Source organism: Micromonospora sediminimaris (assembly GCF_016863575.1).
Lineage (GTDB): Bacteria > Actinomycetota > Actinomycetes > Mycobacteriales > Micromonosporaceae > Micromonospora > Micromonospora sediminimaris.
In genome coordinates, this window is sequence record NZ_BOPD01000011.1 from 1 (window position 1) to 114,912 (window position 114,912).

The 114,912-nt window shown below is 71.1% G+C and carries 107 protein-coding genes, 1 pseudogene and 1 riboswitch (1 of these 109 only partly in view); of the genes and pseudogenes, 66 read left to right on the plus strand and 42 right to left on the minus strand.

The window, feature by feature from the left end:
• The 5 genes and pseudogenes from Vse01_RS09305 to Vse01_RS09325 all read left to right on the plus strand — a co-directional run.
• A pseudogene (locus Vse01_RS09305) lies at positions 1–270 on the plus strand (glycoside hydrolase family 11 protein); the annotation flags it as partial.
• Between the two features lie 262 nt (positions 271–532).
• The gene (locus tag Vse01_RS09310; RefSeq protein ID WP_093406069.1) at positions 533–1,426 is read left to right on the plus strand and encodes a DUF1996 domain-containing protein; all 894 of its coding nucleotides are present in this window, start codon (positions 533–535) and stop codon (positions 1,424–1,426) included.
• A 71-nt stretch (positions 1,427–1,497) separates the two neighbouring features.
• Entirely contained in the window at positions 1,498–2,076 is a 579-nt protein-coding gene (locus tag Vse01_RS09315) for a DUF305 domain-containing protein (RefSeq protein WP_093406067.1), read from the plus strand.
• A 157-nt stretch (positions 2,077–2,233) separates the two neighbouring features.
• Positions 2,234–3,367, plus strand: a complete 1,134-nt coding sequence (locus Vse01_RS09320) for a sensor histidine kinase (RefSeq protein ID WP_093406064.1) — start codon at positions 2,234–2,236, stop codon at positions 3,365–3,367.
• Positions 3,364–4,026 carry a response regulator gene (locus Vse01_RS09325; protein WP_093406062.1) on the plus strand — a complete coding sequence of 221 codons (663 nt, stop codon included), beginning with the start codon at positions 3,364–3,366 and terminating at the stop codon, positions 4,024–4,026. Before Vse01_RS09320 ends, Vse01_RS09325 begins: the two co-directional genes overlap by 4 nt.
• Before the next feature lie 30 nt (positions 4,027–4,056).
• Here Vse01_RS09325 and Vse01_RS09330 read toward each other — a convergent pair whose 3' ends face one another.
• Both Vse01_RS09330 and Vse01_RS09335 read right to left on the minus strand, forming a co-directional pair.
• Positions 4,057–6,783 (minus strand): M48 family metalloprotease, encoded by a 2,727-nt coding sequence (locus Vse01_RS09330; RefSeq protein ID WP_093406059.1) that lies wholly within the window; start codon positions 6,781–6,783, stop codon positions 4,057–4,059.
• Positions 6,767–7,288: a hypothetical protein gene (locus Vse01_RS09335; RefSeq protein ID WP_093406056.1), complete on the minus strand. Its 522-nt coding sequence runs from the start codon at positions 7,286–7,288 to the stop codon at positions 6,767–6,769. The genes Vse01_RS09330 and Vse01_RS09335 overlap by 17 nt, the downstream gene beginning before the upstream one ends.
• 155 nt (positions 7,289–7,443) lie before the next feature.
• On the opposite strand from Vse01_RS09335, the gene Vse01_RS09340 reads away from it, so the two are divergent.
• The 8 genes from Vse01_RS09340 (at position 7,444) to Vse01_RS09375 (ending at position 17,002) form a co-directional block, all read left to right on the plus strand.
• Positions 7,444–7,893, plus strand: a complete 450-nt coding sequence (locus Vse01_RS09340) for a helix-turn-helix transcriptional regulator (protein ID WP_093406055.1) — start codon at positions 7,444–7,446, stop codon at positions 7,891–7,893.
• 5 nt (positions 7,894–7,898) lie between these two features.
• Positions 7,899–8,309 (plus strand): VOC family protein, encoded by a 411-nt coding sequence (locus tag Vse01_RS09345; RefSeq protein ID WP_170863475.1) that lies wholly within the window; start codon positions 7,899–7,901, stop codon positions 8,307–8,309.
• On the plus strand, positions 8,306–10,681 hold the full coding sequence (locus tag Vse01_RS09350; RefSeq protein ID WP_093406050.1) for an ATP-binding cassette domain-containing protein: 2,376 nt from the start codon (positions 8,306–8,308) through the stop codon (positions 10,679–10,681). The genes Vse01_RS09345 and Vse01_RS09350 overlap by 4 nt, the downstream gene beginning before the upstream one ends.
• Positions 10,682–10,962: 281 nt before the next feature.
• Positions 10,963–12,462, plus strand: a complete 1,500-nt coding sequence (locus Vse01_RS09355; protein WP_093406047.1) for a SulP family inorganic anion transporter — start codon at positions 10,963–10,965, stop codon at positions 12,460–12,462.
• Positions 12,462–12,908 (plus strand): MerR family transcriptional regulator, encoded by a 447-nt coding sequence (locus Vse01_RS09360; RefSeq protein WP_093406044.1) that lies wholly within the window; start codon positions 12,462–12,464, stop codon positions 12,906–12,908. Before Vse01_RS09355 ends, Vse01_RS09360 begins: the two co-directional genes overlap by 1 nt.
• Positions 12,909–13,149: 241 nt before the next feature.
• The gene (locus tag Vse01_RS09365; RefSeq protein ID WP_170863474.1) at positions 13,150–14,805 is read left to right on the plus strand and encodes a hypothetical protein; all 1,656 of its coding nucleotides are present in this window, start codon (positions 13,150–13,152) and stop codon (positions 14,803–14,805) included.
• Positions 14,805–15,890 carry a hypothetical protein gene (locus Vse01_RS09370; protein WP_093406039.1) on the plus strand — a complete coding sequence of 362 codons (1,086 nt, stop codon included), beginning with the start codon at positions 14,805–14,807 and terminating at the stop codon, positions 15,888–15,890. Before Vse01_RS09365 ends, Vse01_RS09370 begins: the two co-directional genes overlap by 1 nt.
• Positions 15,887–17,002 carry a hypothetical protein gene (locus Vse01_RS09375; protein WP_093406037.1) on the plus strand — a complete coding sequence of 372 codons (1,116 nt, stop codon included), beginning with the start codon at positions 15,887–15,889 and terminating at the stop codon, positions 17,000–17,002. Before Vse01_RS09370 ends, Vse01_RS09375 begins: the two co-directional genes overlap by 4 nt.
• Here Vse01_RS09375 and Vse01_RS09380 read toward each other — a convergent pair.
• Positions 16,978–17,754, minus strand: coding sequence for an SDR family oxidoreductase (locus tag Vse01_RS09380; protein WP_093406034.1), 777 nt, complete (start codon positions 17,752–17,754; stop codon positions 16,978–16,980). The two genes, Vse01_RS09375 and Vse01_RS09380, sit on opposite strands and share 25 nt — an antisense overlap.
• Before the next feature lie 72 nt (positions 17,755–17,826).
• Positions 17,827–18,516 carry a DUF2306 domain-containing protein gene (locus Vse01_RS09385; protein WP_093406031.1) on the minus strand — a complete coding sequence of 230 codons (690 nt, stop codon included), beginning with the start codon at positions 18,514–18,516 and terminating at the stop codon, positions 17,827–17,829.
• A gap of 236 nt (positions 18,517–18,752) precedes the next feature.
• Between Vse01_RS09385 and Vse01_RS09390 the strand changes: the two genes are divergently transcribed.
• The 4 genes from Vse01_RS09390 (at position 18,753) to Vse01_RS09405 (ending at position 22,347) form a co-directional block, all read left to right on the plus strand.
• Positions 18,753–19,427: a response regulator transcription factor gene (locus tag Vse01_RS09390; protein WP_093406167.1), complete on the plus strand. Its 675-nt coding sequence runs from the start codon at positions 18,753–18,755 to the stop codon at positions 19,425–19,427.
• A 186-nt stretch (positions 19,428–19,613) separates the two neighbouring features.
• Positions 19,614–20,246: an HNH endonuclease family protein gene (locus Vse01_RS09395; RefSeq protein ID WP_093406029.1), complete on the plus strand. Its 633-nt coding sequence runs from the start codon at positions 19,614–19,616 to the stop codon at positions 20,244–20,246.
• A gap of 148 nt (positions 20,247–20,394) precedes the next feature.
• Positions 20,395–21,402, plus strand: coding sequence for a 1-aminocyclopropane-1-carboxylate deaminase (locus tag Vse01_RS09400; protein ID WP_093406026.1), 1,008 nt, complete (start codon positions 20,395–20,397; stop codon positions 21,400–21,402).
• 84 nt (positions 21,403–21,486) lie between these two features.
• Positions 21,487–22,347, plus strand: a complete 861-nt coding sequence (locus tag Vse01_RS09405; RefSeq protein ID WP_093406165.1) for a class I SAM-dependent methyltransferase — start codon at positions 21,487–21,489, stop codon at positions 22,345–22,347.
• A 61-nt stretch (positions 22,348–22,408) separates the two neighbouring features.
• On the opposite strand, the gene Vse01_RS09410 is transcribed toward Vse01_RS09405, so the two are convergent.
• Together Vse01_RS09410 and Vse01_RS09415 are read right to left on the minus strand one after the other, a co-directional pair.
• Positions 22,409–23,647, minus strand: coding sequence for an RNA polymerase sigma factor (locus Vse01_RS09410; protein WP_093406024.1), 1,239 nt, complete (start codon positions 23,645–23,647; stop codon positions 22,409–22,411).
• Positions 23,647–24,036: a YciI family protein gene (locus tag Vse01_RS09415; protein ID WP_232511300.1), complete on the minus strand. Its 390-nt coding sequence runs from the start codon at positions 24,034–24,036 to the stop codon at positions 23,647–23,649. Before Vse01_RS09415 ends, Vse01_RS09410 begins: the two co-directional genes overlap by 1 nt.
• Before the next feature lie 230 nt (positions 24,037–24,266).
• On the opposite strand from Vse01_RS09415, the gene Vse01_RS09420 reads away from it, so the two are divergent.
• Both Vse01_RS09420 and Vse01_RS09425 read left to right on the plus strand, forming a co-directional pair.
• On the plus strand, positions 24,267–25,037 hold the full coding sequence (locus Vse01_RS09420) for a neutral zinc metallopeptidase (RefSeq protein ID WP_093406018.1): 771 nt from the start codon (positions 24,267–24,269) through the stop codon (positions 25,035–25,037).
• 101 nt (positions 25,038–25,138) lie between these two features.
• Complete coding sequence (locus Vse01_RS09425; RefSeq protein WP_093406162.1) at positions 25,139–25,786, plus strand: HAD family hydrolase; 648 nt, start codon at positions 25,139–25,141, stop codon at positions 25,784–25,786.
• 83 nt (positions 25,787–25,869) lie between these two features.
• On the opposite strand, the gene Vse01_RS09430 is transcribed toward Vse01_RS09425, so the two are convergent.
• The 5 genes from Vse01_RS09430 to Vse01_RS09450 all read right to left on the minus strand — a co-directional run bounded on the left by Vse01_RS09430 (position 25,870) and on the right by Vse01_RS09450 (position 32,386).
• Positions 25,870–28,419, minus strand: coding sequence for an ABC transporter permease (locus Vse01_RS09430; RefSeq protein ID WP_093406016.1), 2,550 nt, complete (start codon positions 28,417–28,419; stop codon positions 25,870–25,872).
• The gene (locus tag Vse01_RS09435) at positions 28,419–29,186 is read right to left on the minus strand and encodes an ABC transporter ATP-binding protein (protein WP_093406160.1); all 768 of its coding nucleotides are present in this window, start codon (positions 29,184–29,186) and stop codon (positions 28,419–28,421) included. Before Vse01_RS09435 ends, Vse01_RS09430 begins: the two co-directional genes overlap by 1 nt.
• Positions 29,187–29,468: 282 nt before the next feature.
• Entirely contained in the window at positions 29,469–30,155 is a 687-nt protein-coding gene (locus tag Vse01_RS09440; protein WP_093406157.1) for a response regulator, read from the minus strand.
• Between the two features lie 40 nt (positions 30,156–30,195).
• Positions 30,196–31,392 carry a sensor histidine kinase gene (locus Vse01_RS09445; RefSeq protein WP_093406013.1) on the minus strand — a complete coding sequence of 399 codons (1,197 nt, stop codon included), beginning with the start codon at positions 31,390–31,392 and terminating at the stop codon, positions 30,196–30,198.
• Between the two features lie 79 nt (positions 31,393–31,471).
• Entirely contained in the window at positions 31,472–32,386 is a 915-nt protein-coding gene (locus Vse01_RS09450) for a RecB family exonuclease (RefSeq protein ID WP_093406011.1), read from the minus strand.
• 83 nt (positions 32,387–32,469) lie between these two features.
• On the opposite strand from Vse01_RS09450, the gene Vse01_RS09455 reads away from it, so the two are divergent.
• The 3 genes from Vse01_RS09455 to Vse01_RS09465 all read left to right on the plus strand — a co-directional run bounded on the left by Vse01_RS09455 (position 32,470) and on the right by Vse01_RS09465 (position 35,339).
• A complete protein-coding gene (locus tag Vse01_RS09455; RefSeq protein ID WP_139233156.1) occupies positions 32,470–33,633 on the plus strand; it encodes a site-2 protease family protein in 1,164 nt (387 codons plus the stop codon).
• Positions 33,634–33,665: 32 nt separating this feature from the next.
• Complete coding sequence (locus Vse01_RS09460) at positions 33,666–34,652, plus strand: tRNA (adenine-N1)-methyltransferase (protein ID WP_232511299.1); 987 nt, start codon at positions 33,666–33,668, stop codon at positions 34,650–34,652.
• 114 nt (positions 34,653–34,766) lie between these two features.
• Positions 34,767–35,339, plus strand: coding sequence for a hypothetical protein (locus Vse01_RS09465; RefSeq protein ID WP_093406003.1), 573 nt, complete (start codon positions 34,767–34,769; stop codon positions 35,337–35,339).
• Between the two features lie 29 nt (positions 35,340–35,368).
• Here the strand turns inward: Vse01_RS09465 and Vse01_RS09470 are convergent, their stop codons facing one another.
• Positions 35,369–35,662: a ferredoxin gene (locus Vse01_RS09470; protein ID WP_093406155.1), complete on the minus strand. Its 294-nt coding sequence runs from the start codon at positions 35,660–35,662 to the stop codon at positions 35,369–35,371.
• Between the two features lie 178 nt (positions 35,663–35,840).
• Between Vse01_RS09470 and arc the strand changes: the two genes are divergently transcribed.
• The 6 genes from arc (at position 35,841) to prcA (ending at position 42,023) form a co-directional block, all read left to right on the plus strand.
• Entirely contained in the window at positions 35,841–37,622 is a 1,782-nt protein-coding gene (gene arc, locus Vse01_RS09475; RefSeq protein WP_093406000.1) for a proteasome ATPase, read from the plus strand.
• 189 nt (positions 37,623–37,811) lie between these two features.
• Positions 37,812–39,329 (plus strand): depupylase/deamidase Dop, encoded by a 1,518-nt coding sequence (dop, locus tag Vse01_RS09480; RefSeq protein WP_093405997.1) that lies wholly within the window; start codon positions 37,812–37,814, stop codon positions 39,327–39,329.
• 118 nt (positions 39,330–39,447) lie between these two features.
• The gene (locus Vse01_RS09485; protein WP_013734319.1) at positions 39,448–39,663 is read left to right on the plus strand and encodes a ubiquitin-like protein Pup; all 216 of its coding nucleotides are present in this window, start codon (positions 39,448–39,450) and stop codon (positions 39,661–39,663) included.
• Between the two features lie 186 nt (positions 39,664–39,849).
• Positions 39,850–40,371, plus strand: coding sequence for an endonuclease VII domain-containing protein (locus Vse01_RS09490; RefSeq protein ID WP_232511298.1), 522 nt, complete (start codon positions 39,850–39,852; stop codon positions 40,369–40,371).
• On the plus strand, positions 40,290–41,129 hold the full coding sequence (gene prcB, locus Vse01_RS09495) for a proteasome subunit beta (RefSeq protein WP_170863473.1): 840 nt from the start codon (positions 40,290–40,292) through the stop codon (positions 41,127–41,129). Before Vse01_RS09490 ends, prcB begins: the two co-directional genes overlap by 82 nt.
• A 60-nt stretch (positions 41,130–41,189) precedes the next feature.
• Positions 41,190–42,023 carry a proteasome subunit alpha gene (gene prcA, locus Vse01_RS09500; RefSeq protein ID WP_093405988.1) on the plus strand — a complete coding sequence of 278 codons (834 nt, stop codon included), beginning with the start codon at positions 41,190–41,192 and terminating at the stop codon, positions 42,021–42,023.
• 124 nt (positions 42,024–42,147) lie between these two features.
• Here prcA and Vse01_RS09505 read toward each other — a convergent pair whose 3' ends face one another.
• From Vse01_RS09505 to rfbB, 6 genes are read right to left on the minus strand one after another with little or no spacing between them, the layout of a single operon-like run.
• Positions 42,148–43,176, minus strand: a complete 1,029-nt coding sequence (locus Vse01_RS09505; protein ID WP_093405985.1) for a glycosyltransferase family 2 protein — start codon at positions 43,174–43,176, stop codon at positions 42,148–42,150.
• Positions 43,173–44,477 (minus strand): polysaccharide biosynthesis protein, encoded by a 1,305-nt coding sequence (locus Vse01_RS09510; protein WP_093405982.1) that lies wholly within the window; start codon positions 44,475–44,477, stop codon positions 43,173–43,175. The genes Vse01_RS09505 and Vse01_RS09510 overlap by 4 nt, the downstream gene beginning before the upstream one ends.
• Positions 44,474–45,175: a glycosyltransferase family 2 protein gene (locus tag Vse01_RS09515; protein ID WP_093405978.1), complete on the minus strand. Its 702-nt coding sequence runs from the start codon at positions 45,173–45,175 to the stop codon at positions 44,474–44,476. Before Vse01_RS09515 ends, Vse01_RS09510 begins: the two co-directional genes overlap by 4 nt.
• Positions 45,168–45,566 carry a DUF2304 domain-containing protein gene (locus tag Vse01_RS09520; protein ID WP_093405975.1) on the minus strand — a complete coding sequence of 133 codons (399 nt, stop codon included), beginning with the start codon at positions 45,564–45,566 and terminating at the stop codon, positions 45,168–45,170. The genes Vse01_RS09515 and Vse01_RS09520 overlap by 8 nt, the downstream gene beginning before the upstream one ends.
• Positions 45,563–46,447, minus strand: a complete 885-nt coding sequence (gene rfbD, locus Vse01_RS09525) for a dTDP-4-dehydrorhamnose reductase (RefSeq protein ID WP_198413180.1) — start codon at positions 46,445–46,447, stop codon at positions 45,563–45,565. The genes Vse01_RS09520 and rfbD overlap by 4 nt, the downstream gene beginning before the upstream one ends.
• On the minus strand, positions 46,444–47,442 hold the full coding sequence (gene rfbB / locus Vse01_RS09530; protein WP_093405973.1) for a dTDP-glucose 4,6-dehydratase: 999 nt from the start codon (positions 47,440–47,442) through the stop codon (positions 46,444–46,446). The genes rfbD and rfbB overlap by 4 nt, the downstream gene beginning before the upstream one ends.
• A gap of 85 nt (positions 47,443–47,527) precedes the next feature.
• Between rfbB and rfbA the strand changes: the two genes are divergently transcribed.
• From rfbA to Vse01_RS09550, 4 genes are read left to right on the plus strand one after another with little or no spacing between them, the layout of a single operon-like run.
• A complete protein-coding gene (gene rfbA, locus Vse01_RS09535; protein ID WP_093405970.1) occupies positions 47,528–48,442 on the plus strand; it encodes a glucose-1-phosphate thymidylyltransferase RfbA in 915 nt (304 codons plus the stop codon).
• Positions 48,439–49,056, plus strand: coding sequence for a dTDP-4-dehydrorhamnose 3,5-epimerase family protein (locus Vse01_RS09540; protein ID WP_093405968.1), 618 nt, complete (start codon positions 48,439–48,441; stop codon positions 49,054–49,056). The genes rfbA and Vse01_RS09540 overlap by 4 nt, the downstream gene beginning before the upstream one ends.
• A gap of 56 nt (positions 49,057–49,112) precedes the next feature.
• Entirely contained in the window at positions 49,113–50,471 is a 1,359-nt protein-coding gene (pafA, locus tag Vse01_RS09545) for a Pup--protein ligase (RefSeq protein ID WP_093405965.1), read from the plus strand.
• A 53-nt stretch (positions 50,472–50,524) separates the two neighbouring features.
• Positions 50,525–50,710: a hypothetical protein gene (locus tag Vse01_RS09550; protein WP_093405963.1), complete on the plus strand. Its 186-nt coding sequence runs from the start codon at positions 50,525–50,527 to the stop codon at positions 50,708–50,710.
• Between the two features lie 39 nt (positions 50,711–50,749).
• Here Vse01_RS09550 and Vse01_RS09555 read toward each other — a convergent pair whose 3' ends face one another.
• Entirely contained in the window at positions 50,750–51,862 is a 1,113-nt protein-coding gene (locus Vse01_RS09555; RefSeq protein WP_093405960.1) for a DUF3866 family protein, read from the minus strand.
• A 193-nt stretch (positions 51,863–52,055) separates the two neighbouring features.
• Here Vse01_RS09555 and Vse01_RS09560 point away from each other — a divergent pair, with 193 nt between their 5' ends.
• The 8 genes from Vse01_RS09560 (at position 52,056) to Vse01_RS09595 (ending at position 58,926) form a co-directional block, all read left to right on the plus strand.
• Positions 52,056–53,045 carry a helix-turn-helix transcriptional regulator gene (locus Vse01_RS09560; RefSeq protein ID WP_093405958.1) on the plus strand — a complete coding sequence of 330 codons (990 nt, stop codon included), beginning with the start codon at positions 52,056–52,058 and terminating at the stop codon, positions 53,043–53,045.
• On the plus strand, positions 53,042–54,064 hold the full coding sequence (locus Vse01_RS09565) for a helix-turn-helix transcriptional regulator (RefSeq protein WP_093405955.1): 1,023 nt from the start codon (positions 53,042–53,044) through the stop codon (positions 54,062–54,064). The genes Vse01_RS09560 and Vse01_RS09565 overlap by 4 nt, the downstream gene beginning before the upstream one ends.
• A 10-nt stretch (positions 54,065–54,074) precedes the next feature.
• Entirely contained in the window at positions 54,075–54,323 is a 249-nt protein-coding gene (locus Vse01_RS09570; protein WP_093405953.1) for a hypothetical protein, read from the plus strand.
• A 245-nt stretch (positions 54,324–54,568) separates the two neighbouring features.
• Complete coding sequence (tatA, locus tag Vse01_RS09575) at positions 54,569–54,862, plus strand: Sec-independent protein translocase subunit TatA (RefSeq protein ID WP_093405950.1); 294 nt, start codon at positions 54,569–54,571, stop codon at positions 54,860–54,862.
• Between the two features lie 18 nt (positions 54,863–54,880).
• Positions 54,881–55,831, plus strand: coding sequence for a twin-arginine translocase subunit TatC (gene tatC / locus Vse01_RS09580; protein WP_093405948.1), 951 nt, complete (start codon positions 54,881–54,883; stop codon positions 55,829–55,831).
• A 755-nt stretch (positions 55,832–56,586) separates the two neighbouring features.
• A complete protein-coding gene (locus Vse01_RS09585) occupies positions 56,587–57,426 on the plus strand; it encodes a hypothetical protein (protein WP_139233155.1) in 840 nt (279 codons plus the stop codon).
• A gap of 161 nt (positions 57,427–57,587) precedes the next feature.
• Positions 57,588–58,223, plus strand: a complete 636-nt coding sequence (locus tag Vse01_RS09590; protein WP_232511292.1) for a response regulator transcription factor — start codon at positions 57,588–57,590, stop codon at positions 58,221–58,223.
• A 124-nt stretch (positions 58,224–58,347) separates the two neighbouring features.
• Entirely contained in the window at positions 58,348–58,926 is a 579-nt protein-coding gene (locus tag Vse01_RS09595) for a response regulator transcription factor (protein ID WP_093406150.1), read from the plus strand.
• Between the two features lie 18 nt (positions 58,927–58,944).
• On the opposite strand, the gene Vse01_RS09600 is transcribed toward Vse01_RS09595, so the two are convergent.
• From Vse01_RS09600 to lanKC, 4 genes are all read right to left on the minus strand, one after another.
• On the minus strand, positions 58,945–60,801 hold the full coding sequence (locus tag Vse01_RS09600) for an ABC transporter ATP-binding protein (RefSeq protein ID WP_093405940.1): 1,857 nt from the start codon (positions 60,799–60,801) through the stop codon (positions 58,945–58,947).
• Positions 60,798–62,525, minus strand: coding sequence for an ABC transporter transmembrane domain-containing protein (locus Vse01_RS09605; protein ID WP_093405938.1), 1,728 nt, complete (start codon positions 62,523–62,525; stop codon positions 60,798–60,800). The genes Vse01_RS09600 and Vse01_RS09605 overlap by 4 nt, the downstream gene beginning before the upstream one ends.
• A gap of 73 nt (positions 62,526–62,598) precedes the next feature.
• Positions 62,599–62,718 carry a SapB/AmfS family lanthipeptide gene (locus Vse01_RS09610; protein ID WP_093405935.1) on the minus strand — a complete coding sequence of 40 codons (120 nt, stop codon included), beginning with the start codon at positions 62,716–62,718 and terminating at the stop codon, positions 62,599–62,601.
• A 6-nt stretch (positions 62,719–62,724) separates the two neighbouring features.
• The gene (gene lanKC, locus Vse01_RS09615) at positions 62,725–65,319 is read right to left on the minus strand and encodes a class III lanthionine synthetase LanKC (protein WP_232511291.1); all 2,595 of its coding nucleotides are present in this window, start codon (positions 65,317–65,319) and stop codon (positions 62,725–62,727) included.
• 232 nt (positions 65,320–65,551) lie between these two features.
• On the opposite strand from lanKC, the gene Vse01_RS09620 reads away from it, so the two are divergent.
• Positions 65,552–66,487, plus strand: coding sequence for a diacylglycerol kinase family protein (locus tag Vse01_RS09620; protein WP_093405930.1), 936 nt, complete (start codon positions 65,552–65,554; stop codon positions 66,485–66,487).
• Between the two features lie 27 nt (positions 66,488–66,514).
• Here Vse01_RS09620 and Vse01_RS09625 read toward each other — a convergent pair whose 3' ends face one another.
• On the minus strand, positions 66,515–67,270 hold the full coding sequence (locus Vse01_RS09625; protein ID WP_232511290.1) for an HAD family hydrolase: 756 nt from the start codon (positions 67,268–67,270) through the stop codon (positions 66,515–66,517).
• An 86-nt stretch (positions 67,271–67,356) separates the two neighbouring features.
• Here Vse01_RS09625 and Vse01_RS09630 point away from each other — a divergent pair, with 86 nt between their 5' ends.
• From Vse01_RS09630 to Vse01_RS09640, 3 genes are all read left to right on the plus strand, one after another.
• Positions 67,357–70,137, plus strand: a complete 2,781-nt coding sequence (locus Vse01_RS09630) for a DEAD/DEAH box helicase (RefSeq protein ID WP_093405928.1) — start codon at positions 67,357–67,359, stop codon at positions 70,135–70,137.
• 167 nt (positions 70,138–70,304) lie between these two features.
• The gene (locus Vse01_RS09635) at positions 70,305–71,195 is read left to right on the plus strand and encodes an MHYT domain-containing protein (RefSeq protein WP_093405925.1); all 891 of its coding nucleotides are present in this window, start codon (positions 70,305–70,307) and stop codon (positions 71,193–71,195) included.
• A gap of 41 nt (positions 71,196–71,236) precedes the next feature.
• Entirely contained in the window at positions 71,237–71,650 is a 414-nt protein-coding gene (locus Vse01_RS09640) for a hypothetical protein (RefSeq protein WP_093405922.1), read from the plus strand.
• A 123-nt stretch (positions 71,651–71,773) separates the two neighbouring features.
• Here Vse01_RS09640 and smpB read toward each other — a convergent pair whose 3' ends face one another.
• From smpB to Vse01_RS09665, 5 genes are all read right to left on the minus strand, one after another.
• Positions 71,774–72,265, minus strand: a complete 492-nt coding sequence (gene smpB / locus Vse01_RS09645; RefSeq protein ID WP_093405920.1) for an SsrA-binding protein SmpB — start codon at positions 72,263–72,265, stop codon at positions 71,774–71,776.
• Between the two features lie 30 nt (positions 72,266–72,295).
• Complete coding sequence (locus Vse01_RS09650) at positions 72,296–74,647, minus strand: hypothetical protein (protein WP_093405916.1); 2,352 nt, start codon at positions 74,645–74,647, stop codon at positions 72,296–72,298.
• Between the two features lie 212 nt (positions 74,648–74,859).
• Complete coding sequence (locus Vse01_RS09655; protein ID WP_093405913.1) at positions 74,860–75,372, minus strand: NUDIX domain-containing protein; 513 nt, start codon at positions 75,370–75,372, stop codon at positions 74,860–74,862.
• Between the two features lie 103 nt (positions 75,373–75,475).
• On the minus strand, positions 75,476–77,533 hold the full coding sequence (locus tag Vse01_RS09660; RefSeq protein ID WP_093405910.1) for an amylo-alpha-1,6-glucosidase: 2,058 nt from the start codon (positions 77,531–77,533) through the stop codon (positions 75,476–75,478).
• A complete protein-coding gene (locus Vse01_RS09665; protein ID WP_093405907.1) occupies positions 77,530–77,961 on the minus strand; it encodes an SCP2 sterol-binding domain-containing protein in 432 nt (143 codons plus the stop codon). The genes Vse01_RS09660 and Vse01_RS09665 overlap by 4 nt, the downstream gene beginning before the upstream one ends.
• A gap of 455 nt (positions 77,962–78,416) precedes the next feature.
• Here Vse01_RS09665 and Vse01_RS09670 point away from each other — a divergent pair, with 455 nt between their 5' ends.
• Positions 78,417–78,737 carry a TraR/DksA family transcriptional regulator gene (locus Vse01_RS09670; RefSeq protein ID WP_093405905.1) on the plus strand — a complete coding sequence of 107 codons (321 nt, stop codon included), beginning with the start codon at positions 78,417–78,419 and terminating at the stop codon, positions 78,735–78,737.
• Positions 78,738–78,762: 25 nt separating this feature from the next.
• Here Vse01_RS09670 and Vse01_RS09675 read toward each other — a convergent pair whose 3' ends face one another.
• Both Vse01_RS09675 and Vse01_RS09680 read right to left on the minus strand, forming a co-directional pair.
• The gene (locus Vse01_RS09675; protein WP_093405902.1) at positions 78,763–79,254 is read right to left on the minus strand and encodes an ATP-binding protein; all 492 of its coding nucleotides are present in this window, start codon (positions 79,252–79,254) and stop codon (positions 78,763–78,765) included.
• 62 nt (positions 79,255–79,316) lie between these two features.
• Positions 79,317–80,189 carry an SDR family oxidoreductase gene (locus tag Vse01_RS09680; RefSeq protein WP_093406146.1) on the minus strand — a complete coding sequence of 291 codons (873 nt, stop codon included), beginning with the start codon at positions 80,187–80,189 and terminating at the stop codon, positions 79,317–79,319.
• A 206-nt stretch (positions 80,190–80,395) separates the two neighbouring features.
• Here Vse01_RS09680 and glpK point away from each other — a divergent pair, with 206 nt between their 5' ends.
• Together glpK and Vse01_RS09690 are read left to right on the plus strand one after the other, a co-directional pair.
• Complete coding sequence (glpK, locus tag Vse01_RS09685) at positions 80,396–81,913, plus strand: glycerol kinase GlpK (RefSeq protein ID WP_093405899.1); 1,518 nt, start codon at positions 80,396–80,398, stop codon at positions 81,911–81,913.
• Between the two features lie 135 nt (positions 81,914–82,048).
• Positions 82,049–83,374 (plus strand): metallophosphoesterase, encoded by a 1,326-nt coding sequence (locus Vse01_RS09690; protein ID WP_093405896.1) that lies wholly within the window; start codon positions 82,049–82,051, stop codon positions 83,372–83,374.
• A gap of 61 nt (positions 83,375–83,435) precedes the next feature.
• Here the strand turns inward: Vse01_RS09690 and Vse01_RS09695 are convergent, their stop codons facing one another.
• Complete coding sequence (locus tag Vse01_RS09695) at positions 83,436–84,266, minus strand: TetR family transcriptional regulator (protein WP_170863472.1); 831 nt, start codon at positions 84,264–84,266, stop codon at positions 83,436–83,438.
• Positions 84,267–84,371: 105 nt separating this feature from the next.
• On the opposite strand from Vse01_RS09695, the gene Vse01_RS09700 reads away from it, so the two are divergent.
• A complete protein-coding gene (locus Vse01_RS09700; protein WP_093405890.1) occupies positions 84,372–85,292 on the plus strand; it encodes an ABC transporter ATP-binding protein in 921 nt (306 codons plus the stop codon).
• Positions 85,289–86,914 (plus strand): ABC transporter permease, encoded by a 1,626-nt coding sequence (locus Vse01_RS09705; RefSeq protein WP_093405888.1) that lies wholly within the window; start codon positions 85,289–85,291, stop codon positions 86,912–86,914. The genes Vse01_RS09700 and Vse01_RS09705 overlap by 4 nt, the downstream gene beginning before the upstream one ends.
• Before the next feature lie 59 nt (positions 86,915–86,973).
• On the opposite strand, the gene Vse01_RS09710 is transcribed toward Vse01_RS09705, so the two are convergent.
• The 4 genes from Vse01_RS09710 to Vse01_RS09725 all read right to left on the minus strand — a co-directional run bounded on the left by Vse01_RS09710 (position 86,974) and on the right by Vse01_RS09725 (position 89,918).
• Complete coding sequence (locus tag Vse01_RS09710) at positions 86,974–87,234, minus strand: hypothetical protein (protein ID WP_093405885.1); 261 nt, start codon at positions 87,232–87,234, stop codon at positions 86,974–86,976.
• The gene (locus tag Vse01_RS09715) at positions 87,231–88,433 is read right to left on the minus strand and encodes a helix-turn-helix domain-containing protein (protein WP_093405882.1); all 1,203 of its coding nucleotides are present in this window, start codon (positions 88,431–88,433) and stop codon (positions 87,231–87,233) included. The genes Vse01_RS09710 and Vse01_RS09715 overlap by 4 nt, the downstream gene beginning before the upstream one ends.
• Positions 88,426–88,587, minus strand: a complete 162-nt coding sequence (locus tag Vse01_RS09720) for a hypothetical protein (RefSeq protein ID WP_170863471.1) — start codon at positions 88,585–88,587, stop codon at positions 88,426–88,428. Before Vse01_RS09720 ends, Vse01_RS09715 begins: the two co-directional genes overlap by 8 nt.
• A gap of 116 nt (positions 88,588–88,703) precedes the next feature.
• The gene (locus Vse01_RS09725) at positions 88,704–89,918 is read right to left on the minus strand and encodes a helix-turn-helix transcriptional regulator (protein ID WP_093406143.1); all 1,215 of its coding nucleotides are present in this window, start codon (positions 89,916–89,918) and stop codon (positions 88,704–88,706) included.
• 202 nt (positions 89,919–90,120) lie between these two features.
• Here Vse01_RS09725 and Vse01_RS09730 point away from each other — a divergent pair, with 202 nt between their 5' ends.
• Together Vse01_RS09730 and Vse01_RS09735 are read left to right on the plus strand one after the other, a co-directional pair.
• Positions 90,121–90,492 carry an effector-associated constant component EACC1 gene (locus Vse01_RS09730; protein ID WP_093405879.1) on the plus strand — a complete coding sequence of 124 codons (372 nt, stop codon included), beginning with the start codon at positions 90,121–90,123 and terminating at the stop codon, positions 90,490–90,492.
• Positions 90,489–91,646 carry a caspase family protein gene (locus Vse01_RS09735; protein ID WP_093405876.1) on the plus strand — a complete coding sequence of 386 codons (1,158 nt, stop codon included), beginning with the start codon at positions 90,489–90,491 and terminating at the stop codon, positions 91,644–91,646. The genes Vse01_RS09730 and Vse01_RS09735 overlap by 4 nt, the downstream gene beginning before the upstream one ends.
• Here the strand turns inward: Vse01_RS09735 and Vse01_RS09740 are convergent.
• From Vse01_RS09740 to Vse01_RS09760, 5 genes are all read right to left on the minus strand, one after another.
• Positions 91,634–94,339, minus strand: a complete 2,706-nt coding sequence (locus Vse01_RS09740; RefSeq protein WP_093405874.1) for a site-specific DNA-methyltransferase — start codon at positions 94,337–94,339, stop codon at positions 91,634–91,636. The genes Vse01_RS09735 and Vse01_RS09740 overlap by 13 nt on opposite strands.
• Positions 94,339–97,401, minus strand: a complete 3,063-nt coding sequence (locus Vse01_RS09745) for a BPTD_3080 family restriction endonuclease (RefSeq protein WP_093405872.1) — start codon at positions 97,399–97,401, stop codon at positions 94,339–94,341. Before Vse01_RS09745 ends, Vse01_RS09740 begins: the two co-directional genes overlap by 1 nt.
• 170 nt (positions 97,402–97,571) lie before the next feature.
• Positions 97,572–98,303 (minus strand): amino acid ABC transporter ATP-binding protein, encoded by a 732-nt coding sequence (locus tag Vse01_RS09750; protein WP_093405870.1) that lies wholly within the window; start codon positions 98,301–98,303, stop codon positions 97,572–97,574.
• The gene (locus Vse01_RS09755) at positions 98,300–99,079 is read right to left on the minus strand and encodes an amino acid ABC transporter permease (RefSeq protein WP_093405868.1); all 780 of its coding nucleotides are present in this window, start codon (positions 99,077–99,079) and stop codon (positions 98,300–98,302) included. Before Vse01_RS09755 ends, Vse01_RS09750 begins: the two co-directional genes overlap by 4 nt.
• 36 nt (positions 99,080–99,115) lie before the next feature.
• A complete protein-coding gene (locus Vse01_RS09760) occupies positions 99,116–99,964 on the minus strand; it encodes an ABC transporter substrate-binding protein (RefSeq protein ID WP_093405866.1) in 849 nt (282 codons plus the stop codon).
• A 273-nt stretch (positions 99,965–100,237) separates the two neighbouring features.
• A riboswitch (SAM riboswitch) is annotated at positions 100,238–100,350 on the minus strand.
• 336 nt (positions 100,351–100,686) lie between these two features.
• On the opposite strand from Vse01_RS09760, the gene Vse01_RS09765 reads away from it, so the two are divergent.
• The 8 genes from Vse01_RS09765 (at position 100,687) to Vse01_RS09800 (ending at position 107,263) form a co-directional block, all read left to right on the plus strand.
• The gene (locus Vse01_RS09765) at positions 100,687–100,989 is read left to right on the plus strand and encodes an urease subunit gamma (RefSeq protein WP_093405864.1); all 303 of its coding nucleotides are present in this window, start codon (positions 100,687–100,689) and stop codon (positions 100,987–100,989) included.
• Positions 100,986–101,309, plus strand: coding sequence for an urease subunit beta (locus Vse01_RS09770; RefSeq protein ID WP_093405862.1), 324 nt, complete (start codon positions 100,986–100,988; stop codon positions 101,307–101,309). The genes Vse01_RS09765 and Vse01_RS09770 overlap by 4 nt, the downstream gene beginning before the upstream one ends.
• Entirely contained in the window at positions 101,306–103,009 is a 1,704-nt protein-coding gene (locus Vse01_RS09775) for an urease subunit alpha (RefSeq protein ID WP_093405860.1), read from the plus strand. The genes Vse01_RS09770 and Vse01_RS09775 overlap by 4 nt, the downstream gene beginning before the upstream one ends.
• Positions 103,009–103,692, plus strand: a complete 684-nt coding sequence (locus tag Vse01_RS09780) for an urease accessory protein UreF (protein WP_093405858.1) — start codon at positions 103,009–103,011, stop codon at positions 103,690–103,692. The genes Vse01_RS09775 and Vse01_RS09780 overlap by 1 nt, the downstream gene beginning before the upstream one ends.
• Positions 103,682–104,419, plus strand: a complete 738-nt coding sequence (ureG, locus tag Vse01_RS09785) for an urease accessory protein UreG (protein ID WP_170863470.1) — start codon at positions 103,682–103,684, stop codon at positions 104,417–104,419. The genes Vse01_RS09780 and ureG overlap by 11 nt, the downstream gene beginning before the upstream one ends.
• Positions 104,419–105,201: an urease accessory protein UreD gene (locus Vse01_RS09790; protein WP_093405853.1), complete on the plus strand. Its 783-nt coding sequence runs from the start codon at positions 104,419–104,421 to the stop codon at positions 105,199–105,201. The genes ureG and Vse01_RS09790 overlap by 1 nt, the downstream gene beginning before the upstream one ends.
• Entirely contained in the window at positions 105,179–106,144 is a 966-nt protein-coding gene (locus tag Vse01_RS09795) for a DUF6968 family protein (protein WP_232511289.1), read from the plus strand. Before Vse01_RS09790 ends, Vse01_RS09795 begins: the two co-directional genes overlap by 23 nt.
• A 96-nt stretch (positions 106,145–106,240) precedes the next feature.
• The gene (locus tag Vse01_RS09800; RefSeq protein ID WP_093405850.1) at positions 106,241–107,263 is read left to right on the plus strand and encodes a serine hydrolase; all 1,023 of its coding nucleotides are present in this window, start codon (positions 106,241–106,243) and stop codon (positions 107,261–107,263) included.
• A 65-nt stretch (positions 107,264–107,328) separates the two neighbouring features.
• On the opposite strand, the gene Vse01_RS09805 is transcribed toward Vse01_RS09800, so the two are convergent.
• Positions 107,329–107,775, minus strand: coding sequence for a MarR family winged helix-turn-helix transcriptional regulator (locus Vse01_RS09805; RefSeq protein ID WP_093405847.1), 447 nt, complete (start codon positions 107,773–107,775; stop codon positions 107,329–107,331).
• Positions 107,776–107,872: 97 nt separating this feature from the next.
• Between Vse01_RS09805 and Vse01_RS09810 the strand changes: the two genes are divergently transcribed.
• The 7 genes from Vse01_RS09810 to Vse01_RS09840 all read left to right on the plus strand — a co-directional run.
• Positions 107,873–109,000: a substrate-binding domain-containing protein gene (locus tag Vse01_RS09810; RefSeq protein WP_232511288.1), complete on the plus strand. Its 1,128-nt coding sequence runs from the start codon at positions 107,873–107,875 to the stop codon at positions 108,998–109,000.
• A gap of 453 nt (positions 109,001–109,453) precedes the next feature.
• Positions 109,454–110,698 carry an urea ABC transporter substrate-binding protein gene (gene urtA, locus Vse01_RS09815; RefSeq protein ID WP_093405844.1) on the plus strand — a complete coding sequence of 415 codons (1,245 nt, stop codon included), beginning with the start codon at positions 109,454–109,456 and terminating at the stop codon, positions 110,696–110,698.
• 64 nt (positions 110,699–110,762) lie between these two features.
• Positions 110,763–111,650, plus strand: a complete 888-nt coding sequence (urtB, locus tag Vse01_RS09820) for an urea ABC transporter permease subunit UrtB (protein ID WP_093406136.1) — start codon at positions 110,763–110,765, stop codon at positions 111,648–111,650.
• Positions 111,647–112,816 (plus strand): urea ABC transporter permease subunit UrtC, encoded by a 1,170-nt coding sequence (gene urtC / locus Vse01_RS09825; protein ID WP_093405840.1) that lies wholly within the window; start codon positions 111,647–111,649, stop codon positions 112,814–112,816. The genes urtB and urtC overlap by 4 nt, the downstream gene beginning before the upstream one ends.
• A complete protein-coding gene (gene urtD, locus Vse01_RS09830) occupies positions 112,813–113,586 on the plus strand; it encodes an urea ABC transporter ATP-binding protein UrtD (protein WP_093405837.1) in 774 nt (257 codons plus the stop codon). The genes urtC and urtD overlap by 4 nt, the downstream gene beginning before the upstream one ends.
• A complete protein-coding gene (gene urtE, locus Vse01_RS09835) occupies positions 113,586–114,278 on the plus strand; it encodes an urea ABC transporter ATP-binding subunit UrtE (RefSeq protein WP_093405834.1) in 693 nt (230 codons plus the stop codon). Before urtD ends, urtE begins: the two co-directional genes overlap by 1 nt.
• 204 nt (positions 114,279–114,482) lie before the next feature.
• Positions 114,483–114,912 carry the beginning of a cellulase family glycosylhydrolase gene (locus Vse01_RS09840; RefSeq protein WP_093405832.1) on the plus strand. The gene runs 1,547 nt beyond the window's last position, so the window shows 430 of its 1,977 coding nt (coding positions 1–430); its start codon is at positions 114,483–114,485; the stop codon falls past the right edge of the window.

The window sequence follows — 114,912 nt, forward strand, 5'->3', positions numbered from 1 at the left end:
GGTAACGGCGGCTGCACGGTCAGCGTGAACCGCGCCGAGGACTGGAACGACCGGTTCAACACGACCTTCTCGGTCAGTGGCAGCAACAACTGGACCGTCACCATCCGTACCAACGGCGGCCAGAGCCTGCAGAACAGCTGGAACGCCTCGATCAGCGGCAACAGCGGCACGATCACCGCACGTCCGAACGGTAACGGCAACAACTTCGGCATCACGCTCTGGAAGAACGGTAACAACACCACGCCATCCGCGACCTGCTCAAGCGGCTGACCTGGACCGGGTGGGGTGTCGATCGAGGTCGACGCCCCACCGCCGGCATCGGCACTCGACGGGCCGACCCCTGGGTCGGCCCGTCGTCGTTGCGCCCAGCTGCGGTTCGTATTGACAACCATCGACGCTAGGGTGAGGCTGATGTGAGAGCGCTCTCTCTCAATCGCAATCCGCGACCACCACCAGTCCGGCCAGGGAAGCTCCGAAGTCTACGGCGGCGGCGTCGGAAGGCCCCTGACCCCTCCCCGACAGGAGCCATGAGATGGAAAGCGCCGCACCCCATCCCGCCAGCCGTAGCCTGCTGCGCCTCGGCACCGCGATCGGCGCCCTGCTGGTGCTGCTCGGCAGCTACGTCGTGGCCAGCACCGCGCCGGCCGACGCCGCCCCGGGTGTCAACGCCATCCGGGTGGCCGAATTCCCGGCCGACTGCACGTACAGCCACCGGCTTCCGGACGACCCCATCGTCTTCCCCGGGCTGCCCGGTGCCTCGCACATGCACAGCTTCTTCGGCAGCACGGTGACCAACGCCCACACCACGCTGCCCGACCTGGTCGGCTCCGCCACCACCTGCAACCCGCGAGTCGATGTCTCGTCGTACTGGGTGCCGACCCTCTACCGCGACGACGTGCCGGTGGAACCGTCCATCGCCACCTTCTACTATCTCGGCGAAGGGGTGCGTCCCGACGTCGTCGCGCAGACGCAGCCGTTCCCGCTGGGCCTGCGCCTCGTCGCCGGAAACGCCCGGGCCGCCGGACCGGGCGACAGCATCGCCCGCTGGTCGTGCCTGCACGCCGGGCACGTGCCGCCGTCGAAGGACTTCGTCAACTGCCCGGCCGGCACCATGCTGGAGTCGTACCTCGACTTTCCGCAGTGCTGGAACGGCCGGGACCTCGACTCACCGGATCACAAGAGCCACCTGACCTACCCGGTGAACCAGGCCTGCCCGGCCAGCCACCCGGTGCACGTGCCGAAGCTGCGGCAGGTCCTGCGGTACCCGGTCAACGGTGACCCGTCGCGGCTGCGGTTGGCCTCCGGGCCGGGCTACACGATGCACGGCGACTTCTTCAACGCCTGGCCGGTCGAGGAGTTGGCGCGCCGCGTCCGCGACTGTATCCGTCCGGTCATCAAGTGCGGGCACGACGGCAGGCCGCTCTGAGTCCACAGGTGACACCCGGCGGCGGGCCCGGTCGTACCGGCCCGCCGCCGGGCGGACGCGAAGGAGGCCGCGTGCGACCTCGGCTCGCCGCGCTGCTCGCCGCGCTGCTGCTCGCCACCGGGTGCGCCACCGGAACACCACCGGCCACGGGAACACCACCCGCCGGACAGTTCAGCGCCACCGACATCGCCTGGCTTCAACTATCGGTGGCCATGGCCGAACGGCTGCTGCCGATCCTCGACCTGGTGCCGGACCGGACCACCGACCCGGCCTGGCGGCGGCTCGCCACCCGGATCGAGACCAGCGAACGTATCCACCTGACCCGGGCCCGGCGGCTGTTGGCCGACTTCGGCGCACCGGTGGCCAATCCGCACGAGGGTCACGACATGCCCGGCATGCTCACCGACGAGGAACTTACCGCGCTGCGCTCGGCCACCGGGCGGACGTTTCACCGCCTGGCTGCCGGGCACCTGCGGGCGCATCTGACGCAGTCGGTGCGGATCGCCAGCGCCGAACAGCAGGGCGGGTCCGACCCGGCAGCCACCGGGCTGGCCGCGACCGTGGTCCGGGCCGGCACCGCCGACCTCGCTCGGCTGGACCACCTGGACCGGGCACCGACGCTTCCCCCGGTGCCTGCTGCACGACAGTGACGGCGACTCCCGCCGTCGACCACTTGCGGCTGCCGCAGCCGGCGTGACCGGCTGCCACCAACGCCGTAGCCGCCGCCCCACTACCGCGTACGTGGTAGCCGGCCAGTCGTCCGTGAGCAGGAGTCGCCGGGCCGCGCCGGCCGGTTAGGGTGCGCCCATGAGCGAGCGGTGCGGGCGGATCCTCAGGCGCGCCGCGGTCGGGGACTGGGCGATCGCGGTGGGCGTGACAGCCTTGCTACTGATCGCCGGACTGTCCGCAACGCGCCCCGCCACCGGGGCGGACCTGTTCGGTTACGCGTGGCTGGTGACCGGCGGCCTGGTGTTGGCGGCGCGTCGACGAGCTTCGGTCGCGGTGCTGATCGTCACCGGCGTGTGTGCGGTGGGCCACCAGGCCACCGGCATCGAGCTGCCCGCCGTCGCGTTCCTGTTCGCGGTCTACGCGGCCGTACGCGCGGGACACCGCGTGGTCACGGTCGTGGCGGCCGTCGCGATGCTGGTCTCCCTTCCGCTCGCGGCTCTGGTCCTACCACCGGGACTACCCGTCGGCGAGGCACTCGCGCGGGCCCGCGACGCCCTCGAAGTGGCCTGGCTGATCGCCGCCGGGGCTGCGGGTGAGGCGCTTCGGCAGGCCGAGCGGCGTGCGGAGGAGGCCGAGCGCACCCGGGAGGAGACGGCACTGCGCCGCGCCGACGAGGAGCGGCTGCACATCGCGCGGGAACTGCATGATTCCCTCACCCACCAGATCTCGATCATCAAGGTGCAGGCCGAGGTCGCCGTGCACCTGGCCAGCCGGCGCGGCGAGCCGGTGCCGGAGGCGCTCTCGGCCATCCGCGAGGCCAGCCGCGAGGCGACCCGGGAACTGCGCGCGACCCTGGAGACGCTGCGCGCCGACGGCACCGCCGGATCGCCCGGGCTCGACCAGCTCCCGGAACTGGTGCGACGGGCCCGGATGGCCGGCCTGGACGCGACGTTGACGATCGACGGAGAACGGACCGACGTGCCGGTCGCGGTGGGCCGCACCGCCTACCGCATCGTGCAGGAATCCCTCACCAACATCGCCCGTCACGCCTCCGCCGCCACGGCCTCGGTACGGATCGACTACCGGCCGGGCACCCTCGCGATCCGGGTGGACGACAACGGCGACGGCGCGCCGGGCCGGGCGGCGGCACCGGGCGTCGGACTGCTCGGCATGCGGGAACGCGTCGTCGCTCTGGGTGGGCTGTTGCGGGCCGAGACACGCGACGAGGGCGGGTTCACCGTCCACGCCGAACTTCCGGTGGGCGCGGCATGATTCGCGTCCTGCTGGTCGACGACCAACCGCTGCTGCGCAGCGGATTCCGTGCGCTGCTCGACATCGAGGACGACATCGAGGTGGTGGCCGAGGCCGCCGACGGCCAGCAGGCACTGACCCTGGCGCGGAAGCACCTGCCCGACATCGCGCTCGTCGACATCCAGATGCCGGTCATGGACGGCATCGAGACCACCCGGCACATCGCAGCGGATCCGACGCTGGCCGGCGTGCACGTGGTCATCCTGACCAATTACGGTCTGGACGAACATGTCTTCCACGCGCTTCGCGCCGGTGCCGCCGGCTTCCTGGTCAAGGACATCGAGCCGGCGGATCTCGTGTACGCCGTCCGGGTGGCCGCCCGTGGCGACGCCCTGCTCGCGCCGTCGATCACCCGCAAGCTGATCGACCGGTACGTCACCGAGCCGCAGCGGAGACCGACCGGTGCGCGACTGAAGGAGTTGACCAATCGCGAGCGGGAGACGGTCGTCCTCCTGGCGCAGGGCCTGTCCAACGACCAGATCGCCGAACGCCTGGTGATCAGCCCGCTGACCGCCAAGACCCACATCAACCGGGCGATGACCAAGCTTCATGCCCGTGACCGAGCCCAGCTCGTGGTCATCGCCTACGAGTCCGGCCTGGTGTCGCCCCGGGACCGCTGACCTCGACGACAGCCCGGACACACCAGCCGGTCACGGTTCAAGCAGTTGATGCTCCACGGCCGTCAGGACCAGCCGGAGCAGGTGCTCGTCCAGCGGCTCCTGCCAGGCTGACATGAACACCGTGACGACGGCGTACCCGACCGCCATCATCACGTACGCGTTGTCCGCGGTGACGGTGGTGCCATCGGCGAAACCAGCTGTCATCGTGCTGTCGTACCGCCAGCTCAGCTCGCCGATTATCGGTGCGCTGGCGGCCCGGACCTCGACGTCGAGCAAGTCGTCGAGGATGAACGACGGGCAGGCTCGCCGGGCGTCCCGGGCAGCGGTCAGCACGGCTTCGCCCACCGGGGCGTCGTACGCGTAGACGGTGACGGTCAGGTCGCTGTAGGGGAAGTCACCGTCCGCCGGTTCACTTGTGTAGGTCCGTTTGCCGGTCGCGCGCAGGCTGGGCTCGCCTACCGTCAGGAACCGTTCCCGGACCAGGGGCTCACACTCTGGGACGGACACGGTCACCGGCCCGGACGCGATGCCCTGCCCCGCCGGCGCGGACTCGACGACGCGCCAGCTGAACGGGATCACCTGCACGCTGGCCTGGGCGGCCCGGTCGGCCTGTTCGGCGGTGAGCACCCGTTGTGCCACCTCGTACCGTCTGTCGAAATCCGCCAGCCGGCGCTGGCCGGCGTTGATGGCGACGCCACCGGGTACGCCGACATTGACGACCACGATCGCGACGGCGGCGACCAGGACCGCCGTCGCGGTCGGCGCGGCTGTCGCACTCACCCAGGCCGGTGTGGCGCGGCCCCGCGTCGCGCTTTCGGCGATCATCGGCCGGCGTCGAGCGGCGCTGAGCGGTATCAGCAGCGCCGCCAGCAGCAGCACGGCGTGACCGAGCCAGAGCGGGGCGACCGCGACGTCCATGGCGAACATGTCCGGTTCGGTCGGCCGATCCGTCAGCCGGCCGTACCCGTAGTGCGCCGCCGTGGCGGTGCCGGTGGTCGCGGTCGCGGCGAGCACTCCCCGCGCCCAGCCGTACGGCCAGGCGGTGCTCAGCGTCACGACGACCAGGACCACCGCGCCGGCGGCGGCACAGAGCCACCACCGCTGCTGCTGCGCCCGCAACTGGTCGGTCAGGCCGGCACCCTCCGCGGTCACCAGGATCGCCGCGGTGCCGCCGAGTGCTGCCGCGACGAGCGCCACCAGCCACGACCGCCGTCCTCCGGGCAGGCGTCGCGGCGACAGCAGCGCGTAGACCGGCAGCAGCCCGAGGGCGAGCGCCGGCCACGGCTGGTTGGCCAGCCCATAGGTGAGCAGATACCGCAGGTCGTCGAGGTCGTGCAGGACCGCGGCCACCAGACCGACGGTCCAGAGCGCGGCGACGGCGGTCAGTCCGGCCGCGCACCCGGCCAGGCCGGCGTGGACCGGCCGCCCCCGGCGGGCCGCCAGCTCGGCCAGGTGGGCTGCGAGCGCGACCACCCCGGCGGCGACCAGCGTGAGCAGCAGCACGGAGAGTGCCGTCCGCCCCGGATCACCGGGCTGCGTCGGCGGGTAGCGCAGTGGCCTGGCCTGGAACACGACAGGCATGAACGCGGCCCCGGCGGCGACTCCGGCGCAGGTGCCGAGCACCGGACGCCACCATCCCTGCTGCGGCAGCCGGGCCCGCCGCAGCAGGGATGGAAACAGCAACCCGAGCACGGCGACACCGGCCGCCACCGGGACAACCCCGTTGCCCCACCCGTACCACTGTGGATCGCCGAAGTAGACCAGCACGAGGGTGGCGTACATGGCGGCGACCGCGACGAAGCCGACCGCCAGTGCCTGCGCGAACCCGCCCTCGTAGCCGGACGCCGGTTGCCGCAGGGTGCGTATCCGGTCCGTGGGTTCGGGATGGCGGGCCAGCAACCGGCGGGCCCGGCCGATCTTTCGCTGCCGCGCTGCCGGCACCGTCCGGGCGAACGACGCCGTCAGGGCGGCCTCGGCGCCCACGCTCGCGGCGTAGCGGTCGGCCTCGTACTCGCGCAGCCGTAGCAGCGCGGCCGCGAGCAGCGTCACGACCACCGCCAGCAGCGCGACCCCGAGCTGTGCCGCGACCCGCCGTGGTGTCACCCCGAACAGGTTCAGAAAGGGAACGCCGGCCAGCGCCACGGCGGGCGGAGCCAACCATGCCGGACCTCGGATCGTCGAGACCAGACTGACGTCGCGGGCCAGCACATGCGCGATCTCGTGGGAGACGACCGCGTCGAACCGGTCACCGGCGTCGAGGGCCAGCCGCGCCGGGACCACCACGGTGGGTCGCCGGCCGGGCAGGGCGGTGGTGAAGGCGTGGCGCACCGCCGGCCCGGCCACCCACAACCGAGGGGTACGCCCACCCGACAGCCCCTGCCGCTGGCACAGCTCGGCGAAGCGTTGCTGGGCCGGCGGGACGTCGAGCCGACCGAGGCGACCCAACCGGCGCAGATCCCACCACGGTACGACCACCGCGAGAGCCAGCGTTCCGGCGAGTAGGACCAGTGCGGCTGACCCGACCACAAATCCGTGGACGCGCAGCTGCTCTGCCGCGCAGTCGCCGAACGCGTCGAGGGAGCCCTGGTGCAGCGCCTCGCAGCGCGTCGTCGTCAGGTCGTAGGGGATCAGCAGGGACAGGGTGCCGCGGAAGAACAGATTGCCGGCCGCCACTCCCAGACTGGTGAGGGCGACCGCGATCAGCCCGTACAGCCACCACAGCGGCCGGGGTCGTTGCTGGTCAGGGGTGAGTGTCATCCGGCGGCGCCGTGTCGAGGTGAACCGCGCCGACCAGGGCGTCGGCGAGCAGGTCGGCGGCGGCCTGGTCGAGCCCGAGCGTCATCGCGTGGCCCCGGGCCACCGAACGCAACCTGGCCACCTGGGCGGCGGTAAGGACGACCTGACCGTCGACCGCCGGCAGCGCGGCGCGGTCCAGCTCGCTCGCAGACGGTCTGCGCCGGCCTCGTACCCGCCACCGCCGCCACCGCGACCGGACGGTGCTGGCACCGAGACGCAGCACGTCCAGGATCGATGCGGCCACCACCTCGATGACGATCGCGCTGACCAAGGCGTCCTCGATGCCGAAACCGACCCCGCCGCCCGGTGCCCGGCGTTGCGCCAACCCGGCCCGCCAGACGGTCGCCACCTGATCGAAGATGCCCGACTCCTCCGGAGCGATCCGCCCGCTCACCTCCCGGGCCAACCGGATCACGGCCTCGGAGCCGTTGACAGTCGCCGGTGGATGGGTGGGTTCGATCGTCAACGCCGGCTCCCCGAGACACCTCATGCACGGACGGCAGGTCCGCCACAGACTACCGTGCGCTATGGGCCCGGTAGGGCCCCGTAACCCGCCCGAACGGCGCGCCTGGGGGCCGCCGAACTCGCCGCCTGTCGGACCGACGTGGCACGATCGCTCAGGTGACCAGCAGATCCACCACCGAACAGCGTCTCGACGACCTGGCCCGGCTGCGTCGGGTGCGCGACCGCATCGACCGTGAGTACGCCAAGCCGCTGGACGTCGAGGCCCTCGCCCGTGGGGTCAACATGTCGGCCGGGCACCTGAGCCGCCAGTTCCGGCTGGCCTACGGCGAGTCCCCGTACGGCTATCTGATGACCCGGCGCATCGAGCGGGCCATGGCGCTGCTGCGCCGTGGCGACCTGAGCGTCACCGATGTCTGTTTCGCGGTCGGCTGTTCGTCGCTGGGCACCTTCAGCACCCGCTTCACCGAACTGGTCGGCGTGCCGCCCAGCGTCTACCGGCGCGACGCGGCCCGTGCGACGAAGGGGATGCCCTCCTGCGTGGTGAAACAGGTGACCAGACCGGTCAGGAATCGAGAAGCAGCGGCCCGCGCGTCGCAGCTAGCGTGACCGGCATGGACATCACCATTCACGCCAGCTTCCTGCCGCACAACGACCCGGACGCCGCCCTGGCCTTCTACCGGGATCTGCTCGGTTTCGAGGTCCGCAACGACGTCGGTTACCAGGGCATGCGCTGGATCACCGTCGGCCCACCCGGTCAGCCCGGCACCTCGATCGTGCTGCATCCACCGGCCGCCGACCCCGGCGTGACCGACGAGGAGCGCCGTACCATCACCGAGATGATGGCCAAGGGCACCTACTCCTCGATCTTGTTGGCCACGCCCGACCTCGACAGCGTTTTCGAGCGGTTGCAGGCCAGCGACACCGAGATCGTGCAGGAGCCGACCGACCAGCCGTACGGGGTTCGTGACTGCGCCGTCCGGGACGCCGCCGGCAACATGATCCGTATCCAGGAAGTGCGATGAGCAGGGACAACCGGTCGGCACCACCCGCCGCCGACAGCCACGATCTGATCCGGGTGCAGGGCGCCCGGGAGAACAATCTCAAGGACGTCACCGTCGAGCTGCCGAAGCGCCGGCTGACGGTGTTCACCGGCGTCTCCGGTTCAGGCAAGAGTTCGCTGGTGTTCAGCACCATCGCGGCGGAGTCGCAGCGGCTGATCAACGAGACCTACAGCGCGTTCATCCAGGGCTTCATGCCGACCCTGGCCCGGCCGGAGGTCGACGTCCTCGACGGGCTGACCACCGCGATCATCGTCGACCAGGAGCGGATGGCCGCCAACCCGCGGTCGACCGTCGGCACCGCCACCGACGCCAACGCCATGCTGCGGATCCTGTTCAGCCGGCTCGGCAAGCCGCACATCGGGTCGCCTCAGGCGTACTCCTTCAACGTCGCCTCTATCAGCGGTGCCGGCGCGGTGACCATCGAACGTGGCGGCACCACCACGAAGGAGCGGCGGAGCTTCAGCATCACCGGTGGCATGTGCCCGCGCTGCGAAGGCACCGGGCGGGTGACGGACATCGACCTGACCGCGTTGTACGACGACAGCAAGTCGCTCAACGAAAGCGCGATCACCGTGCCCGGTTACAGCATGGACGGGTGGTACGGCCGGATCTACCGGGGTAGCGGCTTCTTCGACCCGGACAAACCAATCCGCAAGTACACCAAGAAGGAGCTGCACGACCTGCTCCACAAGGAGCCGACCAAGATCAAGGTCGACGGGATCAACCTGACGTACTCGGGTCTGATCCCGCAGATCCAGAAGTCGTTCCTGTCCAAGGACGTCGAGGCGATGCAGCCGCACGTCCGCGCCTTCGTGGAACGGGCGGTCACCTTCACGACCTGCCCCGACTGTGGCGGCACCCGGCTGAGCGAGGCGGCCCGCTCCTCGAAGATCAAGGGCGTCAACATCGCCGACGCCTGCGCCATGCAGATCAGCGATCTCGCCGAGTGGGTGCGCGGGCTCCGCGAACCCTCCGTGGCGCCGCTGCTGGCGTCGTTGCAGCACACCCTCGACTCCTTCGTCGAGATCGGGCTCGGTTACCTCAGCCTGGACCGGCCGTCCGGGACGCTCTCCGGCGGCGAGGCCCAACGCACCAAGATGATCCGCCACCTCGGGTCGTCGCTGACCGACGTCACCTACGTCTTCGACGAGCCCACCATCGGGCTGCACCCGCATGACATCCAGCAGATGAACCGCCTGCTGCTGCGGCTGCGCGACAAGGGCAACACCGTGCTCGTCGTGGAGCACAAGCCGGAGACGATCGCCATCGCCGACCACGTCGTCGACCTCGGCCCCGGGGCCGGCACGGCGGGCGGCACCGTCTGTTTCGAGGGCACCGTCGAGGGGCTGCGGGCCAGCGGTACGCTCACCGGCCGCCACCTGGACGACCGGGCCACCCTCAAGAAGTCGGTGCGTACGCCCACCGGGCACCTGCCGATCCGTAAGGCCTCGACGCACAACCTGCGCGACGTCGACGTCGACATCCCGCTCGGGGTGCTGGTCGTGGTCACCGGCGTCGCCGGTTCGGGCAAGAGTTCGCTGGTGCACGGGTCGATCCCGCCCGGTGCCGGGGTGGTGTCGATCGACCAGGGCGCGATCCGTGGCTCGCGGCGCAGCAACCCGGCGACGTACACCGGGCTGCTCGACCCGATCCGTAAGGCGTTCGCGAAGGCCAACGGCGTGAAGCCGGCGCTGTTCAGCGCCAACTCCGAAGGCGCCTGCCCCAACTGCAACGGCGCCGGCGTCATCTACACCGACCTGGCGATGATGGCCGGCGTCGCCACGGTGTGCGAGGAGTGCGAGGGCAAGCGGTTCCAGGCATCCGTCCTGGAATACCGCTTCGGCGGTCGGGACATCGCCGAGGTGCTCGCGATGCCGGTGAGCGAGGCGGAGGAGTTCTTCGGGTCCGGCGAGGCGCGTACGCCGGCCGCGCACCGCATCCTCAACCGGCTCGCCGAGGTCGGCCTCGGTTACCTCAGCCTCGGTCAGCCGCTCACCACTCTCTCCGGCGGTGAGCGGCAGCGGCTCAAGTTGGCCACCCACATGGCCGAGCAGGGCGGGGTCTACGTGCTCGACGAGCCGACCACCGGGTTGCACCTCGCCGACGTCGAGCACCTGCTCGGTCTGCTCGACCGGCTCGTCGACTCCGGCAAGTCGGTAATCGTCATCGAACACCACCAGGCGGTCATGGCCCACGCCGACTGGATCATCGACCTGGGGCCGGGCGCAGGTCACGACGGTGGCCGGATCGTCTTCGAGGGCACCCCCGCCGATCTTGTCGCTGCCCGGTCCACCCTCACCGGCGAACACCTCGCCGCCTACGTGGGCGGCTGAGCCCGCTCATCCACCAGCGGTACCACGCTCACCCCACGGTGATGATCATCACCGTGGGGTGAAACCTACCCTCTCCGGAGGGTAGGTTCGGTGCTGGTCGTCGAGGTGCGGCTACGGCCCCTCGCGGTCTCCTTCTTGAGCGGTTTCTTCCGGGCGACGATGCCCGGAAACGGTCCGGAAACGTCCGACCGGCACTGGTATGTGCAGATCAGTCGCTCCCTGCCCGGGGGAGCGGCATCGTGTGTGCGCCGGACGCGTGCACCCTGAGTGGAAACGGCTGTATGTCTTCGATGCTGTCCGCGGTCGCCCGGCCGCGTCTGTCCCGCCCGTCCTGGTTGTCGCCGAAGGTGTTGCGGACCGAGGTCCTCGCCGGGCTGGTGGTGGCCCTGGCCCTGATCCCGGAGGCGATCAGCTTCTCGATCCTGGCCGGGGTGGATCCACGGGTCGGACTGTTCGCCTCGTTCACCATGGCCGTGGTCATCTCGATCTGCGGTGGCCGCCCGGCGATGATCAGCGCGGCTACCGGCGCGATCGCCCTGGTCGTCGCGCCGCTGGCCAAGGAGCACGGCCTGGACTACCTGATCGCGGCGGTGATCCTGGGCGGGGCGATCCAGGTGCTGCTGGCCGCTCTCGGGGTGGCGAAGCTGATGCGGTTCATCCCGCGCAGCGTGATGGTCGGGTTCGTCAACGCCCTGGCCATCCTGATCTTCGCCGCGCAGGTGCCGTACCTGCTCGGGGTGCCGTGGCTGGTCTACCCCCTCGTCGCCCTCGCTCTGGTGATCATGGTCGGCCTGCCCCGACTCACCAGGGCCGTGCCGGCCCCGCTGGTCGCGATCGTCGTGCTGACCGTGATCACGGTGGTCGCCGCGGTGACCGTGCCGACCGTCGGGGACCAGGGCGAACTGCCGAACAGCCTGCCCACCCTCGGCCTGCCGCAGATCCCGTGGACGATGGAGACCCTGGCCCTGATCGCCCCCTACGCCGTCGGTATCGCGCTGGTCGGGCTGATGGAATCGTTGATGACCGCCAAGCTGGTCGACGACATCACCGACACGCACTCCAACAAGACCCGCGAGTCCTGGGGCCAGGGCGTGGCCAACATCGTCACTGGCTTCTTCGGTGGCATGGGCGGCTGCGCCATGATCGGCCAGACGATGATCAACGTGAAGGCGTCCGGCGCCCGGACCCGCCTGTCGACGTTCCTGTCCGGCGTCTTCCTGCTCATCCTGGTCGTGGCGCTCGGCGACGTGGTCGCCACCATCCCGATGGCCGCCCTCGTCGCCGTGATGGTCATCGTCGCGGTCTCCACCTTCGACTGGCACTCCGTCGCCCCCGCCACGCTCAAGCGCATGCCGCTGGGCGAGACCCTGGTCATGGTCACCACCGTCGCCACCACCCTGGTCACCCACAACCTGGCCATCGGCGTCGTCGCCGGTGTGCTCACCGCCATGGTGATCTTCGCCCGCCGGGTCGCCCACCTGGTCGAGGTCACCAGCGTGCTCGACCCCGACGGCGGCACCCGGATCTACTCGGTGCACGGCGAACTCTTCTTCGCCTCCAGTAACGACCTGGTCTACCAGTTCGACTACGCCGGCGACCCGGAGAAGGTGGTCATCGACATGAGTCGGGCGCACGTCTGGGACGCCTCCTCCGTGGCCGCCCTGGACGCCATCACCACCAAGTACGCCGACCGCGGCAAGACCGTCGAGATCGTCGAACTGAACAAGCCCAGCGCGGCGATCCACGGCAGCCTCGCCGGCACCCTCAGCGCGGGCCACTGATGACCCTCACCGGACGCGACGCCGGGCCGCGACACGCCAGCGGCCCGGCACCCGACCGACTCATGCAGATCGGCGAGGCCGCCGAACGGGTCGGCCTGAGCATCCGCACCATCCGTCACTACGAACAGGTCGGGCTCATCGTCCCGTCGGCGCGTACCGACGGCGGCTTCCGCCTCTACACCGAACCCGATCTGGACCGCCTCGGGGTGGTCAAACGGATGAAACCCCTCGGGTTCACCCTCGACGAGATGCGCGACCTGCTCGGCATCCTCGACGCGCTGCCCGCTGCCGACGATGACGAACGTCGCGCCCTGCTCGACCGGCTCGCCATGTTCCACACCCTCGCCACCACGCGGGTCGACGCACTCCGCGAACAGCTGGCCACCGCCGAAGGCTTCGCCGACACCCTGCGGCAGCGGATCGACAAGCACACTCGCCCGGACTAGGTGTACTGCCCAGGACGTTTCGGCCACTCGCCCACGGCGGACCCGCGCGTCAGCCTGCTGAGGTTCACTGCTGATGCCGTCCCGGCCACCTGTTGTCCATGCGATGTCAACCTGAACTCTTCTCGGCGCCGGTACCTTGCGGTCTCCGTGAGTCGTGCCGGGCCTGCCGGCGGGTGCCGCGGTGCGCCAACGAATTCAGACACAGGTTCAGACGGGTATGCGGGGGAAGGCGGTTCTTCGGGTGTGGCTCGGGGCTGACAAGAAGGAGTTCGAGGCCTTCCTCGATTCCGCTGACGTTTACTGGCGCAAGAACCTCGGCTCCACGACGTCCCAGAACTACCTCGTCGTCGAGGTGTTCCACCAGGACATCAGGGTGGCGATGCGTAACCTGTCGGTCGCCAACGCGATCCGCCGCATCGTCCCGGCTCAACTGGTCGTGGTGACCGGGGTGGAGCAGATGTGGCACGACGCGCTGTGGACCGAGTTCGACGTGAAGCTGGTCGAGCGGATCGCGGCCGCCTACGGCGCCAGCCAGGTCATCGACCTGTACCGCCTCGTGGAGGGGCCGGCCAACTCCGCCACGCCGAGTGCCGTGCCGGTGGAGCTGTTCGGACGGCCGCTGCCCCCCGGTGCGCCGATCAGTGAGGAAACCCTCGCCGAGTTCGTCAGCGCCACCTACTGCCGGGTGACCAAGCGCCCCCGGCCGCCGGAGAACCCCGCCGCCGACCCGCGCTACCGGCGACGGCAGGCGCTGGCCCGGGCCATCTCCTCGGCCTACGACGCCCTGCTCGGCAGCGGCTCGGTGGTCGCGCTGGTCACCAGCCACGTCGACTACGACCACTGGGGGCTCGCGGTGGACTCCGCCCGACGGGCCGGGGTACCCGTGGTGCACACCCAGCAGACCGGCTGTCTCAAGGCGTACGCGCTGTTCCCCGAGAACGACACTGGCGAGCACACCTTCCGTGGTGAACTCACTCACCAGATCGGCGCCTTCTTCGAACAGCGGGTGTGGACACGACGCAACGAGGTGCGGCGTAACGCCGAACTCGTCGCCTGGCGGTCAAAGGTCAACCTGGGCCGGCCCAGCTGGTGGCGGGGCGGCGCCAGCGCGTCCGTCGACATCACCAACAGCAGTGAGCGGGCCCGGCTGCGGACGCACTTCGCGGCCCGCCTGGGGTTCGACCCGGCTCGTCCGGTGGTGGCGGTGTTCAACCACGCGGTGTCCGACGCGCCGGGCACGAACCACCAGTCCTTCCCGACGCTGGCCGACTGGTTCGCCGAGACCGCCCAGTTCGCCAGTACCGCCACCGAGGTGCAGTGGCTGTTCCAGGACCATCCGAGCCAGTTCCGCTACGACAGCACCGACTTCTTCGACTCGGTCGCCCGACGGTACGCCCGACACCGGCACATGGTGTTCCAGCCCAGTAAGGACCTGAGCAAGAACGGTCTGTGGAGCCTCGTCGACCTGGGCGTGACCGTGCGCGGCAGCGTCAGCAACGAGCTGCCCGCGTACGGCATCCCGGTGATCCAGGCCGGCTGGTCCGAGTGGAGCGAGTGTGGTCTGTCCACGGTGGTGAACGACCCGGAGACCTACTGGAAGGCACTCGACGCCGCGATCAGCGCCATGCTCAACGGCGAGGAGATCATCTCCGCCGAGCAGGTCGAGCGCGCCCGCCTGTGGTTGTGGTTCTACCGCAGCGCCACCGACCTGTTCACCCCTCAGGTGCCGCACTGGGAGGTGTGGCCCGCCGACTACCTGCTGCGCGCGGTGCGGACCTCGTTCCGACACATCGAGAGCGACGCGGACCCGGTCTTCGAGGCCGTCGAGCGCATGTGGACCCGGCGTGAGCCGGTGCTGACCCGGACCGACCTCCAGATGCCGGGAGGTGTCCGGTAGTGGCGATCGGCGCCTGGTTCGCCACCGAGTTCGACGAGCCGATCCCGGCCCGGGAGCTTCCCGCGACGTTCATTTCGGGTGGGGATCCCGAGGTGTTGCTCGCCGACCAGGTCGCCCGGGGCGTGGCGATCGTGGGCCGGGTCCAGGGCGGGTCCGGCGCGGTCGTGCTCAAGGTACGCACCGACGGCCGCCCGGTTCGCGTCCGGGTCGACCTGCACATCGACGGTGCCTCACAGACCGCCTGGTCGCGGGCGGCGGCACCGGCTCGGGGGATGCGCGAGCTGCCGCGACTGGTCATGGTCCGGGCCCAGGGCGCGGACCGGGCCGCCGCTGTCATCAGCCGCCAACGGGGGCGGTTGCGGATGGTGGAGGCCCACGCCTGGGTGGAGTTCGACCTGTGGGCCGACGAGGTGGGGGACGACGGCCTCCTGATCATCGAGGTGGTGGACGGCACGCTGCCGTCGTGGGCGTCGACCGCGCTCAGCCCGCTGGCGGCGATCGGCGTACGGATCAACCAGGTCGAGATCGTCGCGATCGACGCGGCCGAGCAGCGCGGTGATGCCACTCGACTCGCCGGTGCCGCCGCCCAGCTCGCCGGGCTGGTCAGCGCCGGAGGTCTGGTCGGGGCGCGAGGTCGCGGACAGGGACACCCCCGGTCGCGGTTCATCGTGGTCAACGCCGCCGACCCCACCGTACGGTGCCGGCTGCGGATCGCGGCCGCCACCGCCCCACCGGCAGCGGTGCGACAGCCGAGCCAGAAGTGGCTGCGCCGCCAGCAGGGCCAGACCGTGCTGAAGGCGTTCCGGGTGGCGCAGCGTGGGGCGGGATACGCGCTGTTCGAGGCGTCGCCGTTCACCCGGCCGCCGCACCCGGACCGGCTGGTGGTCCGGGGCGTCCATCTGGTCGACGGCACCGAGTGCCGGGTGAGCGCCACCCCGCAGGGCGAGGAGACCCTCGACGTGGTGGTCGAGCGTACGGCGCCCGGTCCGGTGCTGGTCGGGCTCGCCGAGCACGACAACCCGGCGGTACGGCGGCGGGTCGCCGAGACCGTCTGCCAGCTCGTCGAGTTGGAGTGTCATCGGTGACCGAGCACAACCACCATGACCTGACCCTCACTGCTGATCCAGCGGCAAACCGGCGGGCGCTCGAACAGATCCTGGCCTCCGGTACCGGGGGCACCCTGCGGCTGCCGGCGGGCGCCTTCACCCTGGACCGGGGAGTGGTGCTCGGCTCGGGCTGGACGCTGACCGGGGCCGCGCCGGGCAACGGGCCGGTGACCACGTGGCTGACGTCGTCCTCGTCGGCCGGCGAACCCATCGTCCACGTGCTGGGCTCCCGGGTGACCGTCCAGGACATCGGCTTCCGCCCGCCGCCGTGCGCGCCGGGGGAGCACGGCGGCGACCGGGGCACCGCCATCACCATCGGGAACTACCTCTACCCGGCCGGGGCGGAGTGGATCGAGGACATCCAGATCCGGCGCGTCGAGGTCGAGCGCCGCGACGAGCGCGCCGCCAACTGCGTCGCCGTCATGGGCGCGGTGCGCGACGTCACCATCAGCGACGTCTCCATCGTCGGTGGCTGCACCGGCATCGCCGTGCACTGGGGCGCGGTCGGCGACGGGGTCGACTCGATCGTCGGGCCCTCGTACCATCCGCACCACCTCGAACTCCGTGACCTGCGCGTGTCCGACGCTTTCGAGGGGTTCTACCTCAGCTCGGTGCACGACGTGACGGTGGACCGGGTCCACCTGTCCGATGTCGAGATCGGCTTCCGGCTCCTGCCCGGCGACAACACCGACCGGTTCCACTCCGCCGGTGACAACCCGGTCGGCGCGCGTATCCGCGTCTCGGGTGCCCACGTGGCCTGGAACGGTCCGCTGTACGCGGTCCGGATCGCGGGCTGGGGACGCAGCGAGATCGACCACTCGTTCCGGGTACTCGAATACCGGGACGTGGTGGTCCGGGACTGCACGTTCGTGCCGCTGCCGCTCGCCACGGCCGGGCCCGGCGAGGCGCGGCGTCCTCGGTCGCCCATCGTCGTCGAGCAGGCATCCGGTGTGATCCTGGACGGGATCCGCGTCGACCTGCGGGCGGACCCGGCCGGCCCGCTGCCCGATGACGGGGCGACCGTCGGTCGCCGCCAGCCGGCCGGGTTCCGGTGGCCGGAGGTCGATCAGCGCAACTTCTCGGCCAGGTAATCCTCCCAGGTGCGGGTGCCGACGGTGACGCCGTCGACGGTGAGGTTGTGGCCGTGGCGGTACGCCCTGCCGACCGCCCCGGGCACCGGGACCGGCAGGAAGGGCCGGTTCCCGCCGCGGGCGGCGAGGTAGCTGCGGATCAGTTCGGCCAGCGGGTAGACCTGCGGTCCCGCCAGTTCGGGCACGAGACCGGACGAAACGCCCTGGACCAGGTCGACCAGCCGGTCGGCGACGTCGCGGGAGTCGACCGGCTGGAACCGGATCACCCTCGGGTCGGGCACGATCGGCAGGGCTGCCAGCTTCCGCACGACGGTGTAGACCAGGTCGTGGAACTGCGCGGCCCGCAGCGTCGTCCACGGCACGTCGGATTCGCTTACCGCCCGCTCCGCGCCGTGCTTGGCCTCGAAGTAGCCGATCGGCACCCGGCCGGCACCGATGACCGAGATGTAGACGACGTGCCGTACCCCGGCTCGGGCGGCGGCCCGCATCAGGCTGGCGGTGGCCCGGTCGTCGCCCTTCGGGCCGCCGGCCAGGTGCAGCAGCGTGTGGACACCGTCGACAGCAGGCTCGATGCCCTCGTCCCTGAGCAGGTCGCCCGTGACGTACTCGACGCCGTCGACACCTCGGTGGGTCTTGCGGCTGAGTACCCGTACGGTGTGTCCCGCCGCGCTCAGGCGCGGCAGGACGTGCCCGCCGAGTGTGCCGGTGCCGCCGGTGACCAGGACGGGAGCGTTCGTCGCGGCGTCGTTCATGGCTTCTCCGTTCGGATGGGTACAGGTCTTCGACCCCGCCCAGCCGCCGAACGTGACACCCGCTCGGAGGTCTCACACCGGAATCGCCGTGCCCTCGCGGGCGCGGCGCCCGCGCGCCGCCGGGCGCGCTCCGGTGGTACCGCCGCGCCGCCGGATGATCCATTCCGCCAGCACCACGTTGATCAGCCAGGCGGCGGTCATCGTTCCGGTCCGGCCGAAGGTCGTGAGTGGACCGACAGCGGCGAGCCAGGCCATCTGGGTGAAGAACTGGGTACCTGCGCCCATTCCGATGGCGTAGCCGCGGATCATCCAGGCGCGGTGCCGGGCGAAGTCGCGGCGTCGGACCGCTACGAAGCCGAGGACGATCGCGCCCGCCATGGCGACGCTGACCACCACGCGGACGGCGACCAGCGTGTCACTGTCGAGTGGCCCCCGGGCCGGGACCAGGGTCAGCCACAGGCCACTCACCGCGGTGAGCAGCCCGAAGGGAATCAGCACCCGACCGGCGATCCGGTGCCAACCACGGTGCGGCCGACGCGACCGGGGCGTGAACTGGAAGGCGCCGAGGACGCTGAACACGGTCACCGCGACGATGTGGGCCACCAGCGGCAGCGGGGGTGAGGCGATCCGGTCGCCGTCGGGCAGCACCTGGGCGCCGCCGGCCAGTTCGGCCAGGCGGAGGCCGCCGGCCACCACCGGCACCACGCCGAGCACCAGCAGACCGGCGGGAATGAGCCAGGTCGACCTGGCGGAGGCTGTCACAGCTGTGGCATCCCTTCTCGCGGCGACCAGCCCTCCGCCCACTGCCCGTTGCCCGCCCGACACTGGCCGGACGCGGTTTGCGGGTCAGTCGGGAAGGAACCGGCCGCTCCTGTTTCATCGATCCTGGCAACGCGGCGGACCGTACTCATCGCCGTGCGGGCCGGCGTCGTCTCGGCCGATGGACGGGGAAGCTGGTCGTACTTTGGGCCGGGCCGCCGGCCGTGTTCAATCGTGGGGTGGCCATCCGCGTGATCGTCGCCGACGACCAGGAGATCGTCCGTACCGGCCTGACGATGATCCTCAACGCCCAGCCGGACATCGAGGTGGTGGGCGAGGTGGGCGACGGTCACCGAGCCGTCGGACTCGCCCGGCGACTACGCCCGGACGTGTGTCTGTTCGACATCCGGATGCCCGGCGTGGACGGCATCGAGGCCACCCGTCGCCTCGCTGGCCCGGCCGTGCCCGACCCCTTGGCGGTGGTCGTGATCACCACCTTCGACCTCGACGAGTACGTCTACGCCGCGCTCCGCGCCGGAGCGCGTGGTTTCCTGCTCAAGGACGCCGGCGCGGCGCTGCTCACCCAGGCCGTACGGGCTGCCGCCGCCGGAGACGCGCTCATCGCGCCGAACATCACCACCCGGCTGCTCCGAGCCTTCGCCGACGCGGGTCCGGCCGCGCCGCCGCAGCAGCCGGTCGACGCGCTGACGCTGCGGGAGGAGGAGGTGTTGGTGGCTGTCGCGCGGGGTCGCACCAACACCGAGATCGCCGAGGAGTTGCACATCAGCCTCAGCACCGTGAAGACCCACATCGCCAGCCTGATGGTCAAGCTCGGTGTCCGTAACCGGGTGGAGATCGCGATGTGGGCGTACCGGACCGACCGCGTCCGCAACGGTCCGGAGCGCCCGGCGTAGCGCCGCGCCCGGTCCGACGCACGAAGCACCGCAGGGACGCGGCGGGTCTTCATGTGGCGTTCACGGTGCTTGTAGCGCGATGACATTTATTGATCGCGATTTCTGCGAGAATCCTGATGTCGCCTGCCGCGCCCCCAAGCCGGGTTCCCCCACCCGCCGTCGCAGGAGACAGTCAGGAGTCGTCCCGTGGCTCACCTACGCAAGGTGGCGATCGTCTCGGTGGTCGCTGTCGCCCTGTCGGTGGTACTCGTGCCGCCGGCCGCCCATGCCACACCCCCCAACATCCCCTCGTACAGCACGGCGGTGAGCCGGCTGAACTCGCTCACCGTCGCGGCCGAGTCCCACCAGTCCAGCTACAACCGCGACCTCTTCCCGCACTGGATCACCATCACCGGCGCCTGCAACACCCGGGAGCAGGTGCTCAAGCGGGACGGCAGCAACGTCGTGGTGAACTCCAGCTGTTATCCGACCTCCGGGTCCTGGTACAGCCCGTACGACGGGGTGACCCGCACGAACCCCGCCGAGATCTCCATCGACCACGTGGTGCCGCTGGCCGAGGCGTGGCGTTCGGGCGCCTGGGCCTGGAGCACCTCGCATCGCCAGACCTACGCCAACGACCTGGGCGGGCCGGAACTGTGGGCGGTCACCGGCACCGTCAACTCGTCCAAGGGCGACAAGGACCCGGCCGCCTGGAAGCCGCCGCGCGCGGCCTTCCACTGCACCTACGCCCGGGCCTGGATCCAGGTGAAGTGGTACTACGGCCTCACCGTGAACAGCGCGGAGAAGTCGGCGCTGAGCACGATGCTCAACACCTGCTGAGATCCCGCCCGCCAGGGCGGCACCGGTGACCGGGGGCGTGACGTCGACGGACGTCACGCCCCCGTTGCCGTCGTCGTACCGCGTCGGGCAGCCCACCGTACGCGACGAGGGCTTGACACGCGAAGGCATGCAACGTGCAATATGCTGCATGTCTCTCGACACGTTCGACCGCTACCCGTTGCTCTTCGGTCCCAGCCCGGTCCATCCGCTGGACCGGCTGAGTCGCCATCTGGGCGGCGCCCGGATCTGGGCCAAGCGGGAAGACTGCAACAGCGGCCTGGCCTTCGGCGGAAACAAGACCCGCAAGCTGGAGTACCTGCTGCCCGACGCCCTGGCCCTTGGCGCGGACACCCTGGTCAGCATCGGTGGCGTGCAGTCCAATCACACCCGTCAGGTGGCCGCCGTCGCGGCCCGGGCCGGCCTGAAGGCCGTCCTGGTGCAGGAGAGCTGGGTGGACTGGCCGGACCCGGTCAACGACAAGGTCGGCAACATTCTGCTGTCGCGCGTGATGGGGGCCGAGGTGCGCCTCGCGCCGGACGGCTTCGGCATCGGCATCAAGGAGAGCTGGCAGCGGGCGCTGGAGGAGGTCCGGGCCGGCGGTGGCGTGCCGTACGCGATCCCCGCCGGGGCGTCCGACCACCCGCTGGGCGGGCTCGGCTTCGCCAACTGGGCCTACGAGGTCCAGCAACAGGAACGGGAGCTGGGGATCTTCTTCGACACCATCGTCGTGTGCAGCGTCACCGGCAGCACCCAGGCGGGGATGATCGCCGGTTTCGCCGGCCAGGACCGGCCCCGGCGGGTGCTCGGCATCGACGCCTCGGCGAAGCTCGACGAGACCCGGGCCCAGGTGGAGAAGATCGCCCGTGACACCGCTGGACTCATTGGCCTCGGGCGGGATCTGCGCGACGACGAGATCACCGTGCTGGCGGGCTGGGCAGGGGAGCGGTACGGCCTTCCGGTCCAGTCCACCCTGGACGCGATCCGGCTCACCGGTGAGCTGGAAGGCATGATCATCGACCCGGTGTACGAGGGCAAGTCGATGGCGGCGCTGATCGACCTCGTCCGTGCCCGGGACATCCCCGCCGACGCCAACGTTCTCTACGCCCACCTGGGTGGCCAACCCGCGCTGAATGCCTATCACACGCTCTTCGCCTGACCGGACCGCAAGCGCCGGCAGGGGCGCCACCCGGCACCCCTGCCGGTTAGGGTTTTCATGTCCGACAAGATGGAGGGGGCGTCGATGACGGGCAGTGCCCGGCCCGGTGGGGCCGCAGAGGTGTTCGAACAGGCCGCGCCGAACTACGACCGCACCGGAGTCTCCTTCTTCGGTCCGTTCGGTGCCGAGCTCGTCCGGCGCGCCGCCATCCGGCCGGGTGAGCGTGTTCTCGACGTCGGTTGCGGTCGCGGCGCGGTGCTTTTCCCGGCGGCGCACGCCACCGGGCCGACCGGGCACGTCACCGGGATCGACCTGGCTCCGGCCATGGTCGCCCTCACCGCCGAGGACGTCACCCGCGCTGGTCTGACCCACGTCGACGTCCGGGTCGACGACGCGCAGCAGCCCGACTTCCCGCCACGCAGCTTCGACGCCGTCCTGGCCGGGCTGGTCGTCTTCCTGCTCCCGCAGCCGCAACAGGCACTGCGGGCGTACGCTCGGCTGTTGCGGTCGTCCGGCCGCCTGGTGATCAGCACCTTCGGTGCCCAGGATCCGGCCTTCGTCGCCGCCACCGACGCCCTGGCGGCGCATCTGCCGACCGACCAGGCCCGGCCGGCGCGGCCGGCCGGCCCGTTCGCCGACGAGCAGGCGATCACCGCCACCATGGACGGTGCCGGCCTCACCGTCACCTCGATCGTCGCGCACCGGATCGAGAGCCGGTTCGACGACGTCGACCACTGGGTGCGGTGGATGTGGTCACACGGCGGACGGGCGTTGCTGCAACACCTACCGGCGGACCGCCTGCCCGCCGCGACCGCCGACGCCGCGCAGGCGCTGGACGCCGCCCGCGATGCTGGCGGCGGCTTGTCGCTGACCACCGAGATCCGGATCACCGTGGCGGTACCCGCCGACCGGACGGGTGACCTGCCCCCGCCGTCGCACGTCTGATGCCTCAGCCGCCGCGGCGATGGCGGTCCGGCTGCCGAAGCCGTCGGTGCCGCCCGGTGGGTCAGCCGTCGGTGAGGCGGTCGGCGCGAGCGTTGAGGTAACGCTGCTGCGCCAGGTTGGCGGCCCGCGCGGCGGCTGTCCGGTACTCGGCGCGGGCCGCCGCCGGGTCGCCGCGCCGCTCCAGCAAATGCGCGCGTACGGCGGGCAGCCTCGGATCCCGGGCCAGCCGACCGTCTGCGGCCACCCGGTCGACAAGCGTCAGTCCCGCGTCGGGACCGTCCGTCATGGCCACCGCGACGGCGTGGTTCAGCGCGACCAGGGGGTTGCTGTCCATCTCCGTCAGCACCTCGTACAGCGCCGCGATCTGCGGCCAGTCGGTCTCGTCCGGGCTCGGCGCCTCGTCGTGCAGGGCAGCGATGGCGGCCTGGACCTGGTACGGCCCGGGGCGTCCCCGGCGCAGCGCCTCGACCACAAGCGCTGTGCCCTCGGTGATCTGATCGGCCCGCCAGCGGGAACGGTCCTGCTCGGCCATCGGCACCAGTTCGCCGTGCGGCCCGGTGCGTGCCGGCGCGCGGGCGTCGGTGAGCAGCAGCAACGCCAGCAGCCCGGTCACCTCCGCGGCGTCGGGCAGCATCCGACGCAGCAGCCGGGTCAGCCGGATCGCCTCGGCACACAGGTCAGCGCGGAGCAGTCCGGGCCCGGAGGTGCTCGCGTACCCCTCGTTGAAGATCAGGTAGAGCACCCGGAGCACGGCCGTGAGGCGCGTCGGAACCTCGGCCGGGTCGGGCATCGCGAAGGGCAGGCCACTGTCGCGGATCCGCTGCTTGCCCCGGCTGATCCGCCGGGTCATGGTCTGCTCCGGCACCAGGAACGCCCGGGCCACCTCCGCCGTGCTCAGCCCGCCGACCGCCCGGAGGGTCAACGCGATCTGCGCGGGCGGGGGGAGCGACGGATGGCAGCACAGGAACAGCAGGATCAGGGTGTCGTCGGAATCCGCGATCCGTTCACCCGGCGGTGGTAGCCGCCATTCGGCCAGCACCCGCCGGCCGACGAGGTCCTCCCGTTGGCGTCGCGCCTGCTCGGCCCGGAGCAGGTCGGTGAGTCGCCGCGACGCCACCGTGATCAGCCAGGCCCGAGGGTTGGCCGGTACGCCGTCGCGGGGCCAGGCGGTGGCCGCGGCGATCAGCGCCTCCTGGGTGGCGTCCTCGGCGGTGTCGAAGTGCCCGTAGCGGCGCACGAGCGCGCCGAGGACCTGCGGCGCCAGCCGGCGTAGCAGGTCCTCGACGGTCGGCTCACCCATCAGACGAGATCGTCGACGCCCTCGGCGATCGGGCGGACATCGACGTACTCGCCCGGGTTGTCGGGGTTCACCAGCATGGCGGCGATCTCGGCGGCCCGGTCGAAGCTGGCGCACTCGACCACCGTGTACCCGGCGAGGACCTCCTGCGTCTCCGGGTACGGACCGTCGGTGACCATCGCAGCGCCGTCGCGCATCTGGACCCGGCGGGCGTGCACCGGCGCGGTCAGCCCCTGAGCGTCCACCAGCTCACCGGAGTCGGCAAGATCCTGGTGCACCCTGCCCATGTGCTCGTGCATCGCGGCCACCTCTTCGGCCGACATCGCCGGTCGGTCGGAGCCGTGCCCGGCCATCGCGTCGTAGTCCCGCTGCGAGCCGTACAGCATGATCATGTATTTCACGGGGTCTCCCTCTCGCGTCCGCCACCATCGCCGGTGCCGGTTCACCGGGGACGTCGGAGCCGGGCGTCCGTTCCGGACACCGACCACCGCACCCTAGGTGTGTTTCATCCGACCGGCCCGAGAGACTCGGATGAAACACGCCGGCAGGCGGGCAACTGAACCGGACGGGGCGGTAAGGCGTACCTGACGGCAACGGGCGTGACGGTCGTACCGTCGGGGTACTGGACCGGCGACGTCGAGGCGGGAGGAGCACGGTGGCGGCAGGTGGGCGAGGGCGACGCCGGGGCAGGCTCGCCGGCCTGGCGGTAGCGCTGGTGGCGGCGGCCGCCTGCATGGTGGAGCCGGTCGGTGGACCGGCGGACCCGGGCGGGCAGCGGCAGCCGGCCGAGCCGACGGCCGAGGTGACCCGTGCCGACGGCACCGACACGGTGGAGGAGTTCCGGCAGGACGTGGCCGACGCGCAGCGGCTCGCCGAGGTGTACTGGGCCGACCAGTTCGAGGCGTCGGAGCAGTCCTTCCGGCCGATCCGGCAGGTCATTCCGTACCAGCGCGACGGTGAGGTTTCCTGCGGCGGGCAGGAGGTGCCCCGCAACAACGCGGTCTACTGCACCATCGACGACTACATCGCGTACGACATCAACTGGTCCTTCGGCGCCTTCCGGCAGATCGGTGACGCGTTCGTGTTCTATCTGCTCGGCCACGAGTACGCGCACGGCATCCAGACCCGGCTGGGCATCCGGTACAACTTCACCATCCAGCAGGAGTTGCAGGCCGACTGCATGGCCGGGGCGTTCCTCGGCGACTCGGTACGGGCCGGCCGGCTCACCCTGGAGGAAGGCGACCTCGACGAGTTCAACGAGGGACTGCTGGCCGTCGGCGACGACCCCGGCCAACCATGGTTCGCCGAGGGCTCCCACGGCACCCCCGAGCAGCGGACCGAGGCGTTCTTCCGCGGCTACGAACGATCCCTGGCCGCCTGCGACCTCGGTTGAGAAAGGTCACTGCGCCGGGCGCGGAAGCACCGTCGGCTGACAGGATTCACCGGTTACCCGAGCCCGAGGAGGATCCGGTGAGCAGCAACCGTCCAGCCGCCGTGCTCTTCGACATGGACGGCACCCTGGTCGACAGCGAGCGGTTGTGGGACGTCGCGTTGGCCGAACTCGCCCGGCACTACGGCGGCGACCTCTCCGCCGACGCCCGCCGGGCGATCGTCGGCACGGGCATGGCCGACTCGATGCGCATCCTGCACGACGACCTGGGGCAGCCGCACCGGGATCCGCAGACCAGCGCGGAGTGGATCAACGCGCGGATCCTGGAGCTGTTCCGCACCGGGCTGCAGTGGCGGCCGGGGGCGCTGGCGCTGCTCGGCGCGGTCCGGCAGGCGCGGATCCCGACGGCCCTGGTCACCTCCAGCGGGCGGGCACTTGTCGAGATCGCCCTGGACACCCTCGGCCGGGACAGCTTCGACGTGGTGGTCTGCGGTGACGAGGTCGACTCGACCAAGCCGCACCCGGAGCCCTACCTGACGGCCGCCCGGCTGCTCGGAGTGCCCATCGACAGGTGCGTGGCGATCGAGGACTCGGCGACCGGGGTGGCCAGCGCGGTCGCCGCCGGGGCCGCGGTGCTGGCCGTACCCGCCGAGGTGCCGCTGGCGCCGGCCGACGGCGTACACCAGTTGGAGAGCCTGCTGCTGGCGGATCTGGACCTGCTGGCGGGGCTGCTGCGCCGAACCCCCGCCTGACACCGTCCGGCTGATCTGCTGGACGCGCAGCGCAAGGCCCCTGCCACCGGATCGGTGACAGGGGCCGTTGCTTCGGCGGTGCCTCAGTCGTGGGCGATGGCGCCCAGCACGTTGATCCGGGCGGCCCGGATCGCCGGCAGCGCCGCCGCGATCACCCCGATGATCGCGGCCAGGCCGAGGAAGACACCCATCTGGCCCCACGGCAGCACCAGCTTGGTGATTCCCTCGTCGCGCAGGGCCTCCACCACCGCGGCACCCAGGCCGGCACCGACCACGACGCCGAGCAGCGCGCCGAACACCGAGATCACCACCGCCTCCACGGTGATCATCCCCATGGTCTGCGACCGGCGCAGGCCGATGGCACGCAACAGACCCAGCTCCCGGGTCCGCTCCAGCACCGACAGGGCGAGGGTGTTGATGATGCCGAGCACCGCGATCACGATGGCCAGCGCCAGCAGGATCTGGATCATCTGGAGCAGCCCGTCGAGCTGCCCGGCCTGCTGCTCGATGAACGCGTCCCGGTCGGCCACCGACACCTCCGGACTGTCCGTCAGCAGCGCCTCCACCTGGGGCAGCACGTCGGCCGCCCGTACTCCGGGCTCCAGCTGGATGTAGCCCTGGATGGGCTGCGGGATGGCGAAGTCACGCGCCGCCTCGGCGGGCAACGTCACGCCGCCGAACAGCGGGGTGCTCTCGTAGATGCCGGTGACCGTGTAGGTGCGTTCCTCGCCACGGGCCAACTGCACCGGCACCGTCGAGCCGACCGACAGGCCACGCGACTCCGCCGCGTCAGAACTGATCAACATCTGGCCCGGCCCCAGCCGCCCGATGTCCCCGGCGGTGGCGGTCGCGCCGAACATCTCCACCAGCGCGCTCGGTTCGCTGCTGGCACCGACCCAGGTACGCTCGCCGCCGACCAGCGCCATGTCGCCGTACTCGCCGTCGACGAGGCGGACACCAGGGATCGCCTTCGCCTCGTCCAGGACCGCCGGGTCGAACGTCGGCGGGCGCGGACCCGACTGCGCCCCGGCGATCACCAGCTCGGCGCTGATGCTGTCCTGCGCCAGCCCGCTGATGCTGCTCTTGGCCGAGTCCAGGATCACCGTGATGCCGGTGACCAGGGCGATCCCCACCATCAACGCGGCGGCGGTGATCGCGGTGCGGCGCGGGTTGCGACCGGAGTTGAGCCGACCCAGCTTGCCCGGCACCCAGCCGGAGAAAACCGTGCCCAGCGCCGCCACCACCGGACGACTGATCAGCGGCGTCAGCAGGGCCACCCCGATGAACGAGAACAGCACGCCACCGAGAATTGTGGCCAGCGTGCTGCCACCGGCGTACCCGCCCAGGCCGAGGAAGAGCAGGGTGGCGCCGATCGCGGTGACCAGTGCGCCGCCGACGGTCACCTTTGTCAACGGCCGGTCCGGCGTGGCCACGTCCTGCATCGCCGCGATCGGTGGGATCCGCGCGGCCCGCAGCGCCGGCAGCAGCGCCGCCAGCACCGTGATCACCAGACCGACGCCGAACGCGCCGATCACCGCCGACGCCGGCACCGCGACCCCGGCCAGGGCCAGCCCACCGGCGAGGTTGCCGAACAGGTACGCCAGCAGCGCGCCGATGCCGATGCCAGCGGCCAGGCCGAACACCGAGGCGATCAACCCGACGGCGACCGCCTCCAGCACCACCGAGCCGATGATCTGCTTGCCGCTGGCGCCGACGGCCCGCAGCAACGCCAGTTCCCGGGTGCGCTGCGCCACGATGATCGAGAACGTGTTGAGGATCAGGAACGTCCCGACCAGCAGGGCCACCGCGGCGAAGCCGAGCAGGATGCGGTTGAAGAAGGACAGCCCCTCTTTCAGGCCGGCGGCGGCCTCGGCGGAGAGCTGCTCGCCGGTCTTGACCACATAGCCGTCGCCGACAGCCGTGGCCACCGCGTCGCGCAGCTGGTCGTCGGAGACGCCGTCGGCGGCGGTGACCACGATGTTGCTGAACACGTCCGACTCGCCGAGCATCAGCTGCTGCGCCACGGGGGTGGTGAACATGACCTCGTTGGCGCCGCCGAGGGAGTCGCGGTCACCGCTGTAGCCGAAGATGCCGACGATCGTGAAATCCTGGCGCGGCTGGAGGGTGAGCACCCCCACCCGGTCGCCGAGCGCCACCCGGCCGGCGTCCGCCAACCCCTTGTTGATCACGATCTCGTCGTCGGCCTGCGGTGCCCGGCCCTCCCGCAACCGCACCAGGTCGCTCTCACCGGTCCAGTTGCCGCCCAACTGCGGCGGCCCGAAGGAGGTGACGGCCTTGCCGTTGCTGCCGATCAACCGGGCCCCGTCGACGGCGACCACCCCGGTGGCCTCGGCCACCCCGTCCACCGCACGCACCGTCTCCAACGTGGCGGCCGGGAACGGGCTGGCGAGCTGCTCACCCTCCATCTCGCCGAGTTCCAGCTTCGGCTTGGCGGCCACGTTGACGTCGACCTCGGCGTACGCGTCGGCGAACAGCGAGTCGAAGGAGCGGCCCAGGGTGTCGGTGAGGACGAAGGCGCCGGAGACGAACATCACGCCGAGCACCACGGCCAGGCCGGACAGGATCAGCCGGACCTTGCGGGCCAGCAGACTCTTCAAGGTTGCCCGGAACATCAGCCGGCCACCTCGGCGGGCGTGTCCAGCTTCTTCATCGTGTCCAGCACCGTGTCCGCGGTCGGCTCGATCAACTCCGAGACGATCTGGCCGTCGGCGAGGAACACCACCCGGTCGGCGTACGCGGCGGCCGTCGGATCGTGGGTGACCATGACGATGGTCTGCCCGTGCTGGCGTACCGAGTTGCGCAGGAAGTTCAACACCTCCGCGCCGGAACGCGAGTCGAGGTTGCCGGTCGGCTCGTCCGCGAAGATCACCTCGGGGCGGGCGACCAGGGCCCGGGCGCACGCCACCCGCTGCTGCTGGCCGCCGGACAACTGCGCCGGCCGGTGACCCAGCCGGTCCCGCAGACCCACCGTGTCGATCACGACGTCGAACCAGGCCGGGTCCGGCTTGCGCCCGGCGATCGAGAGCGGGAGCAGGATGTTCTCCTTGGCGGTCAACGTCGGCAGCAGGTTGAACTGCTGGAAGATGAAGCCGACCTTGTCGCGGCGTAGCTTCGTCAGACCCGCGTCACCGAGCCCGGTGACGGTGGTGTCGCCGATCGCCACCGTGCCCCGGGTGACCGAGTCCAACCCGGCCAGGCAGTGCATCAACGTCGACTTGCCGGAACCCGACGGGCCCATGATCGCTGTGAACCGTCCGCGCTCGAACTCCGCGCTGACCCCCCGCAGGGCGATGACCTGCGCCTCGCCGCTGCCGTACACCTTCCACACGTCGCTCGCCCGGGCTGCGGCCGATGCCGGCTGGCCTGTGGTAGCGGTCACGTCACGTACCTCTCCGTCGCGGTCTGCTCGCACCGCCCCCGCTGGTCCGGTGCGAGTCCATCATCTGTGCTGCCCACCGCCGATCCGTCCGACTCCGGGCGGAGCCGAAGCGGATTTCCGGCTGCGGGTACCCCCCAACCGAAGTCAGGGTTGTCCCCGACTCCGGCAGCTGTCGCTCATCTGCCGTCGGTGGTCATGGTCATCCTGGACGTTGCCGTCGCGTGAGGGTCAACCGATTTCCGCCGCAGGTCGTCACGGTAGGTGACGGATGCAACGACGGCGTTAACCCCCAGGTCGGACCAGGCCCGACTCGTACGCCAGCACCACCGCCTGCACCCGGTCGCGTAGCCCGAGCTTGGTCAGCACATGTCCGACGTGCGTCTTGATGGTGGTCTCGCTCACCGACAGCGCCCGGGCGATCTCGGCGTTCGACAGGCCGCGGGCGACCTGCACGAGCACCTCCCGCTCCCGTTCGGTGAGCGCGCCCAACGCCTTCGGCGGCGTCGCGGACGGATCCGGCAGCACGTCGGCGAAGCGGTCCAGCAGCCGACGCAGGATCCGCGGCGCCACCACCGCGTCGCCGGCGGCCACCGTGTGGATCGCGGTGACCAGATCCTCCGCCGGCACGTCCTTGGCCAGGAACCCGCTCGCCCCGGCCCGCAGCGCACCCACCACGTACTCGTCGAGGTCGAAGGTGGTCAGAATGAGCACCCGCACCGGCAGCCGGGCATCCACGATCGCCCGGGTGGCGCTCACCCCGTCCATCCTCGGCATCCGAATGTCCATCAGCACCACGTCCGGCAGCAACCGACGGGACAGCTCCACCGCCTCCACCCCGTCGCCGGCCTCCGCGACGATGTCCAGGTCGGTCTCCGCGCCGAGGACCATCCGGAAGCCGGTACGCAGCAGCGGCTGGTCGTCGGCGAGCAGGATCCGCACCGGCCGGGCCTGCCCCGTCGAATCGGCCATCTGATCCTCCCTGTCGACTGCACCGCTCACCAGGCCCACCTCACCGCCGGCTCGTCTCGGGCAGCGGCTCGACCGGAATCCGGGCGTACACCCGGTAGCCGCCGCCGCTGCGCGCGCCGGTGCGCAGGACCCCACCGTAGAGGCCGACCCGTTCCCGCATCCCGACCAGGCCGTGTCCGATCCGATCGGTGTCCGGTGACGGCCCGCGACCGGTGTCGGTGACCTCGACCTCCACCGCATCGCCACCGAAACCCACCCGCACCTGCGCGGTCGCCGACCCGGCATGCTTGAGGGCGTTCGTCAGCGCCTCCTGCACGATCCGGTACACGGTCAGCGCCACCCCCTCCTCCAACTGCCCCGGCGTTCCTGCCACGGTCAACGTCACCGGCAGCCCGGCCTCCCGGACCTGATCGGCGAGCGTCGCGATACCGGCCAGACCCGGCTGCGGCGCCAGCTCCGCCGCCGGCTCGGCCTCGGTACGCAGCACGTCCAGCAGCCGGCGCAGCTCCCGCAGCGTCGCCCGGCTGGTCTCCTCGATCGTGGCCATCGCCTCGTCGGCGCTGTCCGGGTCACGGCGCAGCACCCGCCGCACCCCGGTCGCCAACACCCCCATCACGCTGACGTGGTGGGCCACCACGTCGTGCAACTCCCGGGCGATCCGGCGCCGCTCGTCCGCGACCGCCTGTTCGGCAAGCGCCCGCTGGTTGGCCTCGGCGACCCGGGCCCGTTCCCGCAGTGCCTCGGTCGAGGAGCGCCGCGCGTGCACCGTGCGCCCCACCGAGAACGACACGATCCCCACCAGGATGCTGTTGGCGATCAGGAACGCCGAACTGACCTGCGGAACACCCTCCGGCGGCACCAGGGCGTTCACCACGGCCACCGGAAGCCACAACCCCACCGCCGCCACCAGCGCCGGCCGCACCGGACGGTAGGCCGCCATCGTGTAGGTGAGCACCACGAAGGTGAGACTCTGCGTGTTCGGCGCCACCTCGATGACGAAGGACGGCAGCAGCGTCGCCAACGCGGCGAGCAGCGCCGGCCACGGCGCTACCCGGCGCAGCACGACCGGTGCCGCGCACACCACGCTCCACCCCAGCGTCGCCGGCAGTGGTCGCGGCCAGAGCTCCCGGGGAGCCAGCAGGGTGAACACGACCTCCGCCAGGACCAGGCCGACGGCCAGCAGCGCGTCACCGGCCGCCGGATTGCGACGCAGCCACTGCCTCAGCGCGTTACCCACGCCCCGACGCTAGCCGCCCGCGCCGCTGAAAGATCGTCTTGTGTGGTGACTCGTCCCTCATCCCCGGGAAGGAGAACGGCTACTCGTCGGCGCCGGGCGGCGCGGGGGTGGACCGGGCGTCGCGCAGCGGATCGGGCGTCGCCGTCGGCTCCGGGAAGGGCGGCGGCGTCCCCCCGTAGCTGGGGCAACGGGCCTGGTGGCTGCACCAGTCGCACAGCCGGCTCGGCCGGGGCCGGAAATCGCGGGCGGCGGTGGCCTGCTCGATCGCCCGCCACAACGCCACCACCGTCCGCTCGAAGCGCACCAGCTCCTCGGCCTCGGGGGCGTAGTCGCACACCTCGGCATCCTTGAGGTAGAGCAGGCGCAGCACCCGGGGCACCACGCCCCGGGTGCGCCACAGGACCAGGGCGTAGAACTTCAACTGGAACAGGGCCCGCGCCTCGAACGCCTCCCGTGGGGCGCCGCCGGTCTTGTAGTCCACCACCCGCAGCGCACCGTCAGGAGCCACGTCGAGCCGGTCGAGATAGCCGCGAATCAGCAGCTCGTCGTCGACCACGGCGGAGATCAGGCTTTCCCGCTCCGCCGGCTCCAGCCGACGCGGGTCCTCCACCGCGAAGTAGCCGCCCAGCAGGGCCGACGCCGAACTGAGGAACTCCGCCACGGCGGCCGGGTCGTCATCGGGGAACAGCCCGGCCAACTCCGGCTGCTCGGTGACCAGGCGGTCCCACTGGCCGGGGACGAGATCACCGGCGGCCTCCGGCGTGCGGGCGGCCGGCGCCAGGTCGAACAACCGCTCCAACACCGCGTGCACCAGCGTGCCGCGAGCCTGCTCCACGCTGGGCCGCTCGGGCAGCCGGTCGATGCTGCGGAACCGGTAGAGCAGCGGGCACGTCTTGAAATCCGCCGCCCGCGACGGTGACAGCGAGGCCCGCACCGTCGCCGGCAGCTCGGTCGGGGTCGGGGCCTGCTGAGTGATCACCGGATCCGCCGTCATGCCCCGGAAGGTTAGGCCACCGGTATGACAGGCCGACCGCCGCCGCTCCGGTACGTGATCTCCCGCCGCGTAGCATCAGCCCGATGGAACAGCGCAGGCGACCACGGGCCGGCCAGCGCCCCGGCATGCGGGTGGGCCGGATTCTCGGGGTGCCGCTCTACCTGAACGGCTCGATCCTGCTGCTCGCCCTCCTGATCACGGTCCTGTACGGCGAACTGGCCGGCCAACGACTGCAACTGTCCCCGCTCGGCGGCTACCTCGTCGGCGCCGGTTTCGTCCTCGCGCTGCTCGGCTCGGTGCTGGCCCACGAACTCGGCCACGCCCTCACCGCCCGTCGCTTCGGCATCGGGGTGCGCGGAATCACCCTGGAACTGCTCGGCGGCTACACCGAGATGGACCGCGACGCACCCTCGCCACGGGTGGACCTGCTGGTGTCGCTGGCCGGGCCGGCCGTCTCCGCCGTACTCGGCGCGGCCGCCGTCGCCGCGACGCTGGCCCTGCCCGACCGTACCGTGGCCGACCAGCTCGCCTTTCAACTCGCGGCGAGCAACGTCATCGTCGCGCTGTTCAACATCCTGCCCGGGTTGCCGCTGGACGGCGGTCGGGCGCTGCGGGCGGTGGTCTGGGCGTTGACCCGGGACCGGCACCGGGCCACCGAGGTCGCCGGTTGGGCCGGACGGATCCTCGCCGTCGGCACCGCGTTGCTGGTGGCCGCGCTCTACGCGATCGACGTGCTGAGCCTGCTGGCCCTGCCGCTGACGGCACTTGTCGCCCTCACGCTCTGGCACGGCGCCGGACAGTCGATCCGGATGTCCCGCATCGGCCGGCGGCTTCCGCTTGTCGATCTGGCCACCCTCGCCCGTCCGGTGCACACCGTGCCCACCGGCACCCCGCTGGCCGAGGCGCAGCGCCGTGCCGCACAGACGCACCCGACCACCGAGCCGCAGCACCCGGCCGCGTTGCTGGTCACCGACTCCACCGGCCGGCCGGTGGCCCTGGTCGACCCGGCCGCCGCCGCGGCGGTGCCGGAGGCCCGCCGCCCCTGGCTGGCCGTGGACGCGGTCGCCCGCACCCTCGCCGACCTGCCGGCCATGCCGGTGGACACGGACGGCGAACGGGTGCTGGAGACCGTGCAGACCCACCCGGGCGCACAGTACGTCGTGACGGCAGGCGAAGATGTCGTCGGCGTTCTGCACATCGCGGATCTGGCTCAACTGCTCGAACCTCACCGGAAGATGAACACGTGACCGTCACCCACTCCGCCAACCCGGCCAGCGACCTGCCCGAGCAGAAGGTGGAGCCGCCCGCCGTGCGGCGTGGGCCGTTCCAACCCGGCGACCGGGTGCAGCTGACCGACCCCAAGGGGCGGATGCACACGGTGACCCTGGAGCCGGGCAAGGAGTTCCACACCCACCGCGGCATCCTGGCGCACGATGCGCTGATCGGCCTGCCCGACGGCAGCGTGGTCACCACCTCCGGCGGCGGCACCGCATTCCTGGCGTTGCGCCCGCTGCTGTCGGACTACGTGCTTTCCATGCCCCGGGGCGCCCAGGTGATCTATCCCAAGGACGCCGCGCAGATCGTCGCCATGGGTGACATCTTCCCCGGGGCCAAGGTCCTCGAGGCCGGCGCCGGCTCCGGAGCGCTGAGCTGCTCGTTGCTGCGCGCGGTCGGCACCGCCGGAGAACTGCACTCCTACGAGCTCCGCGAGGACTTCGCCCAGATCGCCCGACGGAACGTCGAGTCGTTCTTCCACGGCTCGCACCCCGCCTGGCACCTGCACGTCGGTGATGTCGCCGAGTGCCGCGAGACCGGTTTCGACCGGATCATCCTGGACATGCTCACCCCCTGGGAGAACCTCGACATGGTCGAGCGCGCGCTGCTGCCCGGCGGCGTGTTCATCGGCTACGTGGCCACCACCCCGCAGCTGTCCGAGCTGGTGGAGGCCCTGCGCGAGCGCGGCGGCTGGACCGAGCCGCGGGCCTGGGAGTCACTGGTCCGGGACTGGCACGCCGAAGGGCTGGCGGTCCGCCCCGACCACCGGATGATCGCCCACACCGCCTTCCTCGTCTCCGCGCGTAAGCTCGCCCCGGGAGTCACCGCCCCGCCCCGGCGTCGCAAACCCAGCAAGGGCACCGAGGCGTACGCGCAACGCCGCCAGGCGCTACGCGAGGTGGAGGCGGCCCGGCAGGCGGCCGTACCGCCACACGAGGCGTCCGCCGAGCAGACACGACCCGACGTGGCGCAGGAGACGGACAGGCCGTGACGGCGGAGGTGATCCGATGAGTGAGCGTCAGCGAGCGAATCATCAACTCAGCGCCTCAGTGCCTCATGCTGGTCCGCAGCGCAATGTCGGCCCGCAGCGCAGCGGAGGGCCGGCATGAGCCGGCCCGGCTTCGGCGGTGGCGACCTGCCCGCGGTCTTCCCCGACTGGTCTCCGTACACCGACCTGGAATCCGCGGCGCGCGCCTACCTGCGTGACCCCGACGTCGCCCTGGAAGCGCTCGGCGGCGTCCTGCGCGGGGCGTCGGTGCTCGGCTTCACCCTGGAACGCTTCGTCAACGAGGTGAACGGCGTGTGGCAGGAGGTCGTCGTCTGCGACGGCAGCCGCCTGGTGCTCTGGCACGGCGAGGACGTGCCACCGGGGGAGGGGCCGCCCGGCTCGATGACCTCCTCGCTGCGGGTGGTGCCGGTCTCCTCGGTCACCGAGGTCGGCTGCCGACGCCGGCTGTTCCGCCACGACAACGGGGAGATCCGGGTCGACAGCATCGACGTCTACCTGCTGCTGACCTCGCTCGACGAGTCGCCGCCGGGCGAGGAGAGCGCAGGCGGCCCGCGGCACGACGCACTGCGCTTCGGCAAGACGCTCGACGACGGCGGCGCCGGACAGATCGCCCGGTTGGAGGAGTTTGCCCGGCTGGTCGCCTCGGTGGTCGGTCGCCCGTTGCTGTAGCCCGACCGGGTGATTCCGGGATCAGCGGGTCAGTCTTCGGCCTCCGGTCCGGCGACCTCGACGCCGTCGCTGCCGCGTACGACGTGAATGCACTCGCCCGGGCACTCCTTCGCCGAGTCGATCACCTCAAGGCGCAGGTGCTCCGGCACGTCCACCCGGCCGCCCGGTGCCTGCACCAGCTCACCGTCGGGACCCTTGACGTAAGCCAACCCGTCGACGTCGAACTCGAAGACCTCCGGCGCGTACTGCACGCACAGCCCGTCGCCCGTGCACAGATCCTGGTCGACCCAGACCTGCAGCTGGTCGGTCGCGACCTCGGCCACCGGTGCACCCCCCATGTTCTCCCGTCCCACCCCTCGACGGTACCCGAATGCCCGTATGCGCCCGTCGACCCACCCTTGGCGATCAAGCTTCGGTGACGGGCGCGTTGCGGAGGACCGAATCGGGCTCATAGCGGCTAGTGTTAGGTCAGAACGTTCAAGCCCCCCGGGGAGGTGGGACGTGGCACGCAGCGACGACGCGGACTCGCGCGCCGCACGGTGGGAGAAGGAGGCCCACGATCTCTCCACGCAGGTCGCGTTCCTTCAAGAGGAACTCGCTCTGGTGCGGCGCAAGTTGACCGAGAGCCCCCGACACGTCCGGCAGCTCGAAGAGCGGCTGGCCGCCACCCAGGCGCAGTTGGCGCGGCTGACCGAGAACAACGAACGGCTCGTGAGCACCCTCAAGGAAGCTCGCGCGCAGATCGTGACGCTCAAGGAGGAGATCGACCGGCTCGCTCAACCCCCAAGTGGCTACGGCGTCTTCCTGGCCAAGCACGACGACGGCACGGTTGACGTCTTCACCGGCGGACGGAAACTGCGCGTGGCCGTCTCGCCCTCGCTCGACGTCGACGAGCTTCGGCGCGGCCAGGAGGTCCTGCTCAACGACGCGCTCAACATCGTCGACGCGTTCGGCTACGAGCGGGTCGGCGAGGTAGTCATGCTCAAGGAGATCCTCGCTGGTCCCGAAGGCGCGCCGGGCGATCGGGCGCTGGTGGTCTCGCATTCCGACGAGGAACGCATCGTGCACCTGGCCGAGACCCTGATCGGCAGTCCGATCCGGGCCGGCGACTCGCTCATGATCGAACCTCGCTCGGCGTACGCGTACGAGCGGATTCCCAAGAGCGAGGTCGAGGAACTCGTGCTGGAGGAGGTGCCGGACGTCGACTACACCGACATCGGCGGCCTGCACTCCCAGATCGAGCAGATCCGCGACGCGGTGGAGTTGCCGTTCCTGCACGCGGACCTGTTCCGGGAGCACCAGCTGCGCCCGCCGAAGGGCATCCTGCTGTACGGCCCGCCCGGCTGCGGAAAGACCCTGATCGCCAAGGCGGTCGCCAACTCGCTCGCCAAGAAGATCGCCGAGCGGCGGGGCGAGGAGAAGCACACCAGCTTCTTCCTCAACATCAAGGGCCCCGAGCTGCTCAACAAGTACGTCGGCGAGACCGAGCGGCACATCCGTCTGATCTTCCAGCGGGCTCGGGAGAAGGCCGGCGAAGGCACGCCGGTCATCGTCTTCTTCGACGAGATGGACTCGGTCTTCCGCACCCGTGGCTCCGGTGTCTCCTCCGACGTGGAGAACACCATCGTGCCGCAGCTGCTCAGCGAGATCGACGGCGTCGAAGGGCTGGAGAACGTCATAGTCATCGGCGCCTCCAACCGGGAAGACATGATCGACCCGGCGATCCTGCGTCCTGGACGACTCGACGTGAAGATCAAGATCGAGCGTCCGGACGCCGAGGCGGCCAAGGACATCTTCTCCAAGTACATCCTCCCCGGCCTGCCGCTGCACGCTGACGACCTGGCCGAACACGGCAGCGACCCCCAGGCCACCGTCGCCGCCATGATCGACGCGGTGGTGCTGCGGATGTACTCGGAGACGGAGGAGAACCGCTTCCTGGAGGTCACCTACGCCAACGGTGACAAGGAAGTCCTGTACTTCAAGGACTTCAACTCCGGCGCGATGATCCAGAACATCGTCGACCGGGGCAAGAAGATGGCCATCAAGGAGTTCCTCACCTCCGGACGCAAGGGACTGCGCCTGCAGCACCTGCTCGACGCCTGCGTCGACGAGTTCCGCGAGAACGAGGACCTGCCCAACACCACGAACCCGGACGACTGGGCCCGTATCTCCGGCAAGAAGGGCGAGCGGATCGTCTACATCCGCACGCTCGTCTCCGGCGGCAAGGGCACCGAGGCCGGACGCTCCATCGAGACCGCCAGCAACACCGGTCAGTATCTCTGACCGGCCGGCGCCACCGGGGCCCGCGACGCACCGCGTCGCGGGCCCCGTCGTACTCCCGGACCGTGTCGCACAAGGCCCGCCATCCCGGTCCCGGGGCGGACCCGCCCCACCGCCACGCCCCCGGTTGGCGAAGTGGCGACTACGCTCGACATGACGGGGACCGGTCGGGCAAACGAAGCGGGTAGGTCGATGAGCGTTAGACGAATCATGGGCACCGAGGTCGAGTACGGCATCTCCGTGCCCGGCCAGGCCGGCGCCAACCCGATGGTCACCTCCTCCCAGGTGGTCAACGCCTACGGCGCCCGACCGGAACTGAACCGCGGTGGCCGGGCCCGGTGGGACTACGAAGAGGAGTCACCGCTGCGGGACGCCCGGGGTTTCACCTACTCCGGCGCGGCCTACGACCCGGCCGAGGCGCTCGCCGACGAGGACCTCGGCCTGGCCAACGTGATCCTGACAAACGGGGCACGGCTCTACGTCGACCACGCCCACCCGGAGTACTCCACCCCCGAGGTGACCAACCCCCGCGACGTCGTCCGCTGGGACAAGGCGGGGGAGCGGGTGATGGCGGAGGCGGCGCGGCGGGCCGCCACGATCCCCGGCACGGCACCGATCCACCTCTACAAGAACAACACCGACAACAAGGGCGCCAGCTACGGCGCGCACGAGAACTACCTCATGCGCCGGCAGACGCCGTTCGCCGACATCGTGGCGTACCTGACGCCGTTCTTCGTGACCCGGCAGGTCGTCTGCGGCGCCGGCCGCGTCGGCATCGGCCAGGACGGTGGTCAGAGCGGCTTCCAGATCTCGCAGCGGGCCGACTTCTTCGAGGTCGAGGTCGGCCTCGAGACCACGCTCAAGCGGCCGATCATCAACACTCGCGACGAGCCGCACGCCGACGCGGACAAGTACCGCCGGCTGCACGTCATCATCGGAGACGCGAACCTCTCGGAGATCTCCACCTACCTCAAGGTGGGCACCACCGCGTTGATCCTCACGATGATCGAGGAGAAGGCGCTCGGCCCCGACCTCGGCATCGCCGACCCGGTCGGCGAACTGCGCGCGGTCAGTCACGACCCGTCGCTGTCGCACCTGATGCGGCTGCGCGACGGACGCCGGCTGACCGCCATGGACGTGCAGTGGGCCTACCTGGAGCGGGTGCGCGCGTTCGTCGACGACCGCTACGGCAACGACGTCGACGAGCAGACCGCCGACGTGTTGGACCGGTGGGAGGACGTGCTCGACCGGCTCGGGCGCGATGTGATGCTCTGCGCCGACGAACTCGACTGGGTGGCGAAGCTGCGGCTGCTGGAGGGCTACCGGGAGCGGGAGAAGCTCGGCTGGGGCTCGCACAAGCTCCAACTGGTCGACCTGCAGTATTCCGACGTACGCCCGGAGAAGGGCCTCTACCACCGGCTGGTCTCCCGCGGGTCGATGAAGACGCTGCTCAGCGACGAGGAGAGCCGTACGGCGATGACGGAGCCGCCCGAGGACACCCGGGCCTACTTCCGGGGGCGCTGCCTGGCCCAGTACGCCTCCGAAGTGGTCGCCGCCAGCTGGGATTCAGTGATCTTCGATGTCGGTCGCGAGTCGTTGGTGCGGGTGCCGATGATGGAGCCGGAGCGCGGCACCAGGCGGCATGTCGGTGAGTTGTTCGACCGCTGTGCCAGCGCCAAGGATCTGCTGGAGACCCTGACCGGCGGCTGACCCACCGGCTCGCGTCCGTCAGCTGTTCGTTCCCCGCGCGCCGGTACCGGCGCGCGGGGAACGTTTCGTCGCTCCCGCGAGGTAAGTTCATCGCAGGGAGATCGTGGAGGAGGCAACGATGGCCACTCGTGACAGCGGCGGTCAGTCGCAGTCGGGCAAGTCCCGTCAGGGCGAAGAGGTCGAGGACGTCACCGTCGAGGCGAATCCGGAGGTCGCCGAGCGGCACGCCGAGATCACCGAGGACGTCGACGACCTGCTCGACGAGATCGACTCCGTCCTCGAAGAAAACGCCGAAGAGTTCGTGAGAGGTTACGTACAGAAAGGAGGTCAGTGAACATATAGGTAGAAGTCGGACATGGTGGATTTTTCGGATGACCGGCAAGGTCAACGCCGATGCCGTGACTGCGGAGAGTGGAAGTCGCTGGCGGAGTTTTGTACGAGTAGCAAGCGTCCCAGCGGTCGTGGCAGCTACTGCAAGCCTTGCTTCAATGTCAGGTCGAAGGCGAGCTATGCCAAGCGAGTGAAGCTCCAGTTTGGCCGAGAGGTGAAGCCAGCTCGGGAGGTGGCCGACGGACATCGCTTCTGCGCGGACTGTGGCAGCGTCAAGCCACTGTTTGATTTCCCGCGTAACCGTGCTGACAGTTCGGGCTACGCCACCTACTGCAAGCCTTGCCACAACACCCGCACCAACGAGACCAAGCAGCGGCTCTACGGCGGCAATCGCGAGTATCACCTGCGGCGGCGGTACGGCATCGGGCAACAGGAGTTCGACGAGCTGCTGGCCGAGCAGGGCGGTGTCTGCGCGGTCTGCGGTGACCCCGATCCGGAACATGTGGACCACGATCATCGCACCGGGTGGGTGCGCGGGATACTCTGCTTCAACTGCAACGGTGGTCTTGGCCAGTTCCGTGACAGTCCGACGAGGCTGGCCAGGGCCATCACGTACCTGAGAGGAACCACGTGGCAGCGGGTTTTGATCCATCCGGGCGTCTTCCAGATGTGTTCACCAACGCGGGGACGTCCTCCTTCACGGCATTCCTGAGCAAGGTGGCCCCCGAGATGCTGCCGGGCCGTCGGGCGCTGCCCCCGGGCATGGCCGCCGATCTGGCCCCGCACGCCACCACGATCGTGGCCATCGCCGCGTCCGGTGGCGTCGTGATGGCCGGTGACCGGCGGGCCACCATGGGCAACCTGATCGCCCAGCGGGACATCGAGAAGGTGCACCCCGCCGACGCGTACTCGTTGGTGGGCATCGCCGGCACCGCCGGGATCGGTATCGAGCTGATGCGGCTGTTCCAGGTTGAGCTGGAGCACTACGAGAAGATCGAGGGCGCGATGCTCTCCCTCGACGGCAAGGCGAACCGGCTCGCCTCGATGATTCGCGGCAATCTGGGCGCGGCGATGCAGGGGCTGGCGGTGATTCCGCTCTTCGCCGGTATCGACCTGGCGGCCAGCGATCCGGCGCGGGCCGGGCGGATCTTCAGTTTCGACGTCACCGGCGGCCCGTACGAGGAGACTGGCTACGACGCGATCGGCTCGGGTTCGCTGTTCGCCAAGTCGGCGTTGAAGAAGCGGTACCGGACCGGGCTGTCCGTGGACGACGCGGTGCGGTTGGCGGTCGAGGCGCTCTACGACGCCGCAGACGACGACACCGCGACCGGCGGTCCCGACCTGACGCGGCGGATCTACCCGGTGGTGATGACCGCGACGGCGGAGGGCACGCACCGGCTGACCGACGCGGAGACCTCGGCGATCGCGGAGAGCGTCGTCGCCGGCCGGATGGAGAATCCGGGCGGCTGAGCCGCCCGTGCCCGCAGCTGATCCCGTTTCCCGAGTACCGCCCGAAGGAGAGCCGCCGCCGTGGCCATGCAGTTCTACGCCTCGCCCGAACAGATCATGCGCGACCGTTCCGAGTTGGCCCGCAAGGGCATCGCTCGGGGACGCAGCTCGGTGGTCGTCAGTTACACCGGCGGGGTGCTCTTCGTTGCCGAGAATCTCTCCAGCACGCTGCACAAGGTCAGCGAGATCTACGACCGGATCGGTTTCGCCGCCGTGGGGCGGTACAACGAGTTCGAGAACCTGCGCCGGGCGGGTGTGCGGATGGCCGACCTGAACGGTCTGAGCTACGACCGCCGGGACGTGACCGGTCTGGCACTGGCCAACTCGTACGCGCAGATTCTCGGTGCCATCTTCACCGAGCAGTCGAAGCCGTTCGAGGTGGAGATCTGCGTGGCGGAGGTGGGTGCCACGCCGGAGGAGGACTCGCTGTACCGGTGCACCTATGACGGGTCGGTGACCGACGAGCCGGGCCGGATGGCGATGGGCGGTCAGGCCGAGGCGATCTCCGGGGTGCTGAAGTCGAACCATCGGCCGGACATGTCGCTCGCCGACGCGGTCAAGGTGGCGGTGCAGGCGCTGGGCAGCGTCGGCGGCGAGGGCGGTGCCGCCCGTACGATCGCCGGCGACCAGTTGGAGGTCGCGATCCTGGACCGTAGCCGGGTGGGTCGTACCTTCCGGCGGATCACCGGTGCCGCGTTGACCGCTCTGCTGGACGGCGATGCGGCCGGCGGGTCGGCAGCGGAGGGTGGCCGGGCGCAGACCCCGACCACGCCGACCGAGGAGGGGCACAAGCCGACCACCTCGGCTGGCTCCGCTGATCTGGAGGACAAGCCGGGCGACAACTCCGGCACCTGATCTTCACCCCGAACGATGGTGGCGCCCGAGCGGTTTCGACCGTGTCGGGCGCTGTCTCGTTCGGGGTCGACGGTCGACGGTCGACGGTCGACGTTCGGCGTACGGTGGACGGTTTCGGGGCGGGTCAGCGGCGGGCGAGCAGTGGCCGGGCGGCTGCCCACCACGCGGCGGCGACCGCGTTGAAGACACCCATCCCGGGTGGGACCGGCACGTTCGACGGGGCGACGCGGGCGGTCATCAGGTCGGCGAGGGCGCCGTCGCCGACGGTGCGCTCGGCCTGGAGGCGGCGTCGACGGGCGCGGATCCAGTTCCGGTGACGCCACAGCCACGCCCAGCCGCGGGTCTTCTGGCGTCCCCAGCCGCCCACCAGCGCGGTGGCGAGCATGGCGAGTTCGGTGAGCAGCAGCATCGGTGCCAGCAGTGCCAGGGTCCGGCCCTGGTACGCGGTGAGCAGGGTGAGCAGGCGGTTGCGTTCGACCAGGTAGAGCTTGAGGTCGTTGCGGGAGAACTCGTAGTGGTGCAGGACGACGGCGTCGGGCACGTACTCCAGCCGTAGGCCGCGCTGCCACAGCCGCAGGCTGAGTTCGGTGTCCTCGTGGTAGGCGAAGTACGCGTCGGGGAAGCCGTCGAGTTCTTCCCAGCGGTGGCGGCTGATGACGAAGCAGCAGCCGCTCAGCGAGGGTACGGCGGTGCGCTCCGCGTGGGCGCTGGCCGGTTCGCCGTTGCCGCCGGCCCAGGACAGGCCGGTGAAGTGCAGCGGGTTGCCCGAGGTGTTGATCAGGTCGGGGTCGTGGGCGAGCCGGATGGAGGCCATGGCGGCGCCGATCCCCGGCTCGGCGGCCACCGCGACGACCTGGGCGAGGGCGTCGGGGGCCACGATGGCGTCGGAGTTGACGAAGGCCAGCCACTCGCCGGTGGCCTCGGCGGCACCGACGTTGCAGCCGCCGGAGTAGCCGGTGTTCACCTCCGGCCGGATGACTCGTACGCCGGGCAGGCCCTTGACCACGTCGATGCCGTGGCCGGTGCAGCCGTTGTCGACCACGACCAACTCGACGTCGACGCCGGTGCTGGCCAGTACGGCCCGTGCGGCGTCAACCAGCCAGGGCTCGGCGCCGTAGGCGAGCATCACGGCGGTGACGCGGGGCGGTCTCATGGGGTTCCTCCGCTGGTGGTGGCGGGCATCGGCGCGGCGACCGGTGGGGCAGGTGGGGTGGCCCGGCGACGGCGCAGCAGGGTGATCATGACGGCGGCGGCCACCACGGAACCGACGGTGTAGCCGAGTTCGACGCGCAGCGCGACGGGAAGTGGGGGCAGGGTCGCGAGGACCAGCGCGGCGACGCCGATGGTCCAGGCCAGGGCCTGGGCGCGGTGCCGGTCGCGGGCCAGCAGGGCCTGACCGAGCACCATCGCCCACAGGTACGCCAGGGTGGCCACCGAGAGCCAGGCGAAGTCGCCGTGGCCGAGGACGTCGGAGGTGTCGAAGAGAGCTCGCACGAGCGCCGGGCCGAACAGGGCGGCGAGGGTGCCGCCGAGGGCCCCGAGGGCGGTGACGACGGCCAGGGATCGGCGGAGCAGGGCACGGAAGGCCGGTTCGTCGCCGGTGGCGGCGGCGGTGGACAGGCCGGGGAGCAGCGCGGCCTGCATCGAGCCGAAGACGAACAGTGGTATGCGGACCAGCACCAGCGCGGAGAGCAGCGCGCCGGCGGTGGCGACCTCGGCCGGGTCGAGCAGCCGTACGTTGATCACTCCGACGTTGACGACCACCTGGGCGAGCAGGCTGGAGACGGTGAGCAGCGCGAGTCCGCGTAGCAGCGGCGGCCAGGGGACCGTCGGTCCACCGCCGGCCGTCCGGGCGACCGGCGCGACGGTCAGCGCGACGGCGGCCAGCGGTGCCGCGACCAGGACCAGCGCGTAGGCGACGGGGGAGTCCACGCCGGCGACCGCGAGGGCGGCGACCAGGCCGATGCGCAGTCCGCCGTCGAGGCCGAGTTGGGTGCCGTACCAGCCGAAGCGGCGCAGGCCGGAGAGCACACCTCGGCTGGTGTGTGCGACGGCGAGTGCGGCGAGTGCGCCACCGAGGGCGGGCACCATCGCCGGGTCGCCGTCGAAGAGCCGATCGGTGAGGAAGTCTGCGCCACCGACGGTGAGCACCAGGAGCAGGCCGAGCACGGCGGCGGCGACGGCGGCACCGCGGGCCAGCACCGGCCCGGGTGGCAGGTCGCGGGTGCGCCGGGCCGCGACGAGGCGGGCGACTTCCTGCTCGACGGGGAAGAACACGCCGATGCCGAGGGTGAACACGACGGACCAGAGCACCGACAGTGAGGAGTAGTCGGCGGCGTCGAGGTTGTGTCCGGCCACGGCGAGGTGGACGTACGAGGCCAGTCCGACCACGGCGAGGCCGATGCCGACGCCGACCGTGCCGGGTGGGACGAAGCGGAGCAGGCGGCGGATCACCGGCGGATGAGGGCGAGCGTGAGGACGGCCAGGGCCCGGCCGAGGTAGATCATCGCCCGGGTGGGGGAGTGGCTGGGGGTGCCGGCCATCCGACGGCGCATGGCGACCGGGACCTGCTGGATCCGGTAGCCGCGCCGGGCGGCGTGCACAAGCGTCTCGACGGTGTCGCCTAGGTACTCGACGGGGTACCAGTGGGCGAACATCTCGATCATCCGTCGGTTTGCGGCCCGGAAGCCGCTTGTGGTGTCGGTCAGTGTGGTGCCGGCCAGGCCGGACAGCACCAGCGACAGCACGGCCATCGCCCAGCGGCGGGGGCCGCGCACGGTGTATTCGCCCTCGCCGGCGAACCGGGCCCCGATGACCAGGTCGTGGTCGCCGAGCAGGTCGACAAGCTTCGGCACGTACCGGGGGTCGTGTTGCCCGTCGGCGTCGACCTGCACGGCGGCGTCGTAGTCGTGGTCGTGGGCGTAGCGGTAGCCGAGCCGCATGGCGCCACCGACGCCGAGGTTGTAGGGCAGCCGGGCGACGCGGGCACCGGCGGTGATGGCGACGGCGGCGGTGTGGTCGGTGGAGCCGTCGTCGACGACGAGCACGTCCGCTGCGGGTAGTTCGCCGCGGATCTCGCCGACGACGTCGCCGATGGAGGCGGCCTCGTTGAACGCCGGAATGATGATGAGGAGTCGTTCGCCGTCAACCATCGCGGGAGACCACTTCCGTCCGGTCCAGGCGTCGGGTCCACTCCGCCCGTTCCGTCCGTTCGGCTTCGACTTCGGCGCGGAGCAGGGCGAACTCCTCGGCGAGGGTGCGGGTCTCCTCCTCCAGCGCGCTGACCTCCCAGCTGAGATGGATGCAGACCAGCAGGAGGAAGACGATGCCGAGGAAGAGCACCAGGCTGACGCCGGAGGCGACGCCGAGCAGGTCGGCGACGCCGTCGAGCAGCCGGGGGAACAGCGACAGCGGGATCACCACGAACAGCAGGCCGAGCCAGAGCATGCCGTACTTCTCGCGTAGTTGGCGGCGGCGCAGCAGCTCGACGATCGTGGCCAGCAGAAGCAGGCCGGTCAGGCCGGTGACCAGGGTGAGCTTCATACGACCCTCCGCGGGAAGCGTGGGGCGGTGGGGATGAACGCGTCGAACAGAGCGGCGTGCCAGTCCGGCAGCGGCGGCAGCCCGGCCTCGGCCCACCGGCCGTGCGCCAGCACACTGTACGTCGGCCTGGGGGCGGGTCGCACGAACCGGGAGCTGGTGGTGGGGCGGATCCGGTCCGGGTCGAGGCCGTGCCGGGCGAACACGGCGCGGGCCAGGTCGAACCAGGTGGTCTCGCCGGCGCAGGTGCCGTGGTAGATCCCGGGTGCGGCGTGTCCGCTGTGGGCGGCCTCGGCGAGCCTGACCAGGTGGCGGGCGAGGGCGTGGGACCAGGTTGGCTGGCCGTGCTGGTCGTCGACGACGTCGAGGGTGTCGCGTCGGTCGGCCAGGTCGAGCATGGTGGTGACGAAGTTGCGGCCGTGGGTGCCGTAGAGCCAGGCGGTACGCACCACGTATCCGGTGTCGGGCAGCAGCCGGGTGACGGCCTGTTCCCCGATGAGCTTGCCGCGACCGTACGCGTTGAGCGGGGCGGTCGGCGCGTCCTCGGGGTAGGGGGTGGTGGCGGTGCCGTCGAAGACGTAGTCGGTGGACAGTTGCAGCAGGCGGGCGCCGTGCGCGGCGCACGCGGTGGCGAGGTGGACGACGGCGTCGCCGTTGACGGCGGTGGCCGCCGACTCGTGCGCCTCGGCGCCGTCGACGTCGGTCCAGGCGGCGGTGTTGACCACCACGTCGTGCCCGTCGACGGCGGCGTGCACGGCGACGCTGTCGGTGATGTCCAGTTCGGTGCGGGTGACCGCGGTGAGACGGTGTTCCGGTCGCGCGGCGAGGACGTCGACCAGGTCGCGTCCGAGCATCCCGCCGGCCCCGGTCACCAGGAATCTCACGCGTTCGCTGCTTTCAGTGGCTCCCACCAGTCGCGGTTGTCCCGGTACCAGCGGACGGTCTCGGCGAGACCGGTGTCGAGGGTGATGCTGGGGGCGTACCCGAGCTCTTTGCTGATCTTGGTGATGTCGAGGGCGTAGCGGCGGTCGTGTCCCTTGCGGTCGGCGACGGGTGTCACGCGGTCCCAGCCGGCGCCGCAGGCGTCGAGGAGCCGGGCGGTCAGTTCCTTGTTTGTCAGTTCGGTGCCGCCACCGATGTGGTAGATCTCGCCGGCGCGACCTTTGTCCTGCACGAGGGCGATGCCGCGGCAGTGGTCGTGCACGTGCAGCCAGTCGCGTACGTTGCCGCCGTCGCCGTAGAGCGGGACGCGGTGTCCGTCGAGGAGGTTGGTGACGAACAGCGGGATGACTTTCTCCGGGTACTGGTAGGGCCCGTAGTTGTTGGAGCAGCGGGTCACCACCACGTCGAGGCCGTGGGTGCGGTGGTAGGACAGGGCGAGCAGGTCGGAGCCGGCCTTCGACGCCGAGTAGGGGGAGTTGGGGGCCAGCGGCCAGTCCTCGGTCCAGGCGCCGTCGGCGATGGAGCCGTAGACCTCGTCGGTGGAGACGTGCACGAACCGGGCGACGCCGTGGCGCAGCGCGGCGTCGAGCAGGTTCTGGGTACCGAGGACGTTTGTGGTGACGAAGGGCGCGGCGCCGGCGATCGAACGGTCGACATGGGACTCGGCGGCGAAGTGCACGACGACGTCCTGCCCGGCGACAGCCCGGTCGACGACGTCGTGGTCACGGATGTCGCCCTGCACGAAGCGCAACCGGGGGTCGTCGGCCACCGGCGCGAGGTTGGCCACGTTGCCGGAGTAGGTGAGCGCGTCGAGCACGGTGACCTGGGGCGGTTTCCACGCCGGCACGCCCGCCGCGCCGCCACCGGGGACGCCGAGCAGCGTCCGGACGTATTCCGAACCGATGAAGCCGGCGCCGCCGGTGACCAGGATCCTCACGGGTCCGAAAGTCTACGCGAAACGGCCACATCGACAGTGCAGGCGAGGCGGGGCTGCGCGTCCGATTGCCGGTAGGCTGCCGCGGGTGCGTGGAATCCTGCTCGCCGGTGGCACCGGGTCCCGGCTGTGGCCGATCACCCGGGCGGTGTCGAAACAGCTGATGCCGGTCTTCGACAAGCCGATGATCTACTACCCGCTCTCCACCCTGGTGATGGCCGGGATACACGAGATCCTGGTGATCACCACGCCGGAGGAGCAGGGCCAGTTCCAGCGGCTGCTCGGCGACGGCGCTCAGTTCGGGCTCCGGTTGGAGTACGTCGCCCAGCCTCGCCCGGAGGGCATCGCGCAGGCGTTCCTGCTCGGCGCGGACTTCATCGGCGACGAGTCGGTGGCGCTGATCCTCGGCGACAACATCTTCCACGGGGTGGGCCTGGGCCGGCAGCTGGCGGCGGCGGGCGAGCCGGTGGGCGGCCGGATCTTCGCCTACCCGGTGGCCAATCCGCAGGCGTACGGCGTGGTGCACTTCGACGCCGAGGGTCGGGTGCTGTCGATCGAGGAGAAACCGCAGCGCCCGATGTCCCGGTACGCGGTGCCCGGCCTGTACTTCTACGACAACCGGGTGGTGGAGATCGCCCGGGGGCTCACCCCCAGCGCCCGGGGCGAGTTGGAGATCACGGCGGTGAACGAGGCGTACCGGCGGTGGGGTGAGCTGTCGGTCACCGTGCTGGACCGGGGGACCGCCTGGCTGGACACCGGCACGTTCGCCTCGCTGGTGCAGGCCGCGGAGTTCGTCCGGGTGATCGAGGAACGACAGGGCATGAAGATCGGCTGTGTCGAGGAGGCCGTCTGGCGGGCCGGGCTGATCGACGACGCGCAGTTGCGTGCCCTGGCCGAGCCGTTGACCCGCAGCGGCTATGGCGACTACCTGCTCGATCTGCTCGCCGGTGGGGGGCGGCAGGAACCGACCGGTGAGTTCCGTGGGGCGGGTGCGGTCCGATGAAGCTGCGGCCGTTGAGCGTCGAGGGTGCCTGGGAGATCACCCCGCGGCAGCACGGCGACCCGCGCGGGCTGTTCCTGGAGTGGTACCGCTTCGACCGGTTGGTCGAGGCGGTTGGGCATCCGCTGCGGCTGGCCCAGGGCAACCTGTCCATCTCGGCCCGTGACGTGGTGCGCGGTATCCACTTCGCCGACGTGCCACCGGGGCAGGCGAAGTACGTCACCTGTGTGCGGGGGGCCGTGCTGGACGTGATCGTCGACCTGCGGCTCGGCTCGCCCACCTTCGGCCGGTGGGAGGGGGTGCGCCTGGACGACGTCGACCGGCGCGCGGTCTACCTGGCCGAGGGGCTCGGCCACGGGTTCTGCGCGTTGACCGACGACGCCACCCTGACCTACCTCTGCTCGACCACGTACAACCCGTCGGCCGAGCACACCGTGCACCCGCTGGACCGGGAGTTGGGCATCGACTGGCCGACCACCGGGGCGCAGCTGTCCGCCCGCGACGCCGCCGCGCCCACCCTGGCGCAGGCTCGGGCGGCCGGGCTGCTGCCGGAGTACGACACGTGCCGTCGGTATGTCGAGACTCTCTCCGCCATGGCCGGTTCCACCGACGGCTGAGGCCGGCACGTCCCCGACAGTGACGAACAGGGCCTCCGTACGGCTAATGTCTCATCATGGAACGGCGAATCTTCGGTCTGGAGACCGAGTACGGCGTCACCTGTACCTACCGCGGACAGCGGCGGCTGTCCCCTGACGAGGTGGCCCGGTACCTCTTCCGCCGGGTCGTGTCCTGGGGCCGGTCGAGCAACGTTTTCCTGCGCAACGGCGCTCGGCTCTACCTGGATGTCGGCTCACACCCCGAGTACGCCACCCCGGAGTGCGACTCGGTGGTCGACCTGGTCGCCCACGACCGGGCCGGCGAGCGGATCCTGGAGGGGCTGCTCATCGACGCGGAGAAGCGGCTGCACGACGAGGGCATCGCCGGGGAGATCTATCTGTTCAAGAACAACACCGACTCGGCCGGCAACTCGTACGGCTGCCACGAGAACTACCTGGTGTCCCGGCACGGTGAGTTCGGCCGGCTCGCCGACGTGCTGATCCCGTTCCTGGTCACCCGGCAGCTGATCTGCGGTGCCGGCAAGGTGTTGCAGACGCCGCGCGGCGCGGTCTACTGCCTGTCGCAGCGGGCCGAGCACATCTGGGAGGGCGTCTCCTCGGCGACCACCCGCAGCCGCCCGATCATCAACACCCGCGACGAGCCGCACGCCGACGCGGAACGGTACCGCCGGCTGCACGTCATCGTCGGCGACTCCAACATGAACGAGGTCACCACGCTGCTCAAGGTCGGCACCGCCGACATCGTGCTGCGGATGATCGAGGGTGGCGTGGTGATGCGCGACCTCACCCTGGAGAATCCGATCCGGGCGATCCGGGAGGTGTCGCACGACATCACCGGCCGGCGGAAGGTGCGGCTGGCCTCGGGCAAGGAGATCAGCGCCCTGGAGATCCAGCAGGAGTACCTCGCCAAGGCCACCGAGTTCGTCGAGCGCCGGGGCGGCGACCAGACCGCCAAGCGGGTGGTGGAGCTGTGGGGTCGGGTGCTGCGGGCGGTGGAGACCGGTGACCTGGAACCGGTCTCCCGGGAGATCGACTGGGTGACGAAGCTGCGGCTGATCGAGCGTTACCAGCGCAAGCACGACCTGCCGCTGTCGCACCCCCGGGTGGCGCAGATGGATCTGGCGTACCACGACCTGCGTCGGGGGCGGGGCCTCTACGCGCTGCTGGAGCGGCGCGGCGACGTGGACCGGGTGGCCACCGATCCGGAGATCTTCGAGGCCAAGGAGACGCCGCCGCAGACCACCCGGGCCCGGCTGCGCGGTGAGTTCATCCGGCACGCCCAGGAGAAGCGGCGGGACTTCACCGTCGACTGGGTGCACCTGAAGCTCAACGACCAGGCGCAGCGGACCGTGCTCTGCAAGGACCCGTTCCGGGCGTACGACGAGCGGGTGGAGCGGCTGATCGCCAGCATGTGACCGGTCGACCGGGGCCGTGCCGACCGGCCGGCCCCGGGTAGGCTGGTGGGGTCATGATTCCTCCGGAACCTCCTTCCCCGGGCGCTCAGCGGCAGGGCTGGCTCGAACGCCGCCGCGACAAGATCCGCGCCGAGATCGAGCGTAACCGCCGCGGCGAGTACACCGTGCCCACCTGGGTGCTGGCCGTCGCCCTGGCGCTGATCGTGGGCGCCTGGGCCGCCTTGATCATCTTCGCCTGAGGCGCAGGCAGGGGCCCCGGCAGCAGCGCTTGCCCCTGGTCAGCGCCCGGCCGATGCCGGGGGTGGCTCCGCCGCCAGCCGGGCGGCGTGTCGACCGGCCGCGGCGGCGGCCAGGAAGTAGGCGTGGTCGGCGTCCAGCCCGCGCCCCATCGTCGACAGCGGTACCGGGCTGCGTCGCAGCGCCGCGTCCAGCCCGGTGGTGTCCACCCGCACCAGGGTGTGCCGTTCGGCGAGCGGTTCCAGCGCGGCGTCGACCTCGGCGGCCAGCAGCGGCTCCAGGTCCGCCGGTACCACCAGCTCCGCACGGGCCAGCGCCACCCGGCCGTACGCGGTGAGGCTGTGGTGCGACACGCCACGGTGCCGGGGTCGCGGGTCGGCGGCGGAGATTCGCAGCGAGCCGACCGGGCGGCCGCCGAGGGCGGCGACGGCGTTTACCGCCTCACCGACGGCCACCCCGGAGAAGCCCCAGCGGGTGCCGGTGCCGAGATTGCCCGGGCCCTGCGCCACCACCACCACGTCGGCGTCGAGCACGTGTCGGGCGGCGAGCAGCCCGCTGTGCAGCGTCGAGGCCTCCAGGTCGCCGCCGAACGCCTGCCCGACGCTTATCGTGCCGACCAACTCGTCGCTCAGCCCGGCGAGGGTGCGGGAGAACCAGGCGGGCAACGCCCCGCCGTCGGTGAGCAGGTACGCCACCCGCGCCTGCGGCGCGTCCACCCGAACGCCGGCCAGGATTGCCGGCAGCGCGGAGTGCAGATCGGCGGTGACCACCGGCAGACCGGCCAGGTCGTCGGCCGCGGCCAGCACCTCCCGGTGCGGTGACGCCTCCTCGTCGACACCGAGCAGGATCGGCTGCAACGGGGTGTAGCGGGCCTTGACCAGATGACCCGCGTCGCGGGAGTCGAGGGCCTGCGGCGGGTCCGGCGGCAGCCGCTCCGGCAGCGCGACGACCAGGGCGTACCCGCCGGTGCCCAGGCCCATCAGCAGCGCCCCGGCGTTGAGCAGCACCCGATCGCCCGGCTCGGGCTCACCGACCAGTGCCGGATATGCCAGCGCCCGCATCGAGCCGCCGCCGTCCACCTCGACGTCCAGCTCCACCGCCCCGGCCCACCGCCGACGCACCCCGACCACCGCACCTGCCCGCCACCGCACCACCCCCGCACGCTAACCCCCACCCCACCCCGCACCCACCCCACCCCGCGATCTTGCACTTTCTGCCCCCGCGTAGCACCTCAAAAGACGCATATCGCCGACCACAAGTGCAAGATCGACGAGAGGGGGAACGGGGAGTGAAGGTGGGGGGCGTGGGGTGCCTGCGTGGGAGGTCAGGGCTGCTAGCGTCTACGGGGTGTCGCGCAGCCGCACCGAACGCCTGGTCAACCTGGTGATCTGCCTGCTGTCCACGCGGCGGTTCCTGACCGCCGCGCAGATCGCCGCGACCGTACCCGGCTATGAGCACGATCCGGACGACGCCCGTGAGCACGAGGCTTTCCAGCGCAAGTTCGAGCGGGACAAGGCCGAGTTGCGGGAGCTGGGCGTACCGCTGGAGACCGGGACGGCGAGCGCCTTCGACGCCGAGCCCGGGTACCGGATCGCCCGCCGGGAGTACGCGCTGCCCGACATTCCCCTCCAGCCGGACGAGGCCGCCGCGGTCGGCATCGCCGCGCGGCTGTGGCAGCACGCCGGCCTGGCCGCCGCTGCCTCGTCGGGGCTGGCGAAGCTGCGCGCCGCCGGTGTGGACGTGGACCCGCAGGCCACCCTCGGGCTGGAGCCGATGGTGACGGTCGATCCGGCGTTCGCGCCACTGACCGCGGCCGCCCGCGACCGGCGGGAGGTCCGCTTCGACTACCGGGTTCCGGACCGCGACGCACCCGCGCGGCGCCGGCTGCAACCGTGGGGTGTGGTGTGCTGGCGGGGCCGGTGGTACGTGGTCGGCCACGACCTGGATCGCGACGCCACCCGCTGTTTCCGGTTGTCGCGGGTGGTGGGTGTGGTACGGGCCACCGGCGAGCCCGGCGCCTACCAGCCCCCGACCGGAGTCGACCTGATCAGTCACGTGGCCCGCTGGTCCGGCCCGGTCGAGCGATCTGGCCGGGCGACCGTGCTGGTCACCCCCGGGCGCGCCGCCGGGTTGCGCCGCTGGGCGGTCGAGGTCACCGCCGGGTCGGACGCGGACCGGCTGGTCCTGCCGTACGGCGACGCCTGCTCGCTCGCCGGCCACCTCGTCGGCTACGGGCCGGACGTGCGGGTGGTCGACCCGCCCGAGGTCCGGGAGGCGGTCATCCAGCGGCTGAAGGAGATCGCCGCCCGACACGACACCCTGGCGGTGGTGCCATGAGCAGCCCGACCCGTCCGGCGGCGCGTGCTGGTTCCCGGGCCTCGGCGGACCGGCTGGCCCGGCTGCTGAACCTGGTGCCGTACCTGCTCGCCCGGCCCGGGATCGAGATCGCCGAGGCGGCCGGTGACCTGGGCGTCACCGAGCGGCAGTTGCGGGAGGACCTGGAGCTGCTCTGGGTCTGTGGGCTGCCCGGGTACGGCCCGGGTGACCTGATCGACATGGCCTTCGACGGTGACCGGGTGACAATCACCTACGACGCGGGCATCGACCGGCCGCTGCGGCTCACTCCGGACGAGGCGCTGGCGCTGGTGGTGGCGTTGCGCATGCTGGCCGAGACGCCCGGGGTGGCCAACCGGGAGGCGGTCGAGCGGGCCCTCGCGAAGATCGAGGACGCGGCCGGCGACCTGGTCGCCGCACCGGTGGAGGTGCGGCTGCCCGGGGACACCGGGCGGGTGGAGCAGTTGCGCGCCGCGGTGGAGGGTGGTCGCGCGCTGCGCATCACGTACTACACGGCGACCCGCGACGAGACCACCGAGCGGATCATCGACCCGCTGCGGGTGCTGATGGTCGGCGGCCGGACGTACGTGGAGGCGTGGTGCCGTCGCGCCGAGGCGGTGCGGCTGTTCCGGGCCGACCGGATCGACGCCGTCACCGAGCTGGCCGAGCCGGCCGTGGTGCCGCCGCAGGCCCGACCGCAGGATCTACGCGACGGGGCGTTCCGGCCCTCGCCCGACCTGCCGCTGATCACGTTGCGGATCGGCCGGGGTGAGCGGTGGATCACCGAGTACTACCCCTGCGAGCGGGTCGAGTCCGACGGCGAACGGTGGGTGGTGTCGCTGCGGGTCAGCGATCTCGGCTGGGCCCGTCGGTTCGTGCTGGGTCTCGGCCCGGACGTCGAGGTGGTCGCGCCGGCCGAGCTGGCCGGGCAGATCCACGAGTCGGCGGTGGCGGCCTTGGAGGCGTACGCCCGGCCGGTGCCGGCCGGCGCGGACCCGGCGGCGGCCGGCGACAGGCAGTAGGCTGGCCGGCGTGCTGAAGTGGATCGTGCTCGCGCTGGTGCTGGTGCCGTTGGTTCTGCTCGCCCTGGCGGTACGACCCGTGTTGGCGCGACTGCCCCGGCTGCGTCGGGCGGCGCTGGCGTTGCAGCGGCGTGCCGACGAGGCGACGGCGCTGCGTGAGGCGGCGGAGAGCCTTCAGCAGCGGGCGGAGGGGTTGCAGAGCCGGCTGGAGACGACCCAGCAGCGGCTCACCGTGATAAAAGCCCGCCGCGGCGACTGAAGCCGCCGGTCCACCGGCGGAGAACGCTCGGTGCGCGTTTCTGCCCGTACGGTGCGTCCTCCTGCACGCGGCGAGCCGACTTCGCGCAGAATGATCCAGCCGCCTGGTTGACGGGACACTCGCGGTTGGCCGAGACTTCACCCGCCGGGACGAACCACCACCGCCCCGGCGGGTGGCAACGGCCCTCGTCGCACGTACGATGGGCTGCGGAACACCCCCGTTGGCACAAGCGACTGGAGCTTCACATGGGTGCCCTCAAGCCGTGGCACATCGCCGTACTCGTGGTCGTGCTGATCCTGCTCTTCGGCGCGAAGCGGCTTCCCGACGCCGCCCGGTCCCTCGGTCGCTCGCTGCGGATCATCAAGGCCGAGACGAAGAGCCTTGCTGACGACGACCGCGACCTCGCCGGCAAGGCCGACGCGCAGGCCGGCTACCAGCCGTACCCGCCGCAGCAGGCGGCGCCACCGCAGCAGCAGCCCTACCAGGGCACCGTGCAGCAGCCGGTCGTCGACCCGGTGCAGCGCGTCCGCGAGAACTGATCCGCGGGTCCGGTAACCGTGGCCTTCGGACTCCGCAAGCGCGGACCGAGCAACTTCGAGCGGGCCGCCGACGGCTCGATGACCCTCGTCGAGCACATCCGCGAGCTACGCGATCGGCTGTTTCGCGCCTCGCTGGCGATCGTCGTCGGGCTGATCGGGGGCTACCTGCTCGCCCAGCCGGCGTTCGACCTGCTCAAACAGCCGTACTGCCGGCTGCCGGGAATGATGGTCGACGGCGAGTGCCAGCAGTTCCTGATGCTCGCCCCCGCCGACGGTTTCATCCTCAAGCTCAAGCTGGCGCTCTGGATCGGTCTGATCCTCGGTGCCCCGGTCTGGCTGTACCAGTTGTGGGCGTTCATCGCGCCGGGGCTGCACCGGCATGAGCGCAAGTGGGCGTACGTCTTCGTGACGATCGCGGCGCCGCTGTTCGCCGCCGGCGCGGTGCTCGCCTTCCTGGTCGTCGACAAGGGCCTGGCGTTCCTGCTCGAAGCCGGTGTCACCGGCACCGACTCGCAGCTGGAAGTCACCCGCTACATCAGCTTCGTCACCACCATGATCTTGCTCTTCGGGGTGGCGTTCGAGTTCCCTCTCACCCTGCTGATGCTCAACTTCACCGGCGTGGTGAGCGCCCGGCGGCTGCTCAGCTGGTGGCGGATCGTGGTCTTCATCTGCTTCGCGTTCGCGGCGGTGGCCACGCCCGACCCGGGGCCGTTCGGCATGACGTTGCTGGCGCTGTGCCTGTCGCTGCTCTACTTCATCGCGGTCGGGGTCGCGTTCCTCAACGACCGGCGGAAGGGACGCGGCAAGGAGCTCTACGCGGACACCGACGACGACGAGGCGTCGCCGCTGGAGTTCGACCGGGAGCCGGTGGAGGCGGGACAGCCGGTCGGCGGGGTCAGTCCGGTCGACGCCCCCGAGCCGGTGGCCCGGCCCCTGTCGATCGAGCGACGCTACGACGACGTGACCTGACCCGTGCCGCTTCGCGGCACCAGAGCGACAAGCCTTCCACGTCTGGAAGGCTTGTCGCTCTTTGTGTGGGGAGCGAACCGCGCGGCTACCTGACGGCCGTGCCGCCGTCAGCCGGACAGTCGGCAATCCGTCACCCCGTTGTTCACGGTCAGCGACTGGGTACGGGACTGAATACGATGAGTCGACGTTCTCGGCGAGAGAGAGGCTCCGTGCGCCGTCCGACGTTCCGCCGTCCACCCGCCGCCCGGCGGGGGCCCGACGCCTCGGCAGCGCGTTTGGGGGCCACCATCGCCCGTTTCGCCTTCACGGGAGCCGCCGCCGTCGGCGTCGGGTTCATCCTCGGTGCCCTGTCGAGCGACCCGGCCAGCGCGGACACCGCAGCTGTGCCGTCGGTCGGCGTCGACGAGCGCAAACTCGAACGGATCCGGTCCACCTCGCCCATCGATGATCTGATCAACGGCCTCGTCGAACGCCCGGAGGCCCGGCATCGCGGTGCGGGTCGGAGCGCGACGCCGGGTTCCCCGGACGCCGGTCGGCAGGATGACCGGCGGGGTGCGCGAAGGGGCACGGCGCGGAGCGGCCGACCGGCTGGGGACCGCCCGGCGGCGCCACCAGCGCGTGGCAGCCGAGGGCCTGCGCCCGATGGTCCGTCCGCCAGCCCGTCACCGGGCAACCGTTCACCGGCTGACCGATCGCTGACTGACCGCTCACCGGGTGACCGGCCGCTCACCGGCCGTGCACCGGGTGACCGTCCGATGGGCGACCAATCGTTGGGCGAGCGTTCGGCAGCGGACCCCGGGTCGGTCGGGCGCGCGCTCGCGGCACCGCCGGCCCGGTCGACCGTACCGGTCGTTGGCGACCGGACTCCGGTCCTGGCCGAGGGGACCGGCCTGCCGCTACTGCCGGAGGTGACCCGGGCCGCGACCGGCGTGGCAGCCTCGCCCACGGCGGCCCTGGCGTCCCTGCCCACGACGGGCGCGGACCCTCTGCTTGCTGCGGCCCTGCCCGCCACGGAAGCCGTCATCGGGCGAACCCAGGCTGTCGTACGGCCGGTGCTGGTCACGGTCGTCGCGGCGGTCTCGTCCGGCGTGGCAACGGTGACGACGCCGGTCACGCAGCTGACGGAACTGGTCACCCCCACGCTTCCGGTGCTGCCGGGACGGTCCGCCACCGGCCCGTACACAGTGGACAGATCGACGTCGTGGGCACCGACCAGCGACCCTGTCGCGGGTGTGACCCCGCCGGCCCGGCCGCTGGCGCCCGATCCGCCGCCCGCCGCAACACCACGGGGCGCACCACCGGGGGAGGTGACGTCGGCCGCGACCGTGGCCGGGGTGGCGGCCAAATGGCATCGGCCCTCGACCGGCACGTCAGGTGCTGGATCCGGGTCTACGCCGGCACCGACCGGTTTTCCGCAGCGCCCTCACCCGCCCGGTGGAGACGGTGTCGCCGGTGCCGATGGCGGTCCCGGGCCGCTGCGGGCGGTGATCCTCGACGGGTGCCAGGTGCCGGCGACGGCCAGCGCCCGGGCCGATGTCTGTTCGCCCCGCCGGCACGCGGGCCGTTTCCCCGGGGTGGCCGCCCGACCCGGCTGAGTCCGCCCTGACCCGCCCGCGCCGCCGGGAATCACCGGCTGGTCGCCCGGCGTGGTCGTACGGGTGCCCGGGGCCGTCCAGTCGACGTCCCACGGGCCGGGCCCAGTCCGTTCGCGTCTGGCCGACCTGCGCAGTCCCGTCCAGGGGACCGGGAGACGGCCGTGGCGCGTACCTCAGATCGGAGCTACGTGGTGATCCGCGTTGTGGTTGGCGAAAGTATGGGTCTGCTGCGCAGTGCGTTGTGCGCGGCACTGGCCGGTGAGGAGGACATCGAGGTCGTCGCCGAGGTGACGGGTATCGGTGAGTTGCCCGCGATGGTGCGCCGGCACCTGCCGGACGTGGTGCTTGTCGACCTGGCGTCGGGCGTTCCCGAGCCGGTGGCGGTGATCACCGAGATCACCGAGGCGGCACCCGCGACGGCGGTTCTGGCCTTGAGTGACCGGTGGGGCCGGTGCCTGGTGGAGGAGGCGCTGACGGCCGGAGCGAAAGGACTGGTCGGTAAGGACGAGCCGCTGCACGAGCTGGTCCGGGCCGTACGGGCGCTCGCGGCGGGGGAGCGGGTCATCGACGTGGCCGCCGCCGCGACGGCGCTGCGGCCGGCCACGGGCCCGCTGACGCCTCGGGAGGCCGAGGTGCTGCGGATGGCCGCCGAGGGACTGCCGCTCAAGGAAATCGCTCATCGGCTGTTCCTGGCGCACGGTACGGTGCGTAACCACCTGTCGGCGATCATGCGCAAGACCGGTGCCCGCAACCGGATGGAGGCGGTCCTGCTCGCACGCCGTGACGGCTGGATGTGACAGTGGCCGGGGCCGCCGCCCGGCGGCCCCGGCCGGCCGCCGTCCGCCGACGGGCGAAACCGGTCAGGGCGTGTTTGAATGCTGACGTTCGGTGATCCAGCTGACGATGCTCGGGGAGCCTACGGTGATCCGTACCCTGCTCGCTATCGATGGTGCCCTGGTCCGTGGCGCCCTGTCTCTCGTGCTCGCCGCGGAGGACGACATCAGTGTGGTGGCGGAGGTGGATCGCGGCGACGTGGTCACGTGGACGATCCGCACGCGGCGTCCGGACGTGGCAGTGGTCGACCTCGACCTCGTCGAGGGGCTGCCGGCGACCGACTCCTGTCCGCTGTTGGTGCTCGCCGCGCCGCGCCGGGCCGGGAGTCTGCATCGGATGCTCACCCCGTCCCGGACCGTCGGCGTCCTCGGCAGCGACGTCCCGCCGCAGCGGGTGGTGGACGGGATCCGCCGGCTGTCCCGTGGCGAGCCGGTGGTCGACGCGGATCTGGTGCTGGCGGCGCTGCACCGGGACAGCCCACTGACCCAGCGTGAGGCGCAGATTCTCAGCCTGACCGCAGGCGGCGCGCCGGTCTCGGAGGTGGCCGGCTCGCTCGGTCTCGCCCCTGGCACCGTCCGCAATCATCTCGGCCGGATCATCCGGAAGACGGGCGGGCGCACCAGAGTGGAGGCAGTCCAGGTGGCCCGGGACGCGGGCTGGATCTGACCAGGCTGCCGCGCCGGATCAGCCGAGATGCGGCAATCCGCCGGCAGCCGCGGCGCGCTCCGCGACGGCGGCACGCTCGGTGGTGACGACACGATCCGCGCCGACCGGACGGTCGCCGTCGGCGGCGCGATCCGCCTCGGCGGCCGGCGATGCCGACGCGTCGCCGTCCCAGTGGCCTACGAGTTCCCGGTAGGCCGGTGAGCGGGCGAGCAACTCGTGGTGGCTGCCCGCCACCGGTCCGTCCTCGTCGAACACCAACACCCGGCGGGCGCGGACGGCGGAACTGATCCGGTGGGCGATGACGACGAGGGTGCCCGGTCGTCGGGCGAACGCCGACTCGACGGTGGCCTCCAACGTCGGGTCCAGGTGACAGGTGGCTTCGTCCAGGATGACCAGCGGGGCGGGGGCGAGGTAGGCGCGCACGGCGGCGATCAGTTGCCGCTCGCCGGCGGAGAGCGTGGCCGGGGCGACGGTGGCGGCGAGACCGCCCAGCCGCCGGGCGAGAGCGCCGGCACCGAGCCTGGCCAGCGCGGTCTCGACGACAGTGTCGTCCGCGTCCGGGCAAAGGTAGCGGAGGTTGTCGGCCAGGGAGCCGGTGAAGACGTACGCCTCCTGTGGCACGAGCACCCGCAGCGCGGCCCGGTCGGCGGGGGCGACGGCGGCCACCGGCCGACCGGCGAGGTGGACCATGCCGCGTTCCGGCTCGACCAGGCCGGCGACCAGCGCGGCCAGGGTGGACTTGCCGGTTCCGCTGGGCCCCACCACCGCGAGATGCGCTCCCTCGGGCAGGTCCATCGAGAAGTCGTCCAGGATCGGCCGGGCACGGGGACCGTACCGGAAGGTCAGGCCGGCCAGCCGAACCGCCGGAGGGTCAGCCTCAGGTTCCGGGATGGGCGTGGCCGCGGAACCGCTGTGCGAAGGGGTGCGGCAGGTGGCCAGGATCCGCTCCAGGGTCACGGCGTAGCGCAGCCCTCCGCCTCCCAGACCCTGCACCAGTGCGTGCAGCGCGGGTTGCAGGCTGGTGGTGACGTACACCAGTGCGCCGAGCACCGCGCCGGTGCTCAGCCCGCGGCGCACCAGCCATGGCGCGGCGAGCAGCAGGACCACCACCGGCAGCCAGCCGCCCAGGCCGAGGCTGAGGCTGCGTAGCGCGGACATCCGGGCCAGCGTCCGCTCGGCGTCGGCGTGGTCGCTGACCCTGCGGTCGACCTCGGCCACCGTGCGTTCCTCGGCGCCGCAGGCGAGCACGTCGCGGTGGCCGGTGAGCGCGGTCGCCGCCGACCGGCCGAGCGCCTCACCGGCCTGTACCTGGGTGCGCTGGTGCGCCATCATCGCCGGGAGCGCGGCGGCGAAGACGACCAGCCCGGTGAGCAGCGGGGCCGCCACCAGCACCGCGACGGTCGGATCCAGTGCCAGCAGGCCGAGCAGGGCCGCCCCGGCGGTGAACAGGAAGCCGCGTACCACCATGACCAGGCCACCGAAGGTGTCCCGGACGATCTCCACGTGATGGGTCAGGCGGGCCACCGGGGCGCTGTCCGGATGACCACCGGCCCGAGTGGCGTCGTGCAACGCGCCGTGGACCACCAGCCGGGCCAGCTCGTCGCGGAACGGCTCCACCACGGCACCCAGGCTCCGGTAGACCCGGCCGGTCGCCACCGCGCCGAGCAGGATGGCCACGGCGAGTCCGCCCAGCCAGGCCAGGCCGGTGGCGAACCGGCCGGCCAGGAAACCCTGGTCGACGGCGCGGGCGACGAGCAGCCCGGCGAGCAGCGCCGGCAGGGACTCGACCACCGACCACGCGGCGAGCCGGCCGACCTCCCGGCGACGCGCCCGCAGCGCCCGCCACGTCGTCCGACCGACGTCGGGGCGGCTCATCGGGGGACACCGTCGCCCGCGAACACCGCCCGGTAGTCCGGGTCCGCCCAGAGCCGCCGGTGCGGTGCCAGGGCGCGCAGCCGACCGGCTTCGAGCCAGGCGACCAGGTCGGCCGCGGCGGCCGTCGTCACCCGGTGGGTGACCACCAGGCGGGTACGTCCCGAATCCCGGCCGGTCAGCGCGCGGGTGATCCGATGTTCGGTGGCGGTGTCCAGGCTGGACGTCGCGTCGTCGAGGATGAGTAACCGCTCGGCGTGGAACGCGCGAGCCAGCCCGAGTCGTTGTGCCTCACCGCCGGAGAGCGGTGCGTCCACGGTGCGGGTGCGGAATCCGTCGGGCAACCGGGCGACGACCCCGTCTACCTGCGCGGCCCGGGCCGCCGCCAGCACGGCGGCGGTGGCCGGCGCACCGGTCGACGGCGGCCGGGCCGCCCGTTCGGGCAGACCGAGGCCGATCGCGTCGTGCACCGTCTCGCCGACCAGCACCGGGCGGTCGAAGGCGTGACCCACCGCCCGCCGCAGCGCGGCCCGGTCGAGGCGGGTCAGCGGCACCCCGTCCAGCAGCACCGCACCGGTATCCGGGTCGTACAACCGACCGGCCACGGCGGCGAGGGCGGACTTGCCGGCGCCGGAACGCCCGACGACGGCCACCGTGCAGCCGGCGGGCACGTCCAGGTCGACCGCGTCCAGGACCGGCCGGTCGTCGGCGTGCACACCGACCCCGCGCAGCCGCAGGTGGCCGCCGCCGGGCGGCAGCGGCTCGTCGCCGTCGGGGCGGACCGGACACGACAGCGGCTCGGCGATCCTGCGGGCCGCGGCCCGGCTGCGGACCAGCCGGTTGAGGGTGGCCAGCACCGCACCCAGCCCGGCCCCGAGCGCGGCGTACTGCACCGCGGCGACAAGTTGCCCGGGGGTCAGCCAACCGACGCTCAGCGCGTACCCGCCGACGGCGACCACCGCGACCTGGAGCAGCGGCGCCACGGCCGCGACCCGGGCGTTGGCCCGGGCCAGCAACCGCCAGCCGAGCCGCCCGTGGTCGCGCAGTTGGGGCAGCGCCGCCAGCACCCGGTCGCACTCGGCGTCGGTGGTGCCGGCCGCGGCGATGGTGCGGGACCCGCCGAGCGCCTCCTGGAGCCGGCCGGCGATCGTCCCGAGCACCCGCTGGTACGCGGTGATCACTGCCGAGGCGTCGGTGACGAAGGTGGCCATGAGGACGGTCAGCACGGCCAGTCCGGCGAGGAGGGTGAGCCCGAGGACGGGTTCCAGCAGGAACAGTGCCACCACGCTGCCCAGCGGCGGCAGGACCGCGATCCCGCCAAGTGCCACGGCGGTGCCGGCCTGCCCGGTGTCGGCGGCCTGCCCGGCCAGCCGGCCGACCAGGTCACCGACCGGAAAGCGGCGCACGGCCCGGACGTCAAGCGCGAACAGGTGCCGCAGCAGCCGGCGGCGGAGCCGGGCGGTGGCCCGGGCGGCTCCGTACCCGCCGGCCAGGTCGCCGAGGACGTCGGTGACCAGCAGGATGACGACCAGGGCGCAGGCGACCACGGGCCACCGGGGGGAGGCGTCACCACCGACTGCGGCGTCCACGGCCAGCCCCAGTACCGCGGGCAGTGCCAGTTCGGCGGCGGCACCGGCCAGCGCCACCACCACAAGCGTGACGGTCCAGCCGCCACCGTCGCGGACCACCCGGAACAGCAGGCGGTCCTCGCCGGCCAGCGTTCGCATCGGTCCTCCCGGTCGTACGGCGTGGCCCTGGACGGTCAGGTCACCGTCCAGGGCCTCGCGTGGTGCGGTCCGATCAGTTGCAGGTCGTCACGGACAGCGAGCTGTCGCCGCAGAGCAGCAGGCTCGCCCGGCTACCACCGCCGGTACGGTCGGCCGGAGCCGCCTCCAGTCCCTGAAGGTCGAGGAGCGCCATGTCGTGTCACCTCCTATCGGGCGTCGGGGTCAGGGTCGCCCCCGCCGTCGCGGGGGAGTCGGGTGCGCCGGTGAGGGGCGCGAGGAAGGGCAGGGTCGTCGGGGCGTCGGGTCGGGCGGTGGCCAGGGCCAGCAGTACGCCCGCGGTGCCGGTGGCGAGGTCCATGGACAGCCGCAGCAGCTGCTCGCCGGGGAAGGCGGTGCCGTCCCGGTACGGCAGGGCGTGCCAGCCCAGCCGCCGGATCTGCCGGTCCAGCTCGCCGCGTAGCTCCGGATCGCCGGGTTGGGCGGCGAGGTAGGCGATGATGCCGGCCCGCCCGGCGAAGAGGCCGGACTGCGCGTAGAACGGCGACCGGGCGGCGCGACGCACCCCGGCGCTCGCCTCGGCGAACTGCTCGTCGCTGCGGTGGCGCAGGTACTGGTCGAGGACGAGCCCGATGCCGACGCTGCCCTGCCCCAGGTAGGGCATGGTCCGCCAGCCCTCGTTGACCTCCAGCGCACCGTCGGGGCGTACCACGCAGCGACGCAGATCCTGTCGTAGCGCGGTGGCGGCGTGGTCGAGCAGGTCCGGGTCGCCGGTCAGCTCGTACAGGCGCACCAGCAGCAGTGCCGCTCCGGTCCGGCCGCGTAGCAGCCCGGCGTAGGGGTGCCGCCCGCCGCTGACGTCGCCGCCGGGGTCGTCGGCGAGTCGTTCCACCAACTCTCCGGTGACCTGCCAGGCCGCCTCCCGCAGCGCCGGTTCCCCGGTACGCCCGCCCAGCTCGGCCAGGTTGAGGGCGATCCCCGCCAGCCCGCCGGCCAGGCTGTGGTCCAGCCCGGTGGTCGATTCGCGTAGGCAGATGTCGAGCACGTCGAGTGCGTCCTGCCGGCGACCGAGCACTTCCAGGGCGTACGCGACGCCGTGCAGGCCGTCGTAGAAGCCACAGCGGGTGCCCGACGGGGGTGAGGTGGCCTGGCGGACCAGCCACTGCTCGTGTTCCGGCCACCGGCCGGCGCCGCCCTGGTGCAACGCGTACAGCACGCCGGCCGCCCCGTGGGCGAGGTTGAGCCCGCCGCTGCGGAACTGTTCGATGTCACCGGGGAACAGCCGGTCGGTACGTGCGGGCGTGGCGCTGGTGAGGATGGCGCGGGCCAGCCGGTCCCGGTCGACGGGTGGGACGTCGGCGGTGGGTGGGACGCGGTCCCCGGACTCGGCGTCCGCAGCGGTGATCTCGGCCACTGCCGCGTCGAGGAAGTCTCTCGGCACCGGGAAGGTGTCGGCGATGATGTCGGCCAGGTGCGCCGCCTTCGCCGGGACGAGGCGGACCAGTTGGGTCAGCGGCAGGAACAGGGCCAGCCGCAGGCAGGCCAGGGCGTAGTGGTCGACGGCCACGCCGGTCCGTCCCCGGGGCGCGGCGAAGCCCTGGTTGCGCAGGCCCGGCCGGCGGTGCCCGTCGATCGGGGCGGCCACCTCGAAGTCGACGAGCGCGACCCGGTCGTCCGGGCGCAGCATGATGTTGAACAGGTGCAGGTCGCCGTAGACCAGGCCGCGTGCGTGGATCGCCCGGACGACCTCGTCGACCTGGCGGTGGACGTCTAGCGCCCAACTCGCGTACGCGGCGCGGTCCTCGTCGGTGGCGTCGGCGTCGATAAGCGGGTAGCGGTCGACCAGGACCTTGTTCAGTGGGCGGCCCTCGATGAACTCCAGGGCGAGGAACCGGTGGTCGCTCAGGGCGAACTCGTCATGCACCCGGGGCACCTGCGGCAGGTCGGCGAGTTGGCGCAGGACGGCGGCCTCCCGAGCCAGCCGGGTGACGGCGTCGGTGCCGTCGGCGTCCAGGCCGGCGTGCGGCCGAGCCTCCTTGAACACGAGCTGGGTGTCGGTGCGCCCGTCGCGTCCGACGTACAGGCCGCCGCCGTTGGAGAAGTGGATGACCTTCTCGATCCGGTAGGGGACCTCGTCGGTGCTTGTCGCGTTGCGGGCGGCCAGGTGGGGCGCGAGGAAGTCGGGCAGCGTCACCCAGGACGGCACGTGGAAGACCGGGTCGCGGCGGTCCGGGACGAGGGTGCCGGTGTCGTCCTCGACTGCCGGGACCACCTGGCCGTCGGGGGAGTGGCAGTACCGGGCGGCGAAGCCGCCGTAGCGGACGTACACCGGGCCGGCCGCGTACCGCAGGTCGCTGAGGATGTAGGGGCCGGCCTCGCCGGAGAGCAGCTCGTCGAGTTCCTTGCAGACCAGTTCGAGCTCGGCGTCGTCGCGCGGGTAGACGGTCACGAACTTGCCGCTGGCGGCGCGGGCGGCGTACTTGGAGTTGCGCAGCAGCAGGGTGCGGGGGCCGCGCAGGAACTTGAAGGACAGCCCCCGGGGGACGCAGTAGTCCCAGACGGCGTCCAGCACCCGGTCGGCGTTGGCGACCGTGGCCGACACGTGCACCTTCCAGCCCTGCTGCGGCAGTCGCTCGCCGTCCGGCGCGTGGATGAGCCAGTCGTCGAGTGACTCCCGTCGCCATCCCGTCGGCAGCGGCCGGCTGGCCGCGGCGAAGGTGGGCTGCGCGACGGCGCTGCCGAGGGAGTCGTAGAACAGCGGGTCGGCAGCGCAGTAGCTGTCGTAGCGCTCGTCCACTGTGTCGCCTCCCATCCGCCTGCCGGCTGCGGTCCTGTTGATGGATACGAGTCTGTCCGTTCGGCCTATGGCGTCCCTAGTGTTTTCAGTCATGGAGATGAATGCGTGCCGCACGACCGGTCGTGACAAATGACAGTTGCGGCGCAGACGATGGGACTGTCCGGTTTCCGTTGCCGGCACGGGCCGGTGCCGGGTCGGCACCGGCACGCCCGCACCGGTCCGGGCAGGTACGGTGCTCGCCGTGACCTCAGACGATCACCCTTCGGTGCCTGGTGGGCCCGTCGCCGTGCTGGCCAACCCGACCGCCGGCCGTGGCCGACACCGGGGGCTGCTGCCGGACCTGCTGGACGGGCTGGCGGCGGCCGACCGGCCGGTGCGGCTGTTGCGGGCCGGCAGCGCGGCCGAGGCCGAGGCGGCCTGCCGGGCCGCCGTCGCCGAAGGAGCCGGTGCCCTGATCGCGGTGGGTGGCGACGGCACTGTGCACCGGGCGATGCAGGCCGTCGCCGGCACCTCGGTGCCGTTCGGGCCGGTGCCGGCGGGCACCGGCAACGACTTCGCGGTGGAGACCGGGTTTCCGGCCGACCCCCGGGCCGCGGTCGACGTCATCGCGGCGGCCCTGCGCGAGGGGCGCAGTCGGCCGGTCGACCTGGCCCGGATGACCGGCGCCGACGGCACGGTCCGCTGGTACGGCGCGGTGCTGGCGGCCGGGTTCGACGCGATCGTCAACGAGCGGGCCAACCGGATGCGCTGGCCGCGTGGTCCACGCCGCTACGACCTGGCCATCCTGGTGGAGTTGGCCCGGCTACGTCCCCGCCGGTACACCCTCACCCTCGACGGCGAGCGGATCGAGGTCGACGCGGTCCTGGTGGCGGTCGGCAACGGAGCCAGCTACGGCGGCGGGATGCGCATCTGCCCCGACGCGGACCCGACCGACGGCCTGCTCGACGTGGTGGTCGGCGGCCGGTTCGACCGACGCACCCTGATCCGGGTCAAGCCGCGCATCTACGCCGGCACCCACGTCACCCATCCCCTGGTGCACACCTACCGCGCCCGTACCGTCACCCTCGCCGCGGAGGGCAGCATCACCACCTACGCCGACGGCGAGCGCTCCCTCCCTCTCCCCCTCACCGTCACCGTCACCCCGCACGCCCTCCACCTCCTCCGCTGACCACCCGTACCGGGGAAGCAGGGATGGTCAGGGGGTGTGCAGGAGGTTGAGGACGGAGCCGAGGGCGTTGGGGCGGCCGGGGTCGGCGGCGGGAAGGATCAGCGCGGCGCAGCCAGCGGCGACGGCACCGGCGTCGGCGGGAGTGTCGCCGACCATGAGTGACTCCTCCGGGTCGACGCCGAGCAGGCCGCAGGCCCGCCAGAAGATCGCCGGGTCGGGCTTGCAGCGGCCCACCTCGTACGACAGCACGTGGGCGTCGACCAGGTCGGCCAGTCCCCAGGCGTCGAAGAGGGGCCGGATGTCGAAACCGATGTTGCTGACCACGGCCACCCGGACGTCGGCGGCCCGCAGCGCTGCGAGGGTCGGCGCGGTGTCCGGGTAGGGCACCCACCCCTGCGGCGTGCGCACCCGTTCGTACAGTGCCTCGGCGAAGCCGTCGATGCCGGCGTCGACCGTGTCGGCCAGCCCGGTGTAGGCGCCACGGTGGGCGTGCTCGTAGAGATCCCGGTCGGCCCACAGCTCGGCCAGGTGGGGCGGCACCCGGGCCGGCAGCGGCCCACCGGCGCGGCCGGCGGTGAGCAGCCGGTCGGCCAGGGCGGTCGCCCGGACGCGGTCCAGAACCACCCCGCACGCCGACGCGGCGGCCAGCACCCACTGGCTGGGCTCCTCCACCTGCGCCAGGGTGCCGTGGAAGTCGAACAGGACCGCTCGCACCTGCCGACGGGACGGACCCCGACCGTCGACGTCGGGCACGGGGCTGGTCGGTTCGGCATGATCCGGCACGTCGTGCACCCTACCGACCCACTCCGACCGCCCCGGCGGTCGGCCTTGCCGGGTACTCGTCGTGGGCACGCACTAATCTTGGTGACATGTCGAGCCCCGCCGAGCGGTACGCCGCGGCGCGCCGCCGGGCCGCCCAGGCCTCACAGTTCCCGGCGCTTGAAGAGTTCACCGCTGACCTGGGGTTCGACCTCGACGACTTCCAGCGGGAATCGTGTCAGGCCCTGGAGCGGGGCAGCGGCGTGCTGGTCTGCGCCCCGACCGGGGCCGGCAAGACGGTGGTCGGCGAGTTCGCCGTACACCTGGCGTTGCGGGGTGCGCCCGGGCGGCCGACGCCGGTCGACGGGGCCCGGCGCAAGTGCTTCTACACGACGCCGATCAAGGCGCTGTCGAACCAGAAGTACCACGACCTGGTCGACCGCTACGGTGCGGAGCAGGTCGGGCTGCTCACCGGTGACAACGCCATCAACGGTGACGCCCCGGTGGTAGTGATGACCACCGAGGTGCTGCGCAACATGCTGTACGCCGGCTCGGCCACCCTCGAGGGCCTGGCGTACGTGGTGATGGACGAGGTCCACTACCTGGCCGACCGGTTCCGTGGCGGGGTGTGGGAGGAGGTCATCATCCACCTGCCCGCCTCGGTGACCCTGGTGTCGCTGTCGGCGACGGTCTCCAACGCCGAGGAGTTCGCCGACTGGCTGATCACGGTTCGGGGCGAGACCACCGTGGTGGTCAGCGAGCACCGGCCGGTGCCGCTGTGGCAGCACATGCTGGTCGGCAAGCGGATGTTCGACCTGTTCCACGACGCCGCGGCGGCCCGCAAGCACGACGTGCACCCGGAGCTGCTGCGCTACACCCGGGACACGATGCGCCGGCTGGATCTCGGTGAGGGACGCTCCGGCGGCTTCGGCGCCGGCCGGCGCGGCCCCCGCTGGCGTGGGCCGCTGCGCCCGGACATCGTCGACCGGCTGGACCGCGAGGGGCTGCTGCCGGCGATCCTGTTCATCTTCAGCCGGGCCGGCTGCGACGCGGCGGTGCAGCAGTGCCTCGCCGCCGGGCTGCGGCTCACCTCACCCGAGGAGCGGGCGGAGATCCGCCGCGTGGTGGAGTCCCGGGTGACCGCGATCCCCGGCGAAGACCTGTCGGTGCTCGGCTACTGGGAGTGGCTCGACGGGCTGGAGCGCGGGCTGGCCGCGCACCACGCCGGGATGCTGCCGGCGTTCAAGGAGGTCGTGGAGGAGCTGTTCGTCCGTGGGCTGGTCAAGGCGGTCTTCGCCACCGAGACCCTCGCTCTGGGCATCAACATGCCGGCCCGCTGCGTGGTGCTGGAACGCCTGGTCAAGTACAACGGCGAGGCGCACGTCGACCTGACCCCGGGGGAGTACACCCAGCTCACCGGGCGGGCCGGTCGTCGCGGCATCGACGTGGAGGGGCACGCCGTGGTGGTGTGGTCCCCGGAGACCGACCCCCGGCATGTGGCGGGGCTGGCCTCCACCCGGACATATCCGCTGCGGTCCAGCTTCCGGCCGTCGTACAACATGGCGGTGAACCTGGTCGGCAGCGTCGGTGCGGAGTCGGCGCGGGCGCTGCTGGAGTCGTCGTTCGCGCAGTTCCAGGCGGACCGCTCGGTGGTCGGCCTGGCCCGGCAGGTGCAACGCAACACCGAGACCCTCGAGGCGTACGGCGTCGAGGCAGAGTGCCACCACGGCGACTTCGACGAGTACTTCGCCCTGCGGGTCGCCATCGCCGACCGGGAGCGGGCCATCGCCCGCCAGGGGCAGAGCCAGCGACGCGCGGCGGCGGTGGCGGCCCTGGAGCGGCTGCGGGTGGGTGACGTGATCCGGGTGCCGTCCGGGCGGCGGGCCGGCCTGGCCGTGGTGCTCGATCCGGCGGCCGGTGGCTTCAGCGAGCCGCGCCCGTTGGTGCTCACCCAGGATCGCTGGGCCGGCCGGATCAGCCCCGGTGACTTCACCACCCCGGCCGAGGTGCTGGCCCGGATCCGGGTGCCGAAGCATTTCAACCATCGCAATCCGGCGGCCCGGCGTGACCTGGCGGCGCAGGTGAGCGGCACCGGACTGGACCGACACTCCCGCCGGGGGGCCCGGGGCCGGCAGTCCGGGGAGGATCACCAGCTCAGCCAGCTGCGTACCGAGCTGCGCCGGCATCCCTGCCACGCCTGCCCGGAGCGGGAGGAGCACGCCCGCTGGGCCGAGCGTCGTCGCCGGCTGGAGCGCGACACCGAGGAGCTGCGGCAGCGGGTCGCCGGTCGGACGGGGTCGTTGGCGCGTACCTTCGACCGGATCGTCGCGCTGCTCACCGGGCGCGGCTACCTCGCCGCCGACGGCGCCGTCACCGACGCCGGCCGGATGCTCGGGCGGATCTGGACGGAGGCGGACCTGCTCGTGGCGGAATGCCTCCGGCGCGGCGTCTGGGACGGGCTGTCGCCCGCCGAGCTGGCCGCCGCGGTCTCGGTGGTGGTCTTCGAGGCCCGCCGCGACGTCGACGAACGAGCCTCGCTGCCCCGCGGCGCGGTGGCCGAGGCGGTCGACGCGACCTTGAAGCTGTGGAGCGAGATCGAGGCTGAGGAGGCGTCGCGCGGGCTGGCCGTAACCCGCGAGCCGGATCTCGGTTTCGCCTGGCCGGTCTACCGCTGGGCCCGGGGTGAGGCGCTGGCGAAGGTGCTGGCCAGCGGGCACGAGCTTGACGGCGAGATGCCCGCCGGGGACTTTGTCCGATGGGCCCGTCAGGTGGTGGATCTGCTCGGCCAGCTCGCCGACTCCGGTGGTGCCTCGACCGAGCTGCGGGCCACCGCACGGCAGGCGATCAGCGCCGTCAACCGGGGTGTGCTGGCGTACCATTCACCGGCCTGAATCTGTCCGGCGGGCGCCGGGCGACCGTCGGAATCGACGCATCGCTGTGTTACCGCAGCGGCACCCCGAGAATTGCCCGGGGGGCCTGTTGTGCCTGGTGAGAGCGTCCCGGATCATGTCATCGGCGCGTGCGCTACGCGCCGGTAACAGCTCTGGGGGGAGCCCACGTGGCGGACATCAATCACTTTGAGTACGGCTGGATCACACCGGCGCTGAGCTACGCGCTGTCGGTGCTCGGTTCCATCCTCGGCCTGGTCTGTGCCGGCCGCATCCGGACCGCCGCCAGCACCGGCCAGAAGCTCTGGTGGGGGACCCTGGCCGCCTGGGCGCTCGGTGGCACGGCGATCTGGACGATGCACTTCATGGCGATGCTGGGCTTCGCGGTGACCGGGTCGCGGATCCGCTACGACGTGCCGATCACCGTGGGCAGCGCGCTGCTCGCGGTGATCGCGGTCGGCATCGGGCTGGCGATCGTGGGCACCGGCCGGCTCTCGGCGGGACGGATCCTCGGCGGCGGCCTGTTCACCGGCGCCGGAGTGGCGGCGATGCACTACACGGGCATGGCGGCGATGCGGCTGGACGGTCGGCTGCTCTACGACAACCTCCGGGTGGGGTTGTCGGTGTTGATCGCCGTGGTCGCGGCCACCGTCGCGCTCTGGCTCGCGGTGACCGTACGCAAGGGGATGGCGATCTTCGCCTCGGCGCTGGTGATGGGGGTGGCGGTCAACGGCATGCACTTCACCGGGATGAGCGCCCTGTCGGTGCACCTGCACGAGGAACGCGGCGAGATCAGCGGGGCCGGTGTCGGTACGTTGCTCATCCCGATCGTGCTGCTGGTCATCTTCGGCGTGGTCGGTCTGGTGTACGCGTTGCTCGCCGCACCCACCGACGAGGACCGCGCCGCGCTCGCCTACCTGGACGCGCGGCGACCGCAGCCGCCCACGGCCAGCGCGACGCCGGATGCCGACGCCCCCGATCCGGTGGGGCTGCGCGCCCGGTCGACGCTGGCCCGCCCCGGCGCCCAGTTTCCGTCCCGTCGGGACCATCCGTCGCGCTGACCGTCGCGGAAAGTGTCGTACCCGGCACCGACCATGTATTCATGGCTGTCCCCGCCCTCACTCCGCGAAACGCCCCGGCGCGCTCGCTGCCCCTTCGCGAGGCGCGCACCCGACTCAGCCAACTCGTCGCCATGGCCGAACTGACCGACTCGGTCACGGTGGTCACCCGCGACGGCGACCCCCGGCCGGTCGCCGCGATCGTGCCGGCGGCGGCCGCCCGCACCGTCGCCGAGGCGCGCGCCGACGCCGGGCGCCTGGCCGAGGTCACCGCCGGCTGGTCCCGACGCCTGGACGCTCAGCGGCAGCAGAGCGGGCGCCGGCACGCCGCCGAGCTGCGGGCGGTGACCACGGCGCTCGCCGAGGTCTGGGCCGAGCTGGATCGACGTTTCCCGCCGGGAAGTGATCCCGCGCTGACCCGGTTACGCGCGGCCCACGCCCAGCTGCTCGCCGACTGAGAGACCGTCGACCGGTCCCGAGGTTCCCGACGGTCTCCGGGGCGCGCCCGCTCCGGCGCAAACCCGCCCCAAGGCGAGCCACGGTGCGGCTGTCGCGCCGGGGTGGCCGGGCCGCTGGCGGGCTCAGCCTCGACCGGGGCGGCCCTTGAGTCGGCGGCCCAGCTCGCGGGCGATCTCCCGGTTCGCGTCGCGTTCGGCCAGCACCTGCCGTTTGTCGTACGATCGTCGCCCCTTGGCCAGCGCCAGCTCGACCTTTGCCCAGCCGCCGGAGAAGTACATCGACAGCGGCACCAGGGTGATCCCGCCCTCGCGGGTCCGGTCCAGGATCCGGGCGATCTCCACCCGGCGTAGCAGCAGCTTGCGGGTACGCCGGGGCGCGTGGTTGGTCCAGCTGCCGTAGCCGTATTCGGCGATGTGCAGGCCGTACAGCATGATCTCCCCGTCGCGTTCCTGCGCGAAGGCGTCCACCAGCGAGACGCGTCCCGCCCGCAGCGACTTGACCTCGGTGCCGGCGAGCACGATGCCGGCCTCGTACGTCTTGAGCACGGCGTAGTCGTGGCGGGCCCGGCGGTTCGACGCGATCACAGTCCGTTCGGCGCTGGGGGAGGTGCCCATCCGGGAAGGATAGCCGCACCGCCGGTCGGCTCAGACCGGCTTGTCGTGCTCACGCAGCCGGCTCGCCAACTCCGTCACCGCGGTCTCGAAGCGCGGATCGGATTCGCCGGGCCAGTGCCCGACGATCGGGTGCGGGACGCTGTCGCCGGGCGGCGGGACGACGCCGACCGGGTCGCGCAGCCGCCGGTCCACCGTGCCGGCGGCGCCGGACACCGTCGGCGGACGCTCCGGCCGGTGCGGCGAGAAGACCCAGCCCCCGATCGGGTCGGTGTCCCGCCACAGGTTGATCCACCGCCAGTTGACCCGGTCGCCCACGTCGCGGAGCACCTCGTCACTGACGTAGGCGGGGAACAGCCGGGCGTAGAGCCGGCGCAGCGGTGAGCCGTAGGTGAGCAGCGCCAACCGGCCGCACACCTCGGGTGGCAGTTGCAGGATCGTGGCCGCGAGCAGCACCGAACCGTGACTGTGCCCGGTGAGCAGCACTCCGTGACCCTGGTCGGTGAGGTGCGCGATCCGTCGACTCAGTTCCGGCACCGCGCGCTCGGCGTAGCAGGGTGGTGCGAAGGGGTGCGCCACCCGTGGCCAGAACGTCCCCAGGTCCCACAGCACGCCCACGTACCTGCGGAACCGGGACGTGCGGTACGCGAAGACGCCGCCGACGAGCAGCGCGAACACCACCGCCGCGATGAGGAAACTGCCCATCTGGATACCGAAGTTGGTCGCCGCGGCCGGAATGCCGGTCAACTGCTGCACCGTGGGGCCCGGCGCCAGCCCCAGCATGCCGAGCAGACTGCTGGGCATGCCCACCCCGACGACAGAGGCGTACACCACCGCGAGTGACTCCACCCGTTCGGTGAACCGCGCTCGGGCGATCATGCGCTCGACCTCATGCAGGCGGTACCGGGCGGCCGGCGGTGCGTCGGGAAAGTCGTGCGCGACGGTGGCCCGGGCGGTGCGCATCCGGGGGATACGACTGGCCAGCACGATGATCAGCGCCGCCAGCAGGGTGGCTGCCGCCGCCACCAGGAACACGAAGATGGCCCACTTGTAGCCCAGCGGCGGGCTGATCGCCCGCTCCCCGTCGGCGTCGGCACGGCGGTTGAGGAAATCGGCAACCCGGTAGACCAGGTCTGCGGAGATCGCCACCGCCAGCCCGGTGGCGCTGGCCGCGATCACGGGAGCACCCAGCCCGCGTAGCGGTCCGGCGCCGAGCCCGTTACGGCCGAATCCGCGACGCGCCTCGTCGGGCTCGACACTTGGTGCGGGCGCCGCACCGCGGCCGGCGTCGCCACGGTCGAACGATTCGCCGCTGCCGGTGGTGTCGGCGGTGTTGTGCCGTCGTCGGCTCCGGGCGATCAGCGCGCCCGCGCCGAGCAGGAACAGCAGCACCGCCTGGGAGGAGATGACCAGCCCGACGGCGGTGGCGTAGCCGGGCAGCCCGTCCCGGATCCGCCACGGAGTGGGGTCGACCGACACCGCCACCAGCACCACAGCAATCAGCACGAAGGCCAGGTTGCGCAGCCCGCGCGCTATCCGGTCCGCGTACGAGTCGGTCGGCAGCAGGTCGACGAACGGGTGGGCGCAGACCAGCACGATGCTGGCCAACAGCACCGCCCCGCTGACGACGGCCAGGGCCACGCTGAGCGGCGACGGGCCCGAGCCGATCCGGGCGGCGACCAGACCGAGACTCAGGGTCATCAGCCCGGCGGCGCCGTGCAGCGAACAGAGCCGGTCCACGGTCGGCGCTCTGTCCCACTGGCCCACCGCGCTGAGCTGGTGGCCCCCCGAAGTGCTGATCGGGGTGTGGAAGGCGGCGAAGTTGCGGCCGGGGCGGACGCCGAGCAGCCAGACCAGCATGAGCGCGCCGAAGGGCAGGAGCGCGAAGACGGCCAGGGTGAGCCCGGGAGGTCGGTCGCTGATCCAGGACAGCCACGGCCGCCCGGCCAGACAGGACGGGTTCGGCACGCACCGCCAGGCGACCAGGTCCAGTGCCACGCCCATCGCCGCCAGCACGTACAGCATGGTGAGGCTGAGGGCGAGCAGCCGGCACAACGCCTTCACCCCGGAATCGGACTTGTGGCCTGGGGGCGGCCGCATCCAGATCGCGACGTTGCACAGCATGAACGGCAGCAGGAACATCAGCGACAGCGTGCGGACGGTGGTGCCGGAGGGCAGTTCACCCCAGCGATACGCCTCCAGCGTCACGCCCGCCGGGCCCCTGGTGTCCGGATAGCCCGGGCGCGGCCGGTAGAACCCGCCGCTACGGTCCCCGGCGACCTGGTGACTGTGCGGACGGTCGAGGATCTGTTCGGCGTCGGCACCGGACACGCCGTGCACCCGCAGCTCCACGACGTCGTCCGAGGCCCCCGGCTTGCTGGTCATCGGCCCCCCGGAACGTGTGCACCGACCCGACCCGGCACGGGCCCGGCGTCCCGGTGCGGTCTCCCCGTCTACCCGCCGAGCCGTCGACCACGCCTGCTCGCGGCGTCCGGCTGGTCAGGCGAACCGGCTGGTCAGACGGCCCGGCTGGTCATGCGGGCCGGTGGTCAGGCGGGCCGGCGGTCAGGCGGGCCGGCGGTCAGGCGGGCCGGCGGTCAGGCGGGCCGGCGGGCGAGGAAGTCGGCCAGCACCTCGGTGTGGGTGGAGAAGGCCAGCTCGGTCGGCTCAGTCAGCACCAGCCACTCGGTGGCCTCGGCGGTCGGCACCGAGGGCGGAAGATCCTCGGCGGGTCGTACCGGCAGTTCCCCGAAGATCAGCATGGTGCCGCCGGCCGGCGCGCTCTGCACGGTGACCAGCCTGGCACCGGCCGCGTCGGCATGCAGGCCGGTCTCCTCGCGCAGCTCGCGGACCAGCGCGTCCTCCCATCGTTCGCCGTGCTCGATGAACCCACCGGGCAGCGCGAGCAGCCCTCGGGCGGGTTCGATGTCCCGCCGGACGACGACCACACCGAGACCGGTGGCGGTCAGCACCGGCTGTACGGCAACCGCCACCGGCAGCGGGTTTCGCCAGACCTGTCGACCGCAGCTCGCGCAGAGCCGGGGCCAGCCGACCGGCGGCGGGTAGGCCGCGCCGCAGTACGAACAATGCGAGTACGCCACGCCAGTCATGCCGCAGCACGTTACCTGGCATGCGGCCGGGCACCGCCGGCAGCGGAGCCCGGGGCTGCCCCGCCACCGCCCGACCAGCTGCGCAGCGCGATCGACCTGGTCGTCAGCGCGGTGCTGGCGGACCGTAGGTCCGGGCGTTGCCGATCGCGTCCTTACGACCCCAGCGGCCCGGGATGTTCAGCAGCTCGATCCGGCCGAAGCGCGGCGGGATCTCCGGATGCACCACCAGGTGGTCGCCGTACGGCTCCAGGCCGAGCAGGGCGCGCAGCAGCAGGAAGGTGGCACCCGTGGCGGATGCCTGGGGACTGTTCGCGGCCGGGTACGGCACCGGAAAGCGGGTCAGCTCGCGGTCGTAGCCGGCGAAGGCCTCCGGCATCCGCCCGGCGAAATGCTGGGACGCCTCGACGACGGATTCGGCGATGATCCCCGCCTCCTTGACGAACCCGTAGTGGCGCAGCCCGCAGGCGATCAGCGAGTTGTCGAACGGCCACACCGTACCGACGTGGTAGCCGAGCGGGTTGTAGCTGGCCTGCCCGGTGGCCAGCGTCCGCACCCCCCAGCCGGAGAAGAGTCGGGGCCCGAGCAGGTGATCGGCGACTGCGGCGGCCCGGGAGGGGTCCACGATGCCACTCCACAACAGGTGCCCCATGTTCGACGCCAGCGCGTCCACCTGGTCGCCGTCGGGGCCGAGCGCCAGCGCGAAGTACTCACCCCCATCGATCCAGAAGTCCCTGTTGAATCGCTGCTTGAGCTGCTCGGCCTGCCGTTCCAGGCGTTCGGCGTACGCCGGGTCGCCCCAGAACTCGCGAGCCAGCCGGGCCCCGCGCCGTTTGGCGTCGTACGCGTACCCCTGCAACTCGCAGGTGGCGCGGGGCAGCCCCGGCAGCCGGCCGTCGCGGTAGCAGATCGCCTCCGGTGAGTCCTTCCAGCAGTGGTTCTGCGCCCCGCTCTCGTCGTTGCGTGGCTGGTACCAGAGGTAGCCGTCGCCGCGCAGGTCGCCGTACTCGTCGATCCAGTGCAACGCCGCGCGGGCGGCGTCCTCCAAGTTCCGCACCAGCGCGGCGTCGCCGGTCCAGCGCTCGTACTCGTCGAGCAGCACGACGAACAGGGGCGTCACGTCCGCTCCGCCGTAGTACGGCGACTGGGGACGATGTTCGAAGGCGGCCATCTCCCCGTACCGGAACTCGTTGAGGATCTTGCCGGGTTCCTCGTCGCGGAAGTCGTCGAGCACCGTGCCCTGGTCGATGGCGAGCAGGCGCAGGGTGGTCGCCGCCATCCGGGGCACGAACGGCAGAGTCTGGTAGCAGGTGAGCAGGTTGTCGCGGCCGATGATGGTGGCCGACCAGGGCAACCCGGCGGCGAGCATGGTCTCGTGCGGCAGCGCCAGCGGAGAGAAGCGCAGGCCGGCCAGGTCCATCAGCCCGCGCTGGTAGGTGGTGCACAACGACTTCCAGTCGCAGTACAACTGAGGGGCTTCGGCGACCCACTCGCTGAGGTCCTGGCGCAGTTCGGCGCCCACCTTGCCGCGCGGATGCCGCAGGCGTTCCCGAATGTCCGCTCCGTCCGGACGCAGCACGAGCCCTTGCACCCGCAGGGTCGTGGTCCACCGGCCCTGCGGGTCCACCCGGATCCGAAAGGTCAACCCGCGCTCGTCGAACTCGGCCGGTTCGCTGCTCGAGACGTCGGTGACCCGATGGAACTTCTCTCGCCGGTAACCGAGCCGCAGACCGTCCCCCGACACTTCGCGGTAGCCGCGAAGTGTCGACCCGTGCGGCCAGACCACGTTGTAGACCGGCGCGAAGTCGCTGTCCGCGTCGATGCGCAGCACGTAGTCGACGGGGCCGTTGGTGTGGTTGAGCACGGTGAGGTGCTCGATGAAGGCGCTGTCGGAAATCCACCGGTCGCGGATCACCGAGACCTTCGCGTCGACGTAGTGGGTCGGGTGACCGGGAACCAGGAAGAACCGGATCTTGTAGTAGCTCGGATCGTGCACGGCCAGCGGGTGCAGCCGCTCCCCGTCCAGACGCAGCCGCCAGGTGGACAGGAAGCGGGTGTCAAAGGCGAAGAATCCGCTCGGGTTGGTGGGGCTGAAGTCCATGTCGCCGTTGTCGTCGCTCAGCGCGAAGATGTTGCCGTCGAGGATGCGGACCAGCTTCCTCACCGCGGCTCCCCGTCGCCGGCCGGGGGCGCCGCCTCGCCCGGTGACGGCCGTCGGTACGCGGCCAGCGCCCGGGCGGCCACCTCACGGGGGTGGTGGGCGTCGGGCGGTGGCGCGAACAGCCGCTCCAACATGACGACGAAACGGAACTCGCCGTCGGCGGTGAAGTCGTTGCGCAGCCACGCCGGCAGGGGCTTGACCTCGCCGTGGGCCATCCGCAGGAAGAACTGCGCGTCGGTGTAGATCACCGTGTCCGCGTCCGTCATGTCGCCGCGCGACACCGTGATCCGGCCCTGGTCGATGCTGACCAGCCAGTGGTCGACCCGGTCGGGGTAACCCAGGTCGAATCGCACGGTGCCGCAGACCTGCCGAAGCATCCGCCCCCCACCCTCGACGAGGCCGTCGAAGAAGTCGCGCACCGCCTCCGACATTCCGGCACCTCCTGCGGGGCGTTGCCGGCCGACGAGGGCTGGCGCCAGGGTGGCCCGAGCCGGCGGCGAAGCGCCGGTCAGACTCCTCCGCCATCGTCACCTTAACGGCTTTGGTCCGCTCTGGTGCTGGTCTGTGTTGGCTGGCCACCTTCAGGTAGATCCGGACGGCCCGACCCGCGCCTGGGGAATCGGCATTGGTTTCCTGCTGGCCGCCGCCTATGGTGGTCCGATGCGAACCGCCGCGCCGCTCAACCGCGCCGCCGCCGTCACGGCGGCGGCGGTTGTGCTGCGCGTGCCCGGCGCGGCCACCCCCGCGCCCCGGGTCTGCGGGCGTGCCGGTCACGGCCAGCCGCGTCCCGCGGGTCGCAGCCCTCCGGAAACCGTGCACGGACACGTGACGGCCCAGGGGCGAAGCGCAGAGCTTCGGCCCTTTTTCTTTTCCGGAAGGAACCGACATGAGCGAACGGACCGGCACCTACGACCAGCAGTGGCGCACCGAACTCGAGGCGACGCTGAACCACGAGTTCGAGGCCCAGACGACTCGGCTGACCGAGTTGACGGCCGACACCGGGGATCCGGCGGAGGCGCACACGAATGCCGCGCTGATCGCCGCTACCCGGCAGAGCCTCGACCAGATCTCCGGGGCGCTGCGACGTCTCGCCGCCGGTGGCTACGGCAGCTGCGAGCGGTGCGGAACGGACATCCCCCGGGAACGCCTGGAGATCCTGCCGCACGCGCGGTTCTGCGTGTCGTGCCAGCAGAAGCAGAAGGGGTGACCAGGTGGACCGGCCGCCGCTCGTCTCACGGGTGCGGCGGCCGGTCCGTGGCCTCGGGCGACCCGGACGGCTCGTCGCGCAGGCTGGCGGTGACGGTCGCGGTCAGACCATCGGGCCGGCGGGTCAGCGTCAACGCCCCGGTCAGGTGATGGGCGAGCCAGAGACCCCGGCCACCCGGGGTGTTCGTCGCGGGCAGGTTCACCGGCAGGTCGCCACCGTGCTCGTGGCCGTGATCGGTGACCTCACAGACGAGCAGGTCGGCCCGCCGGAACAGGTCGAGTCGCCCCCGGCCCCCACCGTGCAGCACGGCGTTGGTGACCAGCTCGTGCACGGCCAGGACGAGATCCTCGGCCACATCGCCGGTGAGGCCGGCGGCGGCCACCCGGGCGGTGAGCAGGTGCCGTAGCGCCGTCACGGTCTGCGCGGTGAACGACTCGGACAGCAGTGGGGTGGTCTCGCCGCCGCCGGGGGACGGGTCGCGGGAATCCCGGGCGTCCGGCGGGCCGAGGTAGTTCATGCAGGCAGGGTACGTCGTCCGCGAACATCCGCGACCTTTGCCGAGGGGCAACCATCCGGAAGCTACTGGCCACCCTCCACCGACGTCCGACCGAAGGATCGGCCGAGACGGTGTACCTCCGCCTCCAACCGCTCGGCCAGTTCCGCGCCGCCGAAGCGGTCGATCAGCCGGTCGGCGAACCCGCTGAGCACCATCGGGCGCAGCGCCTGGACCAGGGCGACGGACCGTGGCACGTAGACCTTGCGTCGCCGACCTTCGATGCCGCGCAGCAGTGCCTCGGCGCACCGCTCGACACTGACCACGGTGTTCAGCGGCCAGGGCAGTTTGCGCTGCGCGGCGTGGAAGGAGGCGAGGTCGTCGCGGAAGTCGCGCACCAGGTCGGTGTCGATCCAGATCGGGTGCGCGGTGCCCACGGTGAGTCCCCGCCGACGGTTCTCCAGCCGCAGCACGTTGCCGAACTGCTCCACCCCGGCCTTCGACGCACAGTACGCGGCCATCCCGGGCATGGCGGCGAAGGCCGCCGCCGAGGAGACGATCAGGACGTGGCCGCGGGCGGCGCGTACGTGCGGCAGCGCCGCGCTGACCGTGCGGACCACGCCGGTCAGGTTCACCTCGATGGTGCGTGCCAGGGCGTCGACCGGGCCGGTGGACACGGTGCCGATGTTGGCGATGCCGGCGTTGGCCACCACCACGTCGATGCCGCCGTAGCGCTGCACGGTCGAGGCGACGGCGTCGTCGAGGCCCGCCTGGTCGGTGACGTCGCATTCGTACCAGTGCCCGCCCACCTCGGCGGCGACCTGCCGCAACAGCACCGGTTCCAGGCCGACCACGGCGACCCGGGCGCCCCGGGCCGCGGCGGCCCGGGCCAGTTGAGCGCCGATACCCCGCGCCGCTCCGGTGATCAGGATGGTCCGGTCGCGTAGGTCTAGCCGCATGCTGCGCTCCTGGTCCCGGTCGCCGCCGGCGGCGACCCAGTGGTGGTCTGCCGAACGGTACCGGGCTTGCGTCGGCCGACCCACCCGGTGCCGTCCGCCCGCCGCACCCGACGTCCGCGCCGGCCGTTCGTGGTGAGTGGCGCGGACATCGGGAAGGATCTACCCCGAGGCGGTACCGCAGCGAGGACCAGGAGAAGGAGAACCGCATGGCTGACTTCGTCGGCGCCGTGGACCAGGGCACCACCAGCACCCGGTTTATGATCTTCGACCACGGTGGCAACGAGGTCGGCCGCCACCAGCTCGAACACCAGCAGATCCTGCCGCGCGCCGGCTGGGTCGAGCACAACCCGCTGGAGATCTGGGAACGGACCCAGACGGTCGTGCGTACGGCGCTGAACACGCACAGCCTGGCGGCGGGTGACCTGGCGGCCCTCGGTGTCACCAACCAGCGGGAGACGACTGTGGTGTGGGACCGGCGCACCGGTCGGCCGTACTACAACGCCATCGTCTGGCAGGACACCCGGACCGATCGGATCGCCTCGGCGTTGGAACGCGACGGGCGCGGCGAGATCATTCGGCGCAAGGCCGGTCTACCGCCGGCGACCTACTTCTCCGGTGGCAAGATCCAGTGGATTCTGGAGCACGTCGACGGGGTGCGGGCGGCCGCCGAACGCGGTGAGGCGATCTTCGGCAACACCGACACCTGGCTGTTGTGGCACCTCACCGGCGGCCCGGACGGCGGTGTCCATGTCACCGACCCCACAAACGCCAGCCGGACCATGTTGATGAACCTGGAAACCCTGGACTGGGACGACGAACTGCTGTCCATCTTCGGCGTTCCACGCGCCATGCTGCCCCGGATCGTTCCGTCGTCCGATCCGGACGCCTACGGCGTCACCCTGCCCAGCGGCCCGTTCGCCGGCCCGGTCCCGATCACCGCGGATCTTGGTGACCAACAGGCGGCCACTGTCGGTCAGGTCTGCTTCGCCCCGGGCGAGGCGAAGAACACGTACGGTACGGGCAACTTCATGCTGTTGAACACTGGGTCGGAGATCGTCCGCTCCGAGGCCGGGCTGCTCACCACCGTGTGCTATCAGTTCGCCGGCCAGCCGCCGGTCTACGCGCTCGAAGGCTCCATCGCCGTCACCGGTTCGGCCGTGCAGTGGCTCCGCGACCAGCTGAAGATCATCAGCAGTGCGGCGCAGAGCGAGGACCTCGCCCGCCAGGTCGACGACAACGGCGGCGTCTACTTCGTGCCCGCCTTCTCCGGCCTGTTCGCCCCGTACTGGCGATCCGACGCCCGGGGCGCGATCGTCGGCCTGTCCCGCTACAACACCGACGCGCACATCGCTCGGGCGACGCTGGAAGCCATCTGCTACCAGAGTCGCGACGTGGCCGAGGCCATGGCGCGGGACTCGGGCGTACCGCTGGAACGCCTCAAGGTCGACGGCGGCGTCACCGTCAACGACCTGTGCATGCAGTTGCAGGCGGACATCCTCGGCGTGCCGGTCAGCCGGCCGGTGGTCGCCGAGACCACTGCCCTCGGCGCGGCCTACGCCGCCGGCCTGGCCGTCGGATTCTGGCGGAACACCGAGGAACTGCGGGAGAACTGGAACGAGAGTCGGCGTTGGCAGCCGTCCTGGTCGCCCGAGCAGCGCGCGGCCGGCTACGCCGACTGGCGCAAGGCGGTGCAGCGCACGCTGGACTGGGTCGACGTCGGCTGACGACGCCGCGCCCTGTGACGTTTCGGCCAAGTTAACGTCACTGCGTGTCAATGTCGCGGTGCCGGAATGTCCGGTGAGTCTGCCTTAGCATCCCGATGTCCGGCAGCTGCCGGGGGTGGGCACAGGGAGGCATCCATGCGGATCACGCGCGCGATCATGGCGGTCGTGGTCGTACTGTCGGCCGGCGTACTGGCTGGCGCGGCGCACGCGGCGTCACCGTTCACCGTGGTCAACGGCTCGATCCAACCGGCTACGGGCACGCCCCGGCCGCCGTCGGGCACTCACGCCACGCTGTGGCACAACGCCAGCTACGCCAGCGTCCCGGTACGGGGCGCCGGCCGGCTGGTCGTCGGGGCGATCGGCGATCACTGCGACGGCTGGCCGACCCTGCGGGTCAGGGTGGCCGGCGAGGTGATCGGCGAGATCACCGTGACCAGCGCCGCCGACTACGGCGGCTATCCGGTCGGTGAGCAGCTGCCGGAGGGGCGGCACGACGTTCGGATCGAGCTGGTCAACGACAGGTACACCGGCGCGTGCGACCGCAACGCACACCTGGCGTACGTGCGGGTGCAGCCGCCGCCGGCGGTCGACGCCACCTTCACCTTCGCCGTGGTCCCGGACACCCAGGAGGAGGTGCTGTCCGCGGGCGACACCCGGCTGCGTCAGCGCGTCGACTGGCTGGTCGACCAGCGCGCCACCCTCGACCTGCGTTTCGTCACGCACTCCGGCGATGTGGTGAACTACGACTCTCCCGGCCACGTGCAGTACGAACGGGCCCGGGCCGCGTTGCGTCCACTGGAGACGGCCGGCATGCCGTACACCCTCGCCGTGGGCAACCACGACACCCAGGCCGCCGGGCCGGACGGGGAGTTGCGCAGCCCTGCCGGGCAACTGCTGCGTGACACGACGGTGTTCAACAGGTACTTCACGGCGGGCCGGTTCGGGGCGGTGCGTGGCCAGTTCGAGGCCGGCAAGGTGGACAACGCCTACGCCACCTACACGGCCGGCGGCGTGCGGTGGCTGGTGCTGAGTCTGGAGCTGTGGCCGCGCCGGGCGGCGGTCGCCTGGGCGAAGGCCGTCGTGGCCGCCCATCCCCGGCACAACGTCGTGATCGTCACTCATCACTACCTGGAGAGCGACGCCTCGATCGGCCAGTCGGCCGGCTACGGCTCGACCAGCCCGCGGTACCTTTTCGACAACCTCGTGGCGCGATACCCCAACATCCGATTCGTCTTCTCCGGCCACACGGGCACGGCGGCCTCCCGGGTGGACACCGGCGTGCACGGCAACCGGGTCCACTCCTTCCTCCAGACGTTCCACTCGCGCCGGACCAACCCGGTGCGGCTGGTGGAGATCGACACGGCTGCCGACTCGCTGCGTACCTGGATCTACGCGCCGCACACCGACGAGGAGTTTCCGGCGCACGAGCGTACGTACGCCGGGCTCGGCCTGGTGCGGTGACGTGCCGGCGGCGGGGCGCCCCGCCCCGCCGCCGGGCCGGCCGGCCGAGGCTGTCTCGAAACTATCTTAGAACTGTCTCGTTATCGTCGTCCGCGTCGAGGTGGCGGTAGACGGTGGCGCGCGAGACGCCGAACTCGGCGGCGATCTCGTCGGCCGAGTGGGTGCCCGCCAGATGCATCCGCCGGGCGGACCGTACCTGTTCCGGGCTCATCGACCGGGGTCGCCCCGGCCGCCGCCGCCCCACCCGCTCGGGCGTCGCGGAAACGGCGCTGGAGGCCACTTCGGTCACCGGTGTCGTCAGGTCGGCCGCCGGTGCGGACCGGTCCACCGGCTCCGCCACGTCGGGTGGCGCCTCGCCGAGCAGGCGACAGGCGCCGTCGAGCATGTCGCCCCGCAGCACCGACGCGGGCACGTCGATCATGAACACCACCGGATCGCTACACATGGCGATGGCCTGGACCGCCCGGACCCGATCCCGGCGTCCGGCGTCCGGTCCGGCGACGATCTCGTTGGCGCGCATGGCGATCTGCATCAGCCGGTGGTACGTGCTGCCCCGGTCGACGAGCGCGAGGTCGTGAAAGAGCATGCCGAGCGGGCCGCGGTGCGCGAGCATGGTGTCCACCCAGCCCGCCAGCAGCGTCCACCTCGCCTGCTGGCCGGGCAGTGCCCCGGCCTTGTCCAGCAGCGCCTCCAGGTCGCGGATCAGCGGCTCGGCTAGTGCGGTGAGCAGATGCGCCTTGCTGGGGAAGTGGTAGAGGATGGCGGCCTTGGTCAGCCGTAACCGTTCGGCGATCTGCCGCAGCGAGGTGCGTTGGTATCCCTGCTCGGCGAAGAGGTCCGATGCGGTGCGCAGGATCCGGCTGCGGGTGCCGTCGGTCTCCTCCCAGCTCATGCGCCAAGCGTAGTGCCTCCTGACCGCCGGGCGGGACGCCTCGTATCGACCCCTTACCATCGGTCAGTACAGTGGTTCGGTAGACACCGTACGACGGGAGGCACCATGTCCGTGATCTCCATCGAGAACCTCGTCAAGACCTTCGGCGGCGTACGCGCGCTCGACGGGCTCGACCTGACGGTGGAACCGGGGGAGGTGCACGGATTCCTCGGACCCAACGGCTCGGGCAAGTCCACCACCATCCGGATCCTGCTCGGCCTGCTGCGCCGCGACTCGGGGCAGGTCCGCATCCTCGACGGCGACCCGTGGCGCGACGCCGTCACGCTGCACCGGCGCTTGGCGTACGTGCCGGGCGACGTCAACCTCTGGCCCAACCTCTCCGGCGGGGAGGCGATCGACCTGTTCGGCGCGCTGCGCGGCGGGCTGGACCGGCGTCGGCGCGACGAACTGCTGCGACGCTTCGATCTGGACCCGACGAAGAAGTGCCGCACCTACTCGAAGGGCAACCGGCAGAAGGTCGCCATCGTCGCCGCCTTCGCCTCCGACGTCGAGCTGTACGTGCTGGACGAGCCCACCTCCGGGTTGGACCCGCTGATGGAGGCGGTGTTCCAGGAGGAGGTCCGCCAGCTCACCCAGGCCGGCGCCAGCGTCCTGCTCTCCAGCCATGTGCTGGCCGAGGTCGAGGCGCTCTGCGACCGGGTCAGCATCATCCGGGAGGGCCGGATCGTCGAGTCCGGCACGCTGTCCGAGCTGCGGCACCTGGCGCGTACCACAGTCACCGTCGAGACCGGACGGCCGGCGACCGGCCTCACGGAGCTGCCCGGCGTGCACGAGGTTCGCCCGGTCGACGGTCGCGTCCGGCTGGAGGTCGAGCCCGAGCACCTCGACGCGCTCCTGGCCCACCTGGTCCGTTTCGAGGTCCGCGCGCTGACCAGCACACCGCCCACGCTTGAGGAACTGTTCCTGCGGCACTACGGCGAGGCCGTCAACGGTGACCGGCAGGCGACGACCGGAGGCACCCGATGAGCGCCTTCACCGGAACCGGCTGGCTCACCCGGCTGGCCCTACGTCGCGACCGGGTCCGCCTGGCCATCTGGACGCTCGGCAGCCCGCTGATCGGCTACGCCCTCGCCGAGAGCGTGGCCAGCATCTACCCCGACGAGCAGAACCGCATCGGGTACGCCGAGGTGGCCAACACAAGTGTCGTCGCCCGCGCCTTCAACGGCCCGGTCGCCAGCACCGACCTCGGTGCCGTGGTGGTCACCGAGACGTACCTCACCCTGGCCGTGCTCGCCGCGCTGCTCAGCACCTTCGCCGTGGTCCGGCACACCCGGCAGAACGAGGAGACCGGCCGCGCGGAACTGCTCGGCGCTGCCGCCGTCGGCAGGTACGCGCTGCTCACCGCGGCCCTGGTCGTCGTGGTCGGCGCCAACGTGCTGGCCGGTGCGCTGCTCGCGCTCGCCTTCGTCGGTGCCGGGCTGCCGGCCGCCGGCTCGGTGGCCGCCGCCGCCGCGATCGTCGGGGTCGGCCTCGCCTTCACCGGGGTGGCCGCCGTCACCGCCCAACTCTCGGTGACCTCCCGGGGTGCGAACGCGCTCGCCGCCGCCACGGTCGGGGTGGCGTTCCTGCTGCGGGCCACCGGTGACGTGCTCGGTCAACGCGCCGCCGACGCGGTACGCCTGGACAGCGCCTGGCCGACCTGGTTGTCGCCGCTGGGCTGGGGCACCCAGATCCGTGCCTTCGGCGGCGAGCGGTGGTGGGTTCTCGCGCTGCCGGTCGCCCTGCTGGTCGTCGGGGTTGCCGGGGCGTACGCGCTCGCCGAACGGCGCGACCTCGGGGCCGGCCTGCTCGCCGCCCGCCGGGGGCCGGCCACCGCCGCCGCCGGCCTGCTCAGCCCGGCCGGACTCACCTGGCGTCTGCACCGTGGCGCGTTGACCGGCTGGGCGGTCGCGGTCGCGGTGCTCGGCCTCGCCATGGGCCTGGCCGGCAACGAGGTCGACGACATGATCGCCGACAACCCGGCCGCCGCCGAGGCGATCGCCCAACTCGGCGGCGGGGCCGACCTGGTCGACGCCTTCCTGGCGGCGATGCTCGCGCTGTTCGCCCTGACCCTCGGGGCGTACGTCGTGCAGGCCCTGCTGCGGGTGCGTGGCGACGAGTCCGACGGCATCCTCGAACCGTTGCTCGCCACTGCCGTCAGCCGCTACCGGTGGTTGGGCACTCAGGTGGCCGGCGCGGTGCTCGGTGCGCTGGCGCTGATGCTGCTGGCCGGTGCCACCACCGGCCTCGGGTACGGGCTGGCGGTCGGTGACCCGGTCGGCTGGACCGTCGAGCTGACAGGTGCGGCGCTGCTGTGGTTGCCGGCCCTGCTTGTCGTCGCCGGGGTGGTGACCGCCCTGTTCGGCGCGCTGCCCCGTTTGTCGGTCGCGTTGAGCTGGGCGGTGCTCATCGTGTTCCTGCTGCTCGGCCAGCTGGGTGCCGCGCTGGACCTGCCGCAGGCGGCGCTTAACCTCTCGCCGTACACCCACGTGCCGTCGGTGCCCGCGGTCGACGTCACCGTACTGCCGTTGGTGGTCCTCACCGCCGTCGCCGCCGCGCTGCTGGCCCTCGGCCTAACCACCTTCCGCCGCCGCGACACCCCCACCTGACCCCACCTGATCCGTCTTGATCGTTTGCAGTGGAGTGACTCGACACGCCGCTACTGCGGTCAGTGCTCGAGGTGTCGGTCAGCGCGGAGCACGCTGGGATCCTCGGAGGACACGAGGTGCGGCGGAACCTTTAGGCGGTGCCAGCGTAGTTGGGTGATGGCGTCGAGGACGTCGCGCGCAGCGGCTGCCGTGGCGCAGTCCGCCAGGCGGCAGATCGGGCAGGGGCCGCCGGGGGACGGGCAGTGCTCGCGGAGGGTCCGGCGGGCGGTGAGGGCGAGCCGGTTGAGGATCTGAGCCAGGGACAACAGCCGCGCGGTCATGTCGCCGGCACCCCGAGGGCCGCAGCGAGCTGCACGATCGTCGTCGGGGCGTGCGGGCTCCGGAGCACCTGGGCGAGCAGGTCGCGGGCGGCGGGGCGGTGCCGCACCTCGGCGGGTGCGATGCTCTCGGCTTGCCGCAGGGTCCGTGCGGCGCTCGTGTGATCGTGGGCGTGCAGGTGCGCGCGGGCGGCGTCGATCAGGTGGGCGGCGCGATGCTCGACGGGTAGCCACTGCCAACCGTCGCGTCGGACCGTCCTTTGATGCCAGGTGACCGCCGCACCCGCGTCGCCCAACTCCAGTGCCGCCACCGTCCGCGCTGCGGTGACGGCGGTAGGCCCGAAGGCGGTGCGATGATGGTCATGACCGTCGCCCACCCGGTCGCCCAGGTCGGCGGCCTCGTCGAGCAGGTTGGCGGCGCCGCGCTCGTCGCCGTCGCCGGCCGCCGCGAACGCGCCCTGCACGAGCAGCGTGCCGCACAGGGACAGTTGCCCCGACGGGCCACCGTCGAGGTCCGGCGGTGCGATCCGGTACGCGGCGGACCGCATGGTCGACACCGCCGCGCGCGTCTGCCCGGTGGCGCGCAACACCTGCCCGAGTTGCACTGCCGCCGTTGCGGCCAGCACCGCGTCGCCGGTGGCAAGCGTCATCGCCCGATCGGCGGCCAGCCAGGCCAGCTCGGTCTCACCGAGCTTTGTCAGCAGCGCCGCACCGATGCGGTATGCCTCCACCAGCGGTCCGCGCCCCGGTCCCGGCTCGCGGGCGTAACCACGTTGCGCCCCGCCGATCAGCCCGGGCAGCAGGTCGATCAACTGGGGGTACCGTGCGTGCTGGTAGGTGGTCCAGGCGTGAACCACGCTACGCGCCACCTGAGCTGCCGCCGGTATGTCGCGGCCCGGCACCCGCCGGCCCACCGCGATGTCGTACGCCGACAGTGCCGCCCGGATCCGCTCCACACCCGCCGCCCGCTCGCTGACGGCGGCGGGACGGACATCGCGGCCCAGCAGCACCGACTGATCGACCCGCAGCACAGCGGCGATCTCCGCGATCGTGGACACTTTGTCCAGCGAACGCGCACCGCGCTCGACCTTGTCGACCCAGCTCTTCGACTTGCCTAGCCGGTCGGCGAACACCTGCTGCGACATCCGCCGCCGCCCCCGCCAGTACGCCACCCGCCGACCGATCGGCAACTCGTCACCCATGCCGTCGCCGATCCGGCACCGCCCGGGTCGTCTCCTCGACCGGTATCCGATCCGCCTCGGCCTGGGCGAGCAGACGGCGTCTCGCCGCCTCCCGTTCGGCCGCCTCGATCTGCTCGCCCCTACTTGGCGTACCGGCGTCGTTCTGGCCGATCATTCCCGACTCCTTCGCGATCAGAAGCGCCAGCAACTTCCCGTCGCTACCGTCTGATTACGCTAAGCAATCGAGTGCTTGAGGCTGGGGTACGCGACGTACCCGGTGACGAGGCGTACCTAAAGGTCGGTGGCACCGATTCGACGTGCGAGGTCAACCGCCTCGGCGCGGATTGCCGCAGGTGCTTCGTGGGACAGCCGAGTGACCATGTCCTGCGCCACGGGCGAGTAGCGGACCGTATCCGGTGACGTCGCCTCGGCTCGCGCCAGTAAGTGGAGGGTCGCTTCTCTCGCACCCTCCAGGTCGGCGGAGCGTGCCAGCTCCACGTAGTGCCGGCCCCGGCGCTCTGTCGACGGGATTGACGCTGGGTCGAGAGCGTGGGCGCGGCGCTGCGCCTCGTCCGGATCACCGAGATCCACTGCGCACATGACCGCGTACACGTCGACCAACGGCCGCGACACGCGGGTCTGCAAGCCCACGAAACCCTCGGGCAACGCCCGGTCGACAATCGACCGAGCGGTGTCCCAATCCGACCACGCGCCTTGGTCGCCGGTACGGGCGCGGGTCAGGGCCGAGCAGAGGTGCAGGTCAGCGAGTACTTCCGCCCATTCGGGGCCGCTATCCGCAACCCGTGGTTCGATAAGCCCGCGCGCTTCCCGAAGCCGCTCCAACGCTTCGTCTCCGCGGCCGACCGACCGCAGCAGGTGCGCGGCAAACCAACTCGCTCGTGCGATAGCCAGTGGGTCGTCCGCGTCCAGGGCGGCGGTCATCCCGCGATCGACGGTCAACCAGACCAACTCGCGGTCGCCGTGCCACGCCAGATACGCCTGGGCGAGATGGTAAGCCTGCGCGAGTAGGCCGAGGCTTGCCCGTCGATCATCACCGGAATGCAACCGAGTCGCTCGCTGGGTGGCATCTAGCAGGCCGGGCAGGATTTCCCCCGCCGCCGTGCGTTGGTGTCGGGACGTGTGCCAGGTCTGCCATGCGGCATCCACCGCACCCCGGAGATAGTCGGTACTCTCCGGTTGCCCGTCGAGGACAATGTGCCAGGCGGTCAACGCGCGGCGGACCTCGTGCACTGCGGGATGACTGGGCCGGCCGTCGAGAGACAGTGCCACGGACGGGCCGAAGAGGTCACCGAGGTCCCGAACCCCGAGGTGTGGTGCCATCTGCTGCGCGGCACGCAGGGTCAACGACCGACGGCCGTTCTCGATGAACTTCACAGTGGTCGCTGATAGTCCGCTCAAGTTGGCGAGGCGTTCGCGGGAGAGCCCGGCCGCTCGACGTAGCCGCTCGACTCGCTGGCCCGGCCTGGGCTGCTCTTGACTGGTCACGGACGACACCTCACTCGATGGGGTACATCGTGTACCTCACGCTACGCGCAGCTTCCGCCGACGGAAAGAGCTGAAAGCTGACCAGCATCTCGGCCGAAGTAATGACGTGGGAATTCCTCGCATTTCCCGATGATCGAGATCGCGTCGACTCAGGAACGACATCGCCGGGTGGTGGCTGACCTTCATCTAGCCTTACTAGATAATGAACGACATGGCGTTGATCAAAATGTCTCTGCTCGACGGCAGGCCAGGCGACGTGTATTCGCTGTTCAGTTGGCTTCAGCGCACAGATGAACTCCGTGGCAGGGTGCAGACGCTTCCTCGCCAACCCGGCCCGCACGAGATGGGCGGTGCCGTGGAGATCATTTCTGTCGCGCTCAGCAGCGGTGGTGCGGCTGCCGTGCTGGCAGGTGCCCTTAATACCTGGTTGCAGTCGCGGCGCGCTCGGATCAGCGTGGAGTTCGTCGCCGCCGAAACGGGGGAGACCCTTCAAAGGGTCGAGGTCGAGGCCAGTAACGCAGCCTCAGTCAAAGAGCTGTACGACACCCTCACCTCCGATCGGAAGGTGTCATGAACGCGAGGCTCCCGGAGCGACAAGCATCGCGGGCCCTGCTCATCGGGTCGTCGCGCTTCTCGCACGAAGGCTTGCACGACCTTCCAGCGACCGTCAACAACGTACAGGCGTTGGCCGACGCCCTCACCGATCCGGCCATGGGTGGCCTCGATCCGTCAGGCTGCCGGGTGCTGACCGACCCGGCAACTCCAAAGCAGGTCGGAGATGCGATTGACGCCGTGGTCAACGAAGCGCTGGACACGCTAGTGCTGTACTACGCGGGCCACGGGGTGCTCAGCAGGCACGGTGAGCTGTTTCTGGCCGTCGAGATCACCGACCCCGATCCCTACCGGGTTCACTACTCTGGCGTACCGATGACCTGGCTCCGGTCCGCACTGGCCGAAAGCCCTGCCGACAATCGAATCCTAATTCTGGACTGCTGCTTCTCAGGGCACGCCGTCGAAGCGATGTCGGGCACAGCCTCGGCGGTCGGCGGAAAGCTGGACATCCGCGGCACCTACACCTTGGCGTCGGCACCTGCTCACGAGACAGCAGTCGCGCCGGTCGGCGCACGCTTCACCGCATTTACCGGCGAGTTGGTGAAGACACTACGAGAGGGCATCCCGGGTTGTGGACCGCTGCTGACGCTTGGCGACATCTATCCTGCGCTGACCCGGGCACTGGTGGCGAGCGCCCTGCCTCGTCCGCAGCGTCTCAACACGGATCTGGGCGACCACGTCGCAATGACCCGCAACCCGGCCTACCGTCCACCGTCCCGGTCCGCTAGCAAACCCCGTGTGGTCTCGCAGCCACATCGAAGTCCGACCGGGCCTCATCGACGAGCCTCTGATGAGCAGGACCCGAAAGTCGCTGCTGAGTTCCACAGCGCGATGCTGGATGTGTACCGGAAGGCCAAGAAGGAGGCAGGCTACAACGCTGCCTACTTCCTGCAAATGGTGCAGGAAGTAGGCGGACTGGAAGCAGCCCGAAGGTTGATCCGGGCGGGGTCGGTTTCTAGCGGCTTCACCGCCCTCTGGGAGAAGGGCCGGCTCGACCTCTCCGTGGAGGCCGTCGTGCTGCAAGACCGGTTCGCCGGGCTGTTCACCGACGAGGAACTGGACATTGCCCGAGACCGGTTGGCCGAGTACGGGTACTCGTCAGCTCAGACCTCGTAGACCTTGACCACCTCGTCGCCATAGTGATTGACCACCTTCACAGCGATTTTCCCTGACCCGGGCCGGGTGAACGGACGTGAGCGGTGGCCGTAGAGGCTCTCCCAGGCCGACTCGTCGATCTGCGCGCGGAGTGCCTTGCGCAGTCGGGAGTATGGGTCCAGCCCGTCCGGCTTGCCCTCCTTGCCGGCGAAGTATATGTGGCGTACGAAGAACTCTTCCTCGTTGTAGTCGGTGTCGATCATCCACAGGGCGATGTCTGCGACGCCGTGGTCCGGCCGCAGTTCGCCAGTGGTGGGGTTGTAGACATCGACACCGCGGATCTCGACGACGAGCCCATCCTCCGGCGCCGGGTCGATGGCAATGTCCGGCTCACCGAAAACCGTGAACAGGTTGGCCGTCCCGGTCTTCTTGAGCAGGGTGTCGCCCATCGCCAGGTCCGCGTTCATCCGAACCAGCAGGACGGGAAGGCGACCGAGCTGCCGCTGCTCCGCGACGGTGGCAAAGTCGTTGCCCTCCGGAGCGAACTCACCGGCGGCATCGCTGGCCCGCCCATCGAAGCCGAACGCGCACACCAGCAGTAGGTCAAAACCGACACCCTTGAGAGCCTCCCGGGCCGCGTCCTTGACCCAGTCGGCGTCCACTGTGCCGTACTGCGGGCCGACGCTAACCGCGATCCGCGCTGACGTTCCCTCGTCGTCGTTACGTCGCGCAGCCTCGGCGTGGACGAACTTGCCGGGGTAGGGATTCAGTGAGGCGAACTCCAGCCGCTCGTTACGCCAGCCGTTCTGTACCCCGGCCTTTGCCAGGTTGTCCAGGATCGTTTTGACATAGGCGTTGACATCGGTCCCGTTGGCCTGCTCCTCGCCAACCGAGAAGGTTGCGGGCCGATGCGGCGACAGGCTCTCCATGGTGAACCTGCCGGCCACGCGGATACGCTTCTTGTCCTCGTAGGGCCGGTCGTAAAGCAGTTCGGTCTCGGCGTGACGGGCGATCGCCGCGTCGATCTCCTTGCGGCTCATGCCCTCCTCGATATCCGGGTTGTTGGCGATGGACTTGAGCGTCACATGCGGGACGCGTTCGTAGACGAAGCCCTTGCGGATGTCGTTACCGGGCGGTGTGGGAGGCACCTCGCCACCGGACAATTCCCGCTCCTTGGCCCGACCCTCGACAGAGTCAGCGAGCAGGTAGGCAGGATACTTCGCACCGACCAGCCGCTGGCGGGCAAGCGTGATCGCCACCCGCGAGGTGTCGATGGTGATCCACCGCCGCCCCCACTGCTCAGCCACATACGCAGTCGTCCCAGAACCGCAGGTTGGGTCCAACACCAGATCCCCCGGATCGGTGCACATCAACATGCACCGCTCAACCACCTTGGTGTTGGTCTGAACTACGTAGACCTTATCGTCGGTAAAGTTCCCGGTCCCTGTATCGGTCCACATATTGTTGACTGATCTCAACGGGAAGTCTTCTGCATACCTTACATAGCGCAAGGAGTTCTTTGCGGCGTGGATCCGGCCAGCCCACTTTAGGCGGTTCATCCCGTCCGGATAATTCGCCTTCCAGTGGGAAGTTGCCATGGGTCGGTAGGTCTTGCCCTGGTACTCAAATGGCTGATCCACGCCCGCAGGGTTCTGCGATTGAAGGTCGCCCGGTGCGTACAGCTTAGCGCTGGCGGGGAGGGGTGCGCTTCCGGCAAGTTCTGCGGACGTCATGCTGCGGTAGCGGCCGTCCGGCAGCATTAACCATCGGTAGGAACCCCCAGGGTTGCGATCCGCCTCCTGCCAAACACGGCGGACCTTTGTATGATTCGTAGATCGGGCGTACCAAACTATGTAGTCGCCGGCCCTTGCCAGAGTGCTCGAATCGAATCCACTAGTAGTAACAAAACTGATTAGCGACACAAAATTGTCGGGGCCGAAGACTTCGTCGAGGAGGCAGCGGACGAGGTGGACGTTCTCGTCGCCGATCTGGACGAAGACGCTGCCGGACTCGGTGAGCAGATCGCGGGCGATGATCAGGCGGTCGCGCAGGTACGCCAGGTAGGAGTTGATGCCCAGTTCCCAGGTGTCACGGAACGCCTTGATCTGCTCGACCTCACGGGTGACATCGGCGAGGTTGCCGTCCTTGACGTCCCGCTTGCGTGCTGACATCTGCCAGTTGGAGCCGAACTTGATGCCGTACGGCGGGTCGATATAGATCATCTGGACCTTGCCGCGTAGTCGCTCCTTCTCGGCGAGCGACGCCATGACGCGCAGGGAATCGCCGAGGATCATGCGGTTGGACCAGTTGGCCTCGTGTTGGTAATACTCGACCGACTGCCAGTCGTCCAGCCCGTCGAAGTCGGCGTAGTCGTCGGCGAAGAGGCCGAGCTGCTCGTTCTCACGAGGGCGGGACTTCTCGCTGGCCCTGCGCAACTCCTCGACCAGGGTGCGTGGGGCGATTTTTTCCTGGATGTAGATCGGTGGAGCCTCGACCACCAGGTCTTCGGCGTCCTGTTCCTCCTTGCCGATCCAGACGAGCTGTGGGTCCAGGCTCGGATCGCGCTCCTTCTTGACCTGCTCGATCCGGGCGGCGTCGGGCGAGACGAACTCCTGGCCGTCCGCCGTCGGGATGTGCACTCGCCGGTCCGTCGGGTGCGCGATCGCCTGCACCGGCACGTTGCTGACGGCGGGCTTGCGGCTCCTCGGGGGCATCAGACCAGCTCCTCCTCGGCGGATACGGCATCGGTGAGCGCCGCCGCGCCTTGCAGGGCGAACAGCGCATCTATGGCGGGTCGAAGGTCTCGCTTGGCGGTGGTCGGGTCTCGAAGTTCGCAGAAGCTCCAGCGCCCGAACCGGCCACTGTTGTTGACCGCCTGCACCCAGAGATTGCGGGCGGCCCACGCCTTCTGCGCAGCCTCGGACTGTGACTTGCGACCGCCGGACACCTCGACAATCAGGGTGCGGGCTATCCCGTCACCGACATCGGCCAACTTGACCAGGAAGTCCGGGTAGAACCGCCGGCTCCGCCCGGCGTGCTCGTACGGGATGAAGAAGTCGAGGTGGTCGTTGCGGACGTACGCGGCGACCTGCTCCTCCGGCAGCGACTCGATGGCCTGGGCGACCGCCCGCTCCCAGGCGTTGCCATCCTTGCCGTCGAGCGTCACGAGATTGACCTGGCACCGCCGAGGATCCGTTGGCCAGACCTCCCTGGTTGTCCGGAAGTCCACGCTCGCAGTGGTGCCGATCGGATCCGCCGTCCGCAGCACCGGCAGCACCCAGCGTTCCCGCCGGCCTCCCTGCCACGTGATCGACTGCCCGATTTTCTCTACCGCCTCGGCCTCCCGCAGCAGGATCAGGCCGATCGCCTGGTCGTCCCGGAGGTCGACGCAGCGGCGAAGCCACTGTTGAGCGATCTCCAGCACCTGCGGGAAGTACCACGGCCGCAGGTCACCGTCCGTGGTGAGCAACTTGCGCTTGAGCACTTCGCTGGCCAACCGGTAGGCCACGAACTGTCCACGGAGGCCCTTCAACCGTTCAAGGTCGTGCACGTCCTCCTCGCCGACCTGCCCCGCCACCATGGTCTTTGTCGGCAGGTCCTGCCGAGACAGGATCATCTTCAAGTCGGGATCCGAGAAGTCGCCGACCAGCGGCGCGTCAGGTATCTCCAGGTGGTAACCGACCACCCGCGGAAAGGTGATCTCTAGCTTTGCCGCATCCCGGTCCGGCTCGGCCCGCACGTTGCGAACCGGCTTCATCGGCAACTCACGGGACACGGCCACCGTGGGGATGAACTGGAACGGAACCCCGTAGACATCCGCGTACTCGGGGGTGAACATGCCGTCCTCGTCAGCAACGTACGAGCGTCGCCGCAGGCCCCGGCCGACCACCTGCTCACACAGCAGTTGAGTGCCGAAGGCCCGCACCCCGAGGATGTGGGTGACCGTGTTGGCGTCCCAGCCCTCCGTCAGCATGGAGACGCTGACGACACACCGCACCGGCTCACCGAGCTTCCCCGGTTTGCCGACGGTGTTCATCACCTCCCGCATCAGTTCCGCGTCGCCAATGTCGTCCGCGCTCCGGCCTGGGAAGCGGTCCGCGTACTCCTGTTTGAACTCGGCGATCTCACGGGCCGCCGTGCGGCGGAACTCCGGTGACAGGCTGCCGGACTCGAACTCTGCTGCGTCGACGAGGATCGTTCGCTGCCGGTGCAGCCACTGCCCATCCGCCACGTTGCTGAACAGGGGTAGCTGTCCGGCGGTCGGCAACAGGTGACCGCCCTGCTCACGGTCGTAGCCGCCGATCCACTCGTAGACAGCCTTCGAGATAGTCGTGTTGCTACAGACGACGATGAACACCGGAGGCGGTTGCCCGTGCGCTGCGGCCTCTGACTTCTCCCAAGCCTCGAAGGCCGACACGTAGGAGCCGTAGAGGCTGTGCAGGGCGGCGGTCAGCGCGCCGGGCAGATCCGCGGCGGTGAAGTCCTGGTTGGACCGGCGTCCACCCTTGGGCAACGAATCCCGGATCTCCTGCCAGAGGTTCAGGTAGGTCACGCGGTTGGCGACCCGGTCGTCGTCGACCGGCACCCGGGGGATCTTTACGATGCCGGCCTCGATGGCGTCGATAAGCGAGAAGTCGCTGACCACCCAGGGGAAAAGAGTGCCCTCCCGGTAGCCGGATCCGGCCAGGAAGAAGGGGGTCGCGGACAGGTCGTACACCCTCTTGATGCCGACCTTCGCACGGACCGCTTCCAGGCCGCTGAACCAGATCCGGGCATCCTCGGCCCGGTCGGCGGCCTCTTTTCGCTCGTCGCCGCGCAGATTCTCGACCGTGTCGGCGTCCGGCTCCGGCTCACCGGCACGTCCCCGGTAGCAGTGATGTGCCTCGTCGTTGAAGACGACGATCTCAGACGAGCCGCCAAGCTCGCGTAGTACCCGGCTGACCATCTGGGCCGAGGTTTCCCGGAACGGGTCAGGTCGACCGGGTGCCACCAGGGCCTTGGTGTTTCCGGTCGCGTTGCGGCCGAAGCGAGTTTCGCGGAGTTGAAAGGCGTGGAAGTTGGTGATGACGATTTTCGCTTGGCCGAGATCGTCGGCGAACTCGGCCGGCACCAGATCGCGCTCGCGGTAGTAGTTACCCGGATCCTCCGGCAGGAGGACCCGCAGCCGGTCACGGATGGTGAGGCCGGGAGTCACCACCAGGAAGCGCTTGGCGAACGTCTTGTCGTACCGTGCATGGACCTTGTTGATCGTCTGCCAGGCGATTAACATGGCCATCACAACCGTCTTGCCGGTGCCGGTCGCCATCTTGAGGGCGACTCGTGGCAGACCGTTGTTGTGCTCGGCGTTGTGCGCGTCCAGATCGTTGTTGATCCAGCTGCCCTGCCACTTGGTCGCGCCCTCGGCAAGGAAGATAGCCGTCTCGACCGCCTCACGCTGACAGAACAGGATCTTGTTGTCCCGCTCCGGATCGCTCCAGTACTCCAGCAGGCGGCGGGTCACAGGTGTGACGTTGGGCCAACTTGCCTCCCGCCACGCGTCGACGCGTTCCCGCACGTCGTTGACCTGCTTGTTGGGCTTGATGTCGTCTTCGGTGAAGACCTGCAACTCAAGCTGTTGCCCCCGCTTGCGAGGTCGGGGCACCGGGATGAAGAAGCTCGACGGTCGCCGCTGCTCCTCGATCCGGTCGGTGATGCCGTCCCGGTCGAAGGCGAAGTGGCGGGTGGGCCGGCCGTACGGTGAGTTGATGATCGGGTTGTCGATGACCCGGTCGCTCAACGTAGACCTCCCGGTGGAGTTGGATGTTGCAGATTCGAGCGACAGCCTATACCGGGCGTTAGAAGCCGAGGTTGCGGAGCCTGCCGGGGCGACCGGACGGCGCGTCACTGCAACGCAAGGTGCATGCAGGCGTGTGCCGGAGGGTGATGTTCGACGCGCTCGCGTCCGTCTCACAGCACCTGGGACAGGAAGCGGCGCAGTCGGGGATGTTGCGGCGACTCGAAGAGTGACTGCGGGTCGCCGGCCTCCAGCACCACCCCGGCGTCCATGAAGGCGACGGTGTCGGCGACCTGGCGGGCGAAACCCATCTCGTGGGTCACCACCACCATCGTCATGCCCTGGGCGGACAGCTCCGCCATCAGCGCCAGCACCCCCTTGACCAGTTCCGGGTCGAGCGCGGAGGTGGCCTCGTCGAAGAGCATCACCTGAGGCTGCATGGCCAGGGCCCGTGCGATGGCGACCCGCTGCTGCTGCCCGCCGGACAGGTGAGCGGGCCGGGCGTCGGCCTTGGCGGCCAGGCCGACCCGGTCGAGTTCAGCCCGGGCCCGGGCCACCGCCTCGTCCTCGCCGAGCCTGCGGATGCGGCGCAGCGGCAGGGTGATGTTGCGCAGCACGCTCATGTGCGGGAAGAGGTTGAACTGCTGGAACACCATGCCGATCCGCTGCCGCAGGGCGTCCGGGTCGTCGCGCAGCACGCTGCGCCCGTCCAGCAGCACGTCGCCCCGGTCCGGTTCGAGGAGCCGGTTGACGGTACGCAGCAGGGTGGACTTGCCCGACCCGGACGGGCCGATGACGCACGCGGTGCCGCCGCGCGCCACGTCCAGGTCCACCCCGCGCAGCACCCGGTGACGCCCGAAGGCGAGGTGCACGTCGCGCAGGCTCAGGCTGACCGAGGTGTTCATCGTTGGTTGCCTCCGGCTGCGCCGGGCAGCGCCAGGTCCAGGTCGTCGGGGTCGTCGGTGGGCCCGGCCTCCGGCCGGCCGTGCCGCAGTCGCTTGTCGATCCAGTTGACGGCGTGGGTCAGCGGCACGGTCAGCGCGAGGTAGAACAGCCCGGCCAGCAGCAGCGCCGACTGGTTGCCGGTGTTGGCCGCGTAGTCCTGACCGATCCGGAACAGCTCGCGCTGACTGGCCAGCAGGCCGAGGAAGTAGACCAGGCTGGAGTCCTTGATCAGGGCGATGAGCTGGTTGACCCAGGCCGGCAGGATCCGCCGGATGCCCTGCGGGATGATCACCCTCCGCATCGCCTCGCGCCAGGAGAAGCCCAGCGCGCGGGCCGCTTCCAACTGGGTGGCCTCCACCGACTGGATACCCGAGCGGAAGATCTCCCCGAGGTACGCCGACGCGATAAGCGACAGCGCCAGGATGCCCAACGGGTACGGGTTCGGCCCCCACACCTGCATGCCCAGCGGGGCCAGGCCGACACCGATCAGCAGGATCGTCGCCGCCGCCGGCAGGCCCCGGAACACGTCGGTCCAGACCCGCGCCGGCCACCGCAGCCAGCGGGTACGCGAGATGCCCGCGACCGCGAGCAGGATGCCCAGCGCCGAGCCGAGCAGGGCGGCGGTGACCGCCAGGATCAGCGTGTTGGGCAACCCGACGGTGAGCATCTCGGGTAGCGCCTCACGCATCGACTCCCAGTCGAAGAACGTCTCCCACAGGGTGCGCAACGGATCCACGGTCAACCTCCGCCCTGCTCGCTCGTGCTCCTACCGTCAGGAAGCGGCCGGAGCCGACACGTCACCACTGCCCGGGGTGAAGTCGGCCGGGATCGGCCGGCCCGGGTAGTACTGCTCCTGCAACCGGGTCCAGGTGCCGTCGGCGATCAGCTCGTCGAGGGCCCGGTTCAGCGCCTCGCGCAGCGCGTCGTTGCCCTTGGCGAAGGCGTACGCCGTCGGTGCCGGGCTGAGTTCCTTCGCCGCCACCGTGATCTTGCCGCCGCTGTCCGCGGCGGTCTTCTCGCCGATCTCGGCGGGGGCGATCCAGGCATCGGCGGTACCGGCCTTGAGCTGGTTGATCGCGCCGTTGTAGTCGGGCACCCGCACCGGGTCGAGGCCCTTGTTCGTGGCGTAGTCGTCCTGGACGGTGCCCTGCACGACCACCACCCGCTTGCCGGGCAGCTCGTCGAAGCTGGTAAGCGCCGACCCGGCGGGCACGTCGAGCCCGAAGTAGCCGAAGTCGTACCCGTTGCCGAAGTCCACGGTCTTCTTCCGCGCCTCGGTGATGGTGATCGAGGAACTGCCGACGTCGAACTTCCGGTTGCCGACCTGGGCGAGCAGGGCGGAGAAGTCGGTGCCGACGAACTCCACAGTCAGGCCGAGCTTGTCGGCGGCGGCGACCAGCAGATCGTTGTCGAAGCCGGTGAACCTGCCGTCCTTCAGGTAGACGTTCGGTGGGGCGTCGGTGAGCGTGCCGGCCCGCAGCACCCCCGGTTGGAGCAGGCCGTACGGGTTGTCGGCGGTACTGCCGGCGGAGTCGGAGCCGCAGGCGGTCAGGGTGGCGGCGCCGAGGATCGCGGCGACGCCGACGGCGGCGGCGCGGGTCAGGGTGGGAAGGAATCGCACAGGTGTCTCCTGGTCGAGCGGCGGCGGGCACGGACGTGCCACACCGACGGTCCGCCGCAGGGCGGACCGCTGGGATGGGGTTCGATGACGGAGCGAAAACAGGTCCCGGTCAGCCGAAGCGTCGGTGACCGGCGGCGACGCGGTCAGCTACACGCGGCGCTGCACACCCGCATCATGTCGACGTGGCGGCGTCGGGTCAGGCCCGGGCGGGCCACGGCGGGTCGGCTGCGGTACGACATGGTTCTCCTCAAGGTCGTGATGACCTGGGAACCCAGGCCACGCTTGCACCGGAGAACGCTCCGATGCCTGGTCCTCACCCGGGGCACCCCTGCGCGGTGGAGGGTTGCCGGCCAGCGAGCCGGGGCTTGGCGCTGGCACTCATGACCTGCGGCCGAGGCTAGCAGCCGCTGACCGCCCAGCGTCCACCCGTTATGACCACCCTCACCCCGACCCCCGGCACGCCGACCTCCCACCCGGGGCGTACGCCGGTTGGGTGTTGCCGGGGAAGCGCGTGATCCCTTACGGTCTGCTGAGCGGTGGGCGGTGCGGTCCGCATCCGAGAAGCCACCGCCGGTGATCCGTCACGTGGGCCGGGAGGGTGGAACTCCCAGGCCCGATGCGCGTGGCGGGTCGGGCCGGCGGGCGAACCCCGAACCGTGCGGCGGCGCGTCGAGGCGCCGGGCCGGCGGCGTCGGGAGCGCGGACATCCACCGGGAGCACCCGTGTATCTCACCCCTCACGAGCAGGACCGCCTGCTCGTCCACGTGGCGGCCGACGTCGCCCGACGTCGCCGCGAGCGCGGCCTGCGTCTCAACTATCCGGAAGCCGTCGCGGTGATCACCGCCTTCCTGCTCGAAGGGGCACGCGACGGTGCGTCCGTGGTCGACCTGATGGCCGCCGGACGCACCGTGCTCAGCCGGGACGACGTGCAGGACGGCATCCCCGAGTTGCTGGGGGAGGTGCAGGTGGAGGCGACGTTCCCGGACGGCACCAAACTGGTGACTGTGCACCACCCGATCCCGTGATCCCCGGGGAGATCCTGCCGGCGGACGGGCCTGTCGAGATCAACGTCGGCCGGCCGGTGACCACGCTGCTGGTGGTCAACACCGGTGACCGGCCGGTGCAGGTCGGGTCGCACTACCACTTCGCCGAGGCCAACCCGGCGCTGGATTTCGACCGGGACGCCGCCTGGGGGCAGCGGCTCGCGGTACCGGCCGGCACCTCGGTGCGGTTCGAGCCGGGCGTGAGCCGCCGGGTGGACCTGGTGCCGCTGGGTGGCGCGCGGATCGTGCCGGGCCTGCGCGGCGAGTGCGCCGGAGCGCTGGACGAAGGACGGAAGGCGTGAGCATCGTGGAGCGGAACCGCTACGTGGCCCTCTACGGGCCGACCACCGGAGACCGGATCCGGCTGGCCGACACGAACCTGCTGATCGAGATCGAGCACGACCACTGTGCCGGCGGTGACGAGGCGGTCTTCGGCGGCGGCAAGGTGATTCGCGAGTCGATGGGTCAGTCCCGGGCCACCCGCGCCGAGGGCGCCCTGGACACCGTGATCACCGGTGCGGTCGTCCTCGACCACTGGGGGGTGGTCAAGGCCGACGTCGGGCTGCGCGACGGGCGGATCGTCGCGCTTGGCCGAGCCGGCAACCCGGACACCATGGACGGTGTCCATCCGGATCTGGTCATCGGCCCGGCCACCGAGGTGATCGCCGGCAACGGCCGGATTCTCACCGCCGGGGCGGTCGACACCCACGTGCACTTCATCTGCCCACAACTGGTCGCCGAGGCGCTCGCCAGCGGAGTCACCACCCTGGTCGGCGGCGGCACCGGCCCGGCGGAGGGCACCCGGGCCACCACCGTCACCCCGAACGCCTGGCACCTGGCCCGGATGCACGAGGCCCTCGACACGTTCCCGGTCAACGTGCTGCTGCTCGGCAAGGGCAACACCGTCTCGGAGGAGGCGCTGTGGGAGCAGTTGCGGGCCGGGGCCGGCGGGTTCAAGCTGCACGAGGACTGGGGCACCACCCCGGCGGCGATCGACGCCTGCCTGCGGGTCGCCGACGCCTCCGGCGTGCAGGTCTCCATCCACACCGACACGCTCAACGAGGCCGGATTCGTCGCCGACACCCTGCGCGCCATCGGCGGCCGGGCGATCCACTCGTACCACACCGAGGGGGCCGGCGGCGGGCACGCGCCGGACATCATCACCGTCGCCGGTGAGCCGAACGTGCTGCCGTCGTCGACCAACCCGACCCGCCCGTACACCCGCAACACCCTCGCCGAGCACCTCGACATGCTGATGGTCTGCCACCATCTCAACCCGGCCGTGCCGGAGGACCTGGCGTTCGCCGAGAGCCGGATCCGACCGTCCACCATGGCCGCCGAGGACCTGCTGCACGACCTCGGGGCGATCTCCATCATCGGCTCCGACTCGCAGGCGATGGGGCGGATCGGAGAGATCGTGCTGCGTACCTGGCAGAGCGCACACGTGATGAAGGCGCGGGTGGGCGCCCTGCCCGGCGACGGCGCCGCCGACAACCACCGGGCCCGTAGGTACGTCGCGAAGTACACCATCTGCGCGGCCATGGCCAACGGACTCGATCACGAGATCGGGTCGGTGGAGCCGGGCAAGCTCGCCGATCTGGTGCTGTGGGAGCCGGCTTTCTTCGGCGTACGACCGCACCTGGTCATCAAGGGCGGCATGATCGCGTACGCGCAGATGGGTGACGCGAACGCCTCGATCCCCACGCCGCAGCCGATGCTGCCCCGGCCGATGTTCGGGGCGTACGGCGGCGCGGCTGCCGCCACCAGCCTGGCGTTCGTGGCACCCGCCGCGGTGGAGGCCGGGCTGCGGTTGGACGTGCGGCGTCGGGTGGTGCCGGTGGCCGACGTACGGTCGCGCGGCAAGACCGACCTGCCGGAGAACAACGCCCTACCGCGCATCGAGGTCGACCCGGACACCTTCACCGTCCGGATCGACGGCGTGGTGGTGGAGCCGGATCCGGTGACCGAACTGCCCATGGCCCAGCGGTACTTCCTGTTCTGATGGCCACCCCGACGATGCTGCTGCTCCTCGCCGACGGGCGGTTCCCGGCCGGCGCGCACGCCCACTCGGCCGGATTGGAGGCGGCCGTCGCCGCCGGCCGGGTGACCGATCTGGACACCCTGGCGGAGTACCTGCGGGGTCGGCTGGCCACTGCGGGACTGGTCACGGCGGCGTTCGCGGCGGCGGCCCGTGGCGTGGCGTGGTCGGCCGGCCGCTCCGCCGCGCTGGCCCGACTCGACGCCGAACTGGACGCCCGGACCGCCTCGCCCGCGCAGCGGTCGGTGTCCCGCCGGCAGGGCCGCGCACTGCTGCGAGCCGGCCGCCGGATCTGGCCGCAGGCCACCTTCGACGACCTGCCCGCCGCGCCGGACGGGCCACACCAGCCGCTGGTGCTGGGGCTGGTCGGTGCCGCCGCCGGTCTCAACCCCGGACAGGTTGCCACGGTCGCCGCCCACGCGACGGTGACCGGCTCGGCCAGTGCCGCCGTACGCCTGCTCGGCCTCGACCCGTACCAGGTGCAGGCCCTGCTGGTGCGGCTCGCCGGCACCTGCGACGCCACCGCGGCGCGGGCGGCCCGCGCCGCCGAGGAACCACCGGAGCGGCTGCCCGCCGCCGCCGCTCCACTCGCCGACATCCATGCCGAAGCTCACGTCACCTGGGAGGTGCGTCTCTTTGCGTCCTGAATTCGATCACGACGAGTCCGTTCCCCACACCCACCCCGAGCCGGGGGTCGACCCGCACGCCCCGCTACCGACTGCCGCGCGGGCGTTGCGGGTCGGCATTGGCGGCCCGGTCGGCTCCGGCAAGACCGCGCTGGTCGCGGCGCTGTGCCGGGCGTTCGCCGACGAGTTGCGCCTCGGTGTGGTGACGAACGACATCTACACCACCGAGGACGCCGACTTCCTCAAGCGCGCCGGGGTGCTCGATCCGACCCGGATCAGGGCGGTGGAGACGGGCTGCTGCCCGCACACCGCCATCCGCGACGACATCGGCGCCAACCTCGACGCCGTCGACGAGCTGACCGACGCGTTGGGCCCGTTGGACCTGGTTCTGGTGGAGAGCGGTGGCGACAACCTGACCGCCACGTTCAGCCGGGGCCTGGTGGACCGGCAGATCTTCGTGGTGGACGTGGCCGGCGGGGACAAGGTGCCCCGCAAGGGCGGCCCCGGGGTGACCGCGGCCGACCTGCTGGTCATCAACAAGACCGACCTGGCGCCGATGGTCGGTGCCGACCTGTCCGTGATGGACCGCGACGCCCGGGCCCGTCGGGGCGACCTGCCGACGGTGTTCCAGTCCATCAGCGAGGATCCCCTGGCGACCCAGGTCGCCGCCTGGATCCGTCACGAACTGGCCCACCACCGGGCCGCGCAGTCCACGCCGGCCGGCCCGGTACCCGCCGGGCAGGCCTGATGCGGGCCACCGCCCGGCTGGTGGCCCGCGTCGACCGGCGCGGCCAGACCGTGCTGGCCGAACTGCGCGGCGAGAGCCCGCTGCTGCTGCGCCAGGTACCGGCCCCCGGCGGTGGTGTCACGGTGTACGTCGTCGGCGGAGCGGCCGGTCCGCTCGCCGGTGACGACCTGCGGCTGGACGTCGAGGTCGGCCCCGGCGCGGTGGTCCGTGTGCACACGGTGGCGGCGTCCGTCGCGCTGCCGGGCCGCCCCGGCGCGGTGTCCCGGACGCTGGTCCGGGCCACCGTCGCCGAGCGGGCGGCCCTGTTCTGGCTGCCCGAGCAACTGGTCGCGGCGGCCGGCTGCGCGCACGTCGCGGACTCGCAGGTGGCCGTCGCGGCGGGGGGCACCCTGCACTGGCGGGACGAGCTGATCTGCGGGCGTCACGGCGAGCAGCCCGGCAACATGGAGATCAACACCTGGGTCGACCTGGACGATCGGCCGCTGCTGCGGCAGTCCCTGGCGGTCGGGCCGAACGCCGCCGGCTGGGCCGGACCGACGGTGTTGGCCGGCGCGTCCGCTACGGGTTCGCTGCTGATCGTGGACCCGGCCCGACCGGCGCAGTCGGCTGCGGTGTGCGGTACGCGGGCCCGACTGCCGCTGGCCGGCGGCCCGGCGACCCTGTGGAGCGCAACCGCGCCGGACGCGCACACCCTGCGGGAGTACCTCGAACCCGACACCGCGACGGATACCATCGCTGCCTCGGCCGGGGGAGAGGAGCGTGAGGTTGTACGAGTTGGGTGAGGTCGTCGCCGAGCGGCGGATCGCGATGGTTCTTCCTGACGACGGCACGTCGGAGCTGGTCGTCCGTTTCGGCAAGCCGCACCCCGACCCGCTGCCGGGCGGTGACTGGTGCTGCCCGTTCCAGATCGAAGGGCTGGCCGACGGTGCGGTCGACGCCGCGTTCGGGGTGGACTCCCTGCAGGCGATGCTGCTGGCCGCGTACCGCGTGCGGCTGCTGCTGACCGAACACGCCGAGCGGACCTCGGCCCGACTGGACTGGCTGGGACAGCCGGACCTCGGCCTGCGCGTCGACCCGGGCCTGTTGTCCCAGGACGTCACCACCCGGAGCGCCTACCTCGCCGCCGCCGACGTCGCCGCCTCGCTGCTGCGTACGCCGGTGCTGGCGGAGCGCTGGACGACGCCGAGCGCCCTGCCGTACTACTCGACCGGCGGGCTGGCCCGGCACCTCGCCAACCAGATCACCCGGACTTCGGAGCTGCTCGACGCGCCGCCCGGGCAAACCGCGATCGACGTCCTGGCGCACTTCACCGGCAGTGGCTGGGTCACCACCGGCGCGGAGGAGGCGGACAACACCGACATCCGCGAACGGGGTGAACGGGCCGCCACCGAGACCGACGCCGCCCAGCTCGCCGTGGAGGTGGACGGGGTTCTGGCGAAGCTGCGCCGTACGGTGCCGGCGCAGCCGCCGTACCGGATCGTCGACCTCGGCGACTGGGGACTGGCCGTCGACGACTTCCTGCTGACCCGGCTGTTGGAGCTGGTGGTGCACACCGATGATCTGGCGGTCAGCCTGGGCCTGCCGACGCCCGAGATGCCGGCCGCCGCCACCGAACTGACAACTGACCTGCTCACCCGGATCGCGGCCTGGCGGCACGGTCCGCTCGCGGTGGTGCGGGCACTGTCCCGTCGGGAACGGGCGCCGGAGACGATAAGCGCGCTCTGAGCGGTCCGGTCTCGGCAAGTGTCCTTTGTGGACATGTGGCAGGGTGGGTCAGGTGCCGGCGGTCGCCGGTGGCAGCGGAAACCCTGGGGAGAGGCAATGACCAAGCGGGTCAGTCGTCGGGCCGCGATCGGATTCGGTGCGGCAGCTGTGACGTTGGCGGCGACGCCGTCCGGTGCGGTGGCCGCGCCGGCTGACGGCACCACAGCGGGCATCGAGAGGGTGCCGCCGCGAGAGGTGATTCGCCGGACGTACCGGCAGCAGAAGGCCCGGGCCGGCGGGGTGTGGCGTTCGCACGTCGCGATGCTCGACGCCAGCGGGGCCCTCCGGACCGTGATCGCCGACGACGCCGACCGGGTGACGCACGGGTACAGCGTGCAGAAGCTGGCGGTCGCGGTGGCGGTCATGGACAAGATCGACCGCGGCGAGCTGCGACTTGACCAGCGGCTCGACCTGAGCGCCGACATCATTCTCGGCGGCAGCGGGATCTACTTCCTCCAGACGGTCTGGGGCGACGAGGTCACTGTGGCGAATTTCCTCACCGCGATGCTGCTCGTCTCCGACAACACGGCCGTACGGATGTGCGGCCGGGTGGTGCCGGCACTGGAGATCAACGAGATCCTGGCGGCCAAGGGCTTCACGCACACCCGGGTCGAGCCGGTGGCCAACCCGAACCGGTTCTTCCTCGGGGTGACCACTCCGCGCGAGACCCATGACCTGTTGTGGCGGCTGGCCAACAAGACCCTGCTGTCGGCCCGGTCGAGTGACTTCCTGCTCGGCATCCTGCGCTGGATCAACGGTTACCACGACGGGATCCGCCGCGACATGTCCTCGGCGGAACGCAGCCGGGTCGCCACCAAGTACGGCGCGGACTACGACTCCTCGGGCGCGGCGCGGCACGAGGCCGGCGTCATCTTCGACGCGACCGGCGCGCCCACCCTGACGTACGCCTTCTTCGCCGACTCTCTCGGCGACCTGGACAACTACGGCGGCACCCACCCGGCCGTACGCGCCCACGCGGTCCTCGGCCGGACCATGTTCGACGCCGTCGGCCCCACCACCAACCGCACCCCCCGCGCCCGCCACTCCGTCCCGCAGTTCCGCCCCGTCAACGGCGGCTGACCCGCTACCCCGCCCCGCGGATCTTGCACTTCTGGTCGGGGCGGGTGCACCGGGCAGTGAACCGGTCAGGCGGGGGTTGGGGTGCGGCGACCGGAGTCCAGGCGGGTGATCAGGGCGTCGAGGAGGCCGGCCAGGTCGGTGTCGTCCGTCATGCTGAGCCCGGCCAGGTCGGCGCGGATCTCGGCGTCCACCCGCTCGTGCTCGCGACGCCCCCGTGCGGTCAGGTAGGCGCGGATGCGGCGACGGTCGACGGGGTCGATCCGGCGGAAGACGAGGTTGCGGTCGACGAGTTGATCGACCAGCTTGGTCAGGGTGCCGGGCGGCAGCGACGCCTCGGCGGCGACCTCGCTCATCGGATGCCCGAGACCGTCGGCGAGCAGGCAGAGGACCCGCCACGCCTCGATGCTCAGCGACTCGGCGGCGAGCACCCCGCCGACCCGGCGCGAGAGCAGCCGCTCGGCGCGGGTGAGCAGGGGTAACAGGTCGGCTGCGGAACCGGGAAGGTCTGACATGGCACTCCCGCCTCGCGGTTGCGGTGTCATCGTAGCGAGATGTCCCGCTGACTGGGGAGGGCTGGTCTTCACCAGCGGCGGCGGCCACCATGTGTTCATGTCCGCGCCGGCACCGGGGTCCGGGCGCCCGCAGGCGGGGGAGAGCATCACCGCCGGGGCGTCCTGGCTGACCGTCGACCGGGGCGTGGTCAGCATCGCCTTGGTCTATCCGATGCGTGGGCCGGCGGGCATGTTCGGCCCGAGCTGTGAACTCTGCGCGCAGCTCGCGGTCGAGGAGCTGAACCGGCGCGGCGGCGTGCTCGGCCGGGAGCTGCGGCTGGTGCCGGTCGACGGCGGGGCGCCACCGGCCGAGGTGGCCGCCGAGGTGGAGGCGCTGGTGTCGGTGGGCGCGGTGCAGGGCGTCACCGGCTGGCACATCTCCTCGGTACGACAGGCGGTGGCGCCGCGCATCGCGCACCGGGTGCCGTACGTCTACACAGCCCTGTACGAGGGGGGCGAGCGCACCGAGGGCGTCTTCCTGACCAGCGAGACGCCGGATGCGCAGCTGTGGCCGGCGATGCGGGTGCTCGCCGGGGATCTCGGGGTGCGCCGCTGGTTCGTGGTCGGCAACGACTACGTCTGGCCGCGCCGGACGACCCGGGCGGCACACCGGTACGCGCTGCGCAGCGGCGGACGCGTGGTCGGCCAGCACTTCCTGCCGTTGGAGACCCACGACTACGCGGAGGTGCTGCGGCGCATCGAACGCAGCGACGCCGACGCGGTGCTCATGCTGCTCGTGGGCGCGGACGCGGTCCGGTTCAACCGGGCGTTCGCCCGCGCCGGGCTGGACCAGCGTTGTCTGCGCCTGAGCACCCTGATGGACGAGAACATGCTGCTCGCCAGCGGTGCCGCCAACACCCGGGGGCTGTTCAGCACGGCGGGTTTCTTCGCCGGCCTGGTGACCCAGGAGAATCTCGACTTCCACGGCAGCTTCGGTCGCCGCTTCGGCTTGGAGGCGCCGCCGCTGGGCAGCCTGGGGGAGTCCTGCTACGAGGGTGTGATGTTGCTGGCCGCGCTGATCGCCAAGGCCGGCACGCTTGACGTACGGGCGGTGGAGGCCTCCGCCGACGTGGTGTCGTACGACGGGCCGCGCGGCGAGCTGCGGTTGCGCCGCAGGCATGTCCGCCAGCGCATCTACCTGGCCGAGGCCGACGGCCTGGACTTCACCGTCCTGACTGAACTGTGATGCCGCCGGGGCGTGACCGGACCGTGCCTTGACAGGTCCGCCGGCCGGCGGCCAAGATACTTCCTACGTGAAGCATCCGACCGTCACGTCGGATATCACCACCGTCCGGCGAGGGACGGAAAAGTGCAGCCGAATGCGGCTGAAAATCGTGTGCCGGTGTCATTCAGCCGATTCTCCTCGGCGATGCACCGGCATTTTTCGTGCCCCCATCAGAGCGGCCGGGCCAGCGGAAACACTCTATTGAGGACTGGGAAACATCCGTGCAATGAAACGGATCGAAGCTTTCCCTGCCCGATATCCGAATCGCCGCCCGGGTCGGTGTCCACCCGCCGTACCGGGCAGCGCCAATGTTCCGACGGACCGCACCGCAGTTAGACAGATCCGCACTTCGACTCGGGGCCGACGACCGTTCCCGGGCACTGACTGACGTCACACGCGACGCAGGGAGATTTGATGACACTGATCCGGGGCCGCCGCATCCTGGCGGGTGCCATGACCCTGGTCGCCGCGGCCGCGCTGGCCGCGTGCGGCAGCAAGACCACCGATGGGAACACCTCGGCGGGAGTCGCCGCCGATGTCTCCGGCGACACCGTCAAGGTGGGCCTGCTCAACTCCCTCTCCGGCACGATGGCCATCAGCGAGGTCACCGTCCGAGACGCGATCATGCTGGCGATCGAGGAGATCAACGCCGCCGGGGGCGTGCTCGACAAGAAGATCGAACCCGTCGGCGAGGACGGCGCCTCGGACTGGCCGACCTTCGCCGAGAAGGCCGAGAAGCTGATCCGGGAGGACCGCGTGGCGGCCGTCTTCGGCTGCTGGACCTCGGCCAGCCGCAAGGCCGTGAAGCCCGTGTTCGAGAAGAACAAGGCACTGCTGTTCTACCCGGTGCAGTACGAGGGCCTGGAGCAGTCGCCGTACATCTTCTACACCGGCGCCACGACCAACCAGCAGATCGTCCCCGGCCTGGACTACCTCAAGGCCCAGGGTGCCACCTCGCTCTACCTGGTCGGCTCCGACTACGTGTTCCCGCGCACCGCCAACAAGATCATCAAGGCGTACGCCGAAGCCAACGGGATGAAGGTGCTGGGGGAGGACTACGCCCCGCTGGGCTCCACCGAGTTCGGCACCATCACGAACAAGGTGAAGTCCTCCGGCGCGGACGCGGTCTTCAACACGCTCAACGGCGACAGCAACGTGGCGTTCTTCAAGGAGTACAAGTCCGCCGGGCTGACCGCCGCCACCATGCCTGTGGTGTCGGTGTCGATCGCCGAGGAGGAGGTCAAGAGCATCGGCACCCAGTACCTGGAGGGCCAGCTCACCGCCTGGAACTACTACCAGACCACTCCCGGCGCGGCGAACGAGAAGTTCGTCGCGGCGTACAAGGCCAAGTACGGGGCGGACAAGCCGACAAGCGACCCGATGGAAGCCGCGTACGTCTCGGTCTACCTGTGGAAGGCGATGGTCGAGAAGGCCGGCACCTTCGACGTCGAGAAGGTTAGGGAGGCGTCCGACGGCATCACCTTCGAGGCGCCCGAGGGGCTGGTCACCGTGGACGGTGCCACCCAGCACATCGCCAAGACGGCACGCGTCGGCAAGGTCGGTGCGGACGGTCTGATCACCGAGGTCTGGAACTCCGGACAACCGATCACCCCCGATCCGTACCTCAAGAGCTACCCGTGGGCCGGTGGCCTGAGCTGACCCGGTGGGCCCGGGCGGCGCGACCGCCCGGGCCCACCCCCACCAGCAGTTCGGAGTACGCACCGTGACAGTTCTCATCGGCCAACTCTTCACCGGCGTCAGCATCGGCGCGGTGCTGCTGCTCATCGCGCTCGGCCTGGCCCTCACCTTCGGCCAGATGGGCGTGATCAACATGGCCCACGGCGAGTTCATCATGGCCGGGGCCTACACCACCTACGTCCTGCAACAGGTCATCACCGCGGCCGGCTGGTCGCTGCTGATCGCCCTGCCGGTCGCCTTCGTGGTGGCCGGCGCGATGGGTGTGCTGCTGGAGTTCCTGCTGATCCGCCGCCTCTACGCCCGCCCGCTGGACACCCTGCTGGTCACCTGGGGGGTGTCGCTGATCCTGCAACAGCTCGCCCGGGACATCTTCGGCAGCCCCAACGTGCAGACCCGCGCACCGGAGCTGCTCACCGGCAACATCGCGCTGCCCGGCGGCATCACCGTGGCGAACAACCGGTTGTTCATCCTCGCCCTGGCCGGCGGCGCCGTCGTCGCGTTGACCCTGGCCCTGCGGGTCACCCCGCTGGGTCGCCGGATCCGGGCCGTCGTGCAGAACCGGGACCTGGCCGCCGTCTCCGGCATCCCCACCGCCCGGGTCGACCGGATGACCTTCTTCATCGGCTCCGGCCTGGCCGGCATCGCGGGCGTGGCCCTCACCCTGCTCGGGCCGATCGGTCCCACCATGGGCACCAACCTGATCATCGACGCCTTCCTGGTCGTCGTGGTCGGCGGGATCGGCCAGCTCAAGGGCACCGTCATCGTCGCCTTCGCCCTGGGCGTGCTCCAGGCCACCGGCGAGTACCTCACCACCCTCAGCGTCGCCAAGGTGATGGTCTTCATCGCCATCGTCGCGTTTCTCCAGTGGCGACCCCAGGGCCTGTTCACCCTGCGCACCAGGAGTCTGGCATGACCACCGTCGCCCGAGATCCCGTCACCGCCGCCGACCCCGCGCCGGCACCACCGACCAGACCTGCGGCCGGACCGTCCCGCCACCGGTACCGGGCCGCCGTCGGATTCGCCTTCGGCGCGGCCCTGCTCTTCGCCGTCGCGCCGCTGGTGCTGTCGGACTTCCGGCTCTCCCTGCTGGCGAAGTACCTCTGCGTGGCCATGGTCGCGGTCGGCATCGGCCTGGCCTGGGGGCGCGGCGGCATGCTCACGCTCGGCCAGGGGGTCTTCTTCGGCCTCGGCGGCTACGCGATGGCCATGCATCTCAAGCTCGCCGACGCGGGCCCGGGCAACATGCCCGACTTCATGATGCTGTACGGGCAACTCGACGAGTTGCCCCTGTGGTGGCGACCGTTCGCCAGCCCATGGTTCGCCCTGCCCGCCACGGTGCTGCTGCCGATGGCTGTCGCCTTCGTTCTCGGATCGTTGGTCTTCCGCCGCCGGGTGCGCGGTGCCTACTTCGCCATCCTCAGCCAGGCCCTCGCCGCCGCCATGGTGATCCTGCTGATCGGTCAGCAGGGCACCACCGGCGGCACCAACGGGCTCACCGACATCCAGGGCTTCTTCGGCTACGACCTGGACGACCCGGTCAACCAGCGGATGGTCTACTTCATCATCGCCGGCACCCTGCTGGCGCTGCTGGCCCTGGCCCGGCACCTGATGCAGAGCCGCTACGGCGAGCTGTTGGTGGCCGTCCGCGACTCGGAGGAACGGGTCCGCTTCCTCGGCTACGACCCGGCCACCGTGAAGCTTGTCGCGTACGTGGTCGCCGCCGGCATGGCCGGGTTGGCCGGCGCGCTTTTCGTGCCCGCGGTGGGCATCATCTCACCGGCGCTGATCGGGATCGTGCCATCCATCGAGTTCGTCATCGGCGTCGCCATCGGCGGGCGAGCCACGCTGCTCGGCCCGGTACTCGGGGCGGTCGCGGTGGCGTGGGCGCGCACCGCCCTGTCGGAGCGCTTCCCGGGCACCTGGACGTACCTTCAGGGTCTCCTGTTCGTGGTGGTGGTGGCGTTCCTGCCCGGCGGCCTGGCCTCGCTGATCGGCCTGGCCCGCCGCCGCGACGACGGCGAACCTCGCCCGAGTCGACTCGGGCGATTTCGGCCTCGCCGACGGGAGGGGGCGGCATGACCGGGCAGTTGCACGGGCTCTACGTGCGTGACCTGCGGGTCAGCTTCGACGGGTTCACCGCCGTCGACGGGGTCTCCCTCGACGTCGCCCCGGGCGACATCCGGTTCCTGATCGGGCCCAACGGCGCCGGCAAGACCACTCTGGTGGACGCCGTCACCGGCCTGGTCCGGGCCACCGGCTCGGTGCGCTTCGGTGACCGGGAACTGCTCGGCAGGCCGGTGCACCGGATCAGCCGGCTCGGCGTCGGCCGCACCTTCCAGACCTCGACGGTGTTCGAGGAGCTGACGGTGTTGCAGAACCTCGACATCGCCGCCGGGGCCCGACGCGGCTGGGCGACGTTGCTGCGCCGCCGCCACGGCGTTCCTGACGAGGTGGCCGAGGCCCTCGACGTCATCGGCCTGGCGAGCCGCGCCGACCAGCTCGCCGGCACCCTCGCCCACGGGCAGAAGCAGTGGCTGGAGATCGGCATGCTGCTGGTGCAGGACACCCGGCTGCTGCTGCTCGACGAGCCGGTCGCCGGCATGAGCCACGAGGAACGCGACGCCACCGGGCAGCTGCTGGAGAGGGTGAGCCAGGACCGCACAGTGGTGGTGATCGAGCACGACATGGACTTCCTGCGCCGCTTCGCGCGTACCGTCACCGTGCTGCACGGCGGTCGGGTGCTCAGCGAGGGCACCGTCGCCCAGGTGCAGGCCGATCCACGCGTGCAGGAGGTCTACCTCGGTCACCCGGTCGACGCCGGGTCGGCCCCGACGCACACGGAGGCATGATGCTCACGATGCGCGGCGTACACGCCGGTTACGGGCGCAGCCGGGTGCTGCACGGTGTCGACGTGGCGGTGCCCGCCGACGGGGTCGCCACCGTGCTGGGCCACAACGGCGCCGGCAAGTCCACCCTGCTGCGGGTGGCCGCCGGCCTGCTGCGCCCCAGCGCCGGCCGGGTCGAGCTGGACGGTGCGGACATCACCCGGCTGGCGCCGCACGAGCGGGTCGCCCGGGGGATCGCGTACGTGCCGCAGGGGCAGCAGTGCTTCCCCCACCTGACCGCGGCGGAGAACCTGCGCCTGGTCGCCGACGGCCGTCGCGACGGGGCAACGGCCACCGCGGAGGTGCTGGACCTCTTCCCGGCGCTGCGTCCGCTGCTGCGTCGGCGGGCCGGGCTGCTCTCCGGCGGCCAGCGTCAGCAGTTGGCCATCGCCCGGGCGCTGATCACCCGGCCCCGGCTGCTGATGCTCGACGAACCGACCGAGGGCATCCAGCCGTCGGTGGTGACCGAGATCCAGGACCGGATCGTGGCCCTGATCGCCCAGACCGGGTTCAGCGTGCTCCTGGTCGAGCAGCACCTCGGCTTCGCGCTGCGGGTCGCCGACCGCTACCACGTGCTGGAGTCCGGGCGCGTCACCTCCGCCGGCGACGGCGGCGCCGCCGCCGAACACACCGTCCGCGAAGCCCTCGCGGTGTGACCCCCGCGATCTTGCACTTTCGGTCGGCTAGAGGCCCTCTCGCGGCTTTTGTGGCGACGGAAAGTGCAAGATCGGCGAGGTTGCGGGGTGGGCCTTCCGTTGTGGGGGTTGACCGCCTAAGGTGGGCGTGGAAGCGCTCCCACGGTCCCTGGGCAGGACTGTTCTCGACGTGCTCGCTCCCTCACCCACCACAGAGGAAGTCGCATGTCTGCACGTACAAAACTTCAGGCCGCCGCGACGGTGGCCGTGGCTCTGCTCGGCGTGGCCGCCGCCGCGCCCGCCGCGACGGCGGCGCCGACGGTCGGTGCTCCGGCCGTCGCCGCCGCACCCACCGCCGACTGGCTGCACACCGACGGCAACCGGATCGTCGACGAGGCCGGCAACCAGGTCTGGCTCACCGGGGCCAACTGGTTCGGCTTCAACGCCAGCGAGCGGGTCTTCCACGGCCTGTGGTCGGGCAACCTCGAATCGATCACCCGCCAGATGGCCCAGCGCGGCATCAACATCGTCCGGGTGCCCATCTCCACGCAACTGCTGCTGGAGTGGAAGGCCGGGCAGACGATCCGGCCGAACGTCAACACGTACGTCAACCCGGAGTTGGAGGGCCTGAACAACCTCCAGGTCTTCGACCACT

Bases quoted from the DNA above. Each gene is read 5' to 3' on its own strand.
- Vse01_RS09310 (WP_093406069.1), top strand. From the start codon at position 533: ATGGAAAGCGCCGCACCCCATCCCGCCAGCCGTAGCCTGCTGCGCCTC.
- Vse01_RS09320 (WP_093406064.1), top strand. From the start codon at position 2,234: ATGAGCGAGCGGTGCGGGCGGATCCTCAGGCGCGCCGCGGTCGGGGAC.
- Vse01_RS09325 (WP_093406062.1), top strand. From the start codon at position 3,364: ATGATTCGCGTCCTGCTGGTCGACGACCAACCGCTGCTGCGCAGCGGA.
- Vse01_RS09330 (WP_093406059.1), bottom strand. From the start codon at position 6,783: ATGACACTCACCCCTGACCAGCAACGACCCCGGCCGCTGTGGTGGCTG.
- Vse01_RS09345 (WP_170863475.1), top strand. From the start codon at position 7,899: ATGGACATCACCATTCACGCCAGCTTCCTGCCGCACAACGACCCGGAC.
- Vse01_RS09350 (WP_093406050.1), top strand. From the start codon at position 8,306: ATGAGCAGGGACAACCGGTCGGCACCACCCGCCGCCGACAGCCACGAT.
- Vse01_RS09355 (WP_093406047.1), top strand. From the start codon at position 10,963: ATGTCTTCGATGCTGTCCGCGGTCGCCCGGCCGCGTCTGTCCCGCCCG.
- Vse01_RS09360 (WP_093406044.1), top strand. From the start codon at position 12,462: ATGACCCTCACCGGACGCGACGCCGGGCCGCGACACGCCAGCGGCCCG.
- Vse01_RS09380 (WP_093406034.1), bottom strand. From the start codon at position 17,754: ATGAACGACGCCGCGACGAACGCTCCCGTCCTGGTCACCGGCGGCACC.
- Vse01_RS09400 (WP_093406026.1), top strand. From the start codon at position 20,395: ATGTCTCTCGACACGTTCGACCGCTACCCGTTGCTCTTCGGTCCCAGC.
- Vse01_RS09405 (WP_093406165.1), top strand. From the start codon at position 21,487: ATGACGGGCAGTGCCCGGCCCGGTGGGGCCGCAGAGGTGTTCGAACAG.
- Vse01_RS09410 (WP_093406024.1), bottom strand. From the start codon at position 23,647: ATGGGTGAGCCGACCGTCGAGGACCTGCTACGCCGGCTGGCGCCGCAG.
- Vse01_RS09415 (WP_232511300.1), bottom strand. From the start codon at position 24,036: ATGATCATGCTGTACGGCTCGCAGCGGGACTACGACGCGATGGCCGGG.
- Vse01_RS09430 (WP_093406016.1), bottom strand. From the start codon at position 28,419: ATGTTCCGGGCAACCTTGAAGAGTCTGCTGGCCCGCAAGGTCCGGCTG.
- Vse01_RS09440 (WP_093406157.1), bottom strand. From the start codon at position 30,155: ATGGCCGATTCGACGGGGCAGGCCCGGCCGGTGCGGATCCTGCTCGCC.
- Vse01_RS09450 (WP_093406011.1), bottom strand. From the start codon at position 32,386: ATGACGGCGGATCCGGTGATCACTCAGCAGGCCCCGACCCCGACCGAG.
- Vse01_RS09455 (WP_139233156.1), top strand. From the start codon at position 32,470: ATGGAACAGCGCAGGCGACCACGGGCCGGCCAGCGCCCCGGCATGCGG.
- Vse01_RS09465 (WP_093406003.1), top strand. From the start codon at position 34,767: ATGAGCCGGCCCGGCTTCGGCGGTGGCGACCTGCCCGCGGTCTTCCCC.
- dop (WP_093405997.1), top strand. From the start codon at position 37,812: ATGAGCGTTAGACGAATCATGGGCACCGAGGTCGAGTACGGCATCTCC.
- Vse01_RS09485 (WP_013734319.1), top strand. From the start codon at position 39,448: ATGGCCACTCGTGACAGCGGCGGTCAGTCGCAGTCGGGCAAGTCCCGT.
- Vse01_RS09505 (WP_093405985.1), bottom strand. From the start codon at position 43,176: ATGAGACCGCCCCGCGTCACCGCCGTGATGCTCGCCTACGGCGCCGAG.
- Vse01_RS09515 (WP_093405978.1), bottom strand. From the start codon at position 45,175: ATGGTTGACGGCGAACGACTCCTCATCATCATTCCGGCGTTCAACGAG.
- Vse01_RS09520 (WP_093405975.1), bottom strand. From the start codon at position 45,566: ATGAAGCTCACCCTGGTCACCGGCCTGACCGGCCTGCTTCTGCTGGCC.
- Vse01_RS09540 (WP_093405968.1), top strand. From the start codon at position 48,439: ATGAAGCTGCGGCCGTTGAGCGTCGAGGGTGCCTGGGAGATCACCCCG.
- pafA (WP_093405965.1), top strand. From the start codon at position 49,113: ATGGAACGGCGAATCTTCGGTCTGGAGACCGAGTACGGCGTCACCTGT.
- Vse01_RS09550 (WP_093405963.1), top strand. From the start codon at position 50,525: ATGATTCCTCCGGAACCTCCTTCCCCGGGCGCTCAGCGGCAGGGCTGG.
- Vse01_RS09565 (WP_093405955.1), top strand. From the start codon at position 53,042: ATGAGCAGCCCGACCCGTCCGGCGGCGCGTGCTGGTTCCCGGGCCTCG.
- tatA (WP_093405950.1), top strand. From the start codon at position 54,569: ATGGGTGCCCTCAAGCCGTGGCACATCGCCGTACTCGTGGTCGTGCTG.
- Vse01_RS09585 (WP_139233155.1), top strand. From the start codon at position 56,587: ATGGGCGACCAATCGTTGGGCGAGCGTTCGGCAGCGGACCCCGGGTCG.
- Vse01_RS09600 (WP_093405940.1), bottom strand. From the start codon at position 60,801: ATGAGCCGCCCCGACGTCGGTCGGACGACGTGGCGGGCGCTGCGGGCG.
- Vse01_RS09605 (WP_093405938.1), bottom strand. From the start codon at position 62,525: ATGCGAACGCTGGCCGGCGAGGACCGCCTGCTGTTCCGGGTGGTCCGC.
- Vse01_RS09610 (WP_093405935.1), bottom strand. From the start codon at position 62,718: ATGGCGCTCCTCGACCTTCAGGGACTGGAGGCGGCTCCGGCCGACCGT.
- Vse01_RS09630 (WP_093405928.1), top strand. From the start codon at position 67,357: ATGTCGAGCCCCGCCGAGCGGTACGCCGCGGCGCGCCGCCGGGCCGCC.
- Vse01_RS09640 (WP_093405922.1), top strand. From the start codon at position 71,237: ATGGCTGTCCCCGCCCTCACTCCGCGAAACGCCCCGGCGCGCTCGCTG.
- smpB (WP_093405920.1), bottom strand. From the start codon at position 72,265: ATGGGCACCTCCCCCAGCGCCGAACGGACTGTGATCGCGTCGAACCGC.
- Vse01_RS09650 (WP_093405916.1), bottom strand. From the start codon at position 74,647: ATGACCAGCAAGCCGGGGGCCTCGGACGACGTCGTGGAGCTGCGGGTG.
- Vse01_RS09655 (WP_093405913.1), bottom strand. From the start codon at position 75,372: ATGACTGGCGTGGCGTACTCGCATTGTTCGTACTGCGGCGCGGCCTAC.
- Vse01_RS09665 (WP_093405907.1), bottom strand. From the start codon at position 77,961: ATGTCGGAGGCGGTGCGCGACTTCTTCGACGGCCTCGTCGAGGGTGGG.
- Vse01_RS09670 (WP_093405905.1), top strand. From the start codon at position 78,417: ATGAGCGAACGGACCGGCACCTACGACCAGCAGTGGCGCACCGAACTC.
- Vse01_RS09675 (WP_093405902.1), bottom strand. From the start codon at position 79,254: ATGAACTACCTCGGCCCGCCGGACGCCCGGGATTCCCGCGACCCGTCC.
- Vse01_RS09680 (WP_093406146.1), bottom strand. From the start codon at position 80,189: ATGCGGCTAGACCTACGCGACCGGACCATCCTGATCACCGGAGCGGCG.
- glpK (WP_093405899.1), top strand. From the start codon at position 80,396: ATGGCTGACTTCGTCGGCGCCGTGGACCAGGGCACCACCAGCACCCGG.
- Vse01_RS09690 (WP_093405896.1), top strand. From the start codon at position 82,049: ATGCGGATCACGCGCGCGATCATGGCGGTCGTGGTCGTACTGTCGGCC.
- Vse01_RS09695 (WP_170863472.1), bottom strand. From the start codon at position 84,266: ATGAGCTGGGAGGAGACCGACGGCACCCGCAGCCGGATCCTGCGCACC.
- Vse01_RS09700 (WP_093405890.1), top strand. From the start codon at position 84,372: ATGTCCGTGATCTCCATCGAGAACCTCGTCAAGACCTTCGGCGGCGTA.
- Vse01_RS09705 (WP_093405888.1), top strand. From the start codon at position 85,289: ATGAGCGCCTTCACCGGAACCGGCTGGCTCACCCGGCTGGCCCTACGT.
- Vse01_RS09710 (WP_093405885.1), bottom strand. From the start codon at position 87,234: ATGACCGCGCGGCTGTTGTCCCTGGCTCAGATCCTCAACCGGCTCGCC.
- Vse01_RS09715 (WP_093405882.1), bottom strand. From the start codon at position 88,433: ATGGGTGACGAGTTGCCGATCGGTCGGCGGGTGGCGTACTGGCGGGGG.
- Vse01_RS09720 (WP_170863471.1), bottom strand. From the start codon at position 88,587: ATGATCGGCCAGAACGACGCCGGTACGCCAAGTAGGGGCGAGCAGATC.
- Vse01_RS09730 (WP_093405879.1), top strand. From the start codon at position 90,121: ATGAACGACATGGCGTTGATCAAAATGTCTCTGCTCGACGGCAGGCCA.
- Vse01_RS09735 (WP_093405876.1), top strand. From the start codon at position 90,489: ATGAACGCGAGGCTCCCGGAGCGACAAGCATCGCGGGCCCTGCTCATC.
- Vse01_RS09740 (WP_093405874.1), bottom strand. From the start codon at position 94,339: ATGCCCCCGAGGAGCCGCAAGCCCGCCGTCAGCAACGTGCCGGTGCAG.
- Vse01_RS09750 (WP_093405870.1), bottom strand. From the start codon at position 98,303: ATGAACACCTCGGTCAGCCTGAGCCTGCGCGACGTGCACCTCGCCTTC.
- Vse01_RS09780 (WP_093405858.1), top strand. From the start codon at position 103,009: ATGGCCACCCCGACGATGCTGCTGCTCCTCGCCGACGGGCGGTTCCCG.
- Vse01_RS09790 (WP_093405853.1), top strand. From the start codon at position 104,419: ATGCGGGCCACCGCCCGGCTGGTGGCCCGCGTCGACCGGCGCGGCCAG.
- Vse01_RS09800 (WP_093405850.1), top strand. From the start codon at position 106,241: ATGACCAAGCGGGTCAGTCGTCGGGCCGCGATCGGATTCGGTGCGGCA.
- Vse01_RS09805 (WP_093405847.1), bottom strand. From the start codon at position 107,775: ATGTCAGACCTTCCCGGTTCCGCAGCCGACCTGTTACCCCTGCTCACC.
- Vse01_RS09810 (WP_232511288.1), top strand. From the start codon at position 107,873: ATGTCCGCGCCGGCACCGGGGTCCGGGCGCCCGCAGGCGGGGGAGAGC.
- urtA (WP_093405844.1), top strand. From the start codon at position 109,454: ATGACACTGATCCGGGGCCGCCGCATCCTGGCGGGTGCCATGACCCTG.
- urtC (WP_093405840.1), top strand. From the start codon at position 111,647: ATGACCACCGTCGCCCGAGATCCCGTCACCGCCGCCGACCCCGCGCCG.
- urtD (WP_093405837.1), top strand. From the start codon at position 112,813: ATGACCGGGCAGTTGCACGGGCTCTACGTGCGTGACCTGCGGGTCAGC.
- urtE (WP_093405834.1), top strand. From the start codon at position 113,586: ATGCTCACGATGCGCGGCGTACACGCCGGTTACGGGCGCAGCCGGGTG.